Origin of the sequence: Mesorhizobium sp. 1B3 (assembly GCF_050958605.1) — a bacterium.
In the GTDB taxonomy this organism is placed as follows: Bacteria; Pseudomonadota; Alphaproteobacteria; order Rhizobiales; family Rhizobiaceae.
Genome location: NZ_JBJHDO010000001.1, coordinates 341,546 through 455,204, shown reverse-complemented (window position 1 = coordinate 455,204; position 113,659 = coordinate 341,546). Strand labels below are relative to the sequence as shown.

The window sequence follows — 113,659 nt, the reverse complement described above, 5'->3', positions numbered from 1 at the left end:
TCATCGTCCCGCCTCCTGCGCCTTCGCCTGCGCATTCTGGAAATAGACGATGGGCAGGACGAGCAGAAGCAGCAGGATGACCGCGACGGCGGAGGATAGCGGCCAGTCGCGATTGGACGAGAACTCGTTCCACAAGGTTTTGCCGATCATCAGCGTCTGCGAACCGCCGAGCAGGTCGGGGATGACGAATTCACCGACGGCCGGGATAAAGACCAGAAGGCAACCGGCGATAATGCCCGGAATGGCAAGGGGGAAGGTGATCTTCCAGAATGCCGAAAGCGGCCGGCATCCGAGGTCCTGCGCTGCTTCGATCAGCGATAGATCCATTTTTTCCAACGTCGCGTAAAGCGGCAGGATCATGAAGGGAAGATACGAATAGACGATGCCGATCACGATCGCCGTGTTGGTGTTCATGATTTGCAGTGGCTGGTCGATAACACCGATCGCCTGCAGGAACTGATTGAGCAGGCCTTCGGGCTTCAGGATACCGATCCAAGCGTAGACGCGGATCAGAAAACTTGTCCAGAAGGGCAGGATCACCATCATCATCAACGTCGGCCGGATGGTCGCCGGCGCACGCGACATGGCGTAGGCAATGGGGAAGGCGACCACCAGCGCCACGAAGGTCGAGAGCGCGGCGATCAGCACGCTCGATATGTAGGCGTTGCGATAGAGAGGATCGTCGAACAGGAAGGTGTAATTGTCGAAGTTGAATTCGCGGAGCTGTTCGAGGAATGCCGACAGGCCGTCCGACAGGTCGAGAACCGGAGTGTAAGGCGGCATGGCGATCGCCGTCGTCGACAGCGAAATCTTGAAGACGATCACGAAAGGGACGAGGAAGAAGACGAGCAGCCACAGATAGGGAACGACCACGACAATGCGGCTGGCCACCGCCGTGAAAATCTTCCCACCCTGCGCGCGCTGCCGCTCTTTGCCCTCGCCGACATCAGGTTGGGAAATAGCCGCGTTCGACATGGCAGCCCCTATCTCGTCAGAACGACGCCGGAATCCGGCCGGAACGATATCCAGGCGCGATCGCTCCAGGTCAGCGGATCCTCGACGATGCGCGCGCTGTTGAGCGCGCTGGCGGTGACGATCTGCCCGTCGCCGAGCTTCACGTGATAGACCGTCATGTCACCGAGATAGGCGATATCGAAGATCTCGCCCTCGGTGGCATTGACCGCAGTCTCCGCCGGCTTGCGCGACGAGACCCTGATCTTTTCCGGCCGCACCGCGTAAGAGACCTTGGCGCCGGGCTGCGCGTCGCCGGGGTTCTCCGTCCTGATCGCCAGGCCGTTCGCACCCTCGATCAGGGCGCCGTTGCCGTCCCGGCTGGTCAGCATCCCTTCGAACATGTTGATGTTGCCGACGAAGTTCGCGACGAAACGCGTCTTGGGCGCCTCGTAGATTTCGGCCGGCGTCGCCACCTGCATGACCTCTCCCTTGTCCAGGATGGCTATGCGGTCGGCCATGGTCATGGCCTCCTCCTGGTCGTGCGTGACGATGACGAAGGTGAGGCCAAGATCCTGCTGGAGGTCCATCAGTTCGAATTGCGTTTCCTCGCGCAGCTTCTTGTCGAGCGCGCCCAGCGGTTCGTCGAGCAGCAACACCTTGGGACGCTTCGCGACCGAGCGCGCCAGCGCCACACGCTGGCGCTGGCCGCCGGAAAGCTGATGCGGCTTGCGCTTGGCGAACTGCTCGAGCTTGACCAGCTTGAGCATCTCCGCGACACGCTTGGCGACATCAGGCGCCGGCATGCCCTCCTGCTTGAGGCCGAAAGCGATGTTTGCCTCGACGGTCATATGCGGGAACAGCGCATAGGACTGGAACATCATGTTGACCGGGCGCTTGTACGGCGGGATGCCGCGCAGGTCCTGCCCATCGAGCAGGATGCGCCCCGAGGTCGGCTCTTCGAAGCCGGCGAGCATTCTGAGAAGCGTCGACTTCCCACAGCCGGAAGCGCCGAGGAGAGCGAAGAACTCACGCTCGTAGATCGTCAGTGACAGATTGTTGACGGCGGTGAAATCGCCGAACCTCTTGGTCACGTTTTCGAAGGAGATGTACGGTTTGGCTGCGGGGTCCGCCCATGGGGCAAAGCTCCTGCGAATGCTGCCAAGCGATTTCATCCGTTCCTCGTCGCGATTCTTGTCTTTTTTGTTCCCCGGGGAAAAAGCCCTCGGAAGCGCTGCTTCCGAGGGCTTCGGATCATTGTCCGGTGACGATCCTTGTCCAGCTCCGCGTTACGACGCGTTGTGTCTTGGGATCGTAAGGGGACACGGTGAACAGCTTCTGCAGCATCGCCTCGTCCGGATAGATCGTGGGATCGTCGAGGATTTCCTTGTCGATGAACTGCTGCGAAGCCTTGTTGCCGTTCGCGTAGTAGATGTAGTTGGACGCCTTGGCGATCACTTCCGGCTTCATCAGGTAGTTAAGGAAGACATGCGCCTCTTCGACGTGCTTGGCATCGGCCGGAATTGCCATCTGGTCGAACCACATCTCGGCGCCTTCCTTCGGCACGACATAGTCGATCACGACGCCCTGGTTGGCTTCCTTGGCGCGATCGCGCGCCTGGAAGACGTCGCCCGACCAGCCGATCGCCACGCAGATGTCGCCATTGGCCAGGGCGTTGATGTATTCGGAAGAATGAAACTTTCGAACATGAGGCCGAACTTTGAGCAGCAGTTCCTCGGCCTTGGCGAAATCGTCAGGTGCCGTCGAATTGGGGTCGATGCCTAGATAACGGAAGACGGTCGGAAAGATGTCGGTCGCCGAATCCAGCATATAGATGCCGCAGCCCGCGAGCTTCGCTGCCGTCTCGGGGTTGAAGAGCACGTCCCAACTGTCGATCTTGTCGGTACCGAGCGCCTCCTGCACCTTCTTCGTGTTGTAGCCGATACCGACGGTGCCCCACATGTAGTTGATCGAGTATTCGTTGCCCGGGTCGTATTTGACCGTCCGTTCGGAGACCACGTCCCACATATTGGAGAGATTGGGCAGCTTCGACTTGTCGAGCTTTTGGAAGACGCCCGCCTCGATCTGCCGCGCCAGGAAATTGCCTGTCGGCACCACCACGTCATAACCGCTGCCGCCCGCGAGCAGCTTCGTCTCCAGAATATCGTTGGAGTCGAAGACGTCGTAGACGACCTTGATGCCCGTCTCCTTTGTGAAGTCCTGTATGATAGAGTCGTCGATGTAGTCGGACCAGTTGTAGACGTTGACGACCTTCTCCTGGGCCCCCGCCGAAAGCGGCAGCATGGCGACGGCGAAGGCTGCGGCGGAAAGCCAGAACGCCTTGCGGATCATGATGGGTTCTCCTCTGTTTGTACCCCTCCCGGCCCGCACAGCGGTCCTTCACGGCCGGGTTTCTTTTCGCCCCAGGGCGACCGCCGACAGAGGTGTCGCTGCCGCCCTAACTTGTTGTTTTAGCTCCGGAACCGGTTCTCGCTTCCGGAGCTAAAATCCCGTCAGGAGCCTATTGAGCTTTGCCCTGCGCGACAAGCGCGAAAATAGTTCCCATCGTCACAGATAGGTGCTTCTTTCGAGCGGCGTGATCTCGCCCCAGAAGGCCAGGATCTCTGCCCGCTTCAGATCGCGATAGACCTTGCCGAGCAGCGGTCCGAGCGCCCGGTCAACAAAGCCGCCTTTCGCCATGAGTTGCAGGGCGTCGTCCATATCGTCGGGCAGGAACAGGCCGTCGTCGTCATAGGCGTTGCCCTGCACCGGCGGCGGCGGAACATCGCCATTCTCGATTCCTTCGACCATGCCCCGTATGATGGCCGCCATCACCAGATACGGATTGGCATCCGCTCCGGCGATACGGTGCTCGACGCGCCGGTTCTCCTCGTTGGAGACGGGGATGCGCAGCGCCACGGAACGGTTGTTCTCCGCCCAGACCGCGCGCGTCGGCGCGTAGGAGCCTGGGGTGATGCGGCGAAAACCGTTCCAGGTGTTGATGAAGAGCAGGAGCGATTCCGGCATGGTCTTGAGCAGGCCGGCCACCGCGGATTCCAGCGTCTTGCGGCCGGAAGGGCCGCCGAAGATATTCCTGCCTTCCTTGTCGAGAATCGAAGCATGCACATGCATGCCATTGCCGGCATATTCGAGGAAGGGCTTGGCCATGAAGGTGGCTGTCAGCCCGTGCGCCCTCGCGCAGCCCAGCACAATGCGCCGCAGCATGATGACGTCGTCCGCCGCCCGCAGGGGGTCGGCGCGATGCTTGAGATTCACCTCGAACTGGCCGGGGGCGGCCTCCTTGATGATCGTATCGATGGGAAGCCGTTGCGCGTCGGCAGCGTCCCGGATCATGTCGAAAAGTTCGGCATGCTCGGCGAGGTCGTCGAGACCATACATGCGCAAGCGATCCGGTCCGGCGGAAGCTCCCACTGGTCCCGGCATGCCTTCGTCCCACTCGATCTCCGGATCGAGCAGATAAAACTCAAGCTCGAAGGCGACGACGGGGAAGAACCCCTTGGCCTGGACCTCCGCCACCTTGCGCTTCAGCACCTGGCGCGGATCGGCCAGGAACGGCTCCCCCTCCGGCGTGAAGGTTTGCAGGAGCACCTGCGCGGTCTTGCGCTTGGCCCAGGGTACGATTGAAAGCGATCCTCGCGTCGCCCGGCAATAGCCGTCCTGGTCACCGGTCTCGATATGCAGACCGGTCTCGGTGACCTCGCGGCCCCAGACGTCGAGCCCGTGCAGTGACATGGGAAAGTTCACGCCGTCCTGGAATGCTTTCTTCAGGGCGTCGGCGGGCGCCCACTTACCGCGCATCACGCCGTTGGGATCGACGAGCAGGAATTCGACTGCTTCTATGTCGGGGTGTTCTTTGACGAAGGACCTGTATTCCGCCTCGTGATCGGCGGAAACGAATTTCGAAGTTTCGGTCGAAATCGCGGAAGGGTCGGAACGATTTGGGTCGTCGGGGGCTTTCGCCGCGGCGGGGTGGTGGATATGCTTTTTTTCTCCGGCGCCCAAAGTGCCGGCTAATTCAATTGGCAAGATAAGCCTTCTAGGTTGTTGCAGACGGCATAAGCTGCCTGTTCTTCCCCGATACTGTCAATGGGGGGCCGGCATCCCGGTCACGCCGGGCCGGACAGGTTGCGCTTGCCTGCGAAACTCCAATGCGAGATGCACGAGCAGCGCGCTGAATATGACCGCGCCGCCGATAATGGTGCGGGTCGAAGGCACTTCGCCGTGGACCAGCCAGACCCATACCGGACTCAATATCGTCTCGAACGTGCCGAGCAGCGCCGCGAAGGCGGCCGGGATGAGCCGCGCGCCGGTTGCGAACAATGCGAGGCCGAGGCCGAGATTGAGCGCGCCGAAGGCAAAGAGGAATCCCATGTCTCCGGACGAGACCGCAAGGGCTTCGACCTGTATCGCGGCGAACAGAGCCGCAAGGATCGTGCCCAGGCATGTGGCCGGAGTCATGCGGACATGAGCGAAGCGCCGGGTTACCACCGTGGCGATCGAAAACGCCACCGCGATGAGCAACGCCAGACCGTCGCCCACGGGCGAGACATCGCCCGTGAAGGATTCGGAGACCATGATGGCAACGCCGACGATGACCGCTGCGATCGCCATCCAGGTCGCGACTCCGACAGCCTCGCGAAACAACACCCAGGCGATGAGGGTCGCGATCAGCGGCACGCCTGCCTGCATCAACACGATGTTGGCGACGGTCGTGTAAGCAAGGGCGACGACGAAGCTCGTCGATGCCGTCGCGAAGCAGACGGCCACGGCCAATCCCGGCAACCCCATGCTCCGGAAAAGGCCCAGCGTACCGCGGCCGCCGTTCCTCCAGAGCATGAACCCAAGAAGAAAAGTAGCCGCCCAGGCCGAACGCCAGAACACCACCGTCCAGCTTTCGGCCGCGATGAAGCGTGCGATAGCACCGCCGAAGCTCCACATCAGCGCAGACAGGAAGACCAGCAGAAAGCCGAGCCTTTCCTCGCGCAAAGGCGCGTGGTGACTGGCCGCGATCGCAGCGGGCTGTTCGGTCATGTGGCGGACGCCGGTGTCGTTATTGGTTAAGGCGGGCCGTTCCCCTCGCCTCTCCTAGCCGAACTGGCGAATTTCCGCGTGATCCAGCCGTTGCCGAGTCTTGTGGCACCCGGGGTGAGATGAGCGGTCATCGTCGCGCCTTTCAGGGACCCGGCTTATCTCCAAGAGACAATTCCCCGATTTGCCTCACATTCTTGCCATCTCGGCTCTAGCGAGCTTACGTTGCGGAAGACCAGTAGGATGCTCTGACCGGCAACGCGTGTAAATCGAGGAGGAATGTTAAGGTGAGATGTCTGTTTCTGGCACTCCTTCTGGTGTGTATGACGCCGGCACAGGCGCAGGATTTCACGGCCAAGGAGCTCTCGGAGCGTTCGATCCACCGCCGCGCCGTGGAAGCGGTCATCTGGGGCATGCCCGCTGTCAACTTCGACCGCATGTTGCAGGCAGCCATCGCCAACGGCGCGAAACCCAATCAGGTTGTCTACTGGTCGCGGCCAGTGAACGCGCTGAATCAGACGCTCACGCCCAATCCCGACACGATTTACCTGAATCCCTTCTACGACACACGCGCGGGCCCGGTCGTGCTGGAAATCCCGCCTGCCGATGAAGCGGGAGTCATAGTCGGCAGCGTGGACAATGCGTGGCAGAACGCGTTGGAGGATGTCGGCCCCGCCGGCGCCGACAAGGGCAAAGGCGCGAAATACCTGATTACACCCCCGCGTTATACCGAGCAGCCGCCGGCAGGCTACATCGTCCTGCCCTCGGACACCTACCAGGGCTTCGTGATCCTGCGCTCCAACTTCAAGAGCCGAAGTGACGCCGACATGGCGGCTGCGGTCGAGTACGGGAAACGGATAAAGATCCATCCTTTGGGCGCCAACCCCGAGAACACCGTCTATGTCGACGTCTACGACAAGCCGTTCGATGCGACCATTCCCTATGACTGGCGGTTCTTCGAATCGCTCCACCGCTTCATACAGGTCGAGCCCTGGTTGACGCGCGACAAGGTAATGATCGACCAGCTCCAGTCGATCGGCATCGAGAAAGGCAAGCCCTTCAATCCCGACGGCAAGACAAAGTCGAACCTGGACGAGGCCGCGCGCGAAGCGCGGGCAGAGATCGACATGCGCTACGCTGAACTGTTTGATCCACCCTACTTCAGCGGAACGCGCTGGGCGGTGCCCGCTTCACCACCGGTAGTCGAAGGAATGGGTACCGGATTCGCAGATCCGAACGATTACCCCGTAGCCGAGCGCGCTGTCTCCTACGCAATGGGCTATTTCAGCGCCAAACATCTGGGGGCTGGGCAGTTCTACCTTATGTCCTTCCAGGACCCCGCCGGACGACAGTTCAACGGACAGAATACCTATCGGCTGACGGTGCCGCCGAACGCGCCGGTGAGCCAGTATTGGTCGGCGACTGCGTATGACCGCCAGACGCATGCACTGATCCGCGGAACATCGCACTCCAGCCGCGCGTCGAACAGCCCGGACATGCAGCCGAACGCCGACGGATCAGTGGACATCTTTTTCGGCCCGCAAGCCCCCGCCGGGAAGGAATCCAACTGGGTGCCGACCAACGGACGCGATTTTGAAGTGCTGTTCCGTTTCTACGGACCGGAGAAGCCCATCTTCGAAAAGACATGGGCGTTGCCGGACATCGAGCGTGTCTCGGCTCAGTAATCATAGAGAGGATCGAATGAGTGCGCTAATCGTCCCATTTTCGGCCGGACTGCTGGCTGCCTCCATTTCGGTCTCGGCCTTGGCCCAGACCGCGACGCCCGTCACCGTCGACAATTTCCAGCGTGCCGAATCCGACCTCTACTTTGGCAACGCGATCAACGACGCAGGCGGGCCCGGCAAATTCCATCATCGCCGCGAACCCATGCAGATCGACCACCAGATGGTCATTCGCGCGAACCGCGATACGCTTTATTCGTCTGCCGTGTTCGACCTCGATGCCGGACCAGTGACTGTCACGCTGCCCGATTCCGGCGACCGGTTCATGTCGTTGATGGCGATCAACGAGGACCACTATGTGGTGGGAGACATCCAATACGGCGCGGGAAGTCACACCTACGACAGGAACAAGACAGGCACGCGCTATGTGCTGTTCGGCATACGCACCCTGGTAAATCCCGACGATCCGAAGGACCTCGAAGAGGTGCATAAACTGCAGGACGCAATTAAGGTCGAGCAGCCAGGCGGCCCGGGCGTATTCGACATTCCTGACTGGGACGAGGCAAGCCAGAAGAAGGTGCGCGATGCACTTCTGGTGCTTGGCTCCACCATGCCGGATTTCAAGGGCGCCTTCGGCACGAAGGAAGCCGTCGATCCGATCCGCCACCTGATCGGCACGGCTCTCGGCTGGGGCGGCAATCCCGACAAGGACGCCTTCTATCTGAACGTCACGCCCGAAAGGAACGACGGCAAGACGGTCTACAAGCTCGACGTCAAGGATGTGCCGGTCGACGCCTTCTGGTCGATCAGCCTCTACAATGCCGAAGGCTATTTCGAGAAGAACGACCTCAACGCATATTCAGTGAACGACATCACCGCGAAGAAGGGCGAGGACGGCTCGGTAGCCGTCCAGTTCGGCGGCTGCGATGGCAAGGTGCCGAACTGCCTGCCCATCATGCCCGGCTGGAACTACACCGTGCGCCTCTATCGACCGCGCGCAGAAGTTCTGGACGGGAACTGGAAATTCCCGGAGCCGAAGCCGGCGAGTTGAGCCAGGCGGCCTCAAGCTGGAGATCGGCATCTCGCCGATGATTTTTGAAAAGGGGGACAACCTGCGCGCCATACAGATCCTGCTTGGGCGCGACAGGAAAGGATAGGGCTATGGTGTCCGATGCCGGACACGACATGAAAGCCCGCTTGCGAGCCGATTTGAGCGCCGCCATGAAGGAGCGGCGCACCGATGAAGCCAGGTTGATCCGGGCGCTTGTCGCGGCGGCGGAAACCGGCCCCGAAGCAGAAGCCAGTCGTTCCGACCGTTATATGCTGGTGCGCCGGTGCGAACTGGAGGCCAGGTAAATAGCGTGGCCATCGACAGTTTAGCCGCATTCCGTGACGCCAAGTGATGCCACCTGGCCTCAGGCGCTATTGGAAATCAAAGGCGCTCAAGCCGGTCACCATCTCGTCCAGGCCGAGTGGGCGCGTCACCGGGGGTTCCGCGCGGGCGAGGCATCCCGAACGCTCGCAGAGCCGACAGGCAGGACCTATGGGCGTGGCCGAGGGCTGGGCCGGCTTCCCGCCGCTACCGGCGACCGCTCCCGGAAGGGCCGAGCCATAGACAATCTCGTCCTTGAAGCCGATATCGCAGCCAAGCAGCAAGGCCGTGCGGCGGGGCCGCTCGTTGTAGGCGCCTTGCGGTCCCTCCAGCGTGCGGGCGATCGTCAGGAACTCGGCGCCGTCCGGCATTTCGACCGCCTCGACGAAAATCTGTCCCGGCTGGCCGAAGGCAGCATGGACCGACAGTTTCGGGCAGCCGCCGCCAAATCGGCTCTGCGGAAAGCCCTGCGCCCCGCCTTTGCGGAAACGGTTGCCGGCATTGTCGACCTCGAGCATGAAGAAGGGCACACCGGAAATGCCGGGGCGCTGCAGCATCGTCAGGCGGTTCGCTGCCTGCTCGAAAGACACGCCGAACCGCGAACGCAGCACGTCTATGTCGTAGCGGGCGCGGAGCGCAGCCGACTGGAAGGCCTGGTAAGGCATCATCAAGGCATGCGCGGCGTAACGCCCGAGTTCGAAGCGGGCGAGCCGGCGAGCCTCGTCGGAGGAGAGTTTCAGCGCCTGGATCTCCTGTGCCACCACGGCCGCCATGCGGAGCAGGCCGGCTTCCATCGCCACCTCGCGCAATTGATCGAAGGGCGACAGCCGTTCCGAAAGGAACAGGCGCTGCGAATGGCGGTCGTAGCGGCGGCGCCAGTTCGGCATCGTGGCGACGGGCAGCACGCGCACAACGATGCCATGCTCGCGCTTCAGCCAGGATTTCAGCGCGCCAAACAGATCGTCGCCATGGTCGAGTTCGGCAGTGAACACCTCGGCTTCCGCCTCGATGTCGGCAAAATGATTGGGCCGGCGTTCGAAGATCTCACGGACCTCGTCGATCGGCAGACGCGCCGCCGAAAGAGCCGTGGCCCTGCCCTCCTGGGCCAAGAGCTCGGATAGATCACTCAGCCTCTCTGCCTGTTCCCGATAGGCTCGAAAGAGCTTTATCATCGCTGCCGCCGCATTCGGGGCAGCCTCGGCGACTTCCACAAGTTCCTGGTCGCCGGGAAGTTCACCGACGAGCAGCGGATCGGAAAAGACTTCTTTCAGGGCTGCGATCGAGCCTCTCGCCTCACCCTGCAATTCTTCCGGCTCCACTTTGTAGACCGAGGCGAGCTTCAGGATGAGTTGCACAGTCAGAGGCCGCTGATTGCGCTCGATGAGATTCAAATAGGAGGGCGAAATGCCGAGCCCTTCCGCCATGGCGGTCTGGGTAAGCCCCTTGGCGTTGCGGATACGGCGTATGCGCGGTCCTGCGAAGATTTTCTGCTCGGCCATTTCTTTACATGAATTTTACAGAACGAGGGCGCTTCAGGGCAGTGTCGGTCGTTTACAAGATTTACAAATTTACAACCCGGCTTCGTCAAAGGCAACACAGGATTACCCTTATTTCCCCGAAGGTTCGTGATTGTCTCTCGATTATTTCGCACCGCAATGTAAATCAAGTCACAGGGAAAGCGACTCCTCTGGCGAGGAGTGACTGCCGACCGGACACCAGGAAATGGATTGGAGCGAGCACCCATGACCGATTTTTACAATCTTGTCCCATCAGCCCCTGAAGGCCGCTTCGATGGTATCGAGCGCCCCTATTCGCCGGAGGACGTGAAGCGGCTTCGCGGTTCGGTGCAGATCAAGTACTCGCTCGCCGAAATGGGCGCGAACCGGTTGTGGAAGCTCATCCATGAAGAGGACTTCGTCAACGCGCTCGGCGCTCTCTCCGGCAACCAGGCCATGCAAATGGTCCGCGCCGGTCTGAAGGCGATTTATCTGTCGGGCTGGCAGGTCGCTGCCGACGCGAACACGGCATCCGCCATGTATCCGGATCAGTCCCTTTATCCGGCCAATGCGGCGCCCGAGCTCGCCAAGCGCATAAACAGGACGCTGCAGCGCGCGGACCAGATCGAGACCCAGGAAGGCAAGGGCCTGTCGGTCGACACCTGGTTCGCCCCGATCGTCGCGGATGCGGAAGCCGGTTTCGGCGGCCCGCTCAATGCCTTCGAGATCATGAAGGCCTTCATCGAGGCCGGCGCCGCCGGCGTCCACTACGAGGATCAGCTCGCTTCGGAAAAGAAGTGCGGCCACCTCGGCGGCAAGGTGCTGATCCCGACGGCGGCCCATATCCGCAATCTCAATGCCGCGCGCCTGGCAGCGGACGTGATGGGTGTTCCGACGCTCGTCATCGCCCGCACCGATGCGGAAGCGGCCAAGCTGCTCACCTCCGATATCGACGAACGCGATCGGCCTTTCGTCGACTATGACGCCGGTCGCACTGTCGAGGGCTTCTATCAGGTGAAGAACGGACTGGAGCCATGCATCGCGCGCGCCGTCGCCTACGCCCCCTATGCCGACCTGATCTGGTGCGAGACCTCCAAGCCGGATCTCGATCAGGCAAAGCGTTTCGCCGAAGGCGTGCGCAAGCATCATCCTGATCAGTTGCTCGCCTACAACTGCTCGCCTTCCTTCAACTGGAAGAAGAACCTGGACGACGCCACGATCGCCATGTTCCAGCGTGAGCTCGGCGCGATGGGCTACAAGTTCCAGTTCATCACGCTGGCGGGCTTCCACCAACTCAACTACGGCATGTTCGAGCTCGCCCGCGGCTACAAGGCCCGCCAGATGGCCGCCTATTCGGAGCTGCAACAGGCCGAATTCGCGGCCGAAGCCAACGGCTACACCGCGACTAAGCATCAGCGCGAGGTCGGGACCGGCTATTTCGACGCAGTGTCCATGGCCATTACTGGCGGCCAATCATCCACGACCGCCATGCATGAATCGACCGAGCACGCCCAGTTCAAGCCCGCAGCCGAGTAATATGGCGGGGGACCCGGTTCCCCGTCAGGCCCACCAATCAGGAACCCGAGGAGAAGGACGATGGCACCGAGAACCCGCGTCAAGGAACGGGCCGAGGAACAGTCGACGATGATGAGCGCCGACCAGCAGGCGGCGATCCGCATCGTCGCCAACGATCTGCACCGGTTGAACCAGTCGGTGATGAAGGCGGTCGAGGCGGGTGTGTCCGTAGAGCTCGTCCGCTCGGCTCGCCATCACGGCGGCGATGGCAATTGGGGCGACCTGCTCATCCCGGTGATCGTGACCCAGCAGAGCCACGGCTGAGGATCGAGGTCGCACGTTCATCCGAACAGGAAGCGCCCCATCTTATCCCTGAGCCCGGTCGACTGACGACGATCGGGCTCAACATCTTTTTCGAGAACACCATGCGGCGACGAAAAAGCGGCCACGTGCCACGTGAAGAAACGCCGGCAGAACTTAGGCATTACATCGGCAGACACGAAGTTTGCATCCTTCCGGGAGCAGAGAGAAAACCATTCCTTACATTGCACTTGACTCGGTCACGGACATAACGTCTATCTGGAACACGCTTTCAACTGCACATTGAAGCTCCAGAAATCGGTTGCATCTCGATGCCCAAGTTACGTCTCGGACCGCATGTCGATCTGGGCGGCGCCGCCGACAGCGTGAATTTCTCCCTCGTGCTCGTCGTGGGCAAGTCGCAGATCAACGGTATCGTCGTCTCCAGGATCGTCGAGCGGTCTGGGCTGAAGGCGTTTCTGGAAGTGCCGGAAAGGGCCGCCAAGGCGCTCGCAAGCAAGCCCGGCATCGTCATCCTCGACGGCGGTCCGGACAACCGGGATTGCGACGCCACCCTGGTAGAGATTGCCGAGCACCGGCGCGCCTTTGGCGGCAACGTTCCGCTCGTCATCCTGCTGTCGACGCGAAACGTCGTCCCGGAAAGCCTGCCATACGCGCGTGCCATCGACGCCGTCGTGGCCAAGCCTTTCACGCCGGAGTCCCTGCAGCCCGTCGTCGACAAGCTCCTTGCCCAGGCGCGGACCTAACTATAGGCCGCACTCCCAGATATCTCCGCCCGAACGCGCCAGCCCTACGCATCGATGGGCCACCCCTTCCCATCCGTTCGGGCGCCCGTCTATACTCCGCCCATCCGCAACTTTTCTGGTGATTGATGCCGCCTGCAAAAAAGGAAACCCGACCGTCCAACCGTGTGGGGCGCGTGCGCACGCCTCAATTCGTGAAGAACCTGCGCGGCGTCAAGAACTGGAAAGAAGTGAGCGCCTGGCTGGAATGGCGCGGCATCGAGGATATCGAGTGCATCACCCCCGACCAGGCGGGCGTGGCACGCGGCAAGATGATGCCGTCCAAGAAATTCACTTCCAACACTTCGCTGGCCCTGCCGTCGGCGCCGTTCATGATGACCATCTCAGGAGACTATCCAGAGGACGGTAACGGCTTCTCCTATCCGGAAGACGACGGCGACCTGAAGCTCGTGCCGGATCTGTCGACGCTGTCGGAGGTGCCCTGGGAGGAAGACCCGACAGCGCAGGTCATCTGCGACCTCGTCCACCAAGACGGGCGTTTCGTCGAATTCACCCCGCGCAATGTGCTCAAGCGTATCGTCCAGGCCTATGCCGATCACGGGCTGAGGCCTGTCGTTGCCCCGGAGATCGAATTCTATCTCGTGCGCAAGAATCCCGATCCGGATTATCCGCTGGTGCCGCCTGTCGGCCGCTCCGGCCGGGCGATCGGTGGCGGTGCCGGATATTCCATCGCCGGGGTCAACGAGTTCGACGAACTGATCGATGACATCTACCATTTTTCGGAGAGCCAGGGTCTTGAGATCGACACGCTGATTCATGAGGAAGGCGCTGGACAATTGGAGATCAACTTGCGCCACGGCGATCCGATCGAGCTCGCCGACCAGGTCTTCATGTTCAAGCGGACCATCCGCGAGGCGGCGCTGAAACACGACACCTACGCCACCTTCATGGCCAAGCCGATCCAAGGCCAGCCCGGCTCAGCCATGCATATCCACCAGTCCGTGCTGAACCGAAAGACGGGCCGCAACATCTTCACCGAGGAGGACGGCTCGGAGAGCGAGGCCTTTTTCCATTTCATCGGCGGCATGCAGAAGCACGTGCCGAACGCGTTGGTGATGTTCGCGCCCTACGTGAACTCCTATCGCCGGCTCACACAGGCGGCGTCGGCGCCGGTCAACACCAAATGGGGCTACGACAACCGCACCACGGCTTTCCGTGTCCCGCGCTCCGACCCTTCGGCACGACGTTTGGAGAACCGGATCCCGTCTTCCGACGCGAATCCTTACCTGGCGCTGGCGGCATCGCTCGCCTGCGGGCTCATCGGCATCCGCAACAAGCTCAAGCCGGACGCGCCGGTCGGCACGACGGTCAACGAGGACGAGATCGATCTGCCGCGGGGATTGCTCGAGGCGGTCGACCTGTTCGAGAACGATCCCGACCTGCGGTCGATGCTGGGCGAGTCTTTCGCTTCGACCTATGCCGCGATTAAGCGGGCGGAGTTCGAGACGTTCATGGAAGTGATCAGCCCTTGGGAGCGGGAATACCTGCTGCTGAACGTGTAGTGAGCGAATAGCGAGTAGTAAGTAGCGAATAGCGGCCTGCAAACCGTGGCATCTTCGTTTCACTCTACTCGCTGTCCGCCAGTCCCTATTCGCTTTTTCGGTCCCTCATGTCCTACCATTCTCCCATTTCGCCCGGCTTCTCCTGGTACGAGGAAACGGTCGGTCCGCGTCCAATCTATCCGGCGCTCGACGGTGACCGCAGGGCGGACGTCGTCGTCATCGGCGGAGGCTTCACCGGCCTGTCTGCGGCCGCGCATCTGGCGAAGGCCGGCGCCAGCGTGGTCTTGATCGAGGCTCACCGCTTCGGCGATGGGGCCTCCGGGCGGAATGGCGGACAGCTCGGCACCGGACAACGGGCCTGGGCAGAAGAGCTCGAGGCCGAATACGGCCTGACGCGGGCCAAGGCATTGTTCGCCATCGCCGAGGAGGCAAAGGCGCATCTGCTCGAGTTCACCACCACGAACGGCATCGACATCGACTATATGCCGGGGCAGATGTCGGTCGTGCACAAGAAGCGTTATCTCGACGATTATCGCAGGCACGCCGAGATCATGGCGACGCGCTTCGACTACCCGCATATCAGCTTCATGGATAGGGACGAGACGGCACGACGGCTCGGCTCTACCCGATATTTCGGGGGCACGCACGACACCGGCACCGGCCATATCCACCCGCTGAAGCTGGTCGTCGGCACGGCGCGCGTGGCGGCCGCGGCCGGTGCCGCGCTGTTCGAAAGAACCAAGGCCACCGGCATTTCCACCAATGGCGGCAAGGTGATTGTCACCACCTCGACCGGTACCATCACGGCAGCAAAAGGCTTCGTCGCAGTCAACGCTTATGGCGGGCCGCTGGAACCGGTGAGCGCGGCTCATGTGATGCCGATCGGCTCCTTCATCGGCGCCACGGTGCCGCTTGGGGCCGACAGCCCGGTGATCCCCGGCGGCGAGTCCGTCGACGATTCGCGCTTCGTCGTGCGTTATTTCCGCAAGTCGAGGGATGGGCGCCTGCTCTTCGGTGGACGCGAGGTCTATGCTGTCAAGGATCCCAAGGACATCCACATCGCTATCCGAAGACAGATCGCCGAGGTCTATCCCGAGCTGAGGGACGTGGAGATCACGCATGGCTGGGGCGGTTATGTCGGCATCACCATGCCGCGCAAACCCTTCGTGCGCGAGGTGATGCCCAATGTCATTTCGGCCGGAGGCTATTCCGGTCACGGCGTCATGCTGTCCAATTTCATGGGCAAGCTCTATGCAGAGACTGTCGCCGGCAATCGCGACCGACTCAAGCTTTTCGAGGAATTGAATATCCCGGCTTTTCCCGGTGGGCGCCGCTTGCGTTCGCCTCTCCTGTTTCTCGCCCTCAACTGGTACGCGCTTCGGGACAGGCTCTAGGCTCGGCTGGATTAGAATCAGCTCATCGTCATGACGCGGATCTTGCCCTCACGGGCCAGCAATTCGGCCAACACCTCCGTGCCGGCACGCCTCAAGACAACGTCCACCTTGCCCTGTGGAAACGCAATCCCGCGCAGCGTCACCTCCTCCAGGAAATCGGGCAAGACCGGCTCGTAAAAGGTGAGATGCCCTGCCCCGGGGTCGAAGCGCATGCCGAGACATATGCGGATCAGCGCCAAAGGTGCCGCCGCGGCCCATGCCTGGGGCGAACAGGCTACGGGATAGAAGGTCGGGCCTCGTCCCCTTCGCTTCGGAAAGCCGCAGAACAGCTCGGGCAGGCGACGAAGATCGATATAGGTGGAAGCCTGGAACAGGCCTTCGAAGATACGCGCCGCCTCGGCACGGAACCCATAGCGGGTAAAGCCGGCGGCGATGAGCGTATTGTCATGCGGCCACACCGATCCGTTATGATAGCTCATCGGATTGTAGCGGGCCTCGGTGGTCGCCACCGTCCGGATCCCCCAGCCCGAAAACGAGGCGTTGTCCATGAGCGTCCTGACCACTTCCGGCACCCGCCGCGGCAAGGCGATACCGGTAAAGAGCGCATGCCCCGCATTGGAAGTTTTCACCCGGCATGGGCGTTTTTCGCCATCGAGCGCAAGCACATAGGTGCCGAGTTCCTCGTCGAAGAAACGCTTGTCGAAGCGCTTGCGCAGTCGCTTCGCCGCGGTCTCGAGGCGAAAAGCCCGGTCCGGCATGCCGACGGCCCGGAAGATATCGGCGGCAGCGCGCCAGGCTGCATAAACATAGGCCTGCACCTCGACAAGCGCGATAGGCCCTTGGGCAAACGTCCCGTCATCGTGAAAGACCGCGTCATAGCTGTCCTTCCAGCCTTGATTGACGAGCCCATGGCCACTCATGCGACCATATTCGACAAATCCGTCCCCGTCCCTGTCGCCATATCTCTCGATCCAGTCGAGCGCGGCTTCGATGCTCGGCAACAGGTCGCGAATAGTGGCAAGATCGCGCGTCCGGGTGAAATAGGCACCGGCCAGCATGACGAAGAGCGGAGTGGAATCGACGCTGCCGTAATAGCGCCGAAACGGGACCTCGCCGAGTTCGGCCATCTCCCCGTAGCGCAATTCGTGAAGTATCTTGCCGGGTTCCGCATCGGCAGGAGGATCGACGGAGACCGCCTGGTTGGCGGCAAGATGGGAAAGCACACCGCGGGCGATCGCGGGATCGAGCCACAGGGTCTGCATGGCCGTGATGATCGCATCCCGGCCGAACACGGTACTGAACCAGGGAATTCCCGCGTAGGGATAGGGGCCATCCGGCGTGTCGGTGGTCAGCATATGGAGGTCGGCAACGGCCCGTCGAGCGACCTCGTTGAACACCTGATTGGACGTGGAGATTTTCGCCGCACGGGATCTGGCGCGGCGCAGGGCTCGGCGTGCCTCGCCGAGCGCCGAGAAAAAGACACGTCGGGCAGCGCTTTCGTCTTTTGCCTCGGCACCGCAATTCACTTCAATGAAGATGGTCTTGGTGTCTTTCGCGGCCAGGTCGAATTCGAAGGCGGCATGCTGTCCAGAGATTTCCTGCGGCTCCGGATCGAATCGCAGAACGGTGAGCCGCTCTCTGCCGTCGAGGCCCGTATAGGCAAGCGTCACCTGGCTTTCCCCGACTTCAGGAGGATGCAGTGTCCCTCTTTTCTCACGTCTAGAACCGCGCACCTCGAAAAGATCGGCGAAGTCGGCGCCAAAGAGAAGTACGAGGTTTATCCGTTGGGACTCGTCGTCGAAGTTGCGTACGCTCAGCCGTTCGAAACAGGTTGCCTCCCAGAGAAACCGCGAACGCCTGACATGGACCATATCGTGTTCCACGAGCAGCTTGTCTCCCTCGAACAGATCGGGATTGGTCAGATCACAGATCAGGAGGGCATTGTCGTCGCGCAGGGTGGAACTCAAGAGCAACGGCCGCCTCTCCGCCATGGTGAGGTAGAAATGGGAGAGATGACGGGTGTCGCGGTGGTAAATACCTTCCGCGCCGCCGTGACCCGCGATGACATCGCCATTATGATCAAAGACGGCGAAAGTGTCCCCATGCTTCAGAATGCGGGGGCGCCGCTCCTGGAGGGAAGCAGAAGCGGGGATGAAGAACTCCGGCATGTGTGTGACATGCTCGTCGCGTGCGCCAGCTTCCGGGAGGGCATTCTTGTTCACGAGGCGGTTGGCCTTTCACGCCACAGATTGGGTTGTGTTAATGGCGCCGCAGCGGGTTCCGGAACCAGGATAGGCTCGGCGTATTGGTAAAGGGCCAGATAGTCGGCCGCCATTCGCTCGGCCGAGAAACGCCGTTCGAACGCGCTTCGCACGCCCGCGCGCTCGACCTTGCCGATGCGTCCCACCGCCTCCACCGCTTCGTCCACATTCTTCACGACAAAGCCGGAAAGCCCATCCTCCAGGACTTCGGGCACGGAGCCGCAGGAAAAGCCGATGACGGGCGTCCCACAGGCCATGGCCTCGATCATAACCAAGCCGAACGGTTCAGGCCAGTCGATGGGAAAAAGGAGGGCCGTGGCATTGCCCAAGAAGTCCGGCTTCGCGTCCTGGCCGATCTCGCCGACGAACTCCACCCATGGCGATCTGCGGATCAGCGGCTCGATGACGGTCTCCCAATAGACGTAATCCATTTTATCGATCTTGGCTGCCATTTTGAGCGGCATTCCCGCGCGTCGGGCGATTTCTATCGCCTGGGCCGGCCCCTTTTCCGGCGCGATGCGTCCCAGGAAGGCCAGATAATCCCCGGTCGGAACGGGATGGAAGGGAAGCAGGCTTGCCGGAATGCCGTTGTAGACAGTGCCGATCCAGTTGACCGGGGGCATTCTGCGCTGCTGACTGTCTGAAATCGACACGAGGGGAATTTCGGGAAAGGCCATGTAAAGCGGCCGATAGTCGGCGCCATCATGGCGGTTGTGAAGCGTCGTCAGCGTTCGCTCCGCAAAGGGCCTGACCAGCGGAAAATGCAGCAAATCAACATGAAAATGCAGGATGTCGAAATCCGCCGCCCTCTGGCATACCTCCTCCAACTCCATCAAGTGATACGGTAACGGGTCCCGGACTGCCGGGTTGAGCCTCAGTGCCGAGTCCGTGCACGCAACGAGCTCGGCCGTCGTGACAGAATCGCCGCTTGCGAAAAGCGTGACGTCGTGGCCGAGAGCCACAAGCTGTTCCGTCAGGTAAGACACGATACGTTCCGTACCGCCATAAAGTTTTGGGGGTACGCTTTCGGCCAACGGCGCTATCTGAGCAATCTTCATCGACATATCCTCGGGGCGGGCCGCGCATCGGCTGCAGGAGCAGCCTGGAGGCCGACGCGCGACACGAAGTCCGAACGCGCGGAGGCGTTCGTCGTTCCGAGGCAGGGCTGGTTTACAACTTCCGGGCCGGGTTGCCGCCCACCGTGACACCTGCGGGCACATCCCTGGTGATCACCGCGCCCGCGCCAACGATAGCGCCGCTGCCGATGCTGACGCCGGGCAGGATGATCGCGCCACCGCCAATCCATACTTTCTCGCCGATGAGAACGGGCCTTGCCCGCTCGAGCCCCGCCACCCGCAACTCCGGGTCCTTGTGATGCTCGGCGCAATATATCTGTACACCGGGGCCAAGCATCGTCGCCGGTCCGATCACCACGCGTGCGGTATCCAGGATAGTGCAGCCGGCGTTCAGATACACTCGGTCGGCCAGCTCGATGTTGATGCCGTAGGCGCAATGGAACGGCGCCTCTATGCGTACCTCCCTTCCGATAAAGGCAAACAGAGCGGCAAGCGCCGGACTGACATTGCCGCGCTGCCTTGGGGGCAGCATGTTGTGCTCGTGGACAGCTTCATAGGCGCGTTCGCGCATGCCATCGAGTTCGGGATCGATACAGCAGTACCAGTCGCCGGCATCCATCTTGGCGCGCTCGCTAACGCCGGCATTCATGTCACATTTTCCTGACGATCACGCTGCCCGCCGAATAGCCGGCGCCAAAGGAGCAGATGACACCATGGCTGCCGGGCGGCAGATCATCGGAAAACTGTGAGAAAGCGATGATCGAACCTGCCGAGGATGTGTTGGCATATTCCTGCAGCACGTTGGGCTGCTCCTGGCGCGAGGGTTCCCGGCCGAGCACCTTCTCGCCGATCAGGTCGTTCATGGCCTTGTTGGCCTGGTGCAGCCACAGCCGCGAGATCGCATCGGGCCTTAATCCGGCATCGGCGAGATGCGAGGTCATCAGTTCCGCGACTATCGGCACGACCTGCTTGAAGACCTTTCTTCCCTCCTGGCGGAACTGCATGTCCCGGCGGTCCACCATGTGGCCTTCGCGCGTGCGCCTAAGAAACCCGTTATTGTTGCGGATATTGTTGGAGAACTCCGTCAGGCAGCGTGTCGAAACGATCTCGTAGGCGCTGGCGGATTTCGCATCGTCGGCGCGCTGCAGCACGACCGCCGTGCAAACATCGCCGAAGATGAAGTGGCAGTCGCGGTCGCGCCATTCCTGATGGCCGGAAGTGATCTCCGGATTGACCATCAATATCGCGCGCGCCGAACCGCAGCGGATCATGTCAGTGGCGATCTGGATGCCGAAGGTCGCCGAAGAGCAGGCTACGTTCATGTCGAAGGCAAAGCCCTTGACGCCCAACGCCTGCTGGATCTCGATGGCGATGGCCGGATAAGGTCGCTCGTGATTGGAGGCGGCGCAGATCACCGCGTCGATATCGGCGGAGGTAATGCCGGCCTTGCGCATCGCCTCGTCCGCGGCCTTCACCGCGATCTCGGCCATGATCGACAATTCCTCATCCGCCCTTTCCGGCAGCACCGGATGCATGATGCCGGGATCAAGCACGCCGAACTTGTTCACGACATGACGTCGCTCGACGCCGGACGCCTTCACAATGAACTCCTCGGACGACATCGGCATCGGCTCGCGCTCGCCAGCCGCTATGGCCTCGGCATGAAGTGCGTTCTGGCGGTGCGCATATTCATTGTAGGACGCCACCAACTCGGCATTGCTGATGACCTCTTCCGGAGTGAAGACCCCGGTACCGGTGATGGCGACCCTGTGCATGGCGTTTTCGAACTCTGTTTGTCAGCGCATGCAATAGACCGTTTCCGGCCTTGATTGAAGCATCCTATCCCGCGCAGCGGGACCGCGCGGGATCAAGCGCTTCTTGGCGTACAGTCAGATGCACCGACCGCCGTCGACCTCCAGCGCAACCCCCGTGATGAACTCGGCCTCGTCAGAGGCCAGCCACAAGGCGGCGTTGGCAATGTCGAGCGGCGTCGACAGCCGGCCGAGAGGGATCGAAGCACGGAATTGCGCGCGCTTCTCCGGCGTATCCTCTCCCATGAACTGGGCCAGCATTCCGGTTTCCCCCGCCACGGGGCAAAGGCAATTGACCCTGATTTTCTTGGGCGCGAGTTCGACGGCCATCGACTTTGTCGCTGTGATCGCCCATCCCTTCGAGGCGTTGTACCAGGCCAGACCGGGACGTGGGCGCAGGCCGGCGGTGGAAGCCGTCGTGATGATGACGCCGCCACCCTGGCGCTCCATGATCGGCACCACCGACAACGTCGAGAAATAGATCGCTTTCATGTTGATGGCCGCGATGAGGTCGAAGGTCTGCTCGTCGACCGCGAGCATGTCCCCATTGCGGTGGGTGTAGCCGGCATTGTTGACCATGATGTCGACGCGCCCGAAGGTGCTCTTGGCCGCATACACCATCTCTTCGACTTCCGCCCGCTGGGAGACGTCCGTGGTCACGGCGATGGCTGCGGCGCCGATCTCCGCGGCGACCTTTTCGGCGCCCTTGGCGTTCAGGTCGGCAACCACGACCTTCGCTCCCTCTTCTGCGAAACGCTTGGCCATGCCCTCGCCGAAACCGGAAGCCGCGCCGGTGACGATCGCCACCTTGCCCTGCAAACGTGCCATGCTGGTTCCTGCCCCTTTATCCATGATTGAAGACGATCGTCTTGGTCGCCGACATGTCGTATAGAGCCTCGAAGCCTTTCTCGCGACCGTGGCCGGACTTCTTGAAGCCGCCGAATGGCAACTCGATTCCACCGCCCGCGCCATAGCCGTTGACGAAGACCTGGCCAGCACGAACCCGTTTTGCAACACGATGCTGCCGGGCGCCGTCCCTCGTCCATACGCCTGCGACCAGCCCGAACTCCGTGCCGTTTGCGAGCCTCACCGCCTCCTGTTCGTCGCCGAACGGGAACAGGGTCAGCACGGGACCGAACACTTCCTCCTGGGCGATCGCGGCGGCTGGATCGACCGAGCCGAACAGCACCGGAGGGTGATAATAGCCGCCCGCCGGAGCGGCCGCGTCGACCGCCCCCTTCCCCAGGACCGCGACGCCAGCCTCCTCGGCCGCAGACACCATGCCCGCGACGCGCTCCCTTTGCTTCGCGTTGATCAGCGCACCGAGGTCGAGGTCGGCATCGTGAGGGCCGGCGACGAGCTTGGAGAACCGGTCCGCGAGGCCGGCGGCAATCTTTTCGTAGACAGGCCGTTCGACCAGCACCCGGCTCCCTGCCGAGCAGGTTTGCCCGCCATTCTGGATGATGGCATTGACCAGCACCGGCAGGGCCGCATCGAGATCGGCATCGGCGAAGACGATCTGAGGCGACTTGCCGCCGAGTTCCATGGTCACCCCGCGATTGTTGACAGCAGCGGCCTGTTGGATCGCCGTGCCGGTGAGCGGAGAACCGGTGAAGGTGACATAATCGACGAGAGGATGGGCCGAGAGCGCCGCCCCGGCCGTGCGTCCATAGCCCGTCACAACGTTGAAGACGCCTTCGGGGATGCCTGCCTCGAGGGCGAGTTCGCCGATGCGGATCGCCGTCAGAGAGGCGTCTTCGGCCGGCTTGACCACGAGCGTGTTGCCCATGGCGAGCGCCGCGCCGGCGACGCGTGCCAGGATCTGCAGCGGGTAGTTCCACGGAATGATGCCGGCGACGACGCCATGCGGCTCGCGTAAGGTGAGCGCCGTATACCCTTCGAGGAAGGGGATCGTGTCGCCATGGATCTTGTCGCCGGCACCACCGTAGAATTCGTAGTAGCGCATGGTGGCGACAATGTCCGCCTTGCCCTGCCGGACCGGCTTGCCCGTGTCGCGCGATTCCAGCGCGGCGAGCTCTTCTCCATACTTCTCCACCAAGTGGAAGAGGCGAGTCAGGCAGCGCCCTCGCTCGACCGCGGGCATCCGGCTCCACGAGCCTTCGTCGAAAGCACGCCGCGCGGCTTTCACCGCCCTGTCCACGTCGGCCGTTCCCGAGGAGGGAATGGAGGCAAAAAACTTGCCATCAGAGGGCGAAACGACATCGATCCGCTCCCCCGACAGCGAATCAACCGGCTTACCGTCGACGATCTGCATGAAGGCACGGCCTTCCGCGACCGTTCTCGAAAGATGCGAACCCATGGCCGCTTTCTCCTTTTGCTTCGCCGCACGGGGGGACTATGCTGCCCCCGTTGCGCCTGCGAAGGCTTACTCCCTTGCCAGGGCTGCGACAAATCCCGCCGGACCTCAGGTGTCAAGGGGCCAGAAGGCCGGGTCAGGGATGGCCACCGCCGCGCAAAAGGCAAGCCATGTGTGACACCATGCGCACTGGCATTACTAAATCGATTAGAATATACGCAGGCCCCGGATCGGCCGACAGACACGGATAGGCAATGACCAGTCAGATCATCCCCGTCGAACCCTTCGATTTCGTCATGTTCGGCGCGACGGGCGACCTCGCCGAGCGCAAGCTCTTGCCGGCCCTTTATCGCCGTCAGGCGGCAGGCCAGTTCTCCGAACCGACCAAGATCATCGGCGCCTCGCGCTCGAAGATGACGGACGAGGAATATCGTGCCTTTGCCCGCAACGCGATTTCGGAGCACGTCAAGGGCGAGGAGATCGATGCTGCCGAGCTTGGAAGGTTCATCGAGCGGCTGTCCTACCTCCCTGTCGATGCAAAATCCGGCGACGGCTTCGCAGAACTGAAGAAGGCGATCGGCGACAGCGATCGCATCCGGGTCTTCTATCTGGCGGTGGCCCCCGAGCTCTTCGGCTCCTTCGCCGACCATCTCAAGGCACAGGGTCTCATCTCCGCCAATGCACGTATCGTGGTGGAGAAGCCGATCGGCCGGGATCTCGCCTCGGCGAAATCCCTCAACGATCGTATCGGCGCCGACTTCCGGGAACAGCAGATTTTCCGGATCGATCACTATCTCGGCAAGGAGACGGTGCAGAACCTGATGGCTCTTCGCTTCGCAAACGCCCTTTACGAACCGCTGTGGAATTCGGCGCATATCGACCACGTCCAGATCACGGTCGCGGAAACGGTCGGGCTCGAGGGTCGGGCCGGCTATTACGACAAGGCCGGCGCTTTGCGCGATATGGTTCAGAACCATATGCTGCAGTTGTTGTGCCTCATGGCCATGGAGCCGCCCGCGTCGATGGACGCCGACGCGGTACGCGACGAGAAATTGAAGGTGCTGCGGGCGCTGAAACGCATCAACGGCAATGAGGCGCCAAGAGTGACGGTGCGCGGCCAATATCGGGCCGGTGCATCGGCGAATGGCCCGGTGAAGGGTTATGCCGAAGAGCTGGCCAATGGCGACAGCCAAACCGAGACCTTCGTCGCGATCAAGGCCGAGATTGCCAACTGGCGCTGGGCCGGCGTGCCTTTCTATCTGCGTACGGGCAAGCGGCTCGCCCAGCGCGTCTCCGAGATCGTGATCGAATTCAAGCAGATCCCGCATTCTATCTTCGGTGACAGCGCGGGGCGGATCGAGGCCAACCAACTCGTCATCCGGCTGCAGCCGGGTGAAGGCGTCAAGCAATGGCTGATGATCAAGGATCCCGGCCCCGGCGGGATGCGCCTGCGCCACGTCCCGCTCGACATGAGCTTTGCCCAGGCATTCGAGGTTCGCAACCCGGATGCCTATGAACGGCTGATCATGGATGTGGTGCGCGGGAACCAGACGCTGTTCATGCGGCGGGACGAAGTGGAAGCCGCCTGGCGGTGGATCGATCCGATCCTCGCCGCCTGGGAAGACGGCCCGCAGGAGGCGCAGGGCTATACCGCCGGAACCTGGGGTCCTTCGGCGTCGATCGCGCTCATCGAACGCGACGGCCGCACTTGGCACGAGAGCAACTGATGGCCCTGACGGAGCCGAGCGCGGGGCCCGCCTGGAACCTTTTCGGCTCGCCGGCGGAGCTGGCCAACGCGCTGTCGCAGACCGTCGCGCGTGCGCTCCAAGGAGCGATCGAACAGCGTGGCAAGGCCTTCATCGCGGTTTCCGGCGGCACGACACCCGGCCTATTCTTCCGCAGCCTCTCAGACGAGGATCTCGACTGGGAGAATGTGGTGGTGGTGCTGGTGGACGAGCGTTTCGTCGAGCGCAGTTCACCGCGTGCGAATGCGGGGCTGGTAAAGACAAACCTGCTGCAGAACAGGGCAAGCGCAGCCCGTTTCGTCGACCTTTACCAGCCTGCCCGAACTGTCGAGGACGCCGCAACCGCCTCCGCCGAGGTGCTTCGCGAGCTTCCATGGCCGCTGGATGTCGCCGTACTGGGAATGGGAACGGATGGGCATACGGCGTCGTTTTTTCCCGATGCATCCAACCTGGATGCGCTGCTCGACCCGGCATCGACGGAAATGGTGCTGTCCGTCCATGCGGCGGGGGCGGGCGAACCGCGATTGACGCTGCCGCTCGCCCGGCTTGCGGATGCAGGCCTTCCGGTCCTGCATATCGAAGGCGGCGAAAAGCGGAAGGTGCTGGAGGAAGCGCTGGCCAAGGGGCGCGACCTGCCGGTGTGCAGGATGCTCGAGAAGTCAAGGATACAGGTTCAGGTTTTCTGGGCGCCCTGAACCGCAGGCGAGGCCCGGCGCCCTCCCCGCCCGAGCCCGGCAATGCCCTTCGAAGGGACGATCATGACCGCCAGGAAAGATATCGAAGCCATTACCCAAAGAATTCGGGAACGCTCGAAGCCGCGTCGCGAGATCTATCTCGACAGGATCGGCAGGGCGGCATCGCAGGGCGCCAACCGCGCCGTGCTTTCCTGCGGCAACCTCGCTCACGGCTTCGCCGCCTGCGCTCCCTCGGAAAAGGCAGCGTTGTCGGGGGATCGTGTGCCGAATGTCGGCATCGTCACCTCCTACAACGACATGCTGTCGGCACATCAACCTTTCGAGACCTTCCCACAGTTGATCAAGGAAGCGGCGCGGGAGGCCGGCGGCGTGGCGCAGGTTGCGGGCGGCGTGCCGGCCATGTGCGACGGGGTCACCCAGGGCCAGCCCGGAATGGAGCTGTCGCTCTTCTCGCGCGACGTCATCGCCATGGCTGCGGCGGTTGGCCTGTCGCACAACATGTTCGACGCCGCCGTCTATCTGGGCGTCTGCGACAAGATCGTGCCCGGCCTGGTGATCGCCGCGCTGACGTTCGGCCACCTGCCGGCCGTGTTCATTCCCGCCGGCCCGATGACCTCCGGGCTGCCGAATGACGAGAAGGCCAAGGTCCGCCAACTCTATGCGGAAGGCAAGGTCGGCCGGGCCGAACTGCTGGATGCTGAATCGAGATCCTATCACGGCCCCGGCACCTGCACTTTCTATGGCACGGCCAACTCCAATCAGATGCTGATGGAGATCATGGGGCTGCATATTCCAGGCGCCTCCTTCGTCAACCCCGGCACACCGCTGCGCGACGCCTTGACCAGGGAAGCCACCAAAAGGGCACTCGCCATCACCGCGCTCGGCAACGCCTACACGCCGGTCGGGCGCATGATCGACGAGCGCTCGGTGGTCAACGGGGTCGTCGGCCTTCATGCCACCGGCGGCTCCACGAACCACACCATCCACCTGATCGCCATGGCGGCCGCGGCCGGCATAGCGCTCACCTGGCAGGATATTTCCGATCTCTCCGAGGCCGTGCCGCTGCTTGCCAGGGTCTATCCGAACGGGCTTGCCGACGTGAACCATTTCCACGCGGCCGGCGGTCTCGGCTTCCTGATCCGGGAACTGCTCGACGCCGGACTGCTGCACGACGATGTGCAGACCGTCTGGGGAGAGGGACTGCGTCCCTACATGATCGAGGCCAGGCTCGGTGCCGATGGCGGCGTCCTGCGTGAGGCAGCGCCGGAGAAAAGCGGCGACGAGAAAGTGCTGACGACGGTGGCGAAGGCGTTCCAGCCGACAGGCGGGCTGAAGGTGTTGTCCGGCAATCTCGGGAAGGCCATTATCAAGACCTCGGCCGTCAAGCCGGAGCGCCGGGTCGTCGAAGCGCCGGCACGCGTCTTCGACAGCCAGCAGGCGCTCAACGACGCCTTCAAGGCCGGGCAGCTCGACCGCGACTTCATCGCCGTCGTCCGTTTTCAGGGGCCCAAGGCGAACGGCATGCCCGAACTGCACAAGCTCACCACCGTGCTCGGCGTGCTGCAGGATCGCGGCCATCAGGTCGCTCTCGTCACCGATGGCCGGATGTCGGGCGCATCGGGCAAGGTCCCCGCGGCGATCCACGTCACGCCGGAGGCCCTGGATGGCGGCGCCATAGGCAAGATACGCGACGGCGACATGATCCGCCTCGATGGGGAAACCGGGCTGCTCGAAGCGCTCGTGCCCCCTGAGGAGTTTGCGAAACGGAAGGTGCCGGCAGTCGACCTGTCGGAGAACGGCCATGGCTTCGGGCGTGAGCTGTTCGAAGGCTTTCGCCAGTTGGCAACGCGCGCCGAGCATGGGGCCAGCGCTTTCGGAACGGCCTAACGATCAAACTTTGTTGGAACATCGGATAGACTGGCGCAAATGCGTCGCCGTCGAAGCGACCTCTATCGACACCACACGAGCTAACGCCGCAGCACCGAAGCGCCTGGCCTCTCGGCCAGGCAAGGGCACGATCTGCCCGTCTGCGGGGGATCTAAACGTCGAACAGAAGGAACGAACAGATGAAGACACGCAAACTCGGTCCTCAACTCACCGTTTCAGCCATCGGGCTCGGCTGCATGGGCATGAGCCACGCATATGGCGGTCAGGACGAGCGGGAGTCCATCCGCACGCTCCATCGGGCCGTCGAGCTCGGCGTCACCTTCTTCGACACGGCGGAAGTCTATGGCCCGTTCGAAAATGAAATCCTGGTCGGCAAGGCGTTGAAGCCCTATCGGGACAAGGTGGCGATCGCCACCAAATTCGGCTTCCGGATCGACACGACCAAGTCCGGCGCGCAGGCCATGTCCGGCGTGGACAGCCGGCCGGAACATGTCCGCGAGGTGGCCGAGGCATCGTTGAAGCGGCTGGGGGTCGAGGTGATCGATCTTTTCTACCAGCACCGCGTCGACCCCCAGGTACCGATCGAGGACACGATCGGCGCCATGGCGGACCTTGTAAGGGAAGGCAAGGTGCGCGCGCTCGGCCTTTCCGAAGCTGGAGCCGCCATCATCCGTCGGGCCCATGCCGTTCATCCGATTTCCGCTCTTCAGAGTGAATATTCGCTCTGGACCCGCGACCCGGAAGGCGAAGTCCTCGACACCTGTCGTGAACTCGGCATCGGCTTCGTCCCGTTCAGCCCGCTCGGCCGCGGCTTCCTGACGGGCAAGATCCAGAAGCCGGAGGATTTCGGCGCCGAGGATTTCCGGCGGACGCTTCCCCGTTTCAGTTCCGAGAACATGGCGGCCAACGCGTCGCTCGTGAAGTTACTGGAGGAGATGGCCACGAAGAAGGGCGTTACGGCCGCACAGCTGGCGCTTGCCTGGGTCATCAACCAGGCAGATTTCATCGTGCCCATACCGGGTGCGAGGAAGATCGAGCATCTCGAGCAGAACGTCGCCGCTGCCGACATTGCTCTTTCAGCGGCGGAGCTCGAGACGCTAGGCGAATTGCTGGCGCAGGAAAAATTCGCCGGCAAGCGGTATGGCGATGCGGCCATGTCGCTGACCAACAGGTGAGTTGACCAGTTTCGAACCCTCAATACGTCGTCCGCCGCTCCTCGGAGGGCGGACGACCGAACTGCAGGCGATAGCTCTGCGCGAAGTAGGAGTGAGAGGTGAAGCCGGTCGCGATCGCCACGTCGAGGATCGGCATGTTGGTCTGGCGCAGCAGTTCGCGCGCCCGCTCGAGTCTCAGCCGCATATAGTACCTACCCGGCGTCACGTTGAGGTGGCGCAGGAAAAGCCGCTCCACCTGACGCACCGAGAGCCCTGCGGACTTGGCAAGCTGCACGGCCGAAAATGGTTCATCGAGATTATCGGCCATGAGCTGGACAATCTTCTTCAGCTTTTCCGACTTGCCTGACAGGTCCCGTTCGGGCCCGACGCGCTGGCGATCCTGCGCGGAGCGGATCCTTTCGTGCTGGAACTGGTTGGCGACCGAATTGGCGAGATTGACCCCGAAATCTCCCCTGACGATCTCCAGCATCAGATCGATCGACGTCGTGCCGCCGGCGCAGGTATAACGCTTGCGGTCGATTTCGAAGACGTTGCCGGTACATTCGATGCCCGGGAACTTCTCCATGAAGCCGGCACGGTTCTCCCAATGGATCGTGCAGCGATGGCCTTCGAGCTGACCGGCTTCCGCCAGCAGGTGGGAACCAGCCGACAACGCCCCGAGGGCGCCGCCACGACGGCCCCAGCCGCGCAACGCGGCCAGCACCTTGCTCTTGCCGGGGAACTCCATGCTGAGCCCGACTGCAACGAAAAGGATGTCCGCGACCGGGATGTCGGTGACGCCGTAGCCTACCTTGAGCGGCAGGCCGTTCGACGCCATGACAGCCTCGCCGTCCGGCGAGACCGTCGTCCAGGAATAGAAGTCCCGACCGAGCAGGCGATTGGCCGAACGTACCGTGTCGATCGCGGCCGCGAGCGAAAACATCGGAAACTTGTCGACCAGCAGGAAGGCGAAATGCCGGCTGCCGCAAGCGGGATCAGTCATGGCCGGCAGCTTCTCCCGCATTTATCGTTCCGATGCTGTCAAAGGCGCAACGCCGGGTAGAAAATCATCAGAAAGCCGCTCCTCGCGCAAGCTGCCAAGATTCTAGAACGCCGGCCGCTTTCGTCCGGCGGCGAAACAGGCCGCAGTCAGCGTATTGGCCATCAGCAAGGCGATGGTCATCGGTCCGACACCACCCGGCACCGGCGTGATCGCGCCCGCGACCTTCTCCGCTTCCGCGAAGGCGACATCGCCGACCAACCTCGTCTTGCCCTCCCCCTTGTCGGGCGCCGGAATACGGTTGATGCCGACATCGATGACAGTTGCGCCGGGCTTCACCCAATCGCCACGCACCATTTCGGGTCGCCCCACGGCCGCGACCAGTATATCGGCGCTCCGCGCCAATGCCGGCAAATCCTTGGTCCGGCTGTGCGCGACCGTGACGGTGCAATTGGCCGCAAGCAGCAGATTGGCGATCGGCTTGCCCACGATGTTGGAGCGACCGATCACCACCGCGTTCAGCCCGGAAAGATCCTTGCCCCGCACGCGCTCGATCAGGAGCATGCAGCCGGCCGGAGTGCAGGGCACGAAAGCAGTGTCGAGGGCGCCTGTCCCGAGCTTTCCGACATTGATGAAGTGGAAGCCGTCGACATCCTTCTCCGGCGAGATGGCCTGGATCACCTTGGTGGCGTCGACATGCGCGGGAAGGGGAAGCTGGACGAGGATGCCGTTGATGCTTCGATCGGCATTGAGCCTTTCCACAAGCTCCAGCAGGGCCGCTTCTGACGTATCCGCCGGCAGCGTGTGCTGGACGGAGTGAAAGCCGCATTCCTTGGCTTTGCGCGATTTGGACGCGACATAGACCTGGCTCGCCGGGTCCTCGCCGACGAGCACGGTGGCAAGCCCCGGGTTGGTTCCGCCGGCCGCCGTCAATTCGGCGGTGAGCCGCTTTACCTTTTCAATTACCTCTTCGCCAACCGCCCTGCCGTCGATGATGTCAGCCATGTGCCTCAGCCTTGTTCCGTCCGATCCGAGCCGCATAATGACGAAAAAACGCCGATGCAATCCCGCCGAAGCGCCGTCCCGTGCCGTAAACTCGCAAGCGGATCAGATCGAGCGTCGGCGTGCCCGCCTGTCGGCGAACTCCCGGACCGCCTCATGGAAGTCGCGCAGGCTGTGCCGGATCTCGTCGATGGAGGCCATAGGCGGGGTGTCGTTGGCGGCGTTGTGCCGCAATGGAGCCTGCGTATCTGAAGGCGGAACGCCTCCAGCCGACCATAACGGATAGGCCGGCAACGAGGACTGGTGGACGCCATAAGAATGGGCCGCAGGCTGGGCATGAACATGGGACAAGGGCTGCCGGGAACCGGGTGGTTCAGGCATCCAGCCCTGTGGCATGGCGGATGCCGGCAAGGGCGAGTGGCCAGGGACACCGGAATGCTCGCGTGCTGGATGATCATCTGCAGCAGGCGATGTCGCTACCGGCCGGCGAGAAGGGTCCCTGGGATCGAGGGGCGATGGAGGAGGCGTGTCGGACGGAGACGACGAGCCGCCGGCTCCGCGTGGTCGCGCGGCTGTGTTCTCCCGCAGGCTCTGCCAGGCGCCCCGCGCCGCGCCCAGGCCCACGCCAGCAAAGAAACCTAGCAAGGCACCGGTAAGGGCGATCATGGACCGCGACGGCCCGAGCGGATTGAGTGGCGCGAAAGCGCGCGAGATCACGCTCATATTGGCTGTGTTGATATCCCTCTGCTCGCCCGTTTCCTTGGCGCGCAGCAGGAAACCTTCGTAGACGGCGCGCTTGGCGGCGGCCTCGCGTTCGAGTTCACGCAGGCTGACGAGGTCTTCGCTGACGCTGCCCTGTCGTACCTTCAACTGAGCCAATCGCGACGAAAGCTGCTGCTCGAGTTGAACGGCCCGTTTGAGCTCGGTCTGGATCGAGGCGACGACGCGCCTCATCTCGCCCGCAATCTGCTCGCGTATTCCAGCCAATTGTGCCTCGATCGCAAGCCGCTCCGGATGGCGCGGGCCGAGCCTGACCGACAGCCGGTCGGCTTGTTGCTTGGCCGCTGCGTATTGCGAGCGAAGCTCCGTGATGACGTTCGACGTCAGTTCTTCCGGCATGGCGCCGCCTATCGCATCCTCGACACCGACATTCCTGCTTGACGCAGCCTTGGCGTTGAGTTCCAGCGTTCGCGCGCGAGCGGTGGTGAGTTGGTCGTTCAGCCTGACGATCTCGTCATCTGTGATCAGCCGCCCCTGCGCGTCGATGAGGTCGTTCTCAGCCTTGAAGCTCTCGACCTTGCGTTCCGCCGCCTCGACTCCCTCGCGCAGTTCGTCGAGGCGGGCGTTGAGCTCGTCGGCAGCGCGGCCAGCCGTGCCCGACTGCAATTCGCCATAGGTCTGCAGGAACACGTCGGTCATGGTATTGGCGATCAGCGCCGATTTTTCCGCTTCTTCCGTCTTCACCGCGACGACGATCACGAATGTCTTACCGCCACGTTCGACGTTCAGGCTTTCGGCCAGGTGCTGGACGGCAAGGGCACGCTTGCGGTCGCCGACGGCGGCGGCATCCCTGCGGGACAGAAGCGAGCGCAGATCCGACACTATGCCGCCGAGACCGCCACCTTTTTGGCCGTTGAATTCCGGATCCTGCGCAAGGTTCAGCTTGTCCACGACCTTGTTGAGCACGGTACCGGAGGTAAGAATGCGCGCCTGGTTCTCCACAAGTGCCAGCGTCGCGTCCGAAGGCAGACCGCCCGGCGTCAGGTCGCGTTCGACCAGCTTGAGTTCGCGGGGATCGACGAGGATTTCGGCTGCCGCTTGGTATTTCTTGGGGGTCGACAGCGCGACCGCAACACCGAGCAACGCGCCGAGCACAGCCGTGGTGACGATAAGCCCCTTGGCGTCCACGACGCCCATGATCACTTTCATGGGGTCGATCAGGGGGCGCCAAATCTCGTCGTCGCCCCTGCCTGCGACCGGGGCTGGCGCGTCGGAGACAGGGCCGGCCTTGGGTCCGGTCGCTCCGCGCTCTGGCTTATTGGCCTGCGCCCGGCGACCAACCAGGCGATCGCGAATCAGTGCACCGAAGCGGCGCGCCTCTCCCTCGCCGCGGGGGGCCGCCGGTGGGTTGTCAACCTCCGGTTCCACAGATGCGGTCTTGTGCAGGGTGTCGTGCGGTCCGGTCTCGGCCAAGGCTGCGAGCAAGGGGCTTTGCGCCGCCTCCCGCGCCGACCGCGCGGCACGGTGGCGCGCCACGGCGTCCGCCTGCGGAACGGGCGTACCTTCATGCGTGCTTTCCCTGCCCGGGGACGCAGCGAACGAGAGCAGGGATCCCGCGCTCCTTCCTCGCTCACGGTTGTCGGCGTCGAACATGGTGTTTCCGGAATTGATGTCGTTGCCATCGGGCGGGGCGCCCATAGGGTTAAGCCAAGCTAAACAACCGTGGGAAACAAATGGTTAATTCTTCGACCCTCGGTCGAAGGATGTTGTCGGAACTCACCATTAAACATTTGTCGCATAATGACAGGGGCTGGAGTTCCTTACCCATGACCGAGATCAGCGAGGCGCCGCGCGCCGGCCTCACGGCCAAAATCCTTGCCTTGGCGACGGCTCGCCGCAACGAGGTCACGGGCTATGCGAAAGCGGTGAGCGGGTCGGCCGGGCGGCTTGTTTTCTCTCTCGCCTACTTCGTTGCGCTCGCCAACACGCTGAGCATCGCGGATTTCGGTCTCTTCGCGACGGCCTCGGCGGCCGGCGTGATGCTGTCCCGCGTCGTCGCATTCGGTTTCATATCGGCGCTTTACCGGACCGCTACAGTCAGGCCGCGGCTGATCGGCACGTTCTCCGCGGGGTTCATCGCGCTCGGGTTGTTGTCGCTGCCTGCCCTCGCCGCTGCGAGCTGGATGATCTTTCTGCTGTTCTTTTCCGGCAATATTTCGCCCGCGCTCTTTGCACTCGTCGTCGTTGCCGAAGCGCTTCTTTGGCGGCCGGCCGAGGTTGTCGTCATCGTCAACAACGGCCTCGGCAGGTTCGGACGCGCGGCCCTGCTCGTCATCATCGGAACGGTGGCGCGGGCAATTGCGGCGATCCTCTTCGCCCTCTTACCGGTCACGACCCTCGACGCCTGGTGCTGGCTCTACCTGGGCGCCAACGCGGCTTCGCTGGCGATCGCCGTCCTGTTCTTCCACCCCCGCCAGAAGCTGCGCTTGCGCATGCCGCTCTACTGGCGACGCCTGCCGGATTCGCTTTATGTCGCTGGCGCGGAGGTTTTGTTCTATCTCCAGATGGAATTCGACAAGCTGCTGGTTCTGGCCCTCGGCGGACCTCGCCTGGCCGGTATCTATGCCATCGTGATGCGGCTGGTCGATCTCACCGCCATCCCGATCCGCACCTTTTCGATGATGCTTGTCCAGAAGATCATGCGCATGCCGGACCTGCTCTCGCGCCTGACGACCAGGATCGGCATCGAGGCCGGCATCTTCGCGGTGTCGACCCTGGCGCTCATGGTGCTAGCCCTGCTTCTGCATTTCTTTCCGAATGCGCTTGGGCGCAACGTCGCCGAGGCAGTTCCCCTCGTGGGGCTGGTGCTGCTGGTACCGGGCCTGCGCAACCTCGTCGAATATCAGGGAGAGCTTCTGTTCGCCCGTGGGCAGACCTTGACCCGCGCCGTCAATCTCGCGCTGCTCGCCGCCGGCAAGGCGGGGCTGCTCGCCTGGTTGCTCGCCACCGTTACGGACACCACGCAGCTGATGCTCTGGCTGAACGCGGTCTTTGCCGCGCTCTATCTCCTGTCCGCCGCGCTTGCCTATTCGGCGATGAGGCTCCCGGCGAAACGGATCTGAGCCGGCAGCGTCAGCGGCTGGCGAGAATCCTGCGGATACGGCCGAGATCCGTGCCGATGAAGGATTGCATGCCGATCGCGACCTGCTCGGGGCCCATTCCGTCGATGAAGGCGCTGAACTCGTCATCGGACATCGGCGCGCCGTTCCAGTGGATCCGGCAGAATTCCTCCCGGCCGTGGAAATGTCCCTCGCCTCCAAGAACCTGGTCGACATAGCGGCCATAGAGCATGCATTCGGAGAATTTGCGCCTCGCGCCCAGCGCCGCCACCCAATGGCGGCCAGTGGTTTCCTCTATGCGTCGACACATCCCAACGACAGTGGCCCTGCGCCAAGCTATCAGCGTGGCGATATAGTCGTGCGGCCACACCGCTGGCGCATCGATGCCGAGCACGGCAGCCGCGTTGCGGGACCAGGTGACGTGCTCGGCAGGAGAGTCCTTTCCGATGACGCCTTCCCGACGAAAGAGACGCACCTGCCGGTCGCGTGCGAAGGCTCCGCAATCGAAGGGTTTCAGGAAGGCAACGTCGGAATCGCAGTAGACCAGGACCTCTTCGCCCGCATGCGCGGCAATCGCGATCCGCCGCAGCTGCTGTACGTGCCATCCGCGCAGCGGCATGGTTCGTGCGCTGAGCCAGACGCGGCGGCGGAAGAGACTGGTCGGGTCGCGCATGGAGTACAGCCATGGCGGCAGAAGGTCGCGCTCATCCACCACGACGCGACGGGCCGACTCCAGCGCCCGAAACCTGCCGACGTCTCCGTGCTCGACGAGCAGATAGTGCTTCGAGAAACCGGTGACGAACCGGTCCACCGTTTCGCACAGCAGTCGGCAGCGCTGGAAGTCAGGTGCATAGCTCGCCGTCACGATCGCAGCGCTTGGGACCGCTTGCTCCGACTCATGCCGCACCGCTTCCGTACCGGGCAAGAAACGACCGTTCACGGCGTGCCTTGGGCGAAGAATTTCTGGCGTAGCACGCGTGCCAGAAAGAGCGGATTACCTACGACGTAACGGCGCCAAAGCCGGCCCGGCTCAATCGACAGCCTGAACAGCCACTCCAGCCGCAACCGCCGCATCCAATGGGGCGCGCGCGGTATTGCCCCGCTCAGAAAATCGAGCAACGCACCGACAGCAATCGGCATGATGCAATGATGCCTCGTCAGGTTGCGATCGATCCAATACTCCTGACGCGGCACGCCCATGGCGACCAGCAATATGTCGGGACGGAGCGCGGCGATCCGGTCCACGACCATGGGCTCTTCCTGCTTGCTGAAGAACCCATCATGCACGACGACGAAATTATGCTGCGGGGCAAAGGCCGAGAGCGCTTCGGCGGCGGCATCCGCGTTGCTGCGCTTGGCGCCCAACAGCCCGACGGTGAGCGGCGTCTTCATCGCCTCCAGGAAGGCCGGGATGAAATCCGTGCCGTTGAGATTTGCGGGAAAGGCCTCTCCATAGAGCAGGCGCCCGGCGAGATCGACACCGATCCCGTCGGGGAGGATGAGGAAATCGGCAAGCACATCCGCGAATTCAGGATCGCTGCAGGCGACATTGGCATTGTGCGCGTTGAGGAAGCTCACCTTGGTGAAGCGTCTTTCCTCTACGAGCTGTCGCAGAATCCTCAACGCCTCGTCCCATTCGATCCGCGCCACGGCGATGCCCAATATGTCGCGCTCGGGCAGGGTTCGAAGAGGGCTGGTCGTGTGGAGGTTCATGCGAAAGCCTTCGATTCGATATGGCCGAGCGCTTTCAGACCGAGCATAATCTGCCGGTCGAGCGCATTGCGCTGACCTTCAAAGAAAGCGCGACCGTCCAGATCGCGGGGCGCCCCTTGTGCTGCCTGTTCGAGGGCGCGGGCGAAAGCGCGTGGCTCGTCGGCGACAATGCAATTTGAGGGAACCGCCTCTATACCGCGGAGCGACCTCGTCGTCGCGACCGACGGCAGTCCAAGCTCGAATGTCTCGATGGTCTTGATCTGAACACCGCTTCCCGCGGTGCTGATCAGCGGAACGACGGCGCCGGACCTTACGAACTCGGTGGCGTCGGGAACACGTCCGACGAATGTGACGCCAGGGTGAGCCGACTTCACGGCTCCCCCGACGTGCCCTGCGATGCGGACCCGAAAATGTGGCGGCAGATGCGGAACCACCTCGTTCAGGAACCAGTCGAGGCCGATGCGGTTGGGTTGCCAGGTCCAGGTGCCGATCAAGGCCGCATCGCACGCGAGGTCACGACGCACCGGCGTTGGTGCCGGCTTATGCCGCGTCACGAGCGGCAGGAAGGCCGACTTCCCCTCCTGGGCCACACCGAGAGCAGGCCGATCCTCTTCGGCGAGCGTGAAAACGAATCGTGCCTTTCGGCACAGCCGGGCCTCGATGTCGCGAAGCAGGCGAGCCTCACGCGCGAACAGAGCGCGCTTGAACAAGCCCTCTGAAGCCGCGGCGCTCTCCTCAGCAGAGCGGTGCTCGACATTGTGCGCCACGAAGATCGTGGGCTTGCCCTCGAACACCTCTTCGAAAGCCGCGGCGAACTGAACGGAGTTCAGGATGTACCCGTCGACCGGGCCAATGGTCTCTAGCGCCGTCCGTACAGCCTGCGGTGAGACGACACGCAGCTTGATCGAGGAAAATGTGAGCCCGGCACGAACAGCCCTGCCCAGCCACGTCAGCTTCTGCGTGAAGGACGCGCTGTCCGTTCGCACGTCGACGGACCCAAGCACAACCGTGTTCCGCGGATCGTCCGGCAGCTTTCCCGGCCAGGAGAAGCCGAGAATGGTCACGCGGATGCCCGCACGTCGAAGCGCGCCGATGATCGCGGCGTTGGCGATCTCATAACCCGTTGACGGGGCGCCGTCGGGCACGATCGAAGTGGCGAAAACCAGATGCATTGCACTTTCCCTGTCGCTCGCCGATTAGCAACGGGCGGTGAACCGTTGATTAAGCGCTGCACCTTGAATGGCAACCAAGAGTGGAATTTGGGATTCAGGAGCGGCTATTCCTGAAGGTATTTAACGAAGCCTAAACGAAGCTCGTTGCAATTGTTGAGTGGAGCTTGAGGGTGCATCCATGATTCCCACGCCGACCGACGGGGCGGTCTCGATCGTTGCCCGTTCCCCGCACCTCGACACCGGGTCGGTTGAAGTCGTGGTGACCGTGCCGACATTCCGTCGCCCGGAACAGGTTCTCGATACGCTCGATTCGATCCGCCGCCAGAGAACAGCGCGAATTTTCGCTATCGTTCTCATAGAGAATGACGCGGAAGGCCGGCAAGGTGCTTTGGCTGCAGCGCCGCTTTTCGAACGAGACGATCTGACCGGCCTCGTGATCGTCGCCCACGAGCGGGGCAATTGCAGCGCCTATAATGCGGGATGGCTGACGGCGATCACAAATTTTGCGAACCTCAAGCACGTCGCCGTCATCGACGATGACGAGATCGCCGATCCTGACTGGCTGGAGAGGCTTTGCGAGACGGCAGAGAAGTTCGGCGCCGACATCGTCGCTGGACCACAGGTCCCCGTCTTCCCCAGGGCAGCCGCCGGCAGTTGGGCCGCCCACCCCGTGTTCGCCCCACCGCACCGCGCGACCGGGCCTGTGGACGTGCTCTATTCCTCGGGCAATCTCCTCGTCGGGCGCCGAGTGCTCGCCAGGATGGGACCGCCTTACCTCGATCTACGTTTCAACTTCATGGGCGGTGGCGACTCCGATTTTCTCAGCCGCTCGCGTCAAGCAGGCTTTCGCCTGGCATGGTGCGCCGAGGCCCGGGTCAGCGAGACTGTTCCGGCGCGGCGGCTTGAACGCGACTGGATCCGTAAGCGCAGCCTACGCAACGGCGTGATCTCGACACTGGTGGAGAAGAAGAAACGGAGCGGGTCGCCTTTCGGCAACATTCGTGTCGTGGCCAAGAGCCTTGCACTGCTCGCCGCCTCGCCGCTGCGCGGCCTGATGCGGCTGATGAGAACAGGCTCACCCGCCATCGCGCTCTACCCCGTCTATGTGGCGCTCGGCCGCGTGCTCGCCGAATTCGGCTATGCCAATGAACAATACCGCCAGCCTGAGCAGAACTGAGCGCGCCGCCATCGGCAGGTTCTCGCCGGCCAAGGTCGCGACGGTTCTCGCCTCGCTGATGCTGACCATCGTGCTCATGTCGTTCCGACCCTTCCAGCCCGGCGGCGCCGGCACGCTGGATGAGATCGCGGCAACCGGCGGAGACATCGTCAACCAGCTCGGTTTTGGCTCGCTCGGCGCGTTGGCCGTCTTTTCGCTGCTCTGTTTCGCCGACCGGCGCGTGCTTTCCGCCTTGCTCAGCCCGTGGTGGCTTTTATTGCTGGCTTTCCTCTTCCTCTCCGTCGTGAATGCAATCGACCCGCCGTCGGCAATGCGCGCGGTCTCGTTCACGCTGATCGGCATCGCTGCCATGGCTGCGGTGCTGACCCTGCCTCGGGACGCCAACTCCTTCTCGGCAGTCATCGCCTTCGCCGGTTTCTTCATCATCGGCCTCAGCATGATCGGCCTGGTGATCTTTCCCAACGAGGCGATGCACACGGCTGCCTCGCTCGAACCCGAGCATGCCGGCTTGTGGCGCGGCGTGTTCTCGCACAAGAACATTGCCGGACCCGTCATGGCCTGCTTCAGCTTCGCCGGAATCTATCTGTTCCGGCGTGGATGGACTCGCAGCGGCGTCCTTCTTTTCGCAGCCGCCATGCTCTTCATGCTTCATACCGGCTCCAAGACGACGGCCGGCCTCGTTCCGCTCTCTATGCTGATCGTCGTCCTGCCCGGCATGATCGGCATGCGGCTGATGACACCGCTGCTCTTCGCCTCCGCGGTCGTGATAACCGCAGTCGCCACGCTGGGCATCGTGTTCATCGATCCGATCAAGAGCCTCGCAGCCGATCTCGCGCCGGGTCTCACCTATACCGGTCGCACCGCACTCTGGCAGTTCTCGGGCGAGATGATCGCGCATCGCCCCTGGACAGGTTACGGCTATGAGAGTTTCTGGGGCGCGCCGATCGTCACCGACAGCGACCAACCTTTCGATCGGGATTGGGATATCCGTGGCATCGTGCATGGCCACAACGGCTATCTCGACATCGCCGTCTTCATGGGGCTGCCGGCGCTCGGGGTCGCCGTCGTGACCTTCCTCGTCGAGCCGCTGCGCGACTACATGAAGATTCCGCTGCGTCGAGAAAACGTCTATCTCGGCGATTTCTTCATGATGATCGCGCTGTTCACGGCGCTCAACGCTTTCCTCGAATCCTTCTTCTTCCGCCGCGCCGACCCGGTTTGGCTACTCTTCGTATTCGGCGTGTTGGGCCTGCGTCTGACCGCCCGCTTCCCGATCTCGGCCAAACTCGGAGCCTAGCCCTTTCCTCCTTCCGCTGGAGAGTCTAGACGGTTCCGTGACGATCAGGCTGGTGGAGATATCGACATGACGATCAAGGTGGTTCTCGCCGGATGCGGCAACATGGGTTACGCGATGCTGGCGGGCTGGCTGCAGTCCGCAAAGCTCTATCCGGGAGAAGTCTTCGTCGTCGAGCCCAATGCCGAGCTGCGGCACCGAGCCGAAACGCTTGGCGTTGCGGCAGCTGGCGCCGTGAGCGAGGCTCCGGGCGATCTCGTCCCGACCCTGGTCATCTTCGCAGTCAAGCCTCAGGTCATTCGCGACGTCGTTGAAGGCTACCGGCGTTTCTCCGATGGAAGGACAGCCTTCCTAAGCGTCGCCGCAGGCACGCCGATCGCGGCGTTCGAAGAGATCCTCGGCAAGAAGGTCCCGATCATCCGCTGCATGCCCAATACGCCAGCCGCGATCGGTAAGGGCATGATGGTCGTGGTAGGAAATGCTCGTGTTTCGGCGGACACTCGGGCGTTCGTCGACGACCTGCTCTCTGCCAGCGGCAAGGTCGCAGGGATCGACGACGAAGGGCTGATGGATGCGGTGACCGCCGTTTCCGGCTCTGGTCCAGCCTACATCTTCCATTTCATCGAATGTCTGACCGCCGCGGGCGAAAAGGCCGGCCTGCCCTCGCCGACGGCCAAGCTGCTCGCCATGCAGACGGTCTACGGCGCGGCGGCGCTGGCGGCCGAAAGCGGCGAGGATCCGGCGCGGTTGCGCGAGCAGGTGACGAGCCCGAACGGCACGACGGCCGCGGCACTTTCCGTCCTGATGGGGGAAGACCGCTTGAAGACGCTGCTCACCGAAGCGGTCGAGGCGGCGCGCAATCGGTCGGTGGAACTTGGGAAGTAGGACGGCCCCTCACGCCATGTCGGTCCGGGAAAAATCGTTGCCCTTGTAGAGCAGCGGAATGCCGCGCTTTTTCGCGCAAGCGTAAGACAGGCAGTCGGCGAGATTGAGCTGCGCCGAATGTCCGCGCCCCTTCCCATATGCAGCGAACGCTTGAACGGCCAGCTTCGCTTCACCGCCTTCGATCGCGACAAGCTCTATCTCGGCCTCCCGAAGAAAAGCGGAAATCGTCGCTTCCGCTTCCATGGGATGAACCGCCAGCTTTGTCGAAAGCCGCGTCGCCGCCTCGAGCACGACCAATGCCGATGTAACCGGAGCGGCCGCATCGTCGATGAGGCCGCTCCAATGGGCAGCGTCGTCCTCGCCTGAAAGGATTGCGACGACGACGGACGTGTCGACAAACATCAGGAGTGTCCCCACATATCGTCGATCTCGTCCTTGCTCATGTCGCGACCACCCTTGCCGGCTTTCGCCTTGAGGTCGGCCGCCAGGGCGGCAAGTCGCTCGGGGAGAGGTCTTCGGGCGCGTTCTCGTTTCAGCTCCGCTTCAAGCGCCTCAATAACCGCCTCGGTCATCGAGATCTTGCGCCTTTCGGCAAGCTTGCGAGCGAGTTCGTGGGCACGCGGATCCCTGATCTGGAGATTCATGAGCTTTCTCCGTCAATACACGACATCCTATCTGTCATGACGACGGAGGTAAACGAGCGCCTACCCCTGAACAGCGAGCATTTCGTCTTGTCTACGGCGGAGCGCAAAAAGCTTGGTCGTCTGATCGGGCGCGGCGTTGTCGGAGGTCAGCAATTCGCCCTTCCTGACCGGCTTGAGCACCTTACCGCCTTCGAGAAGGCCCACCGGAACGGCACGATTTGCACGTGCATCGGCAACAGTCATCGTCCAGGAGCGGTAGCAGGTCTCGCCGATCGCATCGAAAGTCTCGCCGACCGCAAGGTCGCGCTTGGCTATCGCGCAGACTTCGGCCACCGGAACGGGAAGAGGCACCATGTCGGGCCGGCCATAGAGGGCGATCCGGGCCGCCGTCAATGGAACCTCGAGCGAGGTCAGATGATAGGGCCGGAAGAAACTGTAGTACGGACCCTTGCCGACATGCAGGTCGTCCATGCGTTCGATGACCCTCGGATGGGTTGCCTCGACGATGACGAAGACGCCCGGCGCCACGCCCTTGCCGATCGTGTAATCCACGACCCCTTTCCTCGACAGGATGCCGCCATCCTCGCGCGGGATCAGCACCTTCGCCATGTCATCGCGGTCGACCTTGGGCCCGTGCATGCCTGGCACATCCGGCACCAGGCCGGTAGCGTTGGCGATAGCCGCCATCTCGACCATCGTCTTGGAGCCGTCGACGAACTCGACCAGCATACGAGGGTTCATGTTGCGGCGCGCCGCCTCCTCCCGATAGTCGTCGGGTACGGCATCGTGGTTGAGCGGATTGTTCTTGCCCTTGCCCGCCGAGACGATGGTGTAGCCGAGGGCCGACGCGAACTCGATCAGTTCCATGCAACTCGACGGCTCGTCACCGGCGCCGACGGAATAGACGACGCCGAGGCGGTCGGCCTCCTTCTTGAGATAGGGGCCGATAGTCACGTCGGCTTCGACGTTCATCATCACGACGTGCTTGCCGTGCTCCATCGCCATCAGGTCGAAATCGGCGGCGACGCCGGGCTTGCCGGTGGCATCGACGACCACGTCGATAAGCGGATTGGTGACGAGGAGCTCGTTCGAGGTGATCGCAATCTTCTTCCGCTCGATCGCCTCGGTCACCTTGGAGGCCGTCGGCGCCTCGAAGGCCATGGCCTCGTCGCCATAAGCGATGGAGATCGCCTCGCGCGCGGTGTGCGGACGGCGTGTCGAGATCGCTGAAATCTCGATGCCGCGCATCAGCATGCCCTGCGTGACCAGATCGGTGCCCATCTCGCCGGAGCCTATCACCCCGACCCGTACGGGCCGCCCCTCCTCCGCCCGGCGGGCGAGATCGCGGGCAAGCCCGGTCAAGACGACATTGGTCATGAGCTGCTTTTCTCTCCGGCTGCTGCTGACCGCAGCTACTAGACCATTTCGGCCCGAGATCAACCTTTCAGCTCGCCAAAGAGGATGTCCGGCGGCTACGCATGGTTTCGCGGTGCCTCTCCCGCACGTTCAAGTTTATTTAATCGCCCCCTCGCTAGAGGTTTGTCGTTACGTATCAGGGGGTATTTTCTAATGATTTTGCGTTCACGCAGGGCGCCGCTTTCACGCCTGTTCACCATGCTGGTGGGCCTGAATTTCCTCTGCATCGCCGCGCTGGCCGGTGCATTTTATTACCAGCGCCTGGCCCACTCGGCCGAGGAACACGCCTACAAGGCGCAATACGAGTCCTACCTGCTCGCCGACGAGATGCGCCAGAACTCCGACGACTTGACACGGCTCGTGCGGACTTATGCGGCTACGGGGGATGCGAAATACGAGAAGTGGTATTTCGACGCGGTCAAGATGCGCGATGGCGAGCTGGCGCGGCCCCAACAACCGAATCGTATCTATTGGGATTTGATGTTGAAGGAGGGTGATGCGCCCCGCTCGGCCGGCGAGATGAAGTCTCTGATGCAGTCCATGATCGATGCCGGTTTCAGCCAGATCGAGCTCGACCTCCTAGTGGCGGCGCGCGATCAGTCGAACAAGCTCATCGAGATCGAAACCCAGGCGATGGACGCGGTGAAGGGCATCGTCCGCGATGGCATCGGCGAGGAAATCGGCCGCGTCGCCCCCGATCCGAAAAAGGCGCACGACCTGCTTTATTCGCCTGCCTATCACGAGGCCAAGGCAGAAGTGATGAAGCCCGTGGACGATTTCTTCGCCGCGATCGAGAGCCGCACCGCGGCGAGCGTCGCGACGGCTCAGGCTTCGATGCGCATGGCCAACATGGTCATGATGGGGGTCGGCCTGCTCCTGCTCGCTTCGGTGATCGCCACCGCCGCGGTGCTGCAGCGCCGTGTGATGAAGCCGATCGGCAGGCTTCAGGGATGCATGACCTCGCTTGCTGCCGGGGAACTGTCCACCGAAGTTCCGATGAGCGATCGCGCCGACGAGGTCGGTGCCATGGCCAAGTCGCTGCTGGTGTTCAAGAACGCCGTGTCGGGCATGCAGTCCGCCGAGGAAGCCGAGCAACAGCGCCTGTTGATCGAGCGCGAGCGCGCCGAGAACGACGCACGCAAGGCGAAGGAAGCAGCTGACGATCACGTCGCCATCACCGGTCTGGCCGAAGGTCTGGCGCATCTTGCGAGCGGCGATCTCGATTTTCGGATCTCGACCGAGTTCGCTCCGAAGGCCCGTCAGCTCAAGGATGATTTCAACAATGCGATGAGCCAGTTGCAGGACACGATGGTGACGATCTCCGGTGCCATTCATGGTCTGCGCACCGGCAGTGGAGAGATCAGCCAGGCGGCGGACGACCTGTCGCGGCGCACGGAGCAGCAGGCGGCCAGCCTGGAGGAGACCGCCGCCGCGCTCGGCGAGGTGACCGGCACAGTCACGAAGACCGCCGACTCCGCGCGCCAGGCGGCCGATCTCACCAACAGGGCCCGCGACAATGCGGAACGGTCCGGCATCGTGGTTCGGGAAGCCGTGGCATCCATGTCCGAGATCGAGAAATCGTCCGAACAGATCTCCCAGATCATCGGCGTCATCGACGAGATCGCCTTCCAGACCAACCTCCTGGCGCTCAATGCGGGCGTCGAGGCGGCGCGTGCGGGCGAGGCCGGCAAGGGCTTTGCCGTGGTGGCGTCGGAGGTGCGTGCGCTCGCCCAGCGTTCGGCGGAAGCCGCAAAGGAGATCAAGGCGTTGATCTCCGCCTCGGGCCAACAGGTCGAGAAGGGCGTGGATCTCGTCGGTCAGACTGGTTCGGCGCTGGAGCAGATGATGGTCCAAGTAGCCGATATCGCTGCTATCGTGGCCGAGATCGCGACTTCGGCCCATGAGCAGTCGGTGGGCCTCAGCGAGGTCAACGTCGCCATCACGCAGATGGATCAAGTGACACAACAGAATGCCGCCATGGTCGAGGAAAGCACCGCCGCCAGCCACTCGCTGGCAAGCGAGGCCGGGCAGCTCGCCCAACTCGTGGCACGGTTCAAACTCGAAGGCGATGGCGTCGCGGATCGGACAAATGCCGTGCCGGTGGTGGCGTTGAAGACGATGTCGGGCGGGCACCGGCAGTCGGCCGTGCGCGCAACCGAGCCCGACCCGGATAGCTGGGAAGAGTTCTGAACAGACGACCCAGATGGGAATCCACGGACAGGCGCCCTTCGGCGCCTGTCCTGTTTTCGTGCTATCCGATTTCGATGACGACGCGGCCGCGTATGTCGCCTGCCAGGATGCGGTTCGCGAGTTCCGGCAGGTCGCGCATCGGATGCACTTCCGTCATGGCGGTGAGCTTCGAGCGGTCGAGATGCCGGGAAAGCGTCGCCCACGCCTTCTCCCGCTTCGACGCCGGGGCGTAGACCGAATCCACCCCGATCAGGGCGACACTGCGCAGGATGTGCGGGAAGACAGACCCTGGCAGGTCCGAGCCACCGGCGAGGCCACAGGCCGCGACAGCTCCGCCATAGACGGTCTGGGCTAGGACATTGGCGAGCGTCTTCGAGCCGACCGAATCCACCGCGCCGGTCCAGCGCTCCTTCTGCAGCGGCCGAAGCTCGCCGGAGAGTTCGGTCCTGTCGATGAAGGACGTTGCCCCGAGCTCACGCAGGTAATCGTGCGTTTCGGCACGGCCGGTGGAAGCCACCACCACATATCCCTTGGAGGAAAGCAGGCTGACCGCAGTGGAGCCCACGCCGCCCGCCGCCCCCGTCACCAGGACTTCACCTTTGCCGGGCTGGATGGCCCCCCAGCCTTCAAGCGCGTCCACGCAGAGCGCCGCCGTGTAGCCCGCCGTGCCGATAGCCATGGCTTCCTGCAAGGTGAAAGCCGGGGGAAGACGGATCAGCCATTCCGGCTTCAGCCTCTGGAAGCGGGAAAAGCCGCCCCACTCCGTTTCCGACAAACCCCATCCATTGACGACCACCCGGTCGCCGGGCGCCCATGCGGGCGAGCGCGATTCCACCACCGTGCCGGCCAGGTCGATGCCGGCGACCATGGGCAGGCGGCGAGCGATCCGGCCTTTGCCGGAGACCGCGAGCCCGTCCTTGTAGTTGAGGCTGGAGTAAGCGACCTCCACCAGCACCTCGTTGTCGGGCAGGTCCTGCCGGCCGAGTTCTCGAAAGCTCGCCTTCGGCTTGCCCTCCACATCCTCCAACATCAGCGCCGTGAAAGTCTCGCTCATCCTCGTCTCCCGGTATTCATCCGATACGGAACCTAGACCCCCGCGGTAGTCCCTGCCAATCGCAAAGCCCGAACATTTCCGATAAACGATCTCTCAGGAGCCGTGGCATCGGGGTAGCATCGTGACCCGTATCTCGATCACTTCACGGTCGGAACCGACAGCACGAAGATATCTCAAACAGCTTCGTGAATTGTGATAATCTTTGCGACGTAAGAATTGATCTTTCCTTTGCACTGCTCCGAACGCAAACAGCGATAGACCCCGTGCCAGCACAATTGGGCGACAAATGAAACGTCTGAGCGGCCTGATGTTTACCATTGCGGCTGCACTCTTGATCTTTCTCGCGATGTTGCTGATCGGCTATTCCGGTTATCAGGTCTGGAAAGCGATTGCGTCAGCAAGGCAGGTCCTGGCGGCCGGTGACTTTGGCTATATCGTAATCGATTCCGTCGGCTATATCGTCATCGCGATCGCAATACTGGACGTTACCAAGCACCTTTTGGAGGAAGAAATCTCGGGGTCGCGAGACTCATCCAGATCTTCCGCCTTTCAGAAAAGCTTTCTGAAATTCGTCACGATCATCTCGATTGCCATATTCCTGGAGGGCCTGGTCCTGGTGTTCAAAGTAACGCAGGATGACACGAAACTATTGGTCTACCCGGTTCTTCTCTTGCTGGTCGGGGTAGCCATGATGGTTGGATTGGCTGTCTTTCAGCGCCTGGGCTCCCACGTCAGAGGAGCCGATGATAGGCCGGACTAACCGGTACCAGCCCACGCCCAACCGCCGACGCCCCATCGCCCGCCGGCCGGACATCCTTCTTCCACAATAATATCGAGCTGCGCTCCGGTTTTTGTTCTATCCTTACAACATCATTCTGTGCAAACGAGCGCCATCAGCAAGCAACTCGGCAAGAAGATGGATTTCGGTGCCCTTTCAGGACACGGCTACCTTCTCATCGGCGGCCTCATTCTCGTTGGTGCCGGGCTCCTGATCATTTCGCTCATCGTCAATCTTCGCGTGGCGCACAGCGTACGGCACGACGCGCGTCATCGCGAAAAACTGCTGGAATATTATCGCAATACCTTTTCCCAGCTAGGCGTTATCCTGATCGGCATCGGAGTGTCCTTGTTCATATTCTTCTTCCAGCAGAATTATCAGGACCGCCGCAAACGCGACGCCGAGCTCCAGCAGGTGCTGGCGAAAATGGCGCTGCGCATAGCTCGTGGCTCGGCCGTCATGGAATCCCTTAGCGAATTCGACGCACTGCTCGACGACGGTGGCCCCTACAAAAATCCGGAAGAAGGTGGAGCAAATCGCGCCATCAACGCGCGCGGAGCGGAACTCGCCGCTCAAGTTGCCAAGATCCTTCTGGTCGAGCGAGATGTGGACGTCAAAGCGTTCGAAGTCATGAATCTGTCGCGGGATTTCGAATCGTCGTTCGTCGTCAATGAGCTCAATTCGGCCCTTTGGTTCAACATCGTCAGGGACGAGAGCGATATCGAATACGCTACGACGCAGCTGCCTCTGGACTACCAGGATTTGCACGATGCGATCGGCGATGAGCCGCTCCCGGTGGCGGTGGCAAATCCCGATAAGGAACAGAAAATCAAGCAGGAGGTACTGCACATTTTCTACGACGCCGACCTCCTTCGCCAGCGCAGCAGGCGGCTTCTTGGGCGAGCGTGCTGGCTTTTCAGCCAGGGGCCCAGCTTTGTCGCACTTGGTCCGGTCAGCCAAATCGAGGCGGACGCCACCTCGCACCAGGAGTGGATCGACCGGTCCAAGCCTTTCCTGTCGCATCTAGTGGCGGGAAGCGGGAATTGCTTCGAATTGCTCCACTACAGCCCAAATCTGCCGGCGGACGAGTGATTGGCTTGCATCTCTCGCCATGATAGACATCGAGGCATAAATGCGCGGTATCATTGTTTTTGCTCTTAGCAACTTTACGCTGACGCTCTTTGTCATTGGCCTGATTTTCTCCGGGGTCGGCATTGCCCGTGCCTCACGACCGCTGAAGGCACCGGTCGTTGTAGAGAAGCTCTTCTTCTGGTTCATCTTCTTCTCGATCGGCGTCGCCTACTGCTACAATGGTGTTTTCCACATTATCGGGCATGAGATGGCCGCCGCGCTCATCGGCTGGGCGGACAGCCCGTTTCAGATCGAACTCGGCTTTGCTAGCCTCGGTATCGGTCTCGTCGGCCTGATTGCGCCATGGAAGAGCATTCACATGCGCTTTGCCGTCATCGTGCCGACCGCCTGCTTCCTCTGGGGCGCCGCCGGCGTTCACATCCACAGCATGATTACCGAGGGCAATTTTGCGCCCGGCAACGCCGGTGTCATCTTCTGGACCGACATCATCGTGCCGATCATCGGACTGGTTTTCTTGTGGCTGCAGCACGGCTACGAGAAGGAAGGCCGCTCCGCTGCCCCCTACCCGAACCTGATTCGGATTTCATGATCCTGCTTCGCCAAGGCTTCCCGCCCGGGTTGACAGAATCGGCTCCCATCCTCCATCCTGAGCACTCACCAGGGGTGTCCCGACAAGGGGCTGAGATACTGCTGGCTTGTGCAGCGCAGTGACCCGTTGAACCTGATCCAGTTCATACTGGCGTAGGGACGGTGCGGGGCTTCGCAGGTCGGTCTATCGACTTCGGCATTCGGGCAAGAGCCCGATCCTCGAAAGCGAAGCGTCACTTCCTCCTTCCGGCACGAACTGGGTCTCCGTTGCTCGAGCAAAGGAGGCTCCCATGAACGCCCTCACCCCGACCGTGACCGTCGGTGAACTGCCTGCCTCGCGAAAAGTCCACAAGGCCGGCGCCATCCATCCCGAACTGCGTGTGCCGATGCGCGAGATCTCGCTGCATCCGAGCTCCGGCGAGGCGCCGGTCACCGTGTACGATTCCTCCGGGCCCTATACTGATGCCGGTGCCACGACCGATATCGAGCAGGGCCTGCCGCGGCTGCGAGAGAAATGGATACTCTCGCGTGGCGACGTCGAACGCTATGACGGCCGCTTGGTCAAGCCGGAAGACAACGGCTTCGTCTCGGCCGAAAGGCTGACGCCCGAATTCCCGATCCGCAACCGTCCGCTGCGGGCAATCCAGGGCCAGGCAGTCACTCAGCTTGCCTATGCACGCGCCGGGATCGTCACGCCGGAGATGGAGTTCGTCGCTATCCGCGAGAATCTCGGCCGCGAGAAGATCCGCGACCAAGCGAAACGCGACGGTGAGAGCTTCGGCGCGGCGATCCCCGATTTCGTGACGCCGGAATTCGTCCGCGACGAGGTCGCCAGGGGCCGCGCCATCATCCCTTCCAACATCAATCACCCCGAGAGCGAGCCGATGATCATCGGTCGCAATTTCCTGGTGAAGATCAACGCCAATATCGGCAACTCCGCCGTCACCTCTTCGATGGCCGAGGAGGTCGAGAAGATGGTGTGGGCGATCCGCTGGGGCGCCGACACGGTGATGGACCTGTCGACCGGCCGCAACATCCACAACATCCGCGAGTGGATCGTCCGCAATTCACCGGTGCCGATCGGCACCGTTCCGATCTACCAGGCGCTGGAGAAGGTGGGCGGGATCGCCGAGGCGCTGAGCTGGGAGGTCTTCCGCGATACTCTGATCGAGCAGGCCGAACAGGGCGTGGATTATTTCACCATCCATGCCGGCGTGCGCCTGCCCTATATCCCGCTGACCGTCGACCGCGTCACCGGCATCGTCAGCCGGGGCGGCTCCATCATGGCGAAGTGGTGCCTCCACCACCACAAGGAGAGCTTCCTCTACGAGCATTTCGAAGAGATCTGCGACATTTGCCGCGCCTATGACGTCGCCTTCTCGCTCGGCGACGGGCTGCGTCCGGGATCGATCGCCGACGCCAACGACGCCGCGCAATTCGCAGAGCTCGAAACGCTAGGCGAGTTGACCAGGATCGCCTGGGCACGGGATTGCCAGGTCATGATCGAGGGCCCCGGCCACGTGCCGATGCACAAGATCAAGGAGAACATGGACAAGCAGCTCGCCGTCTGCGGCGAAGCGCCTTTCTACACGCTCGGGCCGCTGACCACCGATATCGCGCCGGGCTACGATCACATCACTTCAGGCATCGGCGCGGCGATGATCGGCTGGTTCGGCACGGCCATGCTCTGTTACGTCACACCCAAGGAACATCTCGGCCTGCCCGACCGCGACGACGTGAAAACCGGGGTCATCACCTACAAGATCGCCGCGCATGCCGCCGATCTCGCCAAGGGCCACCCGGCGGCGCGAATCAGGGACGATGCCCTGTCGCGGGCGCGCTTCGAGTTCCGCTGGGAAGACCAGTTCAACCTCTCGCTCGACCCCGAGACGGCGCGCGCTTTCCATGACGAGACCTTGCCGAAGGAAGTGCACAAGCTGACGCATTTCTGCTCCATGTGCGGGCCGAAATTCTGCTCGATGCGCATCTCGCACGACATCCGCGCCGAAGCGCGAGCGGAAGGCATAGCGGCGATGGCGGAGAAGTATCGCAAGGGCGGCGACCTCTACGTGCCACTCGGCGAGGCGGAAACACCGGGCCTGCCATGAAGGTCCTCGTCAGGGGCGCCGGCGTTGCCGGGCTCGTGCTCGCCTGGGAGCTGACGCGGCGAGGCGCAGCGGTGACGGTCGTCGAAAGGCGCGAGCGTATCGCCGGCAATGCCTCATGGCAGGCCGGCGGCATGCTGGCGCCTTGGTGCGAGCGTGAAAGCGGCGAAGAGGCAGTGCTGTCGCTCGGCCGGCTGGCGATGGACTGGTGGGATAGGGCCCTTCCCGGCCATGTCATCCGCAACGGCACACTCGTTCTGGCGCCGGCGCGCGACACGGCCGAGCTCGACCGCTTCGCCAGCCGGACCTCGGGCTATGATCGCATCGACGGGCAAGCAATCGCCGCGCTCGAACCCGACCTCGCTTGCCGGTTCGGGCGAGGGCTGCATTTCGCCGGCGAAGCGCATCTCGATCCCCGTCGGACCTTGTATGCGCTGGCGGCAAGGCTCGCCGAGGCGGGCGTGCGTTTCGAATTCGGCTATGGAGCGGTGCACAGGTCCGGCGCGTCGGGTTTCGAGGCCGATTGCACCGGCATGGCGGCGAAGCGGCCGGATCTGCGCGGCGTGCGCGGCGAGATGCTCCTGTTGCGCACTTCGGAGATATCGCTGTCACGACCGGTCCGGCTCCTCCATCCGCGTATTCCCGTCTACGTCGTGCCGCGTGCCGACAATCACTTCATGATCGGCGCGACGATGATCGAGAGCGAGGCGGCGGGCCCGATCACCGCCCGATCGGCGATGGAGCTGCTCAACGCCGCCTACGCGCTGCATCCGGCATTCGGCGAGGCCGAGATCGTCGAGGCGGGCGTCGGGGTGCGTCCGGCCTTCCCCAATAATCTTCCGCGTGTCGAACGATCCGGCGACAGCTTCAGCATCAACGGCCTCTACCGTCATGGTTTCCTGCTCGCCCCGGCGATGGCCCGGCAGGCGGCGGACATGATGTTCGGCCGAGAACAAGGGGAAACGGGATGATGAAACTCGTCGTCAATGGTGAGAACAGGGAGGTGGCAGCGGAGACGCTCGCCGCCCTGCTCACCGAACTCGAATATGAGGGAAACTGGCTGGCGACTGCGATCAACGGCGAGATCGTGCACGCCCGGCAACGCTCCGCTTGGTTGCTCGCCGAAGGCGACCGCATCGAGATCCTCTCTCCGATGAAGGGAGGCTGAGCATGTTGACGCTCTACGGCAGGGAAATCGCATCCCACCTGCTGCTCGGCACGGCGCTCTACCCATCTCCGGCCATCCTGGCGGAAGCCGTGAAGGCCTCGCATGCGGAGATCGTCACCGTATCGTTGCGGCGCGAGACGGCCGGCGGCCGCTCGGGTGGCGCCTTCTGGTCGCTCATCCAGTCGCTGGGCGTGAAGGTCCTTCCCAACACGGCCGGCTGCCACTCGGTGAAGGAGGCCGTCACGACCGCAAGGATGGCCCGCGAGGTTTTCGGCACCGACTGGATCAAGCTCGAGGTGATCGGCAACCACGACACGCTCCAGCCCGACGTGTTCGGACTGGTGGAGGCGGCGCGCATCCTTGCATCCGAAGGGTTCGAGGTGTTCCCCTACACCACCGACGATCTCGTCGTCGCGGAGCGCCTGGTCGAAGCCGGCTGCCGGCTTCTCATGCCCTGGTGCGCCCCAATCGGCTCGGCGCGCGGACCGCAGAATGTCGGGGCGCTACGCAGCCTGCGCGGCCATTTCCCCGACATTCCGCTGATCGTCGATGCAGGGATCGGCCGCCCCTCGCATGCCACGGCAGTGATGGAGCTTGGCTACGACGCGGTGCTGCTCAATACGGCCGTTGCCAAGGCCGGAGACCCCGTAGCAATGGCGATCGCCTTCGCCAAGGCGATCGAGGCCGGACATCTGGCCTACCAGGCCGGGATGCTGGATCCTCGGGACATGGCCGTGCCCTCCACCCCCGTCATCGGCAAGGCAGTATTCTCGTGAAGCTCGACCCTTTCTACCTCATCGTCGACAGCGCCGCCTGGATCGAAAGGCTGGTGCCGCTCGGCGTCGGGCTCGTCCAATTGCGCATCAAGGAACTCAGGGAAACCGCCCTGCGCCGCGAGATCCGCGCGGCCAAGGAGATCTGCGCCCGACATGGCTGCCAACTCGTGGTCAACGACTATTGGCGGCTGGCGATCGAGGAAGGCTGCGACTTCGTGCATCTCGGCCAGGAGGATCTTGCCGAAGCCGACTTGGCAGCGATCCGGCGCGCCGGGCTGAAGCTCGGTCTCAGCACGCATGACGATGCCGAACTCGCCACCGCGCTGGCAGCCGAGCCCGACTATGTCGCGCTCGGGCCGATCTATCCGACCATTCTCAAACAGATGAAATGGGCGCCTCAGGGGCTGGAGCGCATCGCCGAATGGAAAAAGCGGATCGGGCGGTTACCGCTCGTCGCCATCGGGGGTCTCAACGTCGAGTGCTTGGAGGGCGTCTTCGCCAAGGACGCGGACAGCGCCGCGGTCGTCACCGACATCACCCGCAACGCTGACCCGGAGAGCCGCACGCGGGATTGGCTCGCGGCCACCGCGCCATGGCGATGACGCTTCATGTGCTGATCGTCGCCGGTACCGATTCGAGCGGCGGCGCCGGGCTTTCACGCGATGTCGAGACGGTCGCCGCTTTCGGCCTCCGCAGCGCAGTCGCGGTCACGGCCGTCACCGTCCAGACGCACGGGACTGTCCGACATGTCGAGCTGGTCGCGCCCTCCCTCGTTGCCGATCAGATGCGCGCTGCCCTCGAAGCCAACCGAACGGCCGCCATCAAGATCGGCATGCTGAGCTCTGTCGAGACCATCGATGCCGTCTCGTCGGTTATCGCCGAACATCCCGGCATTCCCGTCGTGCTCGATCCCGTACTGGCATCGAGCTCGGGCCGGGCGCTGTTGCCGCCGGAAGCCGTGGGCGTGCTTCAGAAAAGGCTGATGCCGCTATGTCGGCTGGTGACGCCAAACCTTCCCGAACTGGCTATGCTGACGGGATCCCTGCCCGCTCGCAACGAGAGCGAAATCCTGCGCCAGGGCGCGGTGCTGTTCGATCCCGGCCCCGGGGCGCTGCTGATCAAGGGCGGGCATGCGGCCGGAGAACATTCGACCGACTTTCTTCTTGAAAAAGGCCAGCCCGTGCACCGGTTCGGTGCCCCCCGGCTACCCGCCGAAATGCGGGGCACGGGCTGCATGCTTGCCAGCGCCATTGCGGCAGGGCTGGCATCAGGTGCGGCGCTCGAAACAAGCGTGTCGAAGGCCAAACAATTTGTCTTCGACAAGCTCTCCGTCGCGGCCGAAACAAGCTCGCCGAGGTAAGGAAACCCCCGCCCCCTTCCCCGACGAGCCCACATCCCGATTTTGACAAATCGGGACCGGCGTTTGCCGGCAACCTCACCGATGCACGGCCCGTGCCAAGCAGAAAATCCGCGTGATCCGCCAAGTTCTGGGGTTTTTGGCACGGTGTGCCGCGACGCTGGCATCCACCGTCTCCTGAAAGTGTCTCATTTCCTGTCAGGTGACCCATCCCGGCACAGGTCGATCCCGACGATCCGAGGTGACAGCTATCCTCTGGCAGCCGCCGCGCGGTGCCGCTTCAGCGCGTGCGCTATGAGCACCTCGATCACTTCGCCGTAGGAAATACCTCCGGCCGCGAGCGCCTTGGCATACATGCTGATGTCGGTGAAGCCGGGGATCGTGTTGACCTCGTTGAGGATGAGGCTCATGTCGGGCCGCAGGAAGAAATCGACCCGCGCCATGCCTTCGCAGCCGAGCGCGCGGAAGGCCCGCTCCGCCAACTCTTTCGCCTTGGCCCCAACATCGGCTGGAACATCGGCGGGCGCGCGGACCACCGCGCCGTCAGCATCGATATATTTGGCCTCGTAGGTGTAGAAGCCGTGCTTTTCCGCGGGGATGATCTCGCCCGGCAGCGAGACCGTGAGCTTGCCCTCGGCATCTTCAAGCACCGCGCATTCGATCTCGCGCGCTTCGACGAATTCCTCGGCCAACACCTTGCCGTCGTGCCGGAACGCCTCTTCCAGGCTCGCAGCAAAGCTTGCGGCGTCACGCGCCTTGCCGACGCCGACCGACGAGCCCTGCCGCGCCGGCTTGACGAAGAGCGGCAGCCCGAGCTTCGATGCCACAGTATCGAACGAAACGGCCGCGCCGCGCCGCAGCGTCAGCGAACGGGCGACCGGCAGCCCGGCTTCCCGCAGGAGCCGCTTGGCGAAATCCTTGTCCATCGCGGCAGCCGAGGCGAATACGCCGCTGCCGACATAGGCCACGTCGGCCACCTCGGCATAGCCCTGGACGGAACCGTCCTCTCCGAACGGCCCATGCAGCACGGGGAAGACGACGTCGACGGGTGGGAGTTCAGTCGAGCTACCGGCCGCCGAGAGAGCGACGAGACGGCCACGGCCGCCAGGAATCAGCGCAATCTCCACTCCATGCGCTGTCGCTGTGCTAGGCAACTCACCGTTTCCGAGATCGGTCAGCCACCACCGGCCATTGCGATCGATAGCAATGGGCACGATCTCATGGCGCGTTCGATCAATCGCCTTCACCGCATTGGCAGCCGACAGGATCGAGACATCATGCTCTGCCGAACGGCCGCCATAGAGCACGGCAATTCTCGTCTTTTTTGTCATGAACTCCCCCCAGCTTCCGCGCCACGCCCAGCGCCTCGACGAAACATACCGGGACTGCGCGTCGATTTTGCCCTTTTGACGGCAGGGCTGCCCGTCACGTCTGTCGAGGCCACCGCCCTCAGGTGCCCGGGAGTTCGAAAACTCCGCGGGCATCTGTCTGCTGCGAGATCTCGGCGCCTCAGTTTTCCTGGACGGAAATGCCACTATCATCGAGGCGAATTTCGACACCCTTGGGCTTTGTCTCCTGCCGCCAGATATACGCGCCCAAAACGATGACGGCGACAACGAGGGCGCCGATTATCAAGTAGAGGCGGTTCTGCTGCATGTTTATTCCTCGCTGCGGCAATGAGCCCATGTAGCACGTAAACGGTTGCTGGCCACCCGCCTAGCATGGGAACCGAGGACGCGACGTCCAACCTAATCCCCCGCAAGCACATCCGGGTAAAGGGCCTGGGCCAGATCACGTATCGCCTCAGCCGTGCGCGGGCCGAAACCGATCATGTAGGCACCGTCCAGCACCACCAGAGCCCGGTTTCTGGCAGCGGGAGTTGCCGCCAGAGCCGGGATAGAGAACACGTCCGCCGCCGTAGGGCCGCCCTTTCCGTCCCCCATCATGAGGATGACGTCGGGCGCCAGTTCGATGAGCTTTTCCTCCGACGCAGCCTTGTAGCCCTTGACTTCCGCCATCGGGTTGACGCCGCCGGCATAGCGGATGATCGCATCTGCGGCGGTATCGGCACCGGCCGCGGTCAGCCGCACGAGGCCGTGAAAGAATATCACCCTCTTGCGCCTTTCCTCCGGCAGGGCGGAGGTGAGCTTCGCAGCCGTGTCGAAAGCGGCGATCACCTCGCTCGCGACCTCCTTCCCCTTGTCACGAAGACCGAGCGCGGCGGCAATCAGCTCGATCTTGCGCCGAATTCCCTCGCCTGAATTGTCTTCGGGAACGAAGACGATCGGGACGGCGAGGGACGAAAGCACCTCGACTGTCTCGGGGGGACCGATGTCCTCCGCTGCCAGAATCAGATCGGGATCGAGCGCCACGAGACCTTCCACTGAGAGCTTGCGGCGATACCCGACGTTCGGTTTCGAAGTTGCGGCCGGCGGATAGTTGCTTCCCCTGTCGATCGCTACGATGCGGTCCCCTGCGCCAAGAGCGTGAACGATCTCTGTCACATCGGAGCCAAGGGTGATGATTCGTTTTCCCGCGCCTGCTTCGACGGTACGCCCGTGGGCATCGACGACTTCGGCCGCCACCGCAGTCGAACTCCATGCATTCACCGCTGTCAGCACAAAAAGCGCGAGGACCGTCAAAGCCCGGGGTGCTCTCGCCATCATGAATTGAAATCGTCCGTCGTGCTTCATTTCCCGGCTTTCGACCATGTCGTCGCTCCGACTTCGGTGGATTCACGCGATTGGTCGAAGGGCTATAGAAATAAAGTTGACTCTTGTCATCAAGTTTAAGTATCTAGCCACCGCTACCGCTTGGGGTTGCACAACATCAGATTGCCAGCCGCGGCCACGAGGCCCCCGCCAGCCACATTTTTGCGAGCTTGGGGGCTCGACCAGCATGAAACTGACATTGATTCTCTCCAGCAGCGCGCTGGCGCTGGCGTGCGCCATCTACGGAGTGTTGCCGGCCGCCGCGCAAGAACAGGCGAAAAAGGCGGCCTCGGCCAACATGGACAGCCAGCCCGCTTCCGATGGATCCCGATCCGCGCCGACCGTACTGGACCGAATCACGATCACGGCGACAATGGTCAAAGGCGCCGTCATCGATGCCCTCGCGGGGATCAGCACGGTCGACAGCGAGGAGCTGCAGCGCATCCAGCCCGACACCGCAGCCGATATTTTCCGCGCGACGCCTGGTGTGGCCGCTTCGATGAATGGCGACGATCCGGCGACCGCGATCAACATTCGTGGCCTGGAGCAATATGGCCGCGTGGTCGTGACGCTCGACGGCGCCCGCCAGGACTTCTGGCGCGTCGGCCATGGATCGGGCTCCTTCTATGTCGAGCCGGAGCTGATCAAGGAAGCCACGGTCATTCGCGGTCCGGTTTCCAACGCCTATGGTTCCGGCGGCATCGGCGGCGTGGTCTCATTCGAAACTAAGGACGCTGGCGACTTCCTGATGGCAGAGGAGCGCTGGGCTCTAAGCGAAAGGCTCGGCTACGAAAACAACGGCGACGGCTTCACCACCAGCACGACGGGCGCCTACCGTTTCACCGAGGATGCCGACATCATCGGCAACCTCATCTATCGCGACCGCGACGCCTACAAGGACGGCAACGGAGATGAAGTTCCCTGGACCGGCGAGCAGGTGAAGGCTGGCTATCTCAAAACGACATTGCGCCCGGCCGACGGGCACGAGTTGAAGCTCGGGATGATCCTCCAGAACTACAACGACTTCATCACCGGATCGAGCGGGTCGACCTCGGCGACACTGAGCCGCTACGGCGCCGACACGGTGAACCAGACCTACACGGCCGCCTATACCTACCGCCCCGATGACAACGACCTGATCGACTTCAGCGCTGATGTCTATCACAACCGAACGAAGACGGATCATGCGCAGGTCTGGCCAAGATCGGCGATCGGCAACACCCGCTACTACGATGTTGCGACGACCGGCTTCAACCTCAAGAACTCGTCACGTTTCGATGCCTATGGGCTCGCTCACACGGTGACCTACGGCGCCGATTACTACTACCTGACCGGCGATTCCGACACGGCGCATTTTGGCGCCGGCGAGCAACAGGGCTATGGCGGCTTCCTTCAATGGCAAGGCGACTACGGCGGTTGGCTGCAGATGATCACCGCCATCCGCTATGACGGCTACCAGCTCGACGGGCAGACCAAGACCGTACCGCCGGTCGATGCGTCGACTTCGGGCGATCGCTGGTCGCCCCGCCTGACCATCGGCATTACCCCGGTCGACGGCTTCCAGGTTTACGGAACCTATTCAGAGGGATACAGGGCGCCGGGATTGCAGGATGTTTATCGCGGCGGTGGCGCGCATGGTTCCGGCGACAGCTACGTCCCCAACCTGCTTCTGGAGCCGGAAACGGCAAAAAGCTGGGAAGCGGGCGTCAACCTGAAGTATAACGATGTGCTGACAGCCGGTGACTTCCTTCGCGCCAAGCTCAACCTGTTTCATACCGATGTCGACAACTACATCGATGTCGATCTCACCACGACTCCGCGAATGGCCAGCAACATCGGCGATGCTCGCCTTAGGGGTGTCGAGGCGGAAGCCGTCTACGACTATGGCTGGGGCTTTGTGAACCTCGCCGGCGCACTGATCGACGCCAAGATCGTCAGTGGCGTCTACGAGGGTCAGCCGCTCAACAACACGCCGCTCGACCGGTTTGCGGCGACCATCGGCTTCCGGGCGTTCGATGAGCAGCTGACGTTCGGCGCCCAGTATCTGGCCATCGGCGAGATCACACGCACGAACAGGTCGAGGCCCGACGCAGTGCCTGTCGTCGACGACGGGTTCAATCTCGTCAACGTCTTCGCCAACTGGCAGATCAACGACCACGCCAGGCTCGATTTCGCCGTCGATAACGTCTTCAACGAAGCCTACACGGATCCGCAAAGCTCCTGGTCGACGACGGCCGCGACCGAGCAAGGCCGCGGCCGAACCTTCAAGATCGCCTTGTCCGGTCGCATCGGTGGTTGAACCAGGGAACAAGACAATGACCAGCCTGAACTGCGAAGCGCAACTGCGCCTGCCGAACCTGCCAAACTACATCGACCAGATCACCGACCGGCTGCAGAGCTTCGATGCCGATGTCGAACAGGAAGCGCGAGGGATCACGTTCCGTTTTCCTTTCGGACACGCGTTCTTCGACATGGAGCCGGGCGGGCTGGTGATGCGCGCCACGGCGGACGATCGCGACGGTCTTGCGCGAATCAAGGACCTCCTTGCCACCGCGGTGCAGGTCTACGCCAAGGAGGACGATCCCCGAATCGATTGGATCGGCGACCTCTCGAACGATACGCAACTCGCGCAGTTCCGCGAAATGACCGTCCTTCGCGTGACCGACCTCACGCTGCATATGCGGCGCATTCGGCTGGCGGGCAACGATCTCGGCAGGTTCGGCAAGTTCGGGGGCATGCACATCCGCGTGCTGCTCCCCACGAAGGCGGTTCCCGATCCGATATGGCCGACGCTCGGCGGCAACGGCTTGCCGGCCTGGCCGTCTGACGATCGCCGCCCGGTCGCGCGGGTCTACACCATTCGTTCCCTCGACATCGATGCCGGTTTCATGGACGTCGATTTCCTGGTCCATGAGGGCGAGAGCGTAGGTGCCGCCTGGGCGTTGCAAGCAAGTCCTGGCCAGAAGGTCGGCATCATGGGGCCGGTCGGTCGGCCGGTGCGGCAGGCGGATTGGTATGTGCTCGGAGCGGATGAAACGGGGCTGCCGGCGATCGGCCGCCTGCTCGAAACGCTACCGGCCGGAACGAAAGGCGTGGCATTCGTTGAAATCGCCGAGCAGAGCGAACGGCAGCCAATCGACAACGCCACGCAGATCGAACTGCACTGGCTGGAGAGAAACGGCACGGCCGCGGGTACGGACGAGCGGCTGGCCAGGCAGATATTGTCGGTCGAATGGCCACAGGACTGCTCGACCTTCGGCTGGTTCGCGGCGGAAGCTTCCGCAGCCAAAATCGTCCGCGACCGTTGGCGAGGCACGATGGGGCTCGGTCGCGACCAGACCCTCGCCGCCGCCTACTGGCGCCGGGGCGCCGCCGGGTTGATGGCGGGGTAGTTGTCTGCGTGAGCTGACCGGCCCGTCAGCGGTTTATCGATGCACATGGACCAGCGCCGGTTTGTCTGGACGGGCCGGCAGAAGAATAAAGGTCAGCGGCAAGCTACGCGCATGCCGATGTTCCGGAGGAGAATCTCACGATTCCTCGGCATTCCGATAACCGGATTCCGCTTTCGTTCACCTAATGGGCCGCTTCAACTCCTTCATAGGGCCGCGCCCTACGTTGCCCCCTCTGTCCTGCCGGACATCTCCCCCACAAGGGGAGAGATTGGCAGTTTCGGGGTCGGCGCCTCTTCCGCTACGTTGACGATTGGCCAAACCATGCGTGACAGCCAATCTCCCCCCGTGTGGGCTACCGAGTTCACACTTCTCGGGCGGCAGGGAAGGGATCGAATGATGGCTGCTGTCACTACCGTTTGGCCACTTCGTTCTGCACCGTTGGGTGGGTTTCCGAGACCTAACGGAATGGATCCTCGGGTCACGTCGCCATCGCTTCGCTCGGCGCCGGCCCGAGGATGACGAAGCCTCTATGGCGACGCCAATCGCCAACGTCGGCGATTTGCGGCCGGCCTTCAACGCAGTCGTCATCCTCGGGCGGGAGCCCGCGCCAGCGGGCGAGCTGACCCGAGGATCCATTCCGTTCCATTGCGGCCGGCCGCCCGGCGATGCAGAACGAGGCAGCCAAACGCAAGTGACAGCGGCCACCGTCCGTACCGCCCAAGATGTGAATGTCGTAGCCGTGTGGGGGAGATGTCCGGCAGGACAGAGAGGGCAACGTAGGATGCGGATTATGGAAGCGATTCAGCTGACTCCGGCGCCGCCTAACCATAGCCGACGACCAAAATCAAAGCCGGGCTGTGCCGTTGAATTGCGAAAGAAAGATGGTGCTGCGAGAGAGGATTGAACTCTCGACCTCTCCCTTACCAAGGGAGTGCTCTACCACTGAGCTACCGCAGCCGGTGAATGCGGCGCCTTCTGCCACATTGGTTCGCCGAGCGCAAGTTATGTGTGCGTATCCTTTTCACAAGATATCAGTGGCCTTGCCGGAGCCACAATCGCAGGCTTTTTTGCGCTGATATAGATGCAACTGCCTTGCCGCCGTTCGACCGATGCCTGACGCCGCCTCCGAAAAGGACAAGAAGAAGCTGGACAGGAAGGCGCGCCTTGCCGAAGAGCTGCGCGCCAATCTCCAGAGGAGAAAGGCGCAGACCCGGTCGCGGCGCACAGGCGAGGCGGATTCGCGGCCGGAGGGACTTCGCACCGGGCGCGGAGGGGACGACCAGAAGGACTGACCGCGAAGCTGCCGCACGGCCCCGAAGATCGGAAGCGGTTTTCGGAACGCACGACGCGCAAACGCAAAGCAAGCGAGCGTTCTTCGCGCATTCGAATGAACGCGCGGCGCTCAGGAGAGGCACTTTCTTGAACCGCGCCTGTCTATCGGCTAGACGGGCGGCAATATCCCAACCATTTGATAGCCCGGCCCTCGGCCGGGAGAAATGTTTCCCCATGGATCGAATCAGGATTGTCGGCGGCAATAAACTGACCGGCAGCATTCCGATTTCCGGCGCCAAGAACGCCGCGCTGCCGCTGATGATCGCCTCGCTGCTGACCGAGGAGACGCTGACGCTCGACAATGTACCGCATCTCGCCGACGTCGAGCAGCTCATCCGCATACTCGGCAATCACGGTGTCGACTATTCCGTGAACGGCCGCCGCGAGGAACAGAATACGGCTTACGCGCGCACGATCCATTTCACGGCGCATGACATCGTCGATACGATGGCGCCCTATGAACTCGTCTCGAAGATGCGGGCGAGCTTCTGGGTGATCGGGCCGCTGCTGGCTCGGATGGGCGAGGCCAAGGTTTCGCTGCCCGGCGGCTGCGCCATCGGCACACGGCCGGTGGACCTCTTCATAGACGGGCTGCAGGCGCTGGGCGCGGCGATCGACGTCGAAAACGGCTATGTGCTTGCCAAGGCCAAGCGCCTGCGCGGTAACCGCTACGTCTTTCCCAAGGTCTCCGTGGGCGCCACCCATGTGATGATGATGGCGGCGTCGCTGGCGGAAGGGGAGACGGTGCTCGAAAACGCCGCGCGCGAGCCGGAAGTCGTCAATCTCGCCGAATGCCTCAACGCCATGGGCGCCAAGGTCTATGGCGCCGGCAGCTCGACCATCACCATAGAGGGTGTCGACCGGCTGCATGGCGCGCGCGTGACCGTCATACCCGACCGCATCGAGACCGGAACCTATGCCATGGCGATCGCCATGACAGGCGGCGATGTCATGCTCGAAGGGGCGAGGGCCGATCTGCTGCAGAGCGCGCTCGACGTGATCGCCCAGACCGGCGCGGAGATCACGCCCACGAACTCCGGGATTCGCGTGATGCGCAACGGGGCCGGCATCACGCCTGTCGACGTCACCACCGAGCCCTTCCCTGGTTTCCCGACCGACCTCCAGGCGCAGTTCATGGGTCTCATGACCATGGCCAAGGGCCGCTCGCGTATCACCGAGACGATCTTCGAGAACCGCTTCATGCATGTGCAGGAGTTGGCCCGTTTGGGTGCCCATATCAACCTGGCCGGCCAGACGGCAATCGTCGAAGGCGTGACCAAGCTCAAGGGCGCGCCCGTCATGGCGACCGATCTGCGCGCCTCGGTCTCCCTCGTCATCGCCGGTCTCGCGGCGGAGGGCGAGACGATCGTCAACCGCGTCTATCACCTCGACCGAGGTTTCGAGCGCCTGGAGCAGAAACTTTCGGGCTGCGGCGCAACCATCGAACGCATTTCCGGTTGATGGCCAGCGGCGTCGCGCGACGCCAAGTAATTCCACTTGGCCGCAAAATGCTCTAACAGGAACCGACAGAAGCACTCTGACGGAAGCCTGATGGACGCGTTGAAGCTCGTCGCCCTCGATGAGGAAGATCTGAAAATCGTATCGGCGCATACGCAAGACGCGGTCATGAAGGTCGCCGATCTCGAATATTTCGCCCGCGACAAACGTTTCGTCGCGGCAATGAACCGCTTCGCCTGGGAAGAGAGCAGCGGTTTCTTCAAACGACGGAACGAGCGGCGGCGGAGCGTGTTGCATTTCGAGAGCGTGCAGGGCGTGAAGACGGCCGGCATTGTCAGGGACAATCCCGACGAAGTGCTTTCGCTGCTGGCGGTCCGCTTCCAGTCAGGCGAAGCGCCAGCCGGCGTGATCGAGCTCATCTTCTCCGGCGGTGGCGTCGTCCGTCTCGAGGTCGAATATATCGAGGCACGGATGGCAGACCTCGGCGCGGCCTGGCAGGCTTCTTCCCGTCCGGCCCACAAAGACTAAGGCATCATGGCAATTACCCTGCACCATTCCGCTCCGGATTTCGAGGAACGCTTCGCCGCCTTCCTTACGACAAAACGCGAAGTGTCCGTCGACGTCGACATGGCGGTGCGCGACATCATCGCCCGCGTCCGCGCCGAAGGGGATGCAGCGCTTTTCGATTATTCGCTGCGCTTCGACCGCGCCGACCTGAGAAGCCTGGGTCTCGCCGTCTCACGGACCGACATCGACGAAGCCTATCGCGCAGCCGATCCGGCTACCGTGGAAGCTCTGCGCCTCGCCCATGATCGCATCGCGTCGCATCATCGCCGCCAGCGCCCGTCGGACGATCGCTATGTCGACCCGATCGGCGTCGAGCTGGGCTCCCGCTGGACGGCGATCGAATCGGTCGGTCTCTATGTGCCGGGGGGTACTGCAAGCTATCCCAGCTCGGTGCTGATGAATGCCGTGCCGGCCCGAGTCGCCGGGGTCGAGCGCATCGTCATCGTCGTGCCGGCGCCGGACGGTGTCGTCAATCCGCTCGTGCTCGTCGCGGCCGACATTGCCGGGGTGTCCGAGATCTACCGGGTCGGCGGTGCCCAGGCGGTTGCCGCCCTCGCCTACGGGACCGAAACCATCCGGCCCGTCGCCAAGATCGTCGGGCCCGGCAATGCCTATGTGGCGGCGGCAAAACGACAGGTCTTCGGCGCTGTTGGCATCGACATGATCGCGGGCCCTTCCGAGGTGCTGGTCGTGGCGGATGGCTCCAACGATCCCGAGTGGGTAGCCGCCGACCTCCTCGCCCAGGCCGAGCACGACACGGCGGCCCAGTCGATCCTCGTCACCGACGACGCCGCGTTCGGCAAGTCGGTGGAAGAGGCGGTGGAGCGTCAGTTGAAGGTCCTTCCTCGCACGGAGATCGCTTCGGCGAGTTGGCGCGATTACGGCGCGGTCATCCTCGTCGATCGTTTCGAGGAGGCTGTTTCCCTTGTCGACCGTGTCGCACCTGAACATCTCGAACTCGCCGTCGAGGACGCCGAGACGTTCCTGTCCAGAATCCGCAATGCCGGCTCCGTCTTCATTGGGCGACATACGCCCGAGGCGATCGGAGACTATGTCGGCGGCACCAACCACGTGCTGCCCACGGCACGTTCGGCCCGCTTCTCGTCCGGCCTTTCGGTGCTCGATTTCGTGAAGCGGACCTCGCTCCTGAAGCTCGGCCCCGACCAATTGCGCCAGCTCGCACCAGCCGCGATCACCCTGGCCGAGGCGGAAGGCCTCGGCGCCCATGCCCGATCCGTCGCGATCCGCCTCAATATGTAGGATTGCGATGCACGGGCGCACCACCGGACCGAACAGGCTCATCGATGTCGAACTAGACGAATCGATCGGCCGCTCGACACCGGATGTCGAGCACGAGCGTGCCGTGGCGATCTTCGACCTGATCGAGGAGAACAACTTCACGCCCGTGAACGATGCGGGCGCGGGGCCTTACAAACTCAAGCTTTCGCTGGTCGATTCGCGGCTGGTCTTCGCCATCGCGCGCGAGAATGGAGAAGAGGTGGTGACGCATATCCTGTCGCTCACCCCGTTCCGGCGGATCGTGAGGGACTACTACATGATCTGCGAAAGCTACTATGCCGCCATCCGCGCCTCCACGCCGAGCCAGATCGAAGCGATCGACATGGGCCGGCGCGGTCTCCACAACGAAGGCTCGCAGACACTGAAGGACCGGCTGGCCGGAAAGATCGACATCGACTTCGACACGGCGCGCCGGCTCTTCACGCTGGTCTGCGTGCTGCATTGGCGCGGCTGATCCACGACGTGACGGCGCCAGCGAAGCCTCCCCGATCGGTGCTTTTCATGTGCGGCATGAACTCTGTGCGTTCGCCCATTGCCGAGCAGCTTGCGCGGCGCGTCCTTCCCCCGTCGACCTTCGTCGCCTCGGCCGGTGTGCGCCCCGGCGAACGCGACCCCTTCGTGGACATGGTGCTGGCGGAGGAAGGCATGTCGCTCGAGGGACGCCACCCTCGCACCATAGACGATCTGGAGGACGGCTATTTCGAACTGATCGTGACGCTCTCGCCGGAAGCGCATCACACCGCGCTCGAGCTGACACGCTCCATGGCGGTCGAAGTGGAATATTGGCCGATGCCCGACCCGACGATCGCCAGCGGCACGCGCGAGCAGATCATGGCCGCCTATCGCGACGTGCGCGAGCGGCTCAAGGCGAAGATATCGGCACGTTTCGGCGGGTGACGGCGCCTGCAACTATCGTGTTCACAAGCGGCCGATAATCATATAGGTTCCGCGCCAATTCCGGCCCTGCCCTCGGGCCCTATGCCAATCCAAACCAAAGGTATCGAATGCCGAAGGAAGAAGTCCTCGAGTTTCCGGGTATTGTGACGGAGCTTTTGCCCAATGCCATGTTCCGAGTGAAGCTCGAAAATGAACACGAGATCATTGCACACACCGCCGGCCGCATGCGCAAGAACCGCATCCGCGTGCTCACCGGCGACAAGGTGCTCGTCGAGATGACGCCCTATGACTTGACCAAGGGCCGCATCACCTACCGCTTCAAATAGCGCGACGCCCGCCAGCGCGAACCGACGAAACGCCGATGAGCATTTTCCCGAAGCTGGTGCTTGCCTCAGGTTCGCCGCGCCGGATCGAACTTCTTCAACAGGCCGGCGTCGAGCCCCATCGCCTGTTTCCCGCCGATATTGACGAGACGCCCTTGCGGGCAGAGCATCCGCGCTCTCTCGCCAAGCGGCTCTCGCGCGGCAAGGCGGAAAAGGCTGCCGCGGCGCTGAAGGACGATCCGGAGGCCGCAGGCTCGCTGATTCTGGCCGCCGACACGGTCGTGGCGGTCGGCCGGCGCATCCTGCCCAAGGCGGAGACGATCGACGACGTGTCGAACTGCCTGCAACTTCTCTCGGGCCGCTCGCACCGGGTCTATTCCGGGATCTGCCTCGTGACGGCTTCAGGCAAGGTGCGCCAACGGCTGGTCGAGACGCGTGTCCGCTTCAAGCGGTTGTCCCGCCCGGAGTTGGAAAGCTATGTCGCCTCGGGGGAGTGGCGCGGCAAGGCTGGCGGCTACGCCGTTCAGGGCTTTGCCGGGACTTTTGTGGTCAAGCTTGTCGGCTCCTATACGAACGTCGTCGGACTACCGCTTTACGAGACGGTCGGTCTGCTCGCGGCCGAAGGCTTTCCCGTCCATCTCAACTGGGCGACCGGGACGATGCCATGACCGGCGGGGCGAAAGTGACACCGCTTCGCGCCAAGCGCCCCTGCCCCGAATGCGGCAAGCCTTCGCAGCGCGAAAGCTATCCCTTCTGCTCGCAACGCTGCAAGGAGATCGACCTCAATCGCTGGTTCTCCGGCGCCTACGCCATTCCGGTGACGGAAGAAGACGCCGAGCCCGGCAAGGAAGAATAGCTGGCGGCCGTCGCGATTCGAACCTGTCGGCAACAACCTGCATTGTTTCCTCGAACATGACGCAACGGCAAAAGATCCTCGCCGTTGCAGGGTAAAACCCTTCTTTTCATGGGCTCCCCCTTCGTCGTCACAAAACTCGCGCAAATCGTTCGGCAGGCGCTGGACAGGCGAAAATCACGTGCTATAACCCACGCGCTTTCGGGGCGGTGCCCACCGCTCCACGACATTCCGGAAGGCCTCCCTTCCGCGAGAGGCCCAGGTAGCTCAGTTGGTAGAGCAGCGGACTGAAAATCCGCGTGTCGGTGGTTCGATTCCGCCCCTGGGCACCATTGTCCCCATATGGCCTTTAAATCGCACAACTCTTTGGAATGTTGAGACTTTCTGTCGCCGGACTGTTACACAAAGGTGCGACACATGGCGCTGAGTATGGCCCGTCCAATGCGACGTAAGGGAACGACGTTTCACCAACTGCGGAAGCGCATTCCTCAGGATGTCCTGCACAAGGCGCGCGGTGTGGCGCTGACGGTGCCGATAGGGGATGGGTTCTCCCGCATCGTCGTAGGGCCGAAGGCCGAGACAGTCGCCGTGTCGCTGAGGACGCGCGATCCCCGCGAAGCCAAAGAACGACAGGCACATGGCTACCCCGCCACGGCGCGCACGAAGGCGGTCATACGTGCTTGCTTGGGTCGCTACAAGCTCCAGAGCGCCAACGCCTTCTCAGCCCCGGCGCGGTCGTCCCTGATTCTGAGGATGGCCTGTCGCGTCAAGCCGGTGACCGCCGCGATAGCCGACGCTCCGGCACTCTGATCGAGCATCCCGGTCACCTTCTCGAACATCGCCCGGTCATAGCTCGGCTTCCTGCCCCGATACGCCTTCGGGTCGCCCGCCTGGGCTGCGGCAATCCCGGCCTTCTGGGCTTCCTTGGTCGCCGTGGCCTGTGCCTCAGCGGTCGCTGCCATGAAGGCGATCAGCGCGTCCCTGACGGCTTGCTGGATGGGGTTTTTGGTGGCCCCGTCGAAGACCATCGAATTGATCACGGTCTTGATGACGACACCTTCCCCCATGAAATGGCGGATACTGTCCGATACGTCCCTGTAGTCGCGCCCGAGACGGTCGACCCATCGCACAACGAGGGTGTCGCCAGGGCGCAGGATGTCGAAGAGTCGCTTGCCTTCCGGTCGCTCGGCAAGTTTGGTCGAGACGCCGGACACGCCATGGTCGGCAATGACCTTGTCGATCTTGAAGCCCGCCTTCTCGGCCTGTGTCCGCTGATGCTCCAGCGTCTGGTCGGCGGTCGACACGCGAGCATAAAGGACGGTCTTGGTCACGGACTGATCTCCTGACTGTTAGGGTTCTGTCCGCTGTGCAAGATGTCCGTTGATCGAAGCCAACCCCTACGGACACCCTTTCGGCCACCTTCTGCTCTGCCCGTTGAGCTATACCCTACCGGACACACGTCCTGCACAGCTCTCTGGTTTTGACAATCTGCAGATTATCTGCGCAGATAGAAATCTATCTGCGAAGGAGCGAACGATGAGTCTTACTATCACTGCAAAGAACGCGACGTGCATCGGAGAGGGTGTGTGGAAGTTCGAGATGCCTCCCCACCAAGTGCGCCTCTTCGGCACACCAGCGCACTCGACGGGAGCGCGCAGCGTCATCCTCCTGAAGAGCTGCAGCTTCGATGCGGGCAGCGAAACTCTTCAATTCGAGATCGATGATGCGGTCGCGCTAAACGTCGGCACCAAACCGGACACGATCGCGGTAGCCGCTGCCGTGGGGCCGGAGGAACGGCCCGCATCTATCGCCGCGCTTGCGGCAATCCCACAGACCTACGGTCCAGGTGACAGGGAGTTTCTTCGCATGACCAAGAAGCTCCTGCCCGAACCGATGCAGCGAGCGGCGACTGCCTTGCTGGCAGCCGTACGCCAGCGTTCGCCCGGAGACCTCAAGCGCGGCCTCTCACGCAACTTCAGCGAGACGCCCGATAACTTTTGGTATGTCATTGTCCAGCCTCGCGTGGCGCAGCTGTCGATCACAGTACGCGGACAGGTTGAACACTTCGAGCCAATGGCAAAGCTGCCCGTTAAAGACGATAGAGGCAACACGCGGTTCAAGATCACAGATGAGGACGACGTTCAAGCGGCGCTGGAATTGATCTTCCATGCCAAACGACGTCAGTAGCCGTTCGCACATCTGGGCACCCGGTACGGGCGGTACGGGGGGACGACTAAGTGCTTCCCCCGTTGAACGGCTCCTTCGGACTTTTGCTCCAAAACATTTGGAAGCATGTGCGATGCTCCGTCGCCCTTTGAACCATTCTGCGCTGCCGAGGAGACCATTGAAGAACGTGCACGCAGGTGTTACACAAGCGACCACAGGCGATTGAAAAAAGATAGGGATTTCAATTCTCTATGGGGACAAGAGGACGGCCCGCCCCTGGGCACCATTCACCAGTTGGCTCCCCCGCAAATTCCAGCGTTTTCTAATCGATGGTCTAAGTAACTGAAATTGGTCCGGTTTTGGTGCTGGCCTATCCCTGACCGTCTCCGAACCTACCACCAACGCCCGAGTCATTTGCGGGTATTGAACGTGGCAGTGAAAGGCATTGCCGGGTCAGCTGTCGACTATTCACAGTTGTTGAGGCGACAGTTCTCGCCCATCCAGGTTTCTCCGTTATATGATCCACGCAAGTTGGGGGCATATTGCAGCAAACTAACGTGGCCATTGGCATCGATTCAGCCAAGATTCGCCCGTTCTCTTGGATATTGGAGCATCGGTAATGATGACGAAAATTCTCGTGATGCTTTTCCTATCGGCTTTTCTTGTGAACAGCGCATCCGCCCAGTTCGCCGGGCCGAGCAAGCACCAACAAATTACCACAGTCGAGCAAGCGCGGATGGGACGGCGAGGCCAGGATGTCGCCCTCGAGGGCTTCGTCGTCAAGCACCTGCGTGACCGCTACTATCAGTTTCACGACGCAACCGGCGAAATACGTGTCCGAATTGACAGACTTCTTTGGCGGGGCCGCAGGGTGACATCCAAGACTCCGCTTCGACTGACCGGCAGGATCGATCGCGATTTCCGAGAGCTTTACGTCAACGTTCGCCGGCTGGAGTTCTTGGATTAGGGAAGGGTTGAGCTGATGCGACCGCTCACGCTTCGGGGCCAATATCCGGGCCCGGGTCGCCGCCGGTCGCGGCCATTGCAAGCCGGCGCAGATAATGGCTCCAGCCCTTTTGGTGGCCGGCGCGCTCCTTCTCGTCCGGCAGTCCGCTGTGGGTGAAGCGCACCAGAGTGCCCCCGCCCTTCTCGACGAGATCGATCTCGACCAGGCTCGATCCCGGGGGCATGTCCTCGCGTTCCTCCCAGCCGAAGCTGTAGGCGAGGCGATGGACGGGGATCACTTCCGTGAATTCGCCGCGTGCGATGTGCCTGTCGCCGACGCTGACGAGATAGATGCCGCCCGGATGCGCCTCCACCGTCGCCTTCCCCAGCCATCGCATGATCTTGTCGGGATCGGTCAAAAAGGCGAAGACCGTCGCTTGCGGGGCCGCGATCTCGATTTCGCTGTAAAGCGTCTCGGTCATCGAATGCCTCCTCGGGAAGGTCGCGATTTTCTTGATGCACTGAGCGCAATGTAGATTAGTCGACGCCGAGGGCAAGAAAGCCGCTGCACCCTCATGACACGCGACTGACATCATTGCATGATCGCGGCCATGCAACTGCCTTCCGCTCTCTCGTTCCTGGTCGATGAAGCGATCGGCGTGTCCGGCGCGGATGGTTTCGTTTCGCAGCTCGGTGTCAGGCTCATCGAAGACGGCCTGCCGCTCTGCGGTGGCGCCCTCACCCAGGCGGCGCCACACCCGATCATCTCGCGACGCACATGGCTGTGGCGGGCCGATACCGGAAGAGTCGTCGAGGCGCTCGGCATCGGTCTTGGCGAGCCAGATGATACCGACCACACCCAAATCGGTCGCAATTGGTTGGCCGAGTTGGGTACTGTCTTCATGCAGGAGGATTTCGTCGGCGGCACGCCCGACTGCGCGGTAGTCATCTGGGCCGTGACCCGACCGTTCAGCGAGCCTGAATTGAACCTACTGCGTCAGGTGGCGCGCTTTGCCGCCGCCCCGCTTGGCGTGCTGACCGCCCGTTCCACGCTGGCGGCGTTGCTCGAAACCTATCTCGGCCGGCGCAGCGCGGCGCAGGTGATGGCCGGGCGGCTGCGGCGCGAGCCCGGCGAGACTATCCGGGCGGCCTTGCTTTACGCCGACCTGCGAGGCTTCACGGAGCTTTCCGAATCCGTCGGATCGAAGGAGGTGATCGCCGCGCTAGACGCCTGGTTCGACCGCATCGCCGGTGCCGTCCACGCCTTCGGCGGCGAGGTATTAAAATTCATCGGCGACGGCGTGCTCGCCATCTTCCCGATCGGAGAACGTGACGCCGCCGCCGCGTGCGATTCGGCGCTCCGAGCCGTCACCGCCGCTCGCATGGGCATGGACCACCTCGACCGCATCCGCGCCGCGCAAGGCCAGCCGCCTTTGCCCTTCGGCACGGCGCTGCACATCGGTGAGATGCTGTGGGGCAATATCGGGACCGCCGACCGGCTGGATTTCACCGCCATCGGGCCTGCGGTAAACCTCGTGACCAGATTGGAGGGCCTGTGCCGGCCGCTCGGCCGCACCGTATTGCTCTCCGGCGCCTTCGCAGCCGAAACCACGCAGCCACTGATCCCGCTCGGCACGCATGTGCTGCGCGGGATCGCCGCGCCTTGCGAGGTGTTCGCGCCGCAGGAATGATGCGCGGCACGCTCTCGCGACGCCAAGTACGTGGATTCCTCTGCATCGGTCGTGAACAGGTCCGTCAAGCCGTGTAAGATGGCCGCCACATTGACGGGAGGACGACCATGCGCATTTGCACATTGACGGTCCTGACGACGTTGCTCCTAGGCACCTGCATATTTGCACACGCTCAGCAGACCACGCCGATGTCGGTCGAGGTGTTTCCTTTCGAGCTGGAGGACAAGAGCGCCGGGGCGGGAATAATCCCACCGGATGAGCATGATAGGCGCTATCTGTCCGAGTCGGCCCAGGTTGCGAAGGACATGCTCGCCCGGTCCGGGCGCTTCACAGTCATCGATGCGCCAGCAAGCGACGTGCAGGCGGCCGCCCCGCACGGCTTGCGCAACTGCAGCGGCTGCGAGGGCAAGATTGCCAAGCAGCACGGCGCGTCCCTTGCCTTGCTGGGTGTCGTGACGCGCGTCAACCGAACGGAACACACCATGTTCATCCGCATCCTTGATGCTGAAACGGGGAAACCTGTTTCCGTGGGATTCACCGATCTTCGCATGGGCGCGAACTACGCCTGGCCGCGCTCCGTGAAATGGCTGATGACAAACAGAATCCTGCGGTAGGTGCCACAGCCGGCGGCCGAAGCTCGGCACGAGTTCGGCGGGATTGGTGGGTGGCCGCGTCCGGAATCAGTGCAACGCTATGAAAGCTGGCCTAGCCCGGCGGCCTATCATACCATTCGAAAACAACAGCGGGCCGCGAGATCCGTCGGCGTGTCGAGAGTTGCGATATGTGATCGGATCGATGCGGCTGCCTGCCGGAATGGCGGCCAGAGATGATCAAACAGGGAGCAGCGACATGGACAAGGAAGTCGGAATGATCACGGCGCCGCGGCGCAGCGTCGTCGTCCACGGTTTCACCAACAGTGTGCTCGATCCGGCCGCGCCGATGTTGGGCCCGGTCGAGAATGGCGGCACCATCATCGCCAACACCGCGCCTGGCTGCTGGGGGCCGATGATCACGCCGCGCCTGAGGGGCGGGCATGAGGTGACGCAGCCGGTCTATGTCGAAGGCGCGGAGCCCGGCGACGGGATCGCGATCCGAATCCGCGATATCACCGTCACATCCATCGCGACGGCTTCGGGCCACGATTCCTCCCCGGAGGGTTTCTGCCTTGGCGACCCCTATGTCGCGGCGCGCTGTCCCACCTGCAACGAGGTGTGGCCCGAGACCCATGTCGAAGGGATCGGGCAGAATGCGGTGAAATGCGACAAATGCGGCAACGCGGTGAAGCCTTTCGAGATCGTCCATGGTTACACGGTCGTCTTCGACGAGACCCGCCATGTCGGCGTCACCCTGCCGAAAGCGGCGGCGGAGACGATCGCGCGCGACGCGCATCACTACGCAGCCCTGCCGGACGAGTCGGTGCAGCATCCGATCCTGACATTCGCGCCGGCCGACATGGCGGGCGTCATGGTAAGGATGCGGCCTTTCCTCGGGCAGCTCGGAACCACGCCCTCTCATCCGATGCCGGACTCGCACAATGCGGGCGATTTCGGAGCCTTCCTCGTCGGCGCGCCGCACGATTATGCGATCACGGCCGAACAGCTCGCCGAGCACAAGACCGACGGCCATATGGATATCGACGCCGTTCGGCCCGGCGCGATCCTGATCGCGCCGGTGAAGGTGAAAGGCGCGGGCGTCTATATGGGCGACATGCACGCCGCCCAGGGCGACGGCGAAATCGCCGGACACACGATGGATGTCGCAGGCAGCGTCACCCTTCAGGTCGAGGTGGTGAAGAACTATCCGATCGACGGGCCCATACTGTTTCCCTTGCTGGAAGACCTGCCACCCCTGGCGCGCCCCTTTGATGCCGACGAGCGCGCCCGAGCGGAGCGTCTTGGGAAGGCGTGGGGCATGGACAGGCTGGAGGAATTGGCTCCGGTTTCGGTCGTCGGCACGGCGGCCAACATGAACGCGGCCATCGACAACGGGTTGGAACGGGCGGCGAAACTTCTCGGCATGACGGTGCCGGAGGTGCGCAACCGAGCGACTGTGAACGGGGCTATCGAGATCGGCCGTGCACCCGGCGTCATTCAGGTGACGTTCCTGGCGCCCTTGGAGAGGCTTGACGCTGCAGGGCTCGGCAAATACGCCCGCGAGCAGTACAATCTCTGATCGAGCAGCATGGCGCATGGCTGTCGTGCCGACGGAGGTAGGCACCTTACACCATTCGCCGCCCAACGAGTTGGATGCCGCCGACGTGGCATCCCGCTAAGCGTTTCCGGCCGCTATATTTCGAGGTCGGCTGGCGCCCGCACATCCGGGTCGAAGCTTGAGGGGCCAGTATTCCTCAATTCGATGGGGGGAGACACGAATGTTCGGGGACGTCACGGCCAGCGAGAGACGCGTCGTCGCAATCGCTTTCGGGCTCACCTGCCTTGCCGGAGCCCTGCGTTGGATCGATGCCGGACCTATCCTGGTATTTGCCACCAGCACGATCGCCCTGGCGGCGATCGCCTATTTGATCGGCGAGGCGACCAACCAGCTCGGCAATCATCTCGGCGCTTCCGCTACCGGCATGATCCAGTCGGCGCTCGGCAATCTGCCCGAAGTTTTCGTCTGCATCTTCGCGCTTCGCGCGGGGTCGGTGGAGGTGGTGCAAGCCGCCCTGGTCGGTTCGATCCTGGCCACGGCAGTGCTGATTCTCGGTGTTGCCCTGATGGTCGGCAGCGAGCGTCATGGCCTGCTGAAGTTCGAGAGCCGAACGCCGCGCATGATCTCCGTGCTGCTTATGCTGGCCGTTTCCGCTCTGGTGCTGCCGACGCTTGCGCACGAGCTGCATCTGCCGGCCGCCCAGCATCAGCAAGAGCTTGCCGTCGTTTGCGCCATTGCGTTGCTGCTGGTCTTCGCCCTTTCGACACGGGTCATGTTGCGTGACGGCGAACGCAAGGTTCCGCCGGAGGCACGCGCCCGTTCCAACGTCTGGCCTATGGGCCTGGCGGTGTTGCTGTTGGCGATTTGCGGCGTGGCAACCGTCCTCCTCGCGGACTGGTTCATCGAAGCGCTCAAGCCGGCATCCGAACGGCTCGGCATTTCAGAGGCCTTCGCCGGCTTGGTTATCGTGGCCATCGCCAGCAACACCGTCGGGATCGTCGAAATCCGGCTGGCCTTCCAGGGCAAGGCCGATCTGGCAGTGAGCGTGGCGCTGAACGGCGCACTCCAAGTCGCGGTTGCCGTGATCCCATTTCTGGTCCTAGTCAGCTTCGTCTTCTTTGGCGACACGCCCTTCACCCTGGCCATCCCGCCAATCATGGCAATCGCCCTGACCCTGGCGGTTCTTGTGGTCACGCTGGTCTGTGTGGATGGACGTGCCGACGTCGTCGACGGTGCCGCGCTGGTCGGGCTCTACATCTTGATCGCAGCGATCTTCTGGTGGGGTTGATACCGCTTGCGTGGCATACTGCCGGCCGGCATCAAATCATCGACAACGACCCGCCGCATGGACGGGGCGCAAATCGTCTGTACGCGCCAGATACCGGCTTTCGCCGGGCTGCTCCCTCGTTCCCGCTGCTATGACGATGGCGTTAACTCCAATGAGAAGAATACAACTGCGCATCGGACAGGATCTTGGGAATCGGTCCGTTGCGCAGGTTTTGCTGTCGAAGCGTTGCCTGCCGAAAACCTTATCTAATCTTCGGCACGTTGCTCCGTCAAAGCGGGGGCATGTAGGCGTTGCCGCCGGTGGTGGCCAGCTGAGGCGTCATGCCCGGCTGGAAATCGATGGCGTTGCTGCTCGACGACTGACATCCCGCCAGCGCAACAACCATAAGAACGGCAAACTTCCACATCATTCGATCTCCGGCAGGCACGGTGTTGTGCAGGCAGAAGATGCGCTTTGGCCGAGGTGGCGTCAATCGGCTTGCGACGGATGGGTTAACCACTCTCAAGGTCCCGCAGCGTTCCAGTCACGGGCTCCAAACCGCATCCCTGTATCAGGCCGTTTCAGACTGGGGGTTAGAACCGGAACAAAGCCGCTCATAGACCTCGGCAGCGAGCGGCATAGCGGCGCTCGAGCGGGTTCGGTAAATGTTCACCGCTATGTCGATGCGCGGCGCGAAGGGGCGAATGTCGATCGCCGCCCCAGAAGCCTTGTGCGCTTCAGCCGTAAGATCGTCGATCACCGCGATGCCGGCGCCGTTGGCGACAAGCGTCACGGCAAGTTCCGCCACGTCGATCTCGGCCTTCACCTTGGGCTTGATGTTACGCTCGGCGAACGATTCCAGAATATCACGACGCGTCGCGGCGACCGGCCCGAGCAGCAGAAAATCTTCTCCCGCGAGGTCTTCCGGCCCGACTGTTTCGAGAAAAGAGAGGCGATGGCCATGCGGCAGGATGCAAACCGCCCGACATGCCAGCAACTCATCCGATTGGGTAAGGCCTACCAGCCGGATCGGCAGCGCGATCCCTATGTCGATCTGGTCGGTCTCCAGCAGATCCAGGATCTGCAACGAAGGCGCGGTGCTGACGGAAAGATGCAGGTCGGGATAGGCCCTGAAAAGCTGGATGAGCCGGTCCGGCAGCCATAGCCTCGACATCATCGGCATGACGCAAATTCGCAAATGCTGGGGCGTACTCCTGATCAGTTCCGCCGCGAAACGTTCTAGCGTGCTCATGCTCGCGAATGCGCGCTCAGATTGGGCGAAGAGGGCGCGCGCCGCGCTGGTGGGCTTGAGGCGGGCGCCGTCGCGCAAGAATAGGTTGATACCGATCTGCTCCTCAAGTGCTTGAATTTGCTTTGTTACCGCAGGCTGCGTGATCAGCAGCCGCTCCGCAGCTGCAGTCAGGTTCGGCGACATCATCGCGGCCCGAAAGACTTCCATCTGCCTGAAGAAGGACATCGGCTATAACCCAAGGTAATCAAATGCGTCGTTAAATTCATTTGCGTCATCAAATGTTTCGCGGTCAAGGTCAGCCGACCAAATCTGTCTCGGAGGGCGAAAGAAAATGAAGAAAATTGCGAGGCTGCTCGCCGGCGCTGTCGCGAGCGCCATGATGCTTGCGGCGGCAACTGCGACAGCACAGGAAAAATGGCCGGCGAAGCCCGTCACGGTCATCGTGCCGTTCAAGGCCGGCGGCATCACCGACATCGTCGCGCGGCGGCTCGAGCCTGCCTTGTCCAAGGCGCTGGGCGAAGCGGTCGTGGTGACGAACATAGCCGGCCATTCCTCGGTGGGCACGCGACGCGTCATCGACGCAAAACCCGACGGCTACGAATTCCTGATCCACGAAACCGGCATCATGACCGCGCAGGCCTCCGGCGTGCAGGCGTTCGGTTACAAGGACCTGAAACCCGTCGCGGCAATGGCCAATCTTTGTCTCGTCATGCTCGCGCGCGCCGATACCGGCTGGACGACAGTCGCGGAAGTAGCCAAAGGGGCTGAAGGTCGGCAATTGATAGCCGGCGTCACCATCGGCGGGCTCAGCCATATCGTGGCGCTCGCATCGGCAGAGCTCGGCGGCTTCGACGTGCGCCCCGTCCAGGTCGGCGGATCGGCTGACGCTTACGCCGCCATGCTCGGCAAGCAGATCGACCTCATGTACGCCTCGCCGGCCGATGCCATGAACTATACGCGCGGCCCGGACGGCAAGCCGCGGGCCGACGCCGATCTCAGGGCGATACTCTATTTCGGCGCCGAGACCTTCCCCGGCATGCCCGAAGTCCAAAACATGAAGGAGGCGGGTTCCGACGCAACGATCTGCGCCCCGCATATCGTGTTCGCCCCCAAGGAGACGCCGGACGCCATTGTCGACGCCATGGCCGATGCGCTGCAACAGGCCTATGGCAGCGGCGAATTGCGCGAATTCATGACCGGCATCGGCGGCACCGAGCTGTTCGTCAGGGGAGCGGATCTCGAGCCCTTCCTGCAGGCGCAGTGGGACGCGATCGCACCGCTCGCCGAACGCTCACAGACGGGTAAGTAGCAGCCGCCAGGAGGAAACCATGCGACGGCTGCTGATCGGCGACATGCTTTTTTGCGCGGCCTTGCTGGCGGGAGGCGCGGTCGTACTCGGCGAATTGGCGAAGGTGCCACCGGCCCCCTTTGATCCGCTGGGCTCCGCGGCCGTCCCCTCGGCCCTGGCCTGGATCATCATCGCCCTGGCCGCGCTGGTCATGGCGAGAGCCCTGGTGCGGCTGGTGAAAGACATGCGCGGCGGCGCCTCCGCGCGCGGCGACGCGCCGGAGATGAGCCTCCGACACGGCGTGCAGACGGCGATCATCACCGCGCTCACTACGGTCTATGTGTTCGCGATTACCAGCCAGTCCGTGCCCTTCTCTGTTTCGACAGCCGTGCTTGTCGCCGTAGGCACGCTGGTGCTCGCCGAAAACCGCTGGCATCGGCTGCCGCTCATTGGCGCGATCGCCCTCGCCACGGGCGCCGGCAGCGAATGGCTGTTCACGCGGGTCTTTTACCTTCCCCTCCCCCACTTCTAGAGCCGCTTCGTCATGGATCTCTTGCACGGCTTCCAGCAGGCGCTGGCCCCCTGGCCGCTTTTCCTCTCCATTCTCGGCACAGCCGTCGGCATCGTCATGGGCGCTATCCCGGGCCTTACCGGCGCGATGCTCATCGCATTGCTGCTGCCCGTCACCTTCTACATGGAGCCATTTCACTCGGTGGTGCTGATCGTCGGCATCTATGTCGGCAGCGTATCCGGCGGCCTGATCACCGCGATCATGCTGCGCATTCCCGGTACGGTCTCGAACCTGATGACGGTGCTGGACGGCTATCCGATGGCGCAGCAAGGAAAGGCGCAACGCGCCATTGCGCTGGCCGCCATTGCCTCCCTGGTGGGCGGCATTCTTTCCTGGATCGTGCTCGCCGCATTCGCGGAGCCCCTGTCGCGTTGGGCGACAGGCTTCACGCCTTTCGACTATTTCGCACTCGTGCTGCTGGCGCTTGCCTTCATCGTGACGCTCAGCGAGGGAGCCCTGCTCAAGGGGCTGCTGTCGGCCGCGCTTGGATTTCTCTGCGCACTGCCCGGCATCGACCCGTCCTCGGCGCAGGCGAGATTGACCTTCGGCCTCGTCGAACTCAATGCCGGCGTTCCGCTGCTACCCTTTTTTGTCGGCATGTTCGCTTTCGGGGCAGTGCTTTCCGACATCGCGTCGGGAGCCCATGATCGCGCGCCGAAGTCCCAGATGGCGAGCGACGGCGGGCCAGCATTCCGCTGGTCGGATTTCAGGCTCCATGGCGGCAATTTCCTGCGCAGCTCGGTGATCGGCACTGCCATCGGCATTCTGCCGGGCATCGGCTCCAACATCGCTTCCATCGTATCCTATACGGTGGCGCGCCTCTTCTCGCGCGAGCAGAACAAGTTCGGCCACGGCTCCGAAGAAGGTGTGGTCGCCTCCGAGACGGCCAACAACGCGGCCGTGGGCGGAGCTCTCATCCCCACGCTGGCACTCGGCATACCCGGCAGCCTGGTCGACATATTGCTCCTCACCGCGCTGATCATCCATTCGATCCAGCCCGGCCCGCTTCTTTTCGTGAACAGTGGCGATCTCGCCTATGGGCTGATCGCCACCTATCTCATCGCGACCATTGCCATGGCGGTCATCGTGCTCGGCACGTCGCGCTGGATCAGCGCCATCGCCAAAATCAGGCTCGCCTATCTGATGCCTGTCATCCTGGTGGCAAGCGTCGTCGGTGCCTATGCGATGGAAGGCACCTCCGCCTCGCTCTGGGTGATGGTCGCCTTCGGCATATTGGGCGTCGTCATGGAACGGCTCGGCTATCCTCTAGCCCCGTTCGCGATCGCCTTCGTCCTCGGGCCGATCGCCGAGAGCCGCCTGCGCTCCGGCCTGCAGATGACGGCGGGCGACTGGTCGCCGCTTTTCACGAACCCTCTGCCCCTCTCGCTTTTTGCCCTCACCGCCGTCCTGCTGGTGGCGCCGTCCATCCGCAGGCTGGCGAGGCGCAAGACCTTTTCGAAATCCACATGAATGACGAGACCAATGCCTGATCTTTCCTGCCTTCGCCACCATTTCGACACGCTCTGCAGCTTCGGCGGGCGGCTTTCGGGAACACCTGGTGAGGAAAAAGCCATCGCCTACATCGAGGCGGCGCTAGCGGCGCTCGACCAAGGCGAGCTTGTCCGGCACACCGTCCCCTACCAGGGCTGGACGTGCCGAGAAGCGTGGCTCGAGATCGATGGCGTTCGGCATATTGTCCAGGCGCTGCCCGGTTCGGCCGCCACGGATGGCGTAATCGAAATCGGCGTGGTCGATGCAGGTCGAGGCACGCCCGACGATATCGCTCGTCTCGGAGCGGAGATCGCGGATCGCGCCGTGCTGGTCACGCATGAATACATGTTCGGAGCCGGCCACGTACATCGTTCGCGGAAGTTCGACCAGGCGGTCCGGCTTGGCGCAGGCGCCTTCGTGATCGCCAACCCATGGCCCGACAGCGGACTCGTTTCCGGCGGCACCAGTTTCGGCGAACAGCATTCGATGCCATCGATGGGTGTCAGCCGGGAAACCGGCGAGGCGTTGCGGATGGCAGCCAAATCCAATGCGAAGGTTCGGCTGATGATCGACGCCGAGACCAGGCCGGCTACGGCCCTCACGCTCGACTGGTCACTGCCCGCCGCTCCCGGTCAGCGGGAGTTCGTCGTGTCCGCTCATGTCGATGGTCACGCTCCCGCGGAAAGCGCCATCGACAATGCATCGGGCTGCGCAGTCGCACTGGAGATCGCGGCCGCCGCAGCGCGTAGTGCACCAAAAGGGTACGGGCTTCGGGTGCTCTTTTTTTCCATCGAGGAGTGGGGCCTGCTCGCCTCCAAAGCCTATGTCGACGCTATGAGCGCGGATGACCGCCGGCGCATGGCGCTGGTCGTGAATCTCGACAGCATCGCCGGCGACGACAAGCTGACGGCCATGATCAGCGGCTACGACGACCTGCGCGAGCTCGTGGAAGATGCCGCGGCCGCGACAGGACTGGACATCGGTATCCATGAACCACTGGTGCGCAATTCGGATCATTTCAACTTCGCCTCGGCCGGCATACCCGCCATGCGCCTGATCGCGGGTTTCGACGACATGTCGAGCAATCTTCGTCACGTCCTGACTTCGGCCGACCGCGCCGAGTTGGTCGACACGCGACAGCTGGAGAACGCCTTTCGGATCACTGCCCGTCTCTGCGGCATCTCACCCATTCGGAAATGAGCGCGAAGCTATAATTGCGCCAATCGGCAGGCGGCGGTCCTTCATCACGAGGGTTTCACGCGGGCTTCACGCGCATGGAAGATGCTGCGTCTCGTAGACAAGGAGACGGAGGTCGCCATGGACTGCATGCAGTACAATCCAGCCGCAGCTGCGGAGCCGCTGCCGCCACGCACGAGATGTTTCCGGCACGCCTCCATGCTGCGCGGGCGTCCCGAGCCGGAGCGCAATCGCTGCGCTCTGCGCCGACGCTGCACCCCCCCGGCTGACTGGCAACTGGCCCGTAAATTAGCCGGAACCTAGCTCACATTGCCGCCAAGCGGAAACCTTGGCCGGGCGTTCATGTGTTCGATGGATGCACTTCGGACAGCAGCCCACTCGTGCCGGCTCCAGGGGCGGTCGGCGCTACCGGGCGCGGGGGACGGAACACGGCCTCCCACGTGTTTCCGTCCCCTTTCACTCCAATCTTCCACCGGTCGGCGCGCATTTGTCGCCACGTAACCCAAACGGGTGAGGCGCAAACTCCCGGTGTGAGGCACAATTGGAAAGAGCCAAAATGGGTAAGGCAGGTCGGGGTGCGCCAATAACCTGCCGCCATAATACCGGGGATGCCACCATGACCGACAGCAGCATGACCGCGGACAAGCGGAATTCGTTGAAGGAAGAGGCAACCACCGCCACCCAGACCGGACGAGTTCGTCTCTCGCGCCGGTCCGCACGTGGTTTCATCTCCGATCGGGCGTCAGGCGGCGGATCGAGTTGTTATTTCGAAGAATACGAACTTGGGATCGGTCCCTGGAAAGCGACGATCATCAAGACCCTCGACTACGGCGCCGGCAGGACGCGGTTCAGGGCGCAATACGAGGTTGACCCGCAATATCGGCGGCGGGAGCGGGCCAATGGCCTTAAGCACTGGAGACGGAGGCGATCTTCTGGCTCTTGAACGCGCGGGAGCTGCGATCATTCTTCGAAAGGAGATATGTCCGGCACGTGCCGTTTGACTGCAAAGAAGCTGATCGCCAGCCCGATTACCGCTAGGCCGACCGCTGCCGCCAGGGCCGGATTGTCGCGCGCCGATTGCTCAATGACACCCGCGCGCTTGCGAAGCGTCGGCATGGCGTCGCGAAGCCTTCGCGTCATCTCGTCATAGAAGTCGCTCGCAATGTCGCGTGATCCCTCATAGGTGGCCGCGCCGCGCCGGGAGAGCTTCCTTGTCAGGGCCGAGACCTCGTCCCGCAATTCGGCAATCTGCTCGCGCAGGTCGTCTTCGATCTCGTGGCGTTTTCCGGAAAAAGGGGACATCGCACATCCTCGCATTACTGGGCGTCGCGCAGTCAACGCGCCACCGCGACAATTCGTTCCGGAAACGGAGATGGGCTTTTTGATCGAAATCAAGGGAATAGGCATCGATCACTGGTCGTTTCCGGTAGGGACCGACGTGGCATTTTGCCCCCCTTTGGCATAATGGACGCGTTCCGGCCCAGCGATTATGATCCGCACATCATCGGAAAGGCATCATGAACTATCAGCGTTTCTTCGAAGAGGCGATCGACCAGATCCATGCTGAGCGCCGCTACCGGGTTTTTGCCGATCTCGAACGCATCGTAGGCGCGTTCCCGCGCGCCATCTGGCGCTCCAATGGAGAGGCCAAGGAAATCACCGTCTGGTGCTCCAACGACTATCTGGGCATGGGCCAGCATCCCGACGTGATCGCCGCGCAGCAGCAGGCGGCTGCGCGCATGGGTTCGGGGGCCGGCGGAACGCGCAACATTTCCGGAACCAATCATCCGCTCGTCGAGCTGGAGCTGGAGCTCGCGGATCTTCACGGCAAGGAAGCCGCTCTCGTCTTCACGTCGGGTTTCGTATCGAACGAAGCGGCGATCTCGACAATTGCCCGCCTTCTGCCTAATTGCCTGATCCTTTCCGACGAACTCAATCACGCCTCCATGATCGAGGGCGTGCGGCGCTCCGGAGCGGAAAAGAAGATTTTTCGGCACAACAATGTGGCGCATCTGGAAAGCCTGCTCCAGACCGCCGGTCGCGAGCGGGCCAAGCTTATCGTTTTCGAATCCGTCTACTCGATGGATGGCGACATCGCACCGATCGAGGAGATCGCCGATCTTGCCGAAAAATACAACGCGATGACCTATATCGACGAGGTCCATGCCGTCGGTATGTATGGCGCTCGTGGCGGCGGCATTACCGAGCGAGACGGCCTTGCTCACCGCATCGACGTGATCGAGGGCACGCTCGCCAAGGCATTCGGCACGCTTGGCGGGTATATCACCGGTTCCCGCACCGTCGTCGACGCGGTGCGTTCCTATGCTCCGGGTTTCATTTTTACGACCGCCTTGCCGCCGGCGATCACCGCCGCGGCCACGACGTCGATCCGCCACCTGAAGACATCCTCTGTCGAGCGCGAAGCACAACAGCGGCAGGCGCAACGCACCAAGGACGTGCTCTCCGCGGCCGGACTACCGGTCATGCCCTCCTCGACCCATATCGTGCCAGTGCTGGTCGGCGATCCTGAACTCTGCAAGATGGCCAGCGACCGGCTGCTCGGCGTGCACGGCATCTATATCCAGCCGATCAACTATCCGACGGTGCCGCGCGGAACCGAAAGACTCCGAATCACCCCGACACCGGTCCATTCGGATGCGCTGATCGCGGAATTGAAGGACGCGCTGATCGAAACCTGGGACGCACTCGGCATTCCCTACGCCACGGCCGGCAAGCCAGCCATCGCGGAGAGCGACCGGATCATCCCGCTGCTGGTGCCAAAGTCCGGCGGCTGAATTCGCTAATCGTCAGATCTTGACGATCCAGTCGGCGAGGCGGTTGGCCGCCTCTTCGATCTGATCCAGGCGGCGGTGAAAGCATAACCTCAGGAAGGCCTCGCCTCCGGTGCCGAACGCTGTCCCCGGCGCCAGCGCGACATTTGCTTGGTCGACGATGTCGAAGGCTGCGCGGCGCGAATCCGCCACACCATCGATCGCGAAGAAAAGATAGAATGCACCCTGCGGCACGGTGAAGCGCGTGCGGCCTGTGCCAGCGAGTATCCGGCAAACAAGATCGCGCGCCTTGCGAGCCCGCGCCACCTGCTCGGCAACGAAGGCGTCTCCGTGGTCGAGGGCAGCCGCCGCCCCGCGCTGCATGAATTGGGCCACCCCCGAGGTCGAATATTGGATCAGATTCTCGAACATCGGCTGAAGCTCGGGATGGACGCGCAGCCAGCCGACCCGCCATCCGGTCATCGCCCAGTTCTTTGAGAAACTGTTGACGAAGAGGATACGATCATCCTCGTCCATTATGTCGTAGAAGGACGGCGCACGTCCGCCGCCATAGTGGAAAAGCGAGTAGATCTCGTCGGCGATGATCCAAATACCCCTCGATCGGGCAAGGTCGAGAATGGCCTTGAGCGTTGCATGGTCGGCGGTCCAGCCGGTCGGGTTGGACGGCGTATTCACGAAGATCGCCCGCGTCCGCGGCGTTATCGCCGCAGCCAGTTTCTCCGTGTCGAGGGCCCAGCCGTTTGCCGTATCATCGAGCACGACAGGAATCGGACGCGCCCCTGCGATGCCGGCGGCGGCCGCGAAATTGGGCCAGGCGGGCGAGAGATAGACGACCTCGTCGCCGGCACCCGCCGTCGCCTGCAGCGCCAGTTGAATCGCCTGCATGCCGGAGCCCACCACCATGAATTCCTCGGACACGAAATGCCTGCCGAAATGGCGATGATGATAGCGAGCCAGCGCGTCTCGCAACTCCGGCACGCCGCGTTGCCACGTATAGAAGGTCTCACCCGCTCTCAGCGCATCCATTGCTGCCGTGGCGATGAAATCGGGTGTCGGCAAATCCCCCTCGCCGGCCCAGAGCGGGATCAGCCCTTCCCTGCCCCGTCCGTGGTTCGCAACTGCGACAATGCCGCTTTCCGGCGCTTCCCGCGCTTCACGGCGCATCGTATCGATCAGGCTCATCTGTTCCGTACCAAAGCGAAGTTTTGGATCGTGCTGGCGACAACAAATGGCCGATAAGACGTCTTTTTGGTACGCACTGGCACACTTCGACTTTGGTCCAGATGGACGAAACCCAGGGAGCGCATGGGTACGTGTCGCCGGCGGACGAGATGTTTCTCGTCAAGTAGTCGTATCACGCTCATTTCACGCAGGTGTCTTCTAGTACTGTTATGAATGCTTCAGACCGTTTCCTGCTCAGATCGAATCGTTCTTTTTCACGGGCGGAGAGGCGATCCACCAGGAGGGACGCAAGGTTCGTGCCCGTCGCACGGCCGAACGTGCCGAAATCGGGGACGGCCCTCACCCAGAGACCGCGCCCGTTGATTTGCTGCCGGCAAACCGACGGGCCGATGATACTTGCCGGTCGAATTTTTCAAATCTCTCGACTTTGTCCCGAAACATCGCCGGCGGGGCATTTCCATACAAGCAGGGAGAACGATCCCAGGGACGCGGATGATCCATTCCGGCGAGCCCACATGGCCGAAGCCAGGTGCGCCTGCGGAGCTATCAGCGCCCTCAGCATTCATGGAGCGACCTTTAGGGAGGGGGGCATGAATCTGCCGGAAGCACAAGAGGCACTGCTGAAAGTCCGGGATGCGCTCGTCGCAGCGTGGCACGGTGAGGCGAGCCCAAGCAGGCGATCCCGCCTTCGCTCGCTTGTGATCAAGATCGACCGCGAACTCGCCATCATCGGCGAGAGGATGCAGGCCGATCCATCCACCCGATACATGCCTTTACGGGGCAACTTCGTGACTGCGGTAAAAGACCTGAGCTGGGTGCGTAATATGGCCGACACTTTCTCGATTTCGCCGGCTCAATCCGCGCGCATCGTTTCCTGGGTCGCGTCCATCCTGCGGCTGCTGTGACCTGATATCTTTGGCTGGATGTCGACACATCCGGGGCAACACAGTCGCCGACGCTGCCTATGCAGGCCGCCTGGTTTCGCGCCAAACAGACGCGGCGCGGGTCATGCGGCTCCAACCCTCGGTATGAACCGCCATCAGGCACTTTCCCTGACGGACTTGACCGCAGCCAGGGCATTCACGACTCCCGCGCCGAACGCCTCCTCGAAAGAGAGGCGCTGCTTCGAGCCGTGCGCGTTGATGATGTCGGACGACGGAACTGTCTTGCCGTTTCCATGCGGCAGCCGGCCGTCTTCCTTGATGGCTGTTTCGACAAGAACCCTGCGCATGTCCGGTCCCGAAAGTGGCGCGCCGCCTGTTTCCCTGGCCGCGCGTTGCACCAGCGCCGCCACGCCGGCCACGATCGAGGCAGCTGCGGACGTTCCCCCAAACACAGTGAAGGAGCCCGAGGACTGCGTTGTGCTTTCGCCGGGGCCACTGGGACCAGTGCTGTCCTGAAAGCCGAAGGGGCCAGGCACGTCGATAGCCAGCACGGAAGACTGGGCATATGTAAATTCCCGCACACCGGTTTGCCGCGCCGTCTCCTCGAACGGATAATCGGCGAAGAACCTGTCGGTCTTGTCGAGCCTCGCCTGATCTTCGTTGAACATCTCGCCGTCGTCGCTCGGCCCGACGACAGTGAGGCCTTCCCCGTAACTGCTGTAGGATGATCGGATGCCCTCATAGCTGATGGCTCCGACCGCTATGATTCCGTTCCTGCCTATGTTTTCGGCGGCCAGCGCAGCCGGTGGAACCAGACGACTTTCGGCATCATTGCCGGCCGCGCAGACGATCGGAATGTGTTCCGAAACCGCCAGGATAACCTTCCGCAGAATCCGCCAAACCGGCCGACGACCACCTTCCGACGACGATTCGCCTGTTTCCGCGTCATTCATGATCTCGTTACTTATCCCACGGGGAACGAGAATGACCTCGGCTCCTCTCAAAGCTGCGAGAAGAAAGGCCAGAATCAGCGTTTCCGGTTTCGGCGCGAATGTGGTGGTAATCGACAAGAGCCTGCTGAAGGGATCGACGCCGACATAGGCCAAGGAGTCCGGAGCACCCTCGTCGGAACCGTTGCCCGCCTTCCCGTCTCCAATATCGCTGGACGCGACGACAAGACCCGCGCAAGAGGTTCCGTGTGCGGAGAAGAATCGGTTCGAGGAACGCGGCGCGCCGTAGTCGAACGGGACAGATTCCGAAACGTCGTCGCAAAAACGCTCGAGCCAGGAAAATTCATCCGGCTGAAGCTCATCGAGACCAAGCTTTTTGAGAAAGTGAGCGTCCATCCCTTCAAACGGCCTGTCTCTCGAGCCGGACTTCGGGGCGCGCATCGGCAGCCCGGTCAGATCGATCTGCTCGCGGATTCTTCCGGCCAGATAGGGATGATCGCCAGACACTCCGGTATCGATGAGTGCAACCAGGGACTCCGGCGCGTTGGCGAGCATCTCCCAGACCTCGCTCCGGTAGTCCGAAAGGCTGCCGTCAGTTGCGCGGACAGCGTCCAGCACGCCTACGGCTTCAAGATGCCAGAACGCGCGATAGGGAAGGATAGGGTGTGCCTTTTGCGCTGCGTCTTCGTTCATGACACCTCTCCTCATGCCCATTCGGCTTGGGCTTCGCGCATCAACTCGGAGCAGGCATCTGCGAGATAAGGCAGGAAACGCTCCGCCAGCATCTGCCCGCCTTGGGTGTCGCTCCTGTAGTGCAGTCCGGCCCATTCGCGATTCTCGGCGATCCTCCCCGCGATCAGGTGCAATTCGGTACTGGCCGGATGTTGCGGAAAATACCGCTCGAACATCAGAGCGATCGAATGGCATTGGAACGAATGGTTGGAGGGATAGGCAAAGTGCGGCGGCACGGGCAAAAGCGGCCGCAAAGCGGGCTCTACCAAGCTCGGACGCGTCCGCGCGAACATGTCCTTGTACTGCAGTCCCACATATTCGGTGATCTGCAGAATAGTGTTGAAAAGGGCCAGCGTTGCCTCGAAACCGGCATGCGCCTCGATGTTGAGAGGGCGCGTGAAAGCAGAGAGATCCATCGTGTCTTCGAGCAGGATCTCCGGCTGCCGCCTCTTTCGCTCCTCCAAATTGTCCTGCATCTCGAGCAGCATGTCCGTCTCCCGCCGTGTCCGATCGGGTCCGGGCGGAGGCATCAGTCCGAGAAGCTGCCAGCGGTAATATTTCGCCGTCGCAGCTTCCTTGCCCGCCCTCAGCCTATCCGCAGCGCCATGCAGTCGGGCGATCTCCCGGTACGCAATCAGCCCGAATTTCACCTGGTCGACCGCGCCGATCGCCGATTGGTTTTTATTCTTATTCTTGTTCTTGTTCTTATTTTTATTTTTGTTCTTGTTCAGGACAGCCACCGATCGCGGGCCTCCCAAGCTGCCTGAACCCGGACCCGGCCCATGCCCGCTGAATGCCGAAAGGCCGCTAGAAACTGGGCGCGCTTCCAAATCGGACGACGCTCCGGGCGATCGCGGCAGCGGGTCCTCGGAATAGATTTCGCCGGCTCTGATCCACAGGTTCTGTTGCCTGAGGGAGGCCAGGATGGGCTTGGGGTCCGAAATGGAGCTCACGTTGCAACCTCCCTTATTCCGGCTTTCTTGAGGCCATGGATGAAATACTTCCCGGAAGTCGTGTCCAATCCTGGATAACGCGCCTCTCGCAGGGTCTCGATCGAGAAGGACGGCTCGATATCCAGAAGGCGCCGGCGGGCCGTCTCGGCCTTTCCGACATCTCCGGAATGGGCGTAGCTTGCCGTCAGGAAGCGCAGCACCGAGTTGAATGCGGGCCGCACCTCCAGCACCGCTTCGCCATAGTCGATTGCAAGGCGATGATCGCCGAGCATGCTCGCGGTGATCAGGCACGACGTGTCGAAATAGTAGCGGTGAATGCTATGGGCCCCCAGATGCCGCCCGAAAAGCGCACATTGAAGCCCTTCCTTGGGCTGCCCTATGTAGGCGTGAAGCACCGAATAAAGGTCCCAAACCAGTGCCCGGTTGGGATTGATGCGGACCGCGCGCTCAAACAGATCGACGGCGCTGACATAGTTTCCAAACAGAAAACTGTGAACATGCCCGGCAAGCGCGAGCACGACGGCATTGCCGGGCTCCCTCTCCATGGCCCGGGCTATCAGCTCGCGCGCCTGATCGTGAAGCACGCCATCATGTGGAACGAAGCGCTGACCAACCCGGAACGTCATAAGAAAAGCCAGCCACGCCGAGGCGAGCGCACCGTGCCGGGTCGTGATCAATCGGCGCAGATCATGTTCGGCCCGGGCAAGGTCGGACGCGCTCAGCTCGAAAATGTCCTGGATAGCCGCGCGCATGACATCGGCGCCGTCCTCTCCAAAGCGAAGCCGGCGCGCGGCGGCCTCCTTTTCCTGCCAGATCTTGTCGATGCATTGAGCAATACCCGCCGCGACCTCCGACTCGCGACCGCTGCGGATGGCAAAGACATGCGCGTCGAACCTGCGGATCCAGATCGTCTGCTCCTCGGCGAGATCGACAAGCGCAAGAACGATGCGGGCGCGGTCTCCGGTGCGGCTCACCGAGCAGCGCAGGCAAAGCGGGTAGCGCCATCCTGCGGCAATAAGCGGTATCGCTGTTCTCTTTCTCCGGTCATGGAAATCGTGAAAACCTTCCTCGACAAGACCAACAACAATCTCATCGAGGAGGTTGGCCGCGAGTTCGTCCTCCTCGAGGTCGAGCCCCGACACGATCGGCGGGTCGATTCTCAGGCCGAACTTCGACGGGGAAGCGGCTTCCCTGGGCTCTTCGACATGCCGCGGCTTGGGCTGGGCAAAGCCGCCGAAACGGCTTCGCTCCAAGGTCAGCCAATCCTCGAATTCGGGATCACCGATGTCGATGCCTTCGAGAAAGTCATTATGCGAGGGAATATCTCGATCGAAATCCTCGATGACGACCTTGGAACAATCGATCGCCACGACGAAGTTGTCGATCTTCAGCACCTCGGTAGCCCAGGGGCCGAGGCATTTGCGAATTTCCTTGAGTGACTGGCGCAGGCTGGCCAATGCCAGTTCCCGCGGCTTGGTGCTCCAAAGATGATCGATCAGCCAATTGCGCGAGCGCACGGCGCCATCGGCGACCAAGATCATTGCAAGAATGGCGCGCGCCTTCTGGGTGGACGGTGTAAGATCCTGTCCATCCGACGCTCGGATTTGCATCGGTCCAAACAACCTGACCGATAGCATGCAACCATCCCGCTGAATATTTTGTTGCTAACACCTCCCACCCGCGCTCGCATGATAGTAGCGAACGCCGATTTCTCCAAGTACGTTTCTCGACGTAGGCAATTTTGACCGATATCCCGAATGGATGGTCGGCATCAGATCAATTGCCGGCGTCGCTGTCTGGGCTCGGCACAAAGTAAAGCCGCCGGCAATATATGACGGCTATAAGCTCGCTACTCGAACCTCAGCTTTTGTTCTTTGCCAGTAGGTCCCTGATCTCAGTCAGGAGCTGGACATCCGCAGGCGGCGCGGCGGGCACAGCCTCTTGCTCCTTGACGACGCGCCTGCGGACGTTGTTCACCCCCTTGACCATCAGGAAGATGATCCATGCCAGGATCATGAAATTGATGACCACGGTCAGGAAATTGCCGTAAGCGAACACCGCGCCTTGCCTGCGCGCCTCCTCGAGATTGGTCGCCGTGACATTGGCCGACAGAGGCAGGAAGTAGTTCGAAAAGTCGAAGCCGCCAAAGATCGCGCCGACGATCGGCATGATGATGTCATTGACCATCGAATTGACGATCAGCCCGAATGCACCGCCGATGATGACGCCCACCGCGAGGTCCATCACGTTGCCCTTGGAAATGAACTCCTGGAATTCCTTCAGCATAAGACCCTCCTGTCCTTGGCCGCACTCCGCCGCGAAAGCGATTCGCCGCATCATATGCCCGGTATGCTTGCAGCATAACAAAAACCTTGCCGAACGTGATGGAAAGACAAGGCGGAGAGGCACTTTATCAGTACGACGGCATCTCACCCGTCATCGGCGAAAGCCTTGAGGGCAAAAGTCGGCGGCCTTGCTCCAACGGCGGGCTTTCACCCATTGCTCCCAGCAATAGGCCATAACTGCTTTCGCTCGCGCATCGGTCGCGCGAGGACGAAATTGTGAGACGTTCATGGGCACCCGGACTTCCCGAAACCAGCGGATCGCGAGCTCTCGGACAAGGTCGGCCTTCGTCGGAGTGAAGCGGCAGGCAAACCAGCGCGGCTGATCGGCCATGGACTTGGGCCGCTAGCTGTGATTGCGTTCCCCCAACAGGAATTGGGAGGTTTGGCTCGTGCAAGGCTGGGTCGTCGTCATCATCGCCCTTGCCTATGTGACGCTGCTTTTCGCGATCGCCAGCATCGGCGACCGCAGGCGGGCGTCGGGTCGCTCCAGGCCATATATCTACGCGCTCAGCCTCGCCATCTATTGCACGTCCTGGACCTTCTTCGGCTCCGTCGGCCTGGCGTCCGAGCGCGGTCCGGAGTTCCTGACGATCTATATCGGGCCGCTGCTGGTCTTTCTTTTCGGCTTCCCCCTGCTCAAGCGCATCGTGAGACTTGCGAAGACGGAGAAGATCACGTCCATCGCCGACTTCCTCGGAGCGCGCTACGGGAAGAGTTTCGCGGTCGCATCCATCGCAACGCTCATCGCCACCGTCGGCACGGTTCCCTACATCGCACTGCAGCTCAAGGCGATCTCGGGATCGGTGAGCCTGATGGTTGAGCATTACAACGGGGCGCCGCCCTCCTTCGACCCGTTCGTCAGCGACATCTCACTGATCGTCGCGGCCCTGCTCGCGGTCTTCGCGGTGCTGTTCGGGACGCGCCATGCGGACGCGACCGAACACCAGGACGGCCTTGTCCTGGCGGTCGCGGCCGAATCGGTCGTCAAGCTCGCTGCTTTCCTGGCCGTCGGCATTCTCGTCACCTTCTTCATGTTCGGCGACCTCGCAGGCCTTGCCGACATGCTCGCGGCAAGCGACCCCGTCCAGCAGACCCTCGACTATCGAACGTCGCTCGGCACCTGGATCGTGCTCACCGCACTCAGCGCCTGCGCCATCATCATGTTGCCGCGGCAGTTCTACGTGACAATCGTCGAGAATCGCGGCGAGGGAGAGCTGAAGACCGCGACCTGGCTGTTCCCCCTCTATCTCATCGCCATCAATCTGTTCGTGATCCCGATCGCGCTTGCGGGCCTGGCCTATGTCGGCCCAAGGACCAGCGCCGATCTCTACGTGCTCTCGCTGCCGCTTCTGCGCGGCCACGATCTCTTCGCCATGGCGGCCTTCATCGGCGGCCTGTCGGCGGCAACCGCCATGGTGATCGTCGAAAGCGTAGCGCTTTCGATCATGGTATCGAACGACCTGGTCATCCCGCTTTTCGTGCGGCGGCTCCTCAAGCCACGAACCAGCGACACTGAAGACTGGTCGAGCCTCATCCTCAATATCCGCCGCGCCGCGATCTTCATCGTCCTGTTCGTGGCCTTCCTCTATTATCGGCAGAGCACCGACAATGCGCGGCTGGCGTCGATCGGCCTGATGTCGTTCGCCGCGATCGCCCAATTCGCGCCCGCCTTCATCGGCGGCCTCATCTGGCGCGGCGCCAATGCGAGGGGCGCGGCGCTCGGCATGGCCGCGGGCTTTATCGTCTGGGCCTACACCCTGTTGCTTCCCTCGCTCGCGCCGCCAGACACGGCGATCGTCGTCGAGGGGCTGTTCGGGCTGGAGGCGCTGCGGCCCCAGGCCTTGTTCGGCACCGTGGCGGAACCGCTCAACCATGGCGTCCTGTGGAGCCTGGCGATCAATACGTTGTTCTTCGTGTTCGGCTCGCTGTCGCGCAGTTCCATCCCGCTCGAGCGGATCCAGGCTTCGATCTTCGTGCCGCGCGACGCCAGCCCGGTGCCGAGCCTGCGTCGCTTCCGCACGGCGACCACCGTCAACGAACTCAAGGATACGATCGCGCGCTACCTGGGCGTCGAACGGACGGAACGTTCCTTCCAAACCTTCGAAGCCACAGAAGGCCAGCGCCTCAACGGCAGCGATGCAGCCAGCATGTCGGTGATCCGCTTCTCCGAACAGTTGCTGGCCAGCGCCGTCGGCTCGTCCTCGGCGCGGCTCATCCTGTCCCTGCTCTTCCAGCGCAACGACAGCGCCTCACGCGATGCCTTCCGGCTGCTCGACGACGCGACCGAAGCGCTCCAGCACAATCGCGACCTGCTTCAGATCGCGCTCGACCAGATGGAGCAAGGCATCACGGTATTCGATCGCGACTTCCGGCTGACGTGCTGGAACCGACAATACCGCAACCTCTTCGACCTGCCCGACGAGATGGGCCAGGTGGGGGTGCGGGTCAGCCAGATACTGCGTTTCCTCGCCGAACGCGGCGACATCCCATCAGATTTCGAGGTGACGGCGCTCAATCGGCTGAGCGACTTCGGTACTCCCTGGAAAATCGAGCTGAAAACCAGCGGACGCATCCTCGAAATCCGCTCCAATCCGATGCCTGACGGCGGCATCGTCGCCACCTATGCCGACATCACGGCAAGCGTGCAGGCGGATCTCGCCCTGAAGCGTGTCAACGAGACGCTCGAGCAGCGTGTGCGCCACCGCACGGCGGAATTGACCCGCGTCAACGAGGAGCTGGCGCAGGCGCAGGTGCTCGCGGAGGAGGCCAATCTCGGCAAAACACGTTTCCTCGCCGCCGCTGGTCACGACATTCTCCAGCCCCTCAACGCGGCGCGCCTCTACTGCTCATCGCTTGTCGAGAAGACTGGCAGGAGCATGGTGTCGGATGCTGTCGCCAACATCGAATCCTCGCTGGATTCGGTGGAGACGATCCTCGGAGCGGTGCTCGACATCTCGCGGCTCGACACCGGCGCGATGAAACCCGCCGAAGGCGTGTTCAGGCTCGACGGGCTTCTTCGGCAGATCGGCACCGACTTCCAGCCGATGGCCACGGAAAAACGGCTCGAACTCACCATCGTGCCGTCGTCGATCACCGTGAGTACCGACCGCAACCTACTGCGGCGGCTGGTGCAGAACCTGGTTTCCAACGCGATCAAATACACGCGCTCGGGCCGCATCGTCGTCGGTGTCAGGCGGCGCGGGAAGCTCGCCGAAATCCAGGTCTTCGACACCGGAATCGGTATTCCCGCCGACAAGTTGAACATGGTCTTCCGCGAGTTCACACGGCTCGACGAAGGCGCCCGTGAGGCGCAAGGGCTCGGGCTCGGCCTGTCGATCGTCGACCGCATCGCGCGCGTGCTGCGCCTGGAGATCCAGATCGATTCCGGCCGCGGCAAGGGCACGCGCTTCTCCGTGTTGTTGCCGATCACCACGGAGGAGGAGCCGCAGGCCGCCCAGGACGTCAAGCCGGCGATCCACCCGTCGGCTTCGCTCGACGGATTGTCGGTCTTCTGCATCGATAATGACGAGCGTATCCTCGACGGCATGCGCCTCCTCCTGGAGGGGTGGGGCTGCAGTGTGAGGACGTTCACGGGCTCCGCATCCTTGGAACGGAGCCGCCCGCCCAATCCGGACATCGTGCTCGCCGACTACCATCTCGATGGAGAAAACGGCCTCGATGTCATCGCCGGGCTGCGTTCCGCCTATGGCTTCAGCCTGCCCGCCGTTCTGGTCACCGCCGACCGCTCCAGCGAAGTGCGAAACGCGGCCGATGCGATAGGCGTTGCAGTCATCAACAAGCCCGTGAAACCAGCCGTTCTGCGCTCGGCGATCACCCGCATGCGCCGCATGGCGCAAGCCGCGGAGTAATGCGGCCACTCTCTCTGGTTGACGGTCGTGAGCGGCCGCATCGCTGCCGGACATCTCCCCACAAGGGGCTATGACATTCACACATCTGGAAATGTCTTGCCTCATTCTTGGCAGGTCCCCCTCTCCGTCTCGGCTTCGCCGAGACGGAGAGGGGGACCTGTCGTACGCGTCATGCTCATCTGCAAAGATTGGCCGCCAAGCAACCGTGCAGGAAAGTGTGTATCCGCTAGGGGGGGATGCCTCTTCGGCGCCTTGATCACCCCGCCGCTGTGAGCGGATCGGTACCGATCTTCGACAGGAGGATCACGGCCTGGGTACGGCTGTCGACGCCGAGCTTCTGCAGGATCGCCGACACATGGGCCTTGATCGTCGCCTCCGAAACCTTGAGCTCATAGGCGATCTGCTTGTTGAGGAGGCCCTCGGCCAGCATGCCCAGCACGCGCGTCTGCTGCGGCGTCAGCGTCTGGAGCCGCCGAATGAGGTCGGAAATCTCGGGATCTCGTTCGATACCCAAATCCATGCCGGATGGCGCGACGACACCGCCATCCAGCACGATCGCCACGGCGCTGCGAATATCGTCGATGCTGGCGGATTTGGAGATGAAGCCGGACGCGCCAAGCTCCAGCGCGCGGCGGATCGTCTCGGGATCGTCATGCGCGGAAACGACCACCATCGGAACATCGGCATGGATGCCACGCAGCGAGATGAGGCCCGACAGCCCGCTTGCACCTGGCATCGAAAGATCGAGAAGCACGAGGTCGATGTCGTCATTGCCGCCGATGGCCGCTTTCGCGCCCTCGAAATCGCCAGCCTCGATAATGTCGGCGTCGTCGGCCAGGGTTGCAAGCGCCTGTTTCAGGGCGCCGCGAAAAAGCGGGTGATCGTCAGCGATCACGAACCTGTAGCCTGGCAAATATCCCTCCCATGACCTCCCGTCTTCGTCCTTGCCGATGCGCGGGATTCCCAATCGATTATGCGGCGATCCCACGGCAATTCAAGACGGAATGCCGGTGTCGTTTCGAACAGGACACACGGCGTGATTGTTCTTTCCGTGGCAGCGAACGAGGAATGTCTCAGAGGTTTATCAGGTCTTCTCGGGCGTGCCGCTCTCCTTGTCCGCCTCCCTCACAATGTCGAGGAACTTGCGGAAGAAGCGTTCCATGTAGCCGAGCGAGCGCTGGAACTCCTCCTCGGTGGGCAGCAGGTTCTGCGGTTTCAGGACGGGGCTGTTCTCCACTGCAGCGAGGCGTTGCTCCAAACCCGTGAGTTTTGCCTGCAGCCGATCGAGCTCGTCCTGGAAGGCGGCGCGTTCATCGGCCGCGAGTTTGCATACAAGCTGACCGCCGCGTTCCTCGCAGATCGACATCTCGCCGGTCTGAGTATCCATGCGTACGTAGCCGGTCGGCGATTTTTCGAGCGCATAGCGGCCGGCCTCTTCGGCCACTGCAGGAAAGGTCGCGGAGGCGAGAAGAGCGGGAACCAGGAAAAAGGCGCGTCTCATGTGAACCTCCGTCACAAACCAAGCCTGGATCGTGATCCGCCTTTGCGACCAAAATGCGAGGGACCGGATGGGAGGATTTTCTTGCAAAAGCGGTTCCCTCCTGCGGTTACAATGCTATAGGCGTCGCATGCACGCGACCATCTACAAAATTTGTCCCGAGGAGCTTTGGCGGGAAGCCGAGAAGACCGGCGTCTTCCATGGCGCGGCCATCGATCTGTCGGACGGCTTCATCCATTTCTCGACCGCCACGCAGGTCCGCGAGACTGCGGCCAAGCACTTCTCCGGCCAAAGCGGTCTTCTCCTCGCCGCCATCGACGCCGGAAAACTCGGCGAAGCCCTTAAGTACGAGGTTTCGCGCGGCGGCGCACTGTTCCCGCATCTCTATGCGCCGCTCGATCTCGCGGCCGTGCGCTGGGCGAAGCCGCTGCCGCTCGACGCCACGGGCACCCATAAATTTCCGGTGCTCGAAGAATGATGAAATCCCTCGAACGGCTCGGCCAACGGGCGCTCTTCACCCTGGATCCGGAGACCGCACATGGCCTGTCCATCGCGGCACTGCGCAGCGGAATGCCGATATGCGGTCGGGCTCCGGCTTCCGCACGATTGAGGGTTACGGTCCGCGACCTGGACTTCCCCAACCCGCTCGGCATGGCGGCCGGCTACGACAAGAATGCGGAAGTGCCCGATGCCCTGCTCGGCCTGGGTTTCGGTTTTGCCGAAGTCGGGACGGTCACGCCCCTGCCGCAGGCCGGCAACGACAAGCCGCGCATCTTTCGCTTGACGGAGGACGCGGCAGTTATCAACCGGCTCGGCTTCAACAATCAGGGCCATGGCCGCGCCCATGAGCGCCTGGTTGCACGGCGCGGGCGCGATGGTATCGTCGGCGTCAATATCGGCGCCAACAAGGACAGTGCCGATCGCATCGGCGATTACGAGACGGGCGTGCGCCGTTTCGCGGCGGTTGCTTCCTATCTCACCGTCAACATCTCCTCGCCCAACACGCCGGGCCTGCGGAACCTGCAGGGCAGGCAGAGCCTCGCCGAGCTGCTATCGCGCGTCATGGCTGCACGGCAGAAAGCGGCGGCAGGACGTGTCGTTCCCGTTTTCCTGAAGATCGCGCCCGATCTGCATGAAGGCGATCTCGAGGACGTGGCGGCGGAGGTCGCCGAGAAACAGGTCGACGGCGTGATCGTGTCCAACACCACCATTGCCCGCCCGCCGCTCAAGAGCCGCGCCTTCACCAGCGAGGCCGGCGGTCTTTCCGGGGCGCCGCTTTTCGAGCGTTCCACCATCATGCTCGCGAAGATGCGCAGGCTGCTCGGGCCCGACCGCGCGCTGATCGGGGTCGGCGGTGTGAATTCGACCGAGACGGCGCTCGAGAAGATCCGTGCCGGCGCCGACCTCGTCCAACTCTATACCGGCATGATCTATGCCGGGCCGTCATTGCCCGGCGAGATCGTCCGCGGCATGGCCGCCTTCGCCGAACGGGAAGGCATCAACATCCCAGACCTGCGCGACAGCCGGCTCGATCACTGGGCCAAGCGCCCACTCGCCTGACCGAAAGTGGCCCTTGCCCGGCGCGGCAGCACGGCAAGCAGGCTGAAGCCGCGCACCAGCAGGAAGAGATGCAACGCGGCCCAGAGACCGTGATTGCCGAATGCAGCGCCGAGCGTGAGCAGGGCCACTAAGAAAAGCGCAAATGAAAGAACCATCATGTTGCGCATATCGCGCGACCAGGTCGCCCCGATGAAGACGCCGTCCATCGCGAAGGCGAGCACACCGCTCACGGCGGTGAAGGCCGCCCAGGGCAGATAGGTCGCGGCCACGGACCGCACGTCCGGCGCGGTGGTGATGATCGCAATGAAGGCGTTTCCGAAGAGAAGCAATGCCGCCGTGGTCGCGAAGGCCAAGCCGAACCCCCAGACGGTCGAAAGCCGAACGGCGCGTGAAAAAGCCAGGCGGTCGCGCGCTCCGATGGCGCGGCCCGCGAGTTGCTCGGCCGCCGTGGCGAAACCGTCGAGGAAATAGCCGGCGACAAGGAAGAAATTCATCAGCACGGCGTTCGCTGCCAAGGTCAGCGTTCCGAATTGCGCCCCTTGTCTTGCGAACAGCGCAAAGGCGGCAAGCAGGGAAAAGGAGCGGATCATGATGTCGCGATTGAGCGAAAGCATCGCCACGAAGGCGGGAAGGTCCGCGATCCTTGCGACCGATACCCAGCCCCGCCTGCGGAAACGTGCGGCAAGCATTGCCAGCCCGACGACAAACGCAACCAGTTCCGCGAAGACCGCGGCCCAGGCGATGCCTTCGATCCGCCAGCCTAGATCGAGCCCGAGATGGAAGCAGAGCGCTATGTTGGTGCCGTTCAGCACGACCTGCAGGGCAAGCCCCAGCGTGGCTTCACCGCGACCGAGCACGTAGCCCAGCACCACATAGTTGGCGAGCGCAAGCGGGGCGCCGAGGAAGCGGATCAGCACGTAACTTTCCAAGGCGGCGTTTACGGCCGGCTCGGCATCGAGGAACCAGATCCCTGCCGCCACAAAGAAAGAGGCGAGCAGCGCCAGCGCCACGCCCGCTACGAGAGCAAGCGCGAGCGCTCGCCAGAAGACTGCCTGCTCTTCCTGCCCGTCGCCGCGCCCGAAAGCCTGAGCGACAAGGCCAGTGGTGCCGGAACGCAGAAAGTTGAACGTGGCGAAGACGACGTCGAACACGATCGCGCCGGCCGCGAGCCCGCCGATCAGCGCCGCGTCTCCGAACTGTCCGACAACCGCGGTGCCGACCACGCCGATCAGCGGCGTCGTGAGGTAAGCCAGCGTCATCGGCACGGCGATGGCGAGAACCATGCGGTTGGTCACGGCGAAATGCCGCGATGATGCGGGCAGACGATCCAAACGACGTTCTCATGCTGCGGCCCACGCCGGGAGAGCGTCGAGCCTGGGATTCCGGTCCGGGATGTCGCGCCTTCGGACGATTCTGTCCAGCAGGGAAATGGTGTAACGTGGAGCGAATGCCACTCCATATCGTCCACCATCCCGACTACGACGCCAATTTTCCCGCGACCCATCGCTTCCCGATGGGCAAATACCGGCTGTTGATGGAGGAACTTCGCTCCCGCGGTCTTGCGAGGGACGGGTCGCTGCATGTCCCGGCCGCCGCTTCGGTCGCATCGCTGCGGCTCGCCCATGATGCCGACTACGTCGACCAGGTCCTTGCCTGCGCCGTGCCGATGGCGATCGAGCGTGAGATCGGCTTCCCGGTGAATGACAAGGTATCGCGCCGCGCCCAGCTCGCCAGCGCCGGATCAGTGCTCGCCGCGCGCCTGGCGCTCGACCATGGGATCGCCTGCAACACCGCCGGCGGAAGCCATCACGCGCGGCGCGCGCAGGGGGCGGGCTTCTGCACCTTCAACGACGTTGGCGTGGCCGCCTCGCTGCTGCTTGCCGAGACCGATATCGAGCAGATCCTGGTCGTGGATCTCGACGTCCACCAGGGCGACGGCACAGCCGATATCTTCCGCGACGAGCCTCGCGTCTTCACCTTTTCCATGCATGGCGAGCGCAACTATCCCGCCCGCAAGATCGCTTCCGATCTCGACATCGGCCTGCCCGACGGAACTGATGACGGCGCCTACATGACGGCTCTTCGCGAGGCGCTGGCGCTGCTCGACCGACGCTTCAGGCCCGACCTTGTGTTCTACAATGCAGGCGTCGACCCGCATCATGCCGACCGGCTCGGCCGCATGGTGCTGACCGATGAAGGGTTGCGCGAACGTGACCGCACGGTCATCGCGCATTTCCGCGAGCAGGGTATCCCCTTCTGCGGGGTCATCGGCGGCGGCTATTCGAGCGATGCTGCAATGGTTGCGGCGCGCCACGCGATCCTGTTCGAGGTGGCGGCCGGCTTCGCATAGTCGCGGTTCAGCGGCGAAGACTGAGCAATCTGATCACGATGAAGGCCGGAACGACGACGGCCGCGCCGAGAAGAAAATAACCGATGAAATTTTCGATCGCCGCGAAGCCCATGTTCCAGATGCGGAGGAAGAAGTCTCGGATCCCGTAGAGCAGGTCGAGCGGCGACCAGCCGAACGCGCTCATCACCAGCCCGACGATGAAGGAGACGACCACGAGCTTCAGGAGGATCCTGAGCGGCGTGTCGCCGAGAAACCGCGTCAATGCCGACATCCCGTGTCCTCCGGATCGAGTCCCGTGCAGGAATACGCATTCGCCGCGGCGGCATCAAGACATCGGTTTTCCCCACTGTTTTGGATTGCCGATCCCGTGCGCGTCGTGTTAGGCAGACTGCGCGCGGGTATGATGTAATGGTAGCCTGTCAGCTTCCCAAGCTGATCGCGCGGGTTCGATTCCCGCTACCCGCTCCAGCTTGTGTTCCAGAGATTGCGTCAGTCCCGACCCGCAGAGGGCGGTTTCACAAGTTCAACTCCGAGACATCACTGTATGCTGGCGATCTCCTCGGGAGGCGTCCTCGGCGTAAGACAGCGTCTGCATCGGCGGCTCTCTGTTTTCGTCCGGATTGGGATTGGGTTCCTCGTCCGGTAGGCGGTCGGGCTCCGGCTCCTGGATCGGAATGTCCTTACCCGGGACGGGACGAGGCTGATCGTCGCCAGGCCGGGGTTGGCCACCCGTTTGAGCTCTTCTCGTGATCGAACCCGACGACAATTCGGCAATCAGGCTCTGAAGCATCTCTTGCATTCCGGCCATCTCTTGCCTCCTTCTACTCGCGGTCACCCCGCACAACACATGGCGCCCGCCTGTTGTTCCGGAATTGGCGCTGGAGAAACCCATCGGGGCAGATCAGCTCGATGATGAGGAGAAGAGACCCCAGGCCGCACCCAGCGCGATTCCGATCGCGATGCCGATCGCGGCGTTGTCGAGAACAGTAGCACCAATGACGGCGCCGAGCCCCAAACCCATGGCAATACCGAGAGCCAAAACGAATACCCTTCAGTCTACGGTTCGTCGATCGTGGGACCGTCAGGTTTCGCCTCCTCGCGTGGATTTTGCCCGTCGGAGTGCCGTGCCTTCTCGTCGGTCTCGTCGAGCGATTCGGTCAGGCCCATGCCGTGCCGCGGCTTCCGGTTCTTTGCCGCTTCTTGGGAAAATTCATCGGACGGATCCGGTCCGGTGACGGCCGGGAAAATCCGCCCGCCGGTTTCGTATTTGGTGTCTTGTCCAGACATCGCGTCGTTCTCCCGTTGATATGACGCAAACCGTTTGGCGGCAGCCTGGTTCCAAGGGGGACGCGATGGGGAACGGCGCGTCGCCAAATCGACGTTCAGCGGGCGCGCGGGCGCCTATGGGACAGTCGCAATATTCCGTAGCCCGCAAGCCCTGCCACCATCGATCCCGCCAGGATGCCAAATTTGACACGATCGCGAAGGCCTTGATCCTCGAAGGCAAGCGAACCGATGAAGAGGCTCATGGTGAAGCCAATTCCACAAAGGAGCGCCACGCCAAGTACCTGCGCCCAGCTTGCCGCCGCCGGCAGATCGGCCCACCCGGCGCGCACCACCAGAAACACCGAGCCAAAGACCCCGATCAGCTTGCCGATCACGAGCCCTCCAGCCACCCCCAGCGAAAGCGGTTCGGCAAAGACAGCGGGCGACACGCCGGCAAAGGAGACACCTGCATTCGCGAAGCCGAAAATCGGTACGATCAGGAAGGCAACGGGAATATGGAGGGCCTGTTCGAGGCGGTGCAGCGGTGAAACGCCGGGAGAGGCTTCGGGCGTGCCCGGCGTGCGGTTAATCGGAATGGTCAGCGCCAACACCACGCCGGCAAGAGTGGCATGAATGCCCGAGCGGTAAACGAAGACCCACAAGGCCACGCCGAGCAGCAGATAGGGGATGAGCGAATTGACCTTGGCCCGGTTCAGCCCAAGGAGCGCCGCCACGACCGCCGCTGCCGCTGCCAGATCGAGCAATGCAAGTTCGCTGCTGTAGAACAAGGCGATGATGAGGACGGCGCCGAGGTCATCGATGATTGCAAGCGCGGTCAAGAACACCTTCAGGGAAGTCGGGACCCGCGGCCCGAGAAGCGACAGCACGCCGAGGGCGAAGGCGATATCGGTCGCGGAGGGAATGGCCCAGCCCCGTATCGTGTTCGCATCCGGATAGTTGAGAGCGACGTAGATCAACGCAGGTGCAAGCATGCCGCCGGCTGCCGCCACGCCGGGCAGAATTCGACGCGACCAACTCGACAATTGCCCGTCGGTCATCTCGCGCTTGATCTCGAGTCCCACCATCAGGAAGAAGAATGCCATCAAGGCATCGTTGATCCAGTGCTGGATACTCAACGGCCCGACATAGGCATGAAGGGCCGCGAAGTAGCTTTCCGAAAGCGGTGAATTCGCCGTGGCAATCGCAAGCAACGCGACCGCCATCAGCAGGAGCCCACCCGATGCCTCGCTGTCAAGAAAGCGGCGGAAGGTCGAGTTGATGCGGCCCTGCGACGAGCCGGTGGTACGATTTGATGACATGCGTGCGTCGCCTCTGAACAGGTTCCAACCAAGTCTCCGTTCATCAGTTGAAAGCCCGGACGCACGCAGCACACGCCGAGGGCCAGTCGCATATAATCGTCAATGCCGCGTTTTCCAGCCCGAAGGTGTCGAAATCGCGGAACTTGGCCGATTAACGTAATGCAACCAAGGCATTAGCAGTATCGAGAGGGCGAACTTTCCAGCTTCTAACCCGGACGGCGGCCGCCAAGCAATCGCCACCTTTCGTTGCAAGCATATTTGGGCGGAGGGCCTGTCGGTTGAAGAGGACAGCCTTGCTTGTCTCATTGTTGCGTGTGCTCGGGATTGCCGCGACGCTTATCGCTTCGCTTGCCGTGGCGCTCGCTATCGGATTGTCGCTTGCGCGCGCCGGCTACCTGGGAACATGCCAGGACGGCACGTGCGAGCTCGTGGCAGTGGTTTACGTCATGCCGATTGGCGGCGTAGCACTTTATCTCGTTGCGTTAACGGCATTCTCGATTGCCGCCGTCAGGAAGCGCATCCAGCGATTCCAAGGTGCCTCCGGCAGCGATCCGGGCTAAAACCCGCGCTGCCAGCGCAAATAGGGATTGGCCTCAGGCCCGGCTGCCCTGACCTGACCGACAGGTTGAAGCTGAGGATTGATATTTTGCTCGCTCGTCGCCTGGCATCCTGCAAGGAATACAAACAAAGAAAACAAGAAGGCTGGTTTCCGCATCATCTCTTCCCGGTCAATTCCTGCTTGAGAATAGGGCGCAGTTCACTCGCTGTCACCTGCAGCGCGTCGCACTTTCGACAGACATGCCTTATGCCAACATAAAGCGGCACTGCGGTGCTTGCGCCGGCGTGGCTCCCCCCGGAGGATGTTTGCCCCGCTATTCCTGCAGCGTTGCATAGGCCATCATTGATTGCACGAATCGAATCATTGTGCCCGCGACACGCGGGATCTCGGGAGGGCTTAGTGACACGCGCCGGCAGGGTTTTGCTCTGGGGCCTGGTTCTGCTTGTCATAGTGGGGCTGGGCATTTTCTTCTTCGTTGTGCCCCAGCGAGTGGAGGCAGCCATGAACGGCGTGCTCCAGCCGCCGCCCTATGCAGCTTCGGACAGGGCAAAAGTCCTACACAAATCGATCGAAGTCGCCGATCTGCATGCCGATCCGCTGCTTTGGGGGCGCGATCTGGTGGCCCGTGGCACCCGTGGACAGGTGGACATCCCCCGGCTTTCGGAGGGCAATGTCGCACTCCAGGTTTTCTCCGTGGTGTCGAAGTCACCGCATAATCTCAACATCGAGAGGAATGACGACCGCTCGGACGACATCACGCTTCTGGCGATCGCACAGCATTGGCCGCCGCGCACCTGGTTCAGCCTGAAGGAGCGAGCGCTCTATCAGGCCGCCCGGCTCCACGACATGGCGGCCCGTTCGCAAGGCAAGTTCGTCATCGTCAAGTCGAAGGGCGACCTCGCCCGGTTCCTGGAGCGGCGCAAGACCGAGCGTGGCATCGTGGCCGGCCTGCTCGCCCTCGAAGGCGCACAGGTTCTGGAGGGCGACCCCGCCAATGTCGATGTCATGTTCGACGCCGGCTACCGCATGATGTCGGCCGCTCATTTCTTCGACACTGAAATGGGCGGCTCCGCTCACGGCGTCGACAAAGGTGGGCTCACAGACAAGGGCCGCGACATGATCCGGCGCATGGAAGCCAAGAAGATGATCCTCGACATCGCCCATGCCTCGCCAGCCCAGATCGACGACGTCCTCGCCATGGCGACACGTCCGGTGGTCGTTTCCCATACCGGTGTCAAGGGAACCTGCGACAATCGCCGCAACCTGAGCGACGATCAGTTGCGCGCCATCGCCGCGAAAGGCGGGCTGATCGGCATCGGCTTCTGGGAAACTGCGATCTGCGGCACCGACGCCGCTGCGATCGCCAAGGCCCAGAGCTATGCGGCCGGCGTGATCGGCGTCGACCATCTCGCCCTGGGGTCCGATTTCGATGGCGCTGTCGCGACGCCCTTCGACGCCACAGGGTTGGTGCAAATCACCGATGCGCTGCTGGCGCAAGGCTTCAGTGACGCCGATATCGGCAAGGCGATGGGAGGCAACCAGATAAGATTCATGCTCGAGAACCTGCCGGATTGAGCCGATCCTTCGAGGCCCGCGGTTCACCGATATCTCAGGATGAGAGCGTCGGCGCCAAGACCCTCATCCTGGGTGCGAGCAAGCGAACCTCGACGAGCTAACGAAAATGCTTCGAGAGCTTCAGCCCCTGCGCTTGATAGTTCGAGGCGAGGTCGGCGCCGTAGAGCGCTTTCGGCCGTGACAGCATGTGCTCATAGACCAGGCGACCGACGATCTGGCCATGCTCGAGGATGAAGGGAACTTCGTGGCTCCTCACCTCCAGGACGGCCCGGCTGCCAGTCCCGCCAGCAGCCGAATGGCCAAAGCCCGGATCGAAAAAACCTGCGTAATGAACGCGGAACTCGCCGACCAGCGGATCGAACGGAGTCATCTCCGCCGCGAAGAGCGGCGGCACGTGGACCGCCTCGCGCGAGACCAGGATATAGAATTCGTCCGGATCGAGAACCAACTCGCCCGAGCCACGATCGTATAGCGGTTCCCAGAAGTCGAGCACGTCCTGGGCCCCCCGCTTATCGACGTCGATCAGGCCGGTGTGATGCTTGCCGCGATAGCCGACCAGACCGTCGGGGCCGCCGGTGAGGTCGATCGACAGCGCGATGCCGCCGCCGGAGATGTTCGGCTGTTCGGAAGCGACGAGGATCTCGGCGCGATGCAACTCGCCGAGTTCTTCTTCGCTGAGCTGTGCATTGCCCTTGCGGAAGCGGATCTGCGACAGGCGCGAGCCGGTGCGCACGACGATCGGGAAGGTGCGCGGGCTCACCTCGATGAAAAGCGGACCGGCATAGCCAGCCGGCATCTTGTCGAATTCCTGGCCCTTGTCCGTCATCACGCGCGTGAAGATGTCGAGCCGCCCGGTCGAACTCTTGGGATTGGTCGATGCCGCGATGTCAGGCGGCAGCTTCAGCGTCTCGAGCAACGGAACGATATAGACGCATCCGGTTTCGAGCACGGCTCCCGCCGTCAGGTCGATCTCGTGCAGCTTCAGCCGATCGAGCTTGTCGGCAACCTTGTGGCCGGGTCCCGGCAGAAAGCTCGCGCGCACCCGATAGGCCTTTTCGCCCAAACGCAGGTCGAGGCTCGCCGGCTGGATCTGATCCTTGTCCAGCGGGCGAGCAGAAACAAGAGCGCCGGCTTGGAACAGAGCGGCGATCTCGCGATCGGGAAGAATGCCTGATTGACGCAAAGGTTACTCCTGCCGCATCGGCCGGAAGCGATTTTCCAGGGCGAATGCGTAGATTTCGATACCGGCGCCGCCGGCGGCGCTCAAGCTACAAGACGTTTAATGAAGCGGACGATTGACGCAAGAACGCGCAAGGTCTAAAGGACCGTTATCCCGTGGTGATTTGGCCGGTCGGCTTGCAGCCACGTTAAACAAGTCGCTAAAGGACCGAGGTTCAAGGGACCGGTTGCGACTTCGCGGCCGGTTTTTTTGTGTCTGGAGACATGGTGATGACATCTGAAGGAAAGCGCAACTGGAAGCCGCAGACGGCTCTGGTCCATGGCGGGACGACCCGATCGGCCTTCGGTGAAACCTCGGAAGCGATCTATCTCACCCAGGGCTTCGTTTATGAGACGGCCGAAGGCGCCGAAGCGCGCTTCAAAGGTGAAGAGCCAGGTTTCATCTATTCGCGCTATGCCAACCCCACCGTCGACATGTTCGAAAAGCGCATGTGCGCTCTCGAAGGCGCCGAAGATGCACGCGCCATGTCATCGGGAATGGCGGCGGTCTCGTCCGCCCTGCTGTGTGGCGTCAAGGCCGGCGACCACGTGGTCGCGGCCCGTGCGCTTTTCGGTTCCTGTCGCTGGGTGGTCGAGACGCTGATGCCGCGCTACGGCATCGAAACCACGCTGATCGACGGTACGCGCACCCAGGAATGGGAAAAGGCCGTCAGGCGGAACACGAAGCTTTTCTTCTTGGAAAGCCCGACCAATCCGACGCTCGAGGTGATCGACATTGCAGCCGTGGCAAAGCTCGCCGACCAGATCGGAGCCAAGCTCGTCGTCGACAATGTCTTCGCAACGCCCTTGCAGCAGAAGCCGCTGGAGCTCGGCGCCCATGTTGTCGTCTATTCCGCCACGAAGCACATCGATGGCCAGGGACGCTGCCTGGGCGGCGTCATCCTGTCCGACAAGAAATGGATAGATGAGAACCTGCACGATTATTTCCGGCATACCGGGCCGAGCTTGTCGCCCTTCAATGCCTGGACCCTGCTCAAGGGGCTGGAGACGCTGCCGCTGCGCGTGCGCCAGCAGACCGAAAGCGCGGGGAAGATCGCGGATTTCCTGGCCGATCATCCCAAGGTCGGGCGTGTCATCTATCCCGGACGGGCGGATCACCCCCAGGCCGACGTGATCCGTCGCCAGATGAGCGGCGGCTCGACCCTGATCTGCCTCGAGCTCAAGGGCGCCAAGAAGGCGGCCTTCGCGTTCCAGAACGCGCTAGAGATCATCCGCATCTCCAACAATCTCGGCGATGCCAAGAGCCTGATCACGCATCCCGCAACGACGACGCACAAGAATCTTTCCGACGAGGCACGCGCGGAACTCGGCATCGGCCCGGGCACGTTGCGCCTGTCGGTCGGGTTGGAAGACATCGATGATCTCCTCACCGACATCGACGCCGCGCTCGGCAAGGTCGACTAAGCATGTCTCCCGAAAGTGTGCAGCGGTTTGGGGAAAACGGCATGCGCAAATCAAGAACCTACAGCGCGTCGCGTGAATCCCTTTTTCACGCGACGCGCTGTAGGTCGATGTGACCGGCATCGGGTGATGCGGGAAGAAACCGGATCGGTTAGACTTACGTCCGTTCCGGAGACGAACCATGTACCAGGCGATGACGCGCGATATCGAAGTCCAGGTGGAGCCGTTCTATCTCGACGACCGATCCGATCCTTCCGAGAACCGCTACGTCTGGGCCTACCGCATCACCATCGCCAACCATTCGGACGAATTCGTCCAGTTGCTCTCACGCTACTGGCACATCACCGATGGGCAAGGGCGGGTCGAGGAGGTGCGCGGCGCGGGCGTGGTCGGCGAGCAGCCGGAACTCAACCCAGGCGACAGTTATCAGTATACGTCGGGCTGCCCGCTGACGACACCATCCGGCATCATGGAAGGCCATTACACGATGCGCAATGCGCAGGGCGAGCTGTTCCAGGTCAGTATCCCAGCCTTCTCCCTGGACATTCCCGGGAAAGCCCGGACGGTCAACTGATCGTCCAGGCTCCCCGCGCTCGCACCTCAGGAAGATGCTTCGAAATCCCGCGGATCGAACTCATATTCGGTCGAGCAGAATTCGCAATTGACGCGGATGACGCCGTCTTCCGTGCTTTCGACGATCTCCTCGGCAGTAAAACCTTCGAGAATACCGCGAATTTTCTCGCGAGAGCAGGAGCACTCGTCGGCGACTGGAACGCCGTCGAAGACACGCACGCCATGCTCGTGGAACAAGCGGTAGAGCAGCCTCTCCGCGCCTACGGTCGGGTCGATCAGTTCGCTCGGCTCGATCGTCTCGAACAGTGCCAGCAGTTCCTGCCACGAATTGTCCGTGGGATCGAACTCCGACCCTTCGTCGCCATCACCCCCCGGAAGATCGGGCAGACGCAGCCGTTCCGGCGCATCGGGCAGGAACTGCGCGAGAATGCCACCGGCGCGCCAACGATCGTGATTCTCGCCGGGCAGGCGCATCCTGGCGACCGACAGACGAATATCGGTCGGGATCTGCTCCGATTGGCGGAAATAGACCCGGGCGACTTCTTCCAGCGAGGTGCCGTCGAGTTGGACGATACCTTGATAGCGCTGCATATGAGCGCCCTGGTCGATGGTGAGCGCGAGAACGCCCTTGCCCAGCAACTGTTCGGGCGAGGTGTCGCCCGCGGCGATTGCAGCCTCCATTCGTTCCTCGTCGAACCGGGCATAGGCACGCAGCGAGCGGGGCGTGGAGAAATCGGCCACCAGCATGTCGACGGGCCCGTCCGAGCGCGTCTGAAGAATGAACTTGCCCTTGAATTTCAGGAGCGTGCCGAGCAGCACAGTGACAACCGCCGCCTCGGCGAGCAACCGCGCCACCGGCTCGGGATAATCATGCCGGCCGAGGATCTGGTCGAGCATGGGTCCGAGCTGGACCGCACGGCCCCGCACGTCGAGGGGACCGACCTCGAAGGGCACGACATGGTCGTCGCCGGCAAAGCCGAATTCGCCCAGTTTGGCTTCGTGTTCTGTCAAGGTAACGAGTTCCAGCATTTATCGGTCTCCGGCACGTGACGGCCGTTTCCTCGAATGCTGTTCGCATCCGGAAAAATCCTGGTCGACACGCTATTTTTTTCGGGTGATGCGCCGGAGATAAGCATCACCTCGCCGCTCTTCAAGCGCTGAGGCACCAGGCAAGAACGGCCTTCTGGGCGTGTAGCCGGTTTTCGGCTTCGTCGAAGACGACCGAGTGCGGCCCGTCGATCACCTCGTCGGTGACCTCTTCGCCGCGATGGGCCGGCAGGCAGTGCATGAACAAGGCGTCTAGCTTGGCGTGCCGCATCAGCGCGGCGTTGACCTGATATGGCATGAAGACGTTGTGGCCGCGCGCCCTGTGCTCCTGCCCCATCGACACCCAGGTGTCGGTGACCACGCAATCGGCGCCGCTGACAGCCGCTTCGGCGCTTCCCGTGAAGTTGATCTCGCCGCCATTGGCCCTGGCCCAATCGACATACCTTGGATCCGGTTCGCTGCCTTCGGGAACGGCGACGTTGAGCTTGAAGCGGAACCGCGCCGATGCCTCGAGCAGCGAGTGGAGCACGTTGTTGCCGTCACCGGTCCAGGCAAAGGTCCTGCCCGCGACGCTGCCGCGATGCTCTTCATAGGTCATCACATCCGCCATCAGCTGGCAGGGATGGGTGTCGTCCGTCAGCCCGTTGATCACCGGAACCGTGGCGTGCTCGGTCAGTTCGAGGAGCCGGTCGTGCGCCGTGGTGCGGATCATGATGATATCGACGTAGCGCGACAGAACCTTGGCCGTATCGGCGATGGTCTCGCTGCGTCCGAGCTGCATCTCCGTGCCGGTCAGCATGATCGTCTCGCCGCCGAGTTGGCGCATGGCCACGTCGAAGGAGACCCGTGTGCGCGTCGACGGCTTGTCGAAGATCATGGCCAGCACCTTGCCGTCGAAAGGGCGGCTCTGCTCGCCGGCCTTGAGCCGGCTTTTGCGGGCGGCAGCATCATCGAGAATCGTGCGCAGCTCTTCTGCGGAAACGGCGGATAGGTCCGTGAAATGGCGGATGCTCTTTGACATCGTCGGCTCCGGCTCAGCTTGCGGCGGATGCCGGGACTGCCGCAAGGCTCTTCACACCCGCGCGAATGCGGGCGAGCCCCTCGCGGATCTCGTCATCCGTGACCGTCAAGGGCGGCAGCAGCCTGATGACATTGTCGCCAGCGGGAACGGTCAGTAGCTTCTCGTCGCGCAGCGCTGCATTCACCTTGGTATTTGGCACGCGGCATTTGAGGCCGAGCAAAAGCCCCTCGCCGCGAATGCCCTCGATCACGCTCGGGAACTCGTCGGCGATCGCGGCAAGCCCCTGTTTCATCAGCAGCGCCTTGCGGGAGACCTCGTCGAGAAAACCCGGGGCCAGCACGACGTCGAGAACCGCGTTGCCGACAGCCATCGCCAGCGGATTGCCGCCGAAGGTCGTGCCGTGCACGCCGGCCGTCATGCCGGCGGCGGCCGCATCGGTGGCCAGGCAGGCGCCCACGGGGAAGCCACCGCCGATACCCTTCGCAATCGCCATGAGGTCGGGCTCGATGCCCGACCACTCATAGGCAAAAAACTTGCCCGTGCGGCCGACACCGCTCTGAACCTCGTCCAGGGCCAGCAGGAGCCCATGCTTGTCGCACAGCTCGCGCAGGCGCCGCATCGAAGCGGCAGGAAAGCTGCGGATACCCCCCTCGCCCTGCACGGGTTCGACCAGGATCGCCGCGGTCTCCGGCCCGATCGCCTTCTCGGCCGCATCGATGTCGTCGAAAGGCACTTGGTCGAAGCCCTCGACCTTCGGCCCGAAGCCTTCCAGATATTTTTGCTGACCGCCCGCCGCGATTGTCGCAAGCGTGCGGCCGTGGAAGGCGCCTTCGAAGGTTATGATCCGGTAGCGCTCGGGGTGACCGTTGACAAAATGATACCGGCGCGCGGTCTTGATCGCGCATTCCAAAGCCTCCGCCCCGGAATTGGTGAAGAACACCTTATCGGCGAAGCTTGCAGCCACAAGGCGCTCGCCCAGGCGGCGTTGGCCGGGGATCTCGTAGAGGTTGGAGACGTGCCAGAGCTTGCTCGCCTGTTCGGTGAGGGCGGCGACGAGATGCGGATGACTGTGGCCCAGCGAGTTCACGGCGATGCCACCAGCGAAATCGAGGTATCGCTCGCCACTTTCCGTGACCAGCCAAACGCCTTCTCCGCGTTCGAAGGCCAGGGGTGCGCGTGCGAAGGTCTCGTAAAGCGCCGAACCGCTCATTATCTATCACTCCGAAACCAGGGGAGCGTGCGGCTCGCCGCACGGCCGTTCCCTCCAGCGGCCTGAAACTAAAAGGCCGCCCAAAAGGCGGCCCTCGCGGTTATATCCGTTTTTTCGGCCATGAAGTCAACGAAAACGTCGGCCAAAGGCACAGCCGTCCGGCGTGGCCACCAGCCTCGCGCCAGTTTGCAATGGCAAGTTGGGGAAAACTGCGAAAACCGAGTCAGGCTGCGTCAGCGACTCTTGTCACGGAGTCAACCGATAGAGTAGTTAGAAGGCAAGAAAAAAACTAGATTTCGTGCGGCGAACTCATCACGGGAATATATGTGGTGCCGTGCTGGCTGTGGCCAGTTTGCGGACGGATTCCGGATTCACCGCACGCAGCTTCAGGAGAATGTCCCATGAACTGGACTGACGAGCGTGTCGATCTCTTGAGAAGGCTTTGGAGCGAAGGCTTGAGCGCGAGCCAGATTGCCGCGCAGCTCGGCGGCGTGAGCCGCAACGCGGTCATCGGGAAAGTGCACAGGCTGAAGCTCTCGAGCCGCGGGCGCGCAACCGCAACGCCAACCCGCCAGAAGAAGCCTTCTACCGCATCGACCGTCACGGCCACTAAGACCGTCGCGCGTACCGCGACCGTGACCCGGCCGGTTACGGTGACGGTCGGCGCCACGGCGTTGCAGACGCAGTTCGAGGCCGAGCCCGTCGCTCGCCAGTACCTGCGCCCGCAGGAAGAGGTGGTCGTCCCGATTTCGCGACGGCTGAAGCTCGTCCAACTCAGCGAGCGTACCTGCAAATGGCCGAACGGCGACCCGCTGTCGGAAGACTTCAGTTTCTGCGGCAACAACTGCGCCGATACCGGCCCTTATTGCGGCTATCACGCCCGCATCGCATATCAGCCGGCCGCCGAGCGGCGTCGGCATCGCTGATAACACGCCCTCCTCCCTGGGCGGGGTAACTCAGGCCGGCCTTTGCGCCGGCCTCTTCTTTGATCGACGCCCACCAGCGGGACGCAGCGCGAGACGGCCTCGACTGGGCGGGATGTGTAGCTCCCGACCCGCAGAAACGGTCGCCCGCCATGAGGCCTCATGATCACCGTGGCGGCGCGCCAGGCCCGCCAATGCCCTACTCTTCAGCGAGCGTAATCTTGTGGCTCTTGTCTTCCTTCGGTCGCTCCGCCGGCATCTGGGCGCCGGTTGCGATGTAATAGACCGTCTCCGCGATATTGGTGGCATGATCGCCGATGCGCTCGATGTTCTTGGCGCAGAACAGAAGATGCGTACAGGCGGTAATGTTGCGCGGGTCTTCCATCATATAGGTGAGAAGCTGGCGGAAGAGCGACGTGTACATGGCGTCGATCTGCTCGTCGCGGTCGCGAACGAAACCTATCCCCTCGATGCTGCGCGAAGCGTAGACGTCAAGGACTTCCTTGAGCTGCGTCAACGCCAGATCCGCCAAGGCTTCCAACCCGCGAAACAGGCTGACCGGCTGGCGCCCTTGCGTGACCGCCACGACGCGCTTGGCAATGTTCTTGCCGAGATCGCCGACGCGTTCGAGATCCGCCGAGATCCGTATCGCACCGATGATCTCGCGTAGATCGTCGGCCATGGGCTGCCGCTTGGCGATGATCAGGATGGCCTTCTCGTCGATCTCGCGCTGCCCCTGGTCCAGCACGGCGTCGTCGCGGATGACCTTCTCGGCGAGGCCGACATCCGAGTTGACGAGCGCGGCAACCGCCTGGTCGACCATGCGCTCGGCGTGACCGCCCATGCTGCCGATCCGCATCGCCAGATATTTCAGCTCTTCGTCATAGGCGCGGACCGTATGGCTCGGCAGCATTTCCTTGTACTTCCTTCCCTGGCAGCCGCGAATCTTCGCTCTTTTTGCCAAGCTAGCCTACAGCCATGACGGAAAAAAGAAACGGCGGCGGCTGTTCATCGCGCCGGGAAATGCACCGTGAAGGTAGCCCCGTGGCCGACTTCCGACTTGATCGACAGGCGGGCATTGTGACGCGTCAAGATATGCTTGACGATGGCCAGCCCCAGCCCCGTGCCTTTCTGTGCCCGGCTCACCTCGACATCGACCCGATAGAAACGTTCCGTGACGCGCGGAATGTGCTCCTCGGCGATGCCGGGACCGAAATCGCGGAAGGCGACCTCGATCTCGGGCCGCCCCGCCTCGGCGCCTTGACCGATCGACACGACG

The 113,659-nt window shown here is 62.6% G+C and carries 107 protein-coding genes, 3 tRNA genes and 2 riboswitches (2 of these 112 cut by a window edge); of the genes, 60 read left to right on the top strand and 50 right to left on the bottom strand.

Going from position 1 to position 113,659, the window contains the following annotated elements:
• Positions 1-4, bottom strand: partial view of an ABC transporter permease gene (locus tag ACCO56_RS02105; protein ID WP_433637139.1) — the beginning only. It extends 818 nt beyond the left edge of the window; 4 of the gene's 822 nt are visible here — the first part of the coding sequence; its start codon is at positions 2-4; its stop codon lies beyond the left edge, outside the window.
• Entirely contained in the window at positions 1-975 is a 975-nt protein-coding gene (locus ACCO56_RS02100) for an ABC transporter permease (RefSeq protein ID WP_433637136.1), read from the bottom strand. The genes ACCO56_RS02105 and ACCO56_RS02100 overlap by 4 nt, the downstream gene beginning before the upstream one ends.
• 8 nt (positions 976-983) lie before the next feature.
• Entirely contained in the window at positions 984-2,126 is a 1,143-nt protein-coding gene (locus ACCO56_RS02095) for an ABC transporter ATP-binding protein (RefSeq protein ID WP_433637133.1), read from the bottom strand.
• Between the two features lie 79 nt (positions 2,127-2,205).
• A complete protein-coding gene (locus ACCO56_RS02090) occupies positions 2,206-3,303 on the bottom strand; it encodes a polyamine ABC transporter substrate-binding protein (RefSeq protein WP_433637130.1) in 1,098 nt (365 codons plus the stop codon).
• Positions 3,304-3,519: 216 nt separating this feature from the next.
• Entirely contained in the window at positions 3,520-4,890 is a 1,371-nt protein-coding gene (locus ACCO56_RS02085) for a glutamine synthetase family protein (protein WP_433638304.1), read from the bottom strand.
• Positions 4,891-5,055: 165 nt separating this feature from the next.
• Positions 5,056-6,003, bottom strand: coding sequence for a DMT family transporter (locus ACCO56_RS02080; protein WP_433637129.1), 948 nt, complete (start codon positions 6,001-6,003; stop codon positions 5,056-5,058).
• A 389-nt stretch (positions 6,004-6,392) separates the two neighbouring features.
• On the opposite strand from ACCO56_RS02080, the gene ACCO56_RS02075 reads away from it, so the two are divergent.
• From ACCO56_RS02075 to ACCO56_RS02065, 3 genes are all read left to right on the top strand, one after another.
• Positions 6,393-7,685: a DUF1254 domain-containing protein gene (locus tag ACCO56_RS02075; protein ID WP_433637128.1), complete on the top strand. Its 1,293-nt coding sequence runs from the start codon at positions 6,393-6,395 to the stop codon at positions 7,683-7,685.
• Positions 7,686-7,701: 16 nt separating this feature from the next.
• Positions 7,702-8,733 (top strand): DUF1254 domain-containing protein, encoded by a 1,032-nt coding sequence (locus tag ACCO56_RS02070; RefSeq protein ID WP_433637127.1) that lies wholly within the window; start codon positions 7,702-7,704, stop codon positions 8,731-8,733.
• 110 nt (positions 8,734-8,843) lie between these two features.
• The gene (locus tag ACCO56_RS02065; protein WP_433637126.1) at positions 8,844-9,038 is read left to right on the top strand and encodes a hypothetical protein; all 195 of its coding nucleotides are present in this window, start codon (positions 8,844-8,846) and stop codon (positions 9,036-9,038) included.
• A gap of 66 nt (positions 9,039-9,104) precedes the next feature.
• Here ACCO56_RS02065 and ACCO56_RS02060 read toward each other — a convergent pair whose 3' ends face one another.
• Positions 9,105-10,553 (bottom strand): helix-turn-helix domain-containing protein, encoded by a 1,449-nt coding sequence (locus tag ACCO56_RS02060; protein ID WP_433637125.1) that lies wholly within the window; start codon positions 10,551-10,553, stop codon positions 9,105-9,107.
• A gap of 243 nt (positions 10,554-10,796) precedes the next feature.
• On the opposite strand from ACCO56_RS02060, the gene aceA reads away from it, so the two are divergent.
• From aceA to ACCO56_RS02035, 5 genes are all read left to right on the top strand, one after another.
• Positions 10,797-12,086: an isocitrate lyase gene (gene aceA, locus ACCO56_RS02055; RefSeq protein WP_433637123.1), complete on the top strand. Its 1,290-nt coding sequence runs from the start codon at positions 10,797-10,799 to the stop codon at positions 12,084-12,086.
• Between the two features lie 60 nt (positions 12,087-12,146).
• Positions 12,147-12,389 (top strand): SMc00767 family acetate metabolism repressor, encoded by a 243-nt coding sequence (locus ACCO56_RS02050; protein WP_433637121.1) that lies wholly within the window; start codon positions 12,147-12,149, stop codon positions 12,387-12,389.
• Positions 12,390-12,697: 308 nt separating this feature from the next.
• The gene (locus ACCO56_RS02045; protein WP_433637119.1) at positions 12,698-13,132 is read left to right on the top strand and encodes a response regulator; all 435 of its coding nucleotides are present in this window, start codon (positions 12,698-12,700) and stop codon (positions 13,130-13,132) included.
• Between the two features lie 125 nt (positions 13,133-13,257).
• On the top strand, positions 13,258-14,691 hold the full coding sequence (locus ACCO56_RS02040; protein WP_433637116.1) for a glutamine synthetase family protein: 1,434 nt from the start codon (positions 13,258-13,260) through the stop codon (positions 14,689-14,691).
• Between the two features lie 107 nt (positions 14,692-14,798).
• The gene (locus ACCO56_RS02035) at positions 14,799-16,085 is read left to right on the top strand and encodes an NAD(P)/FAD-dependent oxidoreductase (RefSeq protein ID WP_433637114.1); all 1,287 of its coding nucleotides are present in this window, start codon (positions 14,799-14,801) and stop codon (positions 16,083-16,085) included.
• A gap of 17 nt (positions 16,086-16,102) precedes the next feature.
• Here ACCO56_RS02035 and ACCO56_RS02030 read toward each other — a convergent pair whose 3' ends face one another.
• The 6 genes from ACCO56_RS02030 to ACCO56_RS02005 form a co-directional block, all read right to left on the bottom strand.
• Positions 16,103-18,253 (bottom strand): amylo-alpha-1,6-glucosidase, encoded by a 2,151-nt coding sequence (locus ACCO56_RS02030; RefSeq protein ID WP_433638303.1) that lies wholly within the window; start codon positions 18,251-18,253, stop codon positions 16,103-16,105.
• 50 nt (positions 18,254-18,303) lie between these two features.
• Positions 18,304-19,404 carry a glycosyltransferase family 4 protein gene (locus tag ACCO56_RS02025; RefSeq protein ID WP_433637112.1) on the bottom strand — a complete coding sequence of 367 codons (1,101 nt, stop codon included), beginning with the start codon at positions 19,402-19,404 and terminating at the stop codon, positions 18,304-18,306.
• Between the two features lie 112 nt (positions 19,405-19,516).
• A complete protein-coding gene (locus ACCO56_RS02020; RefSeq protein ID WP_433637109.1) occupies positions 19,517-20,071 on the bottom strand; it encodes a sugar O-acetyltransferase in 555 nt (184 codons plus the stop codon).
• Between the two features lies 1 nt (position 20,072).
• Positions 20,073-21,197, bottom strand: a complete 1,125-nt coding sequence (locus ACCO56_RS02015) for a beta-ketoacyl-ACP synthase III (RefSeq protein ID WP_433637106.1) — start codon at positions 21,195-21,197, stop codon at positions 20,073-20,075.
• 114 nt (positions 21,198-21,311) lie between these two features.
• Complete coding sequence (locus ACCO56_RS02010) at positions 21,312-22,061, bottom strand: SDR family oxidoreductase (protein WP_433637104.1); 750 nt, start codon at positions 22,059-22,061, stop codon at positions 21,312-21,314.
• Between the two features lie 16 nt (positions 22,062-22,077).
• Positions 22,078-23,553, bottom strand: a complete 1,476-nt coding sequence (locus ACCO56_RS02005; protein ID WP_433637101.1) for an aldehyde dehydrogenase family protein — start codon at positions 23,551-23,553, stop codon at positions 22,078-22,080.
• 251 nt (positions 23,554-23,804) lie between these two features.
• On the opposite strand from ACCO56_RS02005, the gene zwf reads away from it, so the two are divergent.
• From zwf to ACCO56_RS01985, 4 genes are all read left to right on the top strand, one after another.
• Positions 23,805-25,277 (top strand): glucose-6-phosphate dehydrogenase, encoded by a 1,473-nt coding sequence (gene zwf, locus ACCO56_RS02000; RefSeq protein WP_433637099.1) that lies wholly within the window; start codon positions 23,805-23,807, stop codon positions 25,275-25,277.
• Positions 25,277-25,990, top strand: a complete 714-nt coding sequence (gene pgl, locus ACCO56_RS01995; RefSeq protein WP_433637097.1) for a 6-phosphogluconolactonase — start codon at positions 25,277-25,279, stop codon at positions 25,988-25,990. The genes zwf and pgl overlap by 1 nt, the downstream gene beginning before the upstream one ends.
• Before the next feature lie 63 nt (positions 25,991-26,053).
• Positions 26,054-27,877 (top strand): phosphogluconate dehydratase, encoded by a 1,824-nt coding sequence (gene edd, locus ACCO56_RS01990; protein WP_433637096.1) that lies wholly within the window; start codon positions 26,054-26,056, stop codon positions 27,875-27,877.
• A 179-nt stretch (positions 27,878-28,056) separates the two neighbouring features.
• Positions 28,057-29,052 carry an aldo/keto reductase gene (locus ACCO56_RS01985; RefSeq protein WP_433637095.1) on the top strand — a complete coding sequence of 332 codons (996 nt, stop codon included), beginning with the start codon at positions 28,057-28,059 and terminating at the stop codon, positions 29,050-29,052.
• Positions 29,053-29,071: 19 nt separating this feature from the next.
• Here the strand turns inward: ACCO56_RS01985 and ACCO56_RS01980 are convergent, their stop codons facing one another.
• The 3 genes from ACCO56_RS01980 to ACCO56_RS01970 form a co-directional block, all read right to left on the bottom strand.
• A complete protein-coding gene (locus ACCO56_RS01980; protein ID WP_433637092.1) occupies positions 29,072-30,055 on the bottom strand; it encodes a GlxA family transcriptional regulator in 984 nt (327 codons plus the stop codon).
• Positions 30,056-30,136: 81 nt separating this feature from the next.
• Positions 30,137-31,036, bottom strand: coding sequence for a bifunctional methylenetetrahydrofolate dehydrogenase/methenyltetrahydrofolate cyclohydrolase FolD (gene folD, locus ACCO56_RS01975; protein ID WP_433637090.1), 900 nt, complete (start codon positions 31,034-31,036; stop codon positions 30,137-30,139).
• A gap of 102 nt (positions 31,037-31,138) precedes the next feature.
• Positions 31,139-33,406: a GumC family protein gene (locus ACCO56_RS01970; RefSeq protein WP_433637088.1), complete on the bottom strand. Its 2,268-nt coding sequence runs from the start codon at positions 33,404-33,406 to the stop codon at positions 31,139-31,141.
• Between the two features lie 173 nt (positions 33,407-33,579).
• Between ACCO56_RS01970 and ACCO56_RS01965 the strand changes: the two genes are divergently transcribed.
• Positions 33,580-34,875: a lipopolysaccharide biosynthesis protein gene (locus tag ACCO56_RS01965; protein WP_433637086.1), complete on the top strand. Its 1,296-nt coding sequence runs from the start codon at positions 33,580-33,582 to the stop codon at positions 34,873-34,875.
• A 10-nt stretch (positions 34,876-34,885) separates the two neighbouring features.
• On the opposite strand, the gene ACCO56_RS01960 is transcribed toward ACCO56_RS01965, so the two are convergent.
• Genes ACCO56_RS01960 through ACCO56_RS01950 form a run of 3 tightly spaced genes read right to left on the bottom strand, consistent with a single transcriptional unit; the run spans position 34,886 to position 37,757 of the window.
• A complete protein-coding gene (locus tag ACCO56_RS01960) occupies positions 34,886-35,812 on the bottom strand; it encodes a DUF6492 family protein (protein WP_433637083.1) in 927 nt (308 codons plus the stop codon).
• On the bottom strand, positions 35,809-36,585 hold the full coding sequence (locus tag ACCO56_RS01955) for a WecB/TagA/CpsF family glycosyltransferase (protein WP_433637081.1): 777 nt from the start codon (positions 36,583-36,585) through the stop codon (positions 35,809-35,811). Before ACCO56_RS01955 ends, ACCO56_RS01960 begins: the two co-directional genes overlap by 4 nt.
• Positions 36,582-37,757 (bottom strand): glycosyltransferase family 4 protein, encoded by a 1,176-nt coding sequence (locus ACCO56_RS01950; RefSeq protein ID WP_433637079.1) that lies wholly within the window; start codon positions 37,755-37,757, stop codon positions 36,582-36,584. Before ACCO56_RS01950 ends, ACCO56_RS01955 begins: the two co-directional genes overlap by 4 nt.
• A gap of 178 nt (positions 37,758-37,935) precedes the next feature.
• Between ACCO56_RS01950 and ACCO56_RS01945 the strand changes: the two genes are divergently transcribed.
• The 3 genes from ACCO56_RS01945 to proC all read left to right on the top strand — a co-directional run bounded on the left by ACCO56_RS01945 (position 37,936) and on the right by proC (position 41,113).
• Entirely contained in the window at positions 37,936-38,934 is a 999-nt protein-coding gene (locus tag ACCO56_RS01945; protein ID WP_433637078.1) for a glycosyltransferase family 2 protein, read from the top strand.
• Complete coding sequence (locus tag ACCO56_RS01940) at positions 38,903-40,231, top strand: O-antigen ligase family protein (RefSeq protein WP_433637076.1); 1,329 nt, start codon at positions 38,903-38,905, stop codon at positions 40,229-40,231. The genes ACCO56_RS01945 and ACCO56_RS01940 overlap by 32 nt, the downstream gene beginning before the upstream one ends.
• A gap of 66 nt (positions 40,232-40,297) precedes the next feature.
• Positions 40,298-41,113 carry a pyrroline-5-carboxylate reductase gene (proC, locus tag ACCO56_RS01935; protein WP_433637074.1) on the top strand — a complete coding sequence of 272 codons (816 nt, stop codon included), beginning with the start codon at positions 40,298-40,300 and terminating at the stop codon, positions 41,111-41,113.
• Positions 41,114-41,122: 9 nt separating this feature from the next.
• Here proC and ACCO56_RS01930 read toward each other — a convergent pair whose 3' ends face one another.
• The 3 genes from ACCO56_RS01930 to ACCO56_RS01920 are packed head-to-tail and all read right to left on the bottom strand — an operon-like array spanning position 41,123 to position 43,134.
• A complete protein-coding gene (locus ACCO56_RS01930; protein ID WP_433637072.1) occupies positions 41,123-41,515 on the bottom strand; it encodes a type II toxin-antitoxin system VapC family toxin in 393 nt (130 codons plus the stop codon).
• Positions 41,515-41,757: a type II toxin-antitoxin system VapB family antitoxin gene (locus ACCO56_RS01925; protein WP_433637070.1), complete on the bottom strand. Its 243-nt coding sequence runs from the start codon at positions 41,755-41,757 to the stop codon at positions 41,515-41,517. Before ACCO56_RS01925 ends, ACCO56_RS01930 begins: the two co-directional genes overlap by 1 nt.
• 60 nt (positions 41,758-41,817) lie before the next feature.
• Positions 41,818-43,134 (bottom strand): NAD(P)H-dependent oxidoreductase, encoded by a 1,317-nt coding sequence (locus ACCO56_RS01920; protein ID WP_433637069.1) that lies wholly within the window; start codon positions 43,132-43,134, stop codon positions 41,818-41,820.
• A gap of 192 nt (positions 43,135-43,326) precedes the next feature.
• Here ACCO56_RS01920 and ACCO56_RS01915 point away from each other — a divergent pair, with 192 nt between their 5' ends.
• A complete protein-coding gene (locus tag ACCO56_RS01915; protein ID WP_433637067.1) occupies positions 43,327-45,363 on the top strand; it encodes a methyl-accepting chemotaxis protein in 2,037 nt (678 codons plus the stop codon).
• Positions 45,364-45,424: 61 nt separating this feature from the next.
• Here the strand turns inward: ACCO56_RS01915 and ACCO56_RS01910 are convergent, their stop codons facing one another.
• Positions 45,425-46,417 carry an MDR family oxidoreductase gene (locus ACCO56_RS01910; protein WP_433637065.1) on the bottom strand — a complete coding sequence of 331 codons (993 nt, stop codon included), beginning with the start codon at positions 46,415-46,417 and terminating at the stop codon, positions 45,425-45,427.
• 286 nt (positions 46,418-46,703) lie between these two features.
• Here ACCO56_RS01910 and ACCO56_RS01905 point away from each other — a divergent pair, with 286 nt between their 5' ends.
• The 9 genes from ACCO56_RS01905 to ACCO56_RS01865 all read left to right on the top strand — a co-directional run bounded on the left by ACCO56_RS01905 (position 46,704) and on the right by ACCO56_RS01865 (position 54,284).
• Positions 46,704-47,177 (top strand): hypothetical protein, encoded by a 474-nt coding sequence (locus tag ACCO56_RS01905; RefSeq protein ID WP_433637063.1) that lies wholly within the window; start codon positions 46,704-46,706, stop codon positions 47,175-47,177.
• 156 nt (positions 47,178-47,333) lie between these two features.
• Entirely contained in the window at positions 47,334-48,287 is a 954-nt protein-coding gene (locus ACCO56_RS01900) for a hypothetical protein (RefSeq protein ID WP_433637062.1), read from the top strand.
• Between the two features lie 40 nt (positions 48,288-48,327).
• Positions 48,328-48,876, top strand: coding sequence for a DUF6790 family protein (locus ACCO56_RS01895; protein WP_433637059.1), 549 nt, complete (start codon positions 48,328-48,330; stop codon positions 48,874-48,876).
• Positions 48,877-48,936: 60 nt separating this feature from the next.
• Positions 48,937-49,053: riboswitch (TPP riboswitch) on the top strand.
• Between the two features lie 112 nt (positions 49,054-49,165).
• On the top strand, positions 49,166-50,983 hold the full coding sequence (gene thiC / locus ACCO56_RS01890) for a phosphomethylpyrimidine synthase ThiC (RefSeq protein ID WP_433637057.1): 1,818 nt from the start codon (positions 49,166-49,168) through the stop codon (positions 50,981-50,983).
• Entirely contained in the window at positions 50,980-51,951 is a 972-nt protein-coding gene (thiO, locus tag ACCO56_RS01885) for a glycine oxidase ThiO (protein WP_433637055.1), read from the top strand. The genes thiC and thiO overlap by 4 nt, the downstream gene beginning before the upstream one ends.
• Positions 51,951-52,148, top strand: a complete 198-nt coding sequence (gene thiS, locus ACCO56_RS01880; RefSeq protein ID WP_433638301.1) for a sulfur carrier protein ThiS — start codon at positions 51,951-51,953, stop codon at positions 52,146-52,148. Before thiO ends, thiS begins: the two co-directional genes overlap by 1 nt.
• A gap of 2 nt (positions 52,149-52,150) precedes the next feature.
• A complete protein-coding gene (locus tag ACCO56_RS01875) occupies positions 52,151-52,924 on the top strand; it encodes a thiazole synthase (RefSeq protein WP_433637053.1) in 774 nt (257 codons plus the stop codon).
• A complete protein-coding gene (locus tag ACCO56_RS01870) occupies positions 52,921-53,526 on the top strand; it encodes a thiamine phosphate synthase (RefSeq protein WP_433637051.1) in 606 nt (201 codons plus the stop codon). Before ACCO56_RS01875 ends, ACCO56_RS01870 begins: the two co-directional genes overlap by 4 nt.
• Complete coding sequence (locus ACCO56_RS01865) at positions 53,517-54,284, top strand: hydroxymethylpyrimidine/phosphomethylpyrimidine kinase (protein ID WP_433637049.1); 768 nt, start codon at positions 53,517-53,519, stop codon at positions 54,282-54,284. The genes ACCO56_RS01870 and ACCO56_RS01865 overlap by 10 nt, the downstream gene beginning before the upstream one ends.
• 245 nt (positions 54,285-54,529) lie before the next feature.
• Here ACCO56_RS01865 and ACCO56_RS01860 read toward each other — a convergent pair whose 3' ends face one another.
• From ACCO56_RS01860 to ACCO56_RS01850, 3 genes are all read right to left on the bottom strand, one after another.
• Entirely contained in the window at positions 54,530-55,612 is a 1,083-nt protein-coding gene (locus tag ACCO56_RS01860) for a D-alanine--D-alanine ligase family protein (RefSeq protein WP_433637047.1), read from the bottom strand.
• Positions 55,613-55,790: 178 nt separating this feature from the next.
• On the bottom strand, positions 55,791-55,937 hold the full coding sequence (locus ACCO56_RS01855; protein ID WP_433637045.1) for a hypothetical protein: 147 nt from the start codon (positions 55,935-55,937) through the stop codon (positions 55,791-55,793).
• A gap of 92 nt (positions 55,938-56,029) precedes the next feature.
• Entirely contained in the window at positions 56,030-56,992 is a 963-nt protein-coding gene (locus ACCO56_RS01850; RefSeq protein ID WP_433637044.1) for a heme/hemin ABC transporter substrate-binding protein, read from the bottom strand.
• 187 nt (positions 56,993-57,179) lie between these two features.
• Here ACCO56_RS01850 and ACCO56_RS01845 point away from each other — a divergent pair, with 187 nt between their 5' ends.
• Together ACCO56_RS01845 and ACCO56_RS01840 are read left to right on the top strand one after the other, a co-directional pair.
• On the top strand, positions 57,180-59,291 hold the full coding sequence (locus ACCO56_RS01845; RefSeq protein ID WP_433637042.1) for a TonB-dependent hemoglobin/transferrin/lactoferrin family receptor: 2,112 nt from the start codon (positions 57,180-57,182) through the stop codon (positions 59,289-59,291).
• Between the two features lie 16 nt (positions 59,292-59,307).
• Positions 59,308-60,384, top strand: a complete 1,077-nt coding sequence (locus tag ACCO56_RS01840) for a DUF2218 domain-containing protein (RefSeq protein WP_433637039.1) — start codon at positions 59,308-59,310, stop codon at positions 60,382-60,384.
• 882 nt (positions 60,385-61,266) lie between these two features.
• Here the strand turns inward: ACCO56_RS01840 and ACCO56_RS01835 are convergent.
• A tRNA-Thr gene (locus ACCO56_RS01835) sits at positions 61,267-61,341 on the bottom strand.
• Between the two features lie 152 nt (positions 61,342-61,493).
• On the opposite strand from ACCO56_RS01835, the gene ACCO56_RS01830 reads away from it, so the two are divergent.
• From ACCO56_RS01830 to ACCO56_RS01785, 10 genes are all read left to right on the top strand, one after another.
• Positions 61,494-61,676: a hypothetical protein gene (locus tag ACCO56_RS01830; RefSeq protein ID WP_433637038.1), complete on the top strand. Its 183-nt coding sequence runs from the start codon at positions 61,494-61,496 to the stop codon at positions 61,674-61,676.
• A gap of 214 nt (positions 61,677-61,890) precedes the next feature.
• Positions 61,891-63,177 carry a UDP-N-acetylglucosamine 1-carboxyvinyltransferase gene (murA, locus tag ACCO56_RS01825; RefSeq protein ID WP_433637036.1) on the top strand — a complete coding sequence of 429 codons (1,287 nt, stop codon included), beginning with the start codon at positions 61,891-61,893 and terminating at the stop codon, positions 63,175-63,177.
• Positions 63,178-63,267: 90 nt separating this feature from the next.
• On the top strand, positions 63,268-63,702 hold the full coding sequence (locus ACCO56_RS01820) for a DUF2948 family protein (RefSeq protein WP_433637035.1): 435 nt from the start codon (positions 63,268-63,270) through the stop codon (positions 63,700-63,702).
• 6 nt (positions 63,703-63,708) lie between these two features.
• Positions 63,709-65,001: a histidinol dehydrogenase gene (gene hisD, locus ACCO56_RS01815; RefSeq protein WP_433637033.1), complete on the top strand. Its 1,293-nt coding sequence runs from the start codon at positions 63,709-63,711 to the stop codon at positions 64,999-65,001.
• 7 nt (positions 65,002-65,008) lie between these two features.
• The gene (locus ACCO56_RS01810) at positions 65,009-65,494 is read left to right on the top strand and encodes a UPF0262 family protein (protein WP_433637031.1); all 486 of its coding nucleotides are present in this window, start codon (positions 65,009-65,011) and stop codon (positions 65,492-65,494) included.
• A 56-nt stretch (positions 65,495-65,550) separates the two neighbouring features.
• A complete protein-coding gene (locus tag ACCO56_RS01805; RefSeq protein WP_433638300.1) occupies positions 65,551-65,937 on the top strand; it encodes a low molecular weight phosphatase family protein in 387 nt (128 codons plus the stop codon).
• A 107-nt stretch (positions 65,938-66,044) separates the two neighbouring features.
• A complete protein-coding gene (gene infA / locus ACCO56_RS01800; RefSeq protein ID WP_006329283.1) occupies positions 66,045-66,263 on the top strand; it encodes a translation initiation factor IF-1 in 219 nt (72 codons plus the stop codon).
• Positions 66,264-66,298: 35 nt separating this feature from the next.
• The gene (locus ACCO56_RS01795; protein WP_433637028.1) at positions 66,299-66,928 is read left to right on the top strand and encodes a Maf-like protein; all 630 of its coding nucleotides are present in this window, start codon (positions 66,299-66,301) and stop codon (positions 66,926-66,928) included.
• Entirely contained in the window at positions 66,925-67,116 is a 192-nt protein-coding gene (gene yacG / locus ACCO56_RS01790) for a DNA gyrase inhibitor YacG (protein WP_433637026.1), read from the top strand. The genes ACCO56_RS01795 and yacG overlap by 4 nt, the downstream gene beginning before the upstream one ends.
• Positions 67,117-67,369: 253 nt before the next feature.
• Positions 67,370-67,445 (top strand) — tRNA-Phe (locus ACCO56_RS01785).
• 360 nt (positions 67,446-67,805) lie between these two features.
• On the opposite strand, the gene ACCO56_RS01780 is transcribed toward ACCO56_RS01785, so the two are convergent.
• Complete coding sequence (locus ACCO56_RS01780; protein WP_433637025.1) at positions 67,806-68,444, bottom strand: recombinase family protein; 639 nt, start codon at positions 68,442-68,444, stop codon at positions 67,806-67,808.
• 205 nt (positions 68,445-68,649) lie between these two features.
• On the opposite strand from ACCO56_RS01780, the gene ACCO56_RS01775 reads away from it, so the two are divergent.
• Together ACCO56_RS01775 and ACCO56_RS01770 are read left to right on the top strand one after the other, a co-directional pair.
• The gene (locus ACCO56_RS01775; protein ID WP_433637023.1) at positions 68,650-69,300 is read left to right on the top strand and encodes a hypothetical protein; all 651 of its coding nucleotides are present in this window, start codon (positions 68,650-68,652) and stop codon (positions 69,298-69,300) included.
• A 598-nt stretch (positions 69,301-69,898) separates the two neighbouring features.
• Positions 69,899-70,246 (top strand): YgiW/YdeI family stress tolerance OB fold protein, encoded by a 348-nt coding sequence (locus ACCO56_RS01770; RefSeq protein WP_433637022.1) that lies wholly within the window; start codon positions 69,899-69,901, stop codon positions 70,244-70,246.
• Between the two features lie 25 nt (positions 70,247-70,271).
• Here ACCO56_RS01770 and ACCO56_RS01765 read toward each other — a convergent pair whose 3' ends face one another.
• On the bottom strand, positions 70,272-70,706 hold the full coding sequence (locus ACCO56_RS01765; protein ID WP_433637020.1) for an SRPBCC family protein: 435 nt from the start codon (positions 70,704-70,706) through the stop codon (positions 70,272-70,274).
• A 129-nt stretch (positions 70,707-70,835) separates the two neighbouring features.
• Between ACCO56_RS01765 and ACCO56_RS01760 the strand changes: the two genes are divergently transcribed.
• The 4 genes from ACCO56_RS01760 to ACCO56_RS01745 all read left to right on the top strand — a co-directional run bounded on the left by ACCO56_RS01760 (position 70,836) and on the right by ACCO56_RS01745 (position 75,354).
• On the top strand, positions 70,836-71,915 hold the full coding sequence (locus ACCO56_RS01760) for an adenylate/guanylate cyclase domain-containing protein (protein ID WP_433637018.1): 1,080 nt from the start codon (positions 70,836-70,838) through the stop codon (positions 71,913-71,915).
• Between the two features lie 107 nt (positions 71,916-72,022).
• A complete protein-coding gene (locus tag ACCO56_RS01755; protein ID WP_433637017.1) occupies positions 72,023-72,529 on the top strand; it encodes a DUF3280 domain-containing protein in 507 nt (168 codons plus the stop codon).
• A 235-nt stretch (positions 72,530-72,764) separates the two neighbouring features.
• Positions 72,765-74,087: an acetamidase/formamidase family protein gene (locus ACCO56_RS01750; protein ID WP_433637015.1), complete on the top strand. Its 1,323-nt coding sequence runs from the start codon at positions 72,765-72,767 to the stop codon at positions 74,085-74,087.
• Between the two features lie 199 nt (positions 74,088-74,286).
• Complete coding sequence (locus ACCO56_RS01745; protein ID WP_433637013.1) at positions 74,287-75,354, top strand: calcium:proton antiporter; 1,068 nt, start codon at positions 74,287-74,289, stop codon at positions 75,352-75,354.
• Positions 75,355-75,622: 268 nt separating this feature from the next.
• On the opposite strand, the gene ACCO56_RS01740 is transcribed toward ACCO56_RS01745, so the two are convergent.
• Together ACCO56_RS01740 and ACCO56_RS01735 are read right to left on the bottom strand one after the other, a co-directional pair.
• Complete coding sequence (locus ACCO56_RS01740) at positions 75,623-75,763, bottom strand: hypothetical protein (RefSeq protein WP_433637012.1); 141 nt, start codon at positions 75,761-75,763, stop codon at positions 75,623-75,625.
• A 141-nt stretch (positions 75,764-75,904) separates the two neighbouring features.
• The gene (locus ACCO56_RS01735) at positions 75,905-76,810 is read right to left on the bottom strand and encodes a LysR substrate-binding domain-containing protein (protein WP_433637010.1); all 906 of its coding nucleotides are present in this window, start codon (positions 76,808-76,810) and stop codon (positions 75,905-75,907) included.
• Between the two features lie 106 nt (positions 76,811-76,916).
• On the opposite strand from ACCO56_RS01735, the gene ACCO56_RS01730 reads away from it, so the two are divergent.
• The 4 genes from ACCO56_RS01730 to ACCO56_RS01715 are packed head-to-tail and all read left to right on the top strand — an operon-like array spanning position 76,917 to position 81,135.
• The gene (locus ACCO56_RS01730; RefSeq protein ID WP_433637009.1) at positions 76,917-77,894 is read left to right on the top strand and encodes a tripartite tricarboxylate transporter substrate binding protein; all 978 of its coding nucleotides are present in this window, start codon (positions 76,917-76,919) and stop codon (positions 77,892-77,894) included.
• Positions 77,895-77,913: 19 nt separating this feature from the next.
• The gene (locus tag ACCO56_RS01725; RefSeq protein WP_433637007.1) at positions 77,914-78,405 is read left to right on the top strand and encodes a tripartite tricarboxylate transporter TctB family protein; all 492 of its coding nucleotides are present in this window, start codon (positions 77,914-77,916) and stop codon (positions 78,403-78,405) included.
• 12 nt (positions 78,406-78,417) lie between these two features.
• The gene (locus ACCO56_RS01720; protein WP_433637006.1) at positions 78,418-79,914 is read left to right on the top strand and encodes a tripartite tricarboxylate transporter permease; all 1,497 of its coding nucleotides are present in this window, start codon (positions 78,418-78,420) and stop codon (positions 79,912-79,914) included.
• Positions 79,915-79,926: 12 nt separating this feature from the next.
• A complete protein-coding gene (locus tag ACCO56_RS01715; protein ID WP_433637004.1) occupies positions 79,927-81,135 on the top strand; it encodes a M28 family peptidase in 1,209 nt (402 codons plus the stop codon).
• A 957-nt stretch (positions 81,136-82,092) separates the two neighbouring features.
• Here ACCO56_RS01715 and ACCO56_RS01710 read toward each other — a convergent pair.
• On the bottom strand, positions 82,093-82,434 hold the full coding sequence (locus ACCO56_RS01710) for a hypothetical protein (protein WP_433637002.1): 342 nt from the start codon (positions 82,432-82,434) through the stop codon (positions 82,093-82,095).
• A gap of 215 nt (positions 82,435-82,649) precedes the next feature.
• On the opposite strand from ACCO56_RS01710, the gene hemA reads away from it, so the two are divergent.
• Positions 82,650-83,927, top strand: a complete 1,278-nt coding sequence (hemA, locus tag ACCO56_RS01705) for a 5-aminolevulinate synthase (protein WP_433637000.1) — start codon at positions 82,650-82,652, stop codon at positions 83,925-83,927.
• Positions 83,928-83,939: 12 nt separating this feature from the next.
• Here hemA and ACCO56_RS01700 read toward each other — a convergent pair whose 3' ends face one another.
• Positions 83,940-85,106, bottom strand: coding sequence for a pyridoxal phosphate-dependent aminotransferase (locus ACCO56_RS01700; protein WP_433636998.1), 1,167 nt, complete (start codon positions 85,104-85,106; stop codon positions 83,940-83,942).
• Positions 85,107-85,696: 590 nt separating this feature from the next.
• On the opposite strand from ACCO56_RS01700, the gene ACCO56_RS01695 reads away from it, so the two are divergent.
• Positions 85,697-86,011, top strand: coding sequence for a hypothetical protein (locus tag ACCO56_RS01695; protein WP_433636996.1), 315 nt, complete (start codon positions 85,697-85,699; stop codon positions 86,009-86,011).
• 134 nt (positions 86,012-86,145) lie between these two features.
• Here the strand turns inward: ACCO56_RS01695 and ACCO56_RS01690 are convergent, their stop codons facing one another.
• The 4 genes from ACCO56_RS01690 to mscL all read right to left on the bottom strand — a co-directional run bounded on the left by ACCO56_RS01690 (position 86,146) and on the right by mscL (position 90,911).
• Positions 86,146-87,633 (bottom strand): S8 family serine peptidase, encoded by a 1,488-nt coding sequence (locus tag ACCO56_RS01690; protein WP_433636995.1) that lies wholly within the window; start codon positions 87,631-87,633, stop codon positions 86,146-86,148.
• Between the two features lie 11 nt (positions 87,634-87,644).
• Complete coding sequence (locus ACCO56_RS01685; RefSeq protein WP_433636992.1) at positions 87,645-88,412, bottom strand: phosphatase PAP2 family protein; 768 nt, start codon at positions 88,410-88,412, stop codon at positions 87,645-87,647.
• Positions 88,413-88,621: 209 nt separating this feature from the next.
• A complete protein-coding gene (locus ACCO56_RS01680) occupies positions 88,622-90,262 on the bottom strand; it encodes a hypothetical protein (RefSeq protein ID WP_433636991.1) in 1,641 nt (546 codons plus the stop codon).
• Positions 90,263-90,485: 223 nt separating this feature from the next.
• Complete coding sequence (gene mscL / locus ACCO56_RS01675) at positions 90,486-90,911, bottom strand: large conductance mechanosensitive channel protein MscL (protein ID WP_433636989.1); 426 nt, start codon at positions 90,909-90,911, stop codon at positions 90,486-90,488.
• A gap of 448 nt (positions 90,912-91,359) precedes the next feature.
• On the opposite strand from mscL, the gene ACCO56_RS01670 reads away from it, so the two are divergent.
• Complete coding sequence (locus ACCO56_RS01670; protein WP_433636988.1) at positions 91,360-94,839, top strand: NahK/ErcS family hybrid sensor histidine kinase/response regulator; 3,480 nt, start codon at positions 91,360-91,362, stop codon at positions 94,837-94,839.
• Positions 94,840-95,095: 256 nt separating this feature from the next.
• On the opposite strand, the gene ACCO56_RS01665 is transcribed toward ACCO56_RS01670, so the two are convergent.
• The gene (locus ACCO56_RS01665; RefSeq protein ID WP_433636986.1) at positions 95,096-95,752 is read right to left on the bottom strand and encodes a response regulator; all 657 of its coding nucleotides are present in this window, start codon (positions 95,750-95,752) and stop codon (positions 95,096-95,098) included.
• 171 nt (positions 95,753-95,923) lie between these two features.
• Positions 95,924-96,340, bottom strand: a complete 417-nt coding sequence (locus tag ACCO56_RS01660) for a hypothetical protein (protein ID WP_433636984.1) — start codon at positions 96,338-96,340, stop codon at positions 95,924-95,926.
• Positions 96,341-96,467: 127 nt separating this feature from the next.
• Between ACCO56_RS01660 and ACCO56_RS01655 the strand changes: the two genes are divergently transcribed.
• Positions 96,468-96,815: a DUF952 domain-containing protein gene (locus ACCO56_RS01655; RefSeq protein WP_433636982.1), complete on the top strand. Its 348-nt coding sequence runs from the start codon at positions 96,468-96,470 to the stop codon at positions 96,813-96,815.
• Complete coding sequence (locus tag ACCO56_RS01650) at positions 96,815-97,897, top strand: quinone-dependent dihydroorotate dehydrogenase (protein WP_433638297.1); 1,083 nt, start codon at positions 96,815-96,817, stop codon at positions 97,895-97,897. Before ACCO56_RS01655 ends, ACCO56_RS01650 begins: the two co-directional genes overlap by 1 nt.
• On the opposite strand, the gene ACCO56_RS01645 is transcribed toward ACCO56_RS01650, so the two are convergent.
• Entirely contained in the window at positions 97,870-99,180 is a 1,311-nt protein-coding gene (locus ACCO56_RS01645; protein WP_433638296.1) for an MATE family efflux transporter, read from the bottom strand. The genes ACCO56_RS01650 and ACCO56_RS01645 overlap by 28 nt on opposite strands.
• A gap of 164 nt (positions 99,181-99,344) precedes the next feature.
• On the opposite strand from ACCO56_RS01645, the gene ACCO56_RS01640 reads away from it, so the two are divergent.
• Positions 99,345-100,247: a histone deacetylase family protein gene (locus ACCO56_RS01640; protein ID WP_433636981.1), complete on the top strand. Its 903-nt coding sequence runs from the start codon at positions 99,345-99,347 to the stop codon at positions 100,245-100,247.
• Between the two features lie 7 nt (positions 100,248-100,254).
• On the opposite strand, the gene ACCO56_RS01635 is transcribed toward ACCO56_RS01640, so the two are convergent.
• Positions 100,255-100,518, bottom strand: coding sequence for a DUF6460 domain-containing protein (locus ACCO56_RS01635; protein ID WP_433636979.1), 264 nt, complete (start codon positions 100,516-100,518; stop codon positions 100,255-100,257).
• 123 nt (positions 100,519-100,641) lie between these two features.
• Here ACCO56_RS01635 and ACCO56_RS01630 point away from each other — a divergent pair.
• Positions 100,642-100,715, top strand: a tRNA-Gly gene (locus tag ACCO56_RS01630).
• 433 nt (positions 100,716-101,148) lie between these two features.
• On the opposite strand, the gene ACCO56_RS01625 is transcribed toward ACCO56_RS01630, so the two are convergent.
• The 3 genes from ACCO56_RS01625 to nhaA all read right to left on the bottom strand — a co-directional run bounded on the left by ACCO56_RS01625 (position 101,149) and on the right by nhaA (position 102,832).
• Positions 101,149-101,286 (bottom strand): hypothetical protein, encoded by a 138-nt coding sequence (locus ACCO56_RS01625; protein ID WP_433636977.1) that lies wholly within the window; start codon positions 101,284-101,286, stop codon positions 101,149-101,151.
• Between the two features lie 17 nt (positions 101,287-101,303).
• Positions 101,304-101,534 (bottom strand): hypothetical protein, encoded by a 231-nt coding sequence (locus ACCO56_RS01620; RefSeq protein WP_433636975.1) that lies wholly within the window; start codon positions 101,532-101,534, stop codon positions 101,304-101,306.
• Between the two features lie 95 nt (positions 101,535-101,629).
• Complete coding sequence (gene nhaA / locus ACCO56_RS01615; RefSeq protein ID WP_433636973.1) at positions 101,630-102,832, bottom strand: Na+/H+ antiporter NhaA; 1,203 nt, start codon at positions 102,830-102,832, stop codon at positions 101,630-101,632.
• 293 nt (positions 102,833-103,125) lie between these two features.
• Between nhaA and ACCO56_RS01610 the strand changes: the two genes are divergently transcribed.
• Together ACCO56_RS01610 and ACCO56_RS01605 are read left to right on the top strand one after the other, a co-directional pair.
• Positions 103,126-103,392 carry a hypothetical protein gene (locus tag ACCO56_RS01610; protein ID WP_433636972.1) on the top strand — a complete coding sequence of 89 codons (267 nt, stop codon included), beginning with the start codon at positions 103,126-103,128 and terminating at the stop codon, positions 103,390-103,392.
• Positions 103,393-103,790: 398 nt separating this feature from the next.
• Positions 103,791-104,966: a dipeptidase gene (locus ACCO56_RS01605; RefSeq protein WP_433636971.1), complete on the top strand. Its 1,176-nt coding sequence runs from the start codon at positions 103,791-103,793 to the stop codon at positions 104,964-104,966.
• Positions 104,967-105,063: 97 nt separating this feature from the next.
• Here the strand turns inward: ACCO56_RS01605 and ACCO56_RS01600 are convergent, their stop codons facing one another.
• Positions 105,064-106,149 (bottom strand): 2'-deoxycytidine 5'-triphosphate deaminase, encoded by a 1,086-nt coding sequence (locus tag ACCO56_RS01600; protein ID WP_433636969.1) that lies wholly within the window; start codon positions 106,147-106,149, stop codon positions 105,064-105,066.
• A gap of 142 nt (positions 106,150-106,291) precedes the next feature.
• Positions 106,292-106,369, top strand: a riboswitch (SAM riboswitch).
• 46 nt (positions 106,370-106,415) lie between these two features.
• Here ACCO56_RS01600 and ACCO56_RS01595 point away from each other — a divergent pair.
• Both ACCO56_RS01595 and apaG read left to right on the top strand, forming a co-directional pair.
• Positions 106,416-107,609 (top strand): O-succinylhomoserine sulfhydrylase, encoded by a 1,194-nt coding sequence (locus tag ACCO56_RS01595; RefSeq protein ID WP_433636967.1) that lies wholly within the window; start codon positions 106,416-106,418, stop codon positions 107,607-107,609.
• Between the two features lie 178 nt (positions 107,610-107,787).
• Entirely contained in the window at positions 107,788-108,180 is a 393-nt protein-coding gene (apaG, locus tag ACCO56_RS01590) for a Co2+/Mg2+ efflux protein ApaG (protein WP_433636965.1), read from the top strand.
• A gap of 26 nt (positions 108,181-108,206) precedes the next feature.
• On the opposite strand, the gene ACCO56_RS01585 is transcribed toward apaG, so the two are convergent.
• The 3 genes from ACCO56_RS01585 to ACCO56_RS01575 all read right to left on the bottom strand — a co-directional run bounded on the left by ACCO56_RS01585 (position 108,207) and on the right by ACCO56_RS01575 (position 111,457).
• On the bottom strand, positions 108,207-109,208 hold the full coding sequence (locus tag ACCO56_RS01585) for an Hsp33 family molecular chaperone (protein WP_433636963.1): 1,002 nt from the start codon (positions 109,206-109,208) through the stop codon (positions 108,207-108,209).
• Positions 109,209-109,329: 121 nt separating this feature from the next.
• Entirely contained in the window at positions 109,330-110,247 is a 918-nt protein-coding gene (gene argF, locus ACCO56_RS01580; protein ID WP_433636961.1) for an ornithine carbamoyltransferase, read from the bottom strand.
• A 13-nt stretch (positions 110,248-110,260) separates the two neighbouring features.
• The gene (locus tag ACCO56_RS01575) at positions 110,261-111,457 is read right to left on the bottom strand and encodes an aspartate aminotransferase family protein (protein ID WP_433636960.1); all 1,197 of its coding nucleotides are present in this window, start codon (positions 111,455-111,457) and stop codon (positions 110,261-110,263) included.
• Positions 111,458-111,858: 401 nt separating this feature from the next.
• Between ACCO56_RS01575 and ACCO56_RS01570 the strand changes: the two genes are divergently transcribed.
• Positions 111,859-112,383 carry a GcrA family cell cycle regulator gene (locus ACCO56_RS01570; protein ID WP_433636958.1) on the top strand — a complete coding sequence of 175 codons (525 nt, stop codon included), beginning with the start codon at positions 111,859-111,861 and terminating at the stop codon, positions 112,381-112,383.
• Positions 112,384-112,579: 196 nt separating this feature from the next.
• Here ACCO56_RS01570 and phoU read toward each other — a convergent pair whose 3' ends face one another.
• Together phoU and ACCO56_RS01560 are read right to left on the bottom strand one after the other, a co-directional pair.
• Positions 112,580-113,293, bottom strand: a complete 714-nt coding sequence (gene phoU, locus ACCO56_RS01565) for a phosphate signaling complex protein PhoU (RefSeq protein ID WP_433636956.1) — start codon at positions 113,291-113,293, stop codon at positions 112,580-112,582.
• A 95-nt stretch (positions 113,294-113,388) separates the two neighbouring features.
• Positions 113,389-113,659, bottom strand: the 3' portion of a protein-coding gene (locus ACCO56_RS01560; protein WP_433636955.1) for an ATP-binding protein. It continues 1,001 nt past the right edge of the window; 271 of the gene's 1,272 nt are visible here — the last part of the coding sequence; its start codon lies off the right edge, out of view; the stop codon is at positions 113,389-113,391.

Coding starts and splice junctions, on each gene's coding strand:
- ACCO56_RS02100 (WP_433637136.1), bottom strand. CDS start 975: ATGTCGAACGCGGCTATTTCCCAACCTGATGTCGGCGAGGGCAAAGAG.
- ACCO56_RS02095 (WP_433637133.1), bottom strand. CDS start 2,126: ATGAAATCGCTTGGCAGCATTCGCAGGAGCTTTGCCCCATGGGCGGAC.
- ACCO56_RS02090 (WP_433637130.1), bottom strand. CDS start 3,303: ATGATCCGCAAGGCGTTCTGGCTTTCCGCCGCAGCCTTCGCCGTCGCC.
- ACCO56_RS02080 (WP_433637129.1), bottom strand. CDS start 6,003: ATGACCGAACAGCCCGCTGCGATCGCGGCCAGTCACCACGCGCCTTTG.
- ACCO56_RS02070 (WP_433637127.1), top strand. CDS start 7,702: ATGAGTGCGCTAATCGTCCCATTTTCGGCCGGACTGCTGGCTGCCTCC.
- ACCO56_RS02065 (WP_433637126.1), top strand. CDS start 8,844: ATGGTGTCCGATGCCGGACACGACATGAAAGCCCGCTTGCGAGCCGAT.
- ACCO56_RS02060 (WP_433637125.1), bottom strand. CDS start 10,553: ATGGCCGAGCAGAAAATCTTCGCAGGACCGCGCATACGCCGTATCCGC.
- aceA (WP_433637123.1), top strand. CDS start 10,797: ATGACCGATTTTTACAATCTTGTCCCATCAGCCCCTGAAGGCCGCTTC.
- ACCO56_RS02050 (WP_433637121.1), top strand. CDS start 12,147: ATGGCACCGAGAACCCGCGTCAAGGAACGGGCCGAGGAACAGTCGACG.
- ACCO56_RS02045 (WP_433637119.1), top strand. CDS start 12,698: ATGCCCAAGTTACGTCTCGGACCGCATGTCGATCTGGGCGGCGCCGCC.
- ACCO56_RS02040 (WP_433637116.1), top strand. CDS start 13,258: ATGCCGCCTGCAAAAAAGGAAACCCGACCGTCCAACCGTGTGGGGCGC.
- ACCO56_RS02035 (WP_433637114.1), top strand. CDS start 14,799: ATGTCCTACCATTCTCCCATTTCGCCCGGCTTCTCCTGGTACGAGGAA.
- ACCO56_RS02030 (WP_433638303.1), bottom strand. CDS start 18,253: ATGCCGGAGTTCTTCATCCCCGCTTCTGCTTCCCTCCAGGAGCGGCGC.
- ACCO56_RS02025 (WP_433637112.1), bottom strand. CDS start 19,404: ATGAAGATTGCTCAGATAGCGCCGTTGGCCGAAAGCGTACCCCCAAAA.
- ACCO56_RS02020 (WP_433637109.1), bottom strand. CDS start 20,071: ATGAATGCCGGCGTTAGCGAGCGCGCCAAGATGGATGCCGGCGACTGG.
- ACCO56_RS02015 (WP_433637106.1), bottom strand. CDS start 21,197: ATGCACAGGGTCGCCATCACCGGTACCGGGGTCTTCACTCCGGAAGAG.
- ACCO56_RS02010 (WP_433637104.1), bottom strand. CDS start 22,061: ATGGCACGTTTGCAGGGCAAGGTGGCGATCGTCACCGGCGCGGCTTCC.
- ACCO56_RS02005 (WP_433637101.1), bottom strand. CDS start 23,553: ATGGGTTCGCATCTTTCGAGAACGGTCGCGGAAGGCCGTGCCTTCATG.
- zwf (WP_433637099.1), top strand. CDS start 23,805: ATGACCAGTCAGATCATCCCCGTCGAACCCTTCGATTTCGTCATGTTC.
- pgl (WP_433637097.1), top strand. CDS start 25,277: ATGGCCCTGACGGAGCCGAGCGCGGGGCCCGCCTGGAACCTTTTCGGC.
- edd (WP_433637096.1), top strand. CDS start 26,054: ATGACCGCCAGGAAAGATATCGAAGCCATTACCCAAAGAATTCGGGAA.
- ACCO56_RS01985 (WP_433637095.1), top strand. CDS start 28,057: ATGAAGACACGCAAACTCGGTCCTCAACTCACCGTTTCAGCCATCGGG.
- ACCO56_RS01980 (WP_433637092.1), bottom strand. CDS start 30,055: ATGCGGGAGAAGCTGCCGGCCATGACTGATCCCGCTTGCGGCAGCCGG.
- folD (WP_433637090.1), bottom strand. CDS start 31,036: ATGGCTGACATCATCGACGGCAGGGCGGTTGGCGAAGAGGTAATTGAA.
- ACCO56_RS01970 (WP_433637088.1), bottom strand. CDS start 33,406: ATGTTCGACGCCGACAACCGTGAGCGAGGAAGGAGCGCGGGATCCCTG.
- ACCO56_RS01965 (WP_433637086.1), top strand. CDS start 33,580: ATGACCGAGATCAGCGAGGCGCCGCGCGCCGGCCTCACGGCCAAAATC.
- ACCO56_RS01955 (WP_433637081.1), bottom strand. CDS start 36,585: ATGAACCTCCACACGACCAGCCCTCTTCGAACCCTGCCCGAGCGCGAC.
- ACCO56_RS01950 (WP_433637079.1), bottom strand. CDS start 37,757: ATGCATCTGGTTTTCGCCACTTCGATCGTGCCCGACGGCGCCCCGTCA.
- ACCO56_RS01945 (WP_433637078.1), top strand. CDS start 37,936: ATGATTCCCACGCCGACCGACGGGGCGGTCTCGATCGTTGCCCGTTCC.
- ACCO56_RS01940 (WP_433637076.1), top strand. CDS start 38,903: ATGAACAATACCGCCAGCCTGAGCAGAACTGAGCGCGCCGCCATCGGC.
- proC (WP_433637074.1), top strand. CDS start 40,298: ATGACGATCAAGGTGGTTCTCGCCGGATGCGGCAACATGGGTTACGCG.
- ACCO56_RS01930 (WP_433637072.1), bottom strand. CDS start 41,515: ATGTTTGTCGACACGTCCGTCGTCGTCGCAATCCTTTCAGGCGAGGAC.
- ACCO56_RS01925 (WP_433637070.1), bottom strand. CDS start 41,757: ATGAATCTCCAGATCAGGGATCCGCGTGCCCACGAACTCGCTCGCAAG.
- ACCO56_RS01920 (WP_433637069.1), bottom strand. CDS start 43,134: ATGACCAATGTCGTCTTGACCGGGCTTGCCCGCGATCTCGCCCGCCGG.
- ACCO56_RS01915 (WP_433637067.1), top strand. CDS start 43,327: ATGATTTTGCGTTCACGCAGGGCGCCGCTTTCACGCCTGTTCACCATG.
- ACCO56_RS01910 (WP_433637065.1), bottom strand. CDS start 46,417: ATGAGCGAGACTTTCACGGCGCTGATGTTGGAGGATGTGGAGGGCAAG.
- ACCO56_RS01905 (WP_433637063.1), top strand. CDS start 46,704: ATGAAACGTCTGAGCGGCCTGATGTTTACCATTGCGGCTGCACTCTTG.
- ACCO56_RS01900 (WP_433637062.1), top strand. CDS start 47,334: ATGGATTTCGGTGCCCTTTCAGGACACGGCTACCTTCTCATCGGCGGC.
- ACCO56_RS01895 (WP_433637059.1), top strand. CDS start 48,328: ATGCGCGGTATCATTGTTTTTGCTCTTAGCAACTTTACGCTGACGCTC.
- thiC (WP_433637057.1), top strand. CDS start 49,166: ATGAACGCCCTCACCCCGACCGTGACCGTCGGTGAACTGCCTGCCTCG.
- thiO (WP_433637055.1), top strand. CDS start 50,980: ATGAAGGTCCTCGTCAGGGGCGCCGGCGTTGCCGGGCTCGTGCTCGCC.
- thiS (WP_433638301.1), top strand. CDS start 51,951: ATGAAACTCGTCGTCAATGGTGAGAACAGGGAGGTGGCAGCGGAGACG.
- ACCO56_RS01875 (WP_433637053.1), top strand. CDS start 52,151: ATGTTGACGCTCTACGGCAGGGAAATCGCATCCCACCTGCTGCTCGGC.
- ACCO56_RS01865 (WP_433637049.1), top strand. CDS start 53,517: ATGGCGATGACGCTTCATGTGCTGATCGTCGCCGGTACCGATTCGAGC.
- ACCO56_RS01860 (WP_433637047.1), bottom strand. CDS start 55,612: ATGACAAAAAAGACGAGAATTGCCGTGCTCTATGGCGGCCGTTCGGCA.
- ACCO56_RS01855 (WP_433637045.1), bottom strand. CDS start 55,937: ATGCAGCAGAACCGCCTCTACTTGATAATCGGCGCCCTCGTTGTCGCC.
- ACCO56_RS01850 (WP_433637044.1), bottom strand. CDS start 56,992: ATGGTCGAAAGCCGGGAAATGAAGCACGACGGACGATTTCAATTCATG.
- ACCO56_RS01845 (WP_433637042.1), top strand. CDS start 57,180: ATGAAACTGACATTGATTCTCTCCAGCAGCGCGCTGGCGCTGGCGTGC.
- ACCO56_RS01840 (WP_433637039.1), top strand. CDS start 59,308: ATGACCAGCCTGAACTGCGAAGCGCAACTGCGCCTGCCGAACCTGCCA.
- ACCO56_RS01830 (WP_433637038.1), top strand. CDS start 61,494: ATGCCTGACGCCGCCTCCGAAAAGGACAAGAAGAAGCTGGACAGGAAG.
- murA (WP_433637036.1), top strand. CDS start 61,891: ATGGATCGAATCAGGATTGTCGGCGGCAATAAACTGACCGGCAGCATT.
- ACCO56_RS01820 (WP_433637035.1), top strand. CDS start 63,268: ATGGACGCGTTGAAGCTCGTCGCCCTCGATGAGGAAGATCTGAAAATC.
- hisD (WP_433637033.1), top strand. CDS start 63,709: ATGGCAATTACCCTGCACCATTCCGCTCCGGATTTCGAGGAACGCTTC.
- ACCO56_RS01810 (WP_433637031.1), top strand. CDS start 65,009: ATGCACGGGCGCACCACCGGACCGAACAGGCTCATCGATGTCGAACTA.
- ACCO56_RS01805 (WP_433638300.1), top strand. CDS start 65,551: ATGAACTCTGTGCGTTCGCCCATTGCCGAGCAGCTTGCGCGGCGCGTC.
- infA (WP_006329283.1), top strand. CDS start 66,045: ATGCCGAAGGAAGAAGTCCTCGAGTTTCCGGGTATTGTGACGGAGCTT.
- ACCO56_RS01795 (WP_433637028.1), top strand. CDS start 66,299: ATGAGCATTTTCCCGAAGCTGGTGCTTGCCTCAGGTTCGCCGCGCCGG.
- yacG (WP_433637026.1), top strand. CDS start 66,925: ATGACCGGCGGGGCGAAAGTGACACCGCTTCGCGCCAAGCGCCCCTGC.
- ACCO56_RS01775 (WP_433637023.1), top strand. CDS start 68,650: ATGAGTCTTACTATCACTGCAAAGAACGCGACGTGCATCGGAGAGGGT.
- ACCO56_RS01770 (WP_433637022.1), top strand. CDS start 69,899: ATGATGACGAAAATTCTCGTGATGCTTTTCCTATCGGCTTTTCTTGTG.
- ACCO56_RS01765 (WP_433637020.1), bottom strand. CDS start 70,706: ATGACCGAGACGCTTTACAGCGAAATCGAGATCGCGGCCCCGCAAGCG.
- ACCO56_RS01760 (WP_433637018.1), top strand. CDS start 70,836: ATGCAACTGCCTTCCGCTCTCTCGTTCCTGGTCGATGAAGCGATCGGC.
- ACCO56_RS01755 (WP_433637017.1), top strand. CDS start 72,023: ATGCGCATTTGCACATTGACGGTCCTGACGACGTTGCTCCTAGGCACC.
- ACCO56_RS01750 (WP_433637015.1), top strand. CDS start 72,765: ATGGACAAGGAAGTCGGAATGATCACGGCGCCGCGGCGCAGCGTCGTC.
- ACCO56_RS01745 (WP_433637013.1), top strand. CDS start 74,287: ATGTTCGGGGACGTCACGGCCAGCGAGAGACGCGTCGTCGCAATCGCT.
- ACCO56_RS01740 (WP_433637012.1), bottom strand. CDS start 75,763: ATGATGTGGAAGTTTGCCGTTCTTATGGTTGTTGCGCTGGCGGGATGT.
- ACCO56_RS01735 (WP_433637010.1), bottom strand. CDS start 76,810: ATGTCCTTCTTCAGGCAGATGGAAGTCTTTCGGGCCGCGATGATGTCG.
- ACCO56_RS01730 (WP_433637009.1), top strand. CDS start 76,917: ATGAAGAAAATTGCGAGGCTGCTCGCCGGCGCTGTCGCGAGCGCCATG.
- ACCO56_RS01725 (WP_433637007.1), top strand. CDS start 77,914: ATGCGACGGCTGCTGATCGGCGACATGCTTTTTTGCGCGGCCTTGCTG.
- ACCO56_RS01720 (WP_433637006.1), top strand. CDS start 78,418: ATGGATCTCTTGCACGGCTTCCAGCAGGCGCTGGCCCCCTGGCCGCTT.
- ACCO56_RS01715 (WP_433637004.1), top strand. CDS start 79,927: ATGCCTGATCTTTCCTGCCTTCGCCACCATTTCGACACGCTCTGCAGC.
- ACCO56_RS01710 (WP_433637002.1), bottom strand. CDS start 82,434: ATGTCCCCTTTTTCCGGAAAACGCCACGAGATCGAAGACGACCTGCGC.
- hemA (WP_433637000.1), top strand. CDS start 82,650: ATGAACTATCAGCGTTTCTTCGAAGAGGCGATCGACCAGATCCATGCT.
- ACCO56_RS01700 (WP_433636998.1), bottom strand. CDS start 85,106: ATGAGCCTGATCGATACGATGCGCCGTGAAGCGCGGGAAGCGCCGGAA.
- ACCO56_RS01695 (WP_433636996.1), top strand. CDS start 85,697: ATGAATCTGCCGGAAGCACAAGAGGCACTGCTGAAAGTCCGGGATGCG.
- ACCO56_RS01690 (WP_433636995.1), bottom strand. CDS start 87,633: ATGAACGAAGACGCAGCGCAAAAGGCACACCCTATCCTTCCCTATCGC.
- ACCO56_RS01680 (WP_433636991.1), bottom strand. CDS start 90,262: ATGCTATCGGTCAGGTTGTTTGGACCGATGCAAATCCGAGCGTCGGAT.
- mscL (WP_433636989.1), bottom strand. CDS start 90,911: ATGCTGAAGGAATTCCAGGAGTTCATTTCCAAGGGCAACGTGATGGAC.
- ACCO56_RS01660 (WP_433636984.1), bottom strand. CDS start 96,340: ATGAGACGCGCCTTTTTCCTGGTTCCCGCTCTTCTCGCCTCCGCGACC.
- ACCO56_RS01655 (WP_433636982.1), top strand. CDS start 96,468: ATGCACGCGACCATCTACAAAATTTGTCCCGAGGAGCTTTGGCGGGAA.
- ACCO56_RS01650 (WP_433638297.1), top strand. CDS start 96,815: ATGAAATCCCTCGAACGGCTCGGCCAACGGGCGCTCTTCACCCTGGAT.
- ACCO56_RS01645 (WP_433638296.1), bottom strand. CDS start 99,180: ATGGTTCTCGCCATCGCCGTGCCGATGACGCTGGCTTACCTCACGACG.
- ACCO56_RS01640 (WP_433636981.1), top strand. CDS start 99,345: ATGCCACTCCATATCGTCCACCATCCCGACTACGACGCCAATTTTCCC.
- ACCO56_RS01635 (WP_433636979.1), bottom strand. CDS start 100,518: ATGTCGGCATTGACGCGGTTTCTCGGCGACACGCCGCTCAGGATCCTC.
- ACCO56_RS01620 (WP_433636975.1), bottom strand. CDS start 101,534: ATGTCTGGACAAGACACCAAATACGAAACCGGCGGGCGGATTTTCCCG.
- nhaA (WP_433636973.1), bottom strand. CDS start 102,832: ATGTCATCAAATCGTACCACCGGCTCGTCGCAGGGCCGCATCAACTCG.
- ACCO56_RS01595 (WP_433636967.1), top strand. CDS start 106,416: ATGACATCTGAAGGAAAGCGCAACTGGAAGCCGCAGACGGCTCTGGTC.
- apaG (WP_433636965.1), top strand. CDS start 107,788: ATGTACCAGGCGATGACGCGCGATATCGAAGTCCAGGTGGAGCCGTTC.
- ACCO56_RS01585 (WP_433636963.1), bottom strand. CDS start 109,208: ATGCTGGAACTCGTTACCTTGACAGAACACGAAGCCAAACTGGGCGAA.
- argF (WP_433636961.1), bottom strand. CDS start 110,247: ATGTCAAAGAGCATCCGCCATTTCACGGACCTATCCGCCGTTTCCGCA.
- ACCO56_RS01575 (WP_433636960.1), bottom strand. CDS start 111,457: ATGAGCGGTTCGGCGCTTTACGAGACCTTCGCACGCGCACCCCTGGCC.
- ACCO56_RS01570 (WP_433636958.1), top strand. CDS start 111,859: ATGAACTGGACTGACGAGCGTGTCGATCTCTTGAGAAGGCTTTGGAGC.
- phoU (WP_433636956.1), bottom strand. CDS start 113,293: ATGCTGCCGAGCCATACGGTCCGCGCCTATGACGAAGAGCTGAAATAT.